We start from the raw sequence: 115343 nt of genomic DNA, 5'->3' as shown, positions 1-115343 counted from the left end.
CTTCTTGGGGTCCTTCTGCCGGGCGTCGAGCGCGCCGAGTTCACTCAGCAGATCGACGCCGTCCTTGATGTTGCGGCGGTCCGGCGGGTCGATGAACGGGAACTTCTCGATATCGCCGAGGCCGGCCGCGGTCATCTGGAGGATGACGGAGGCGAGGTTCGTCCGGAGGATCTCCGCGTCCGTGAACTCGGGGCGGGAGAGGAAGTCGTCCTCGGAGTAGAGGCGGATGCAGATGCCGTCGCTGGTACGGCCGCAGCGGCCCTTGCGCTGATTGGCGCTGGCCTGCGAGACCGGCTCGATGGGCAGCCGCTGGACCTTGGTGCGGTAGCTGTAGCGGGAGAGCCGGGCCATGCCGGGGTCGATGACGTACTTGATGCCCGGGACGGTCAGCGAGGTCTCGGCGACGTTCGTGGCCAGCACGATCCGTCTGCCCGTGTGCCGCTGGAAGACGCGGTGCTGCTCGGCGTGCGACAGCCGCGCGTACAGGGGGAGGACCTCGGTGAACGGGAGGGCCTTCTTGTTGAGCGCGTCGGCGGTGTCGCGGATCTCCCGCTCGCCGGAGAGAAAGACCAGGATGTCGCCGGGCCCGGCGGACTGGAGCTCGTCCACGGCGTCGCAGATCGCGGTGATCTGGTCGCGGTCGGCGTCCTGGCCGCCCTCCTCCAGCAGGGGGCGGTAGCGCACCTCCACCGGATACGTCCGGCCGGAGACCTCGACGATCGGTGCGCTCGCCTTCGCTTCCCCGTCGCTCCCGGAGCCGTCCGCGGCGGCCGAGGGGGCGGTACGGTCCGGCGCCGCTCCTACGGACGCGAAGCTGCCGAAGTGCCGGGCGAACCGCTCCGGGTCGATGGTCGCCGAAGTGATGACGATCTTGAGGTCCGGGCGCCGGGGCAGCAGCTGGGCGAGGTAGCCGAGGATGAAGTCGATGTTGAGGCTGCGCTCGTGCGCCTCGTCGATGATGATCGTGTCGTACTGGCGCAGCTCCCGGTCCGTCTGGATCTCGGCGAGCAGGATGCCGTCCGTCATCAGCTTGACGAGGGTGTCCCCGCCGACCTGGTCCGTGAAGCGGACCTTCCAGCCGACCGCCTCGCCCAGCGGGGTCTTCAGCTCCTCGGCGACCCGCTCGGCGACCGTACGGGCCGCGATCCGGCGCGGCTGGGTGTGCCCGATCAGGCCCCGGATGCCCCGGCCGAGCTCCAGGCAGATCTTGGGGATCTGCGTCGTCTTGCCGGAGCCGGTCTCCCCGGCGACGATCACGACCTGGTGGTCGCGGATCGCGGCGAGGATCTCGTCCTTCTTCTGGCTGACCGGCAGCTCTTCCGGATACGTGATCTCGGGCACCGCGGCGCGCCGCTGCTCGACGCGCAGCTCCGCCTCGTCGATGCCGTCGGAGATCTCGGAGAGCACGGCCGTCCGGGCTTCCGGCTTACGGATACGGCGCGCGCCGTCGAGCCGGCGCCCCAGCCGCTGCTGATCGCGCAGCATCAGCTCGGGCAGACGTTCCAGCAGGTCGGAGAGGCCGGGAGCGGCGGTGCCGGGCAGCGCGGTAGCAGAGCCGTCGGGCAGGGCGGAGGCAGGCTGACTGGACATACGTCCCCCAGGATCTCACCTCGGATAAACGACTGGCGAACCATTTGCCCGCGCGGACGGCGCCCCGCGCTCCCCGGCAGCCCGCCGGGAACCTCCTCCGCGCCCCGGCCGGTGCACGTGGCCGCCCGATTCCGATGCGGCGGCACCGCCGTCCGGGTGGCCGCGGGGAGAGCGGGCGGGCGCCCGAAAACCGCATTACGACATGATCGCCGGTCAGCGAGAATGCCCGTATGGACAAGGGAATACGACGGATTGCGGGCATCGTCATGATGGTCGCCGGTATCGCGCTCGGCGCCTGGCTGGTCTTCGGCGCGCCGCACGACTGGGAAGGCAACGTGCGGCTGGTGAAGATGGCGATGGGCCTGGCGGCGACGGGGATGATCACCGGCGGTGCCCGGCTGATTTTCTGGCAGCCGGAGGACGGGCCCGCCGGGGCCGCCCGGGAAGCCGGCGTCGGATAACGACGAAAAAGGCCCCGATTCGAGGAATCGGGGCCTTCTCCCAAAGGGTGTGGCTGGGGCCGGGGTCGAACCGGCGACCTATCGCTTTTCAGGCGATCGCTCGTACCAACTGAGCTACCCAGCCGCAGCGGTCCTGACGGGATTTGAACCCGCGGCCTCCACCTTGACAGGGTGGCGAGCACTCCAAACTGCTCCACAGGACCTTGCATTGTGCGAAAGCGGCGCAAGCCATTCTCACACACGATGTTGCGTGCCCCCAACGGGATTCGAACCCGTGCTACCGCCTTGAAAGGGCGGCGTCCTGGGCCACTAGACGATGAGGGCTGGTGGCCACCTTGGCGTCGTTACCGGCGCCGTCGGGGACGTGAGAAGCATATGGGATGGGAGGACCGTTCGCCAAAACGGTTTAGCGGGGGTGTGCGGACGGGCTCCTGGCCGGGCGTCCGGAAGGGTGGGACGAGGGCCCGGAGGACGGGCCGGACGAGGGCGGTGAACCGGACGGCGCGGGCGTGGCGCCGGGTTGGTTCTCATGGGGGAGGTGGCGGCTGACCTCGGCCCGGGACAGGCCCAGTCCGCCGAGGGTGATCTCGTCCCACGCCTGGAGCCGTTTCGTCCTCCGGTCCAGATAGAGCACCGAGGCCAGGACCGGCTCGGGCTTCTTGTTGTGCACCGCGCGCAGTCCGCCGCCGCCCGTCGAGCCCTCGACCATCAGCCGGGTGCCCTGGGGGAGCAGGGTGTTCTCCCGGTGGTGGACATGGCCGGCCAGCGCCAGCGGGGCCAGGCCGTCCGCCTCGCGCACCGCGGCGGGGTTGTGGGCCAGCGCGAGGTCGACGGGGGTGCCGGCCAGCCGCTGGGTGCGCAGCGCGTCGGCGAGGCGGCCGCCGGCGGTGCGCTCGGCGGGGTCGCCGGCCGCCACCACGGAGCGGTCCGGGGTGAACTGCGGATCGCCGACGCCCGCGATACGTACGCCGGCGACCTGGGTGACCGTGCCGTGGTCGAGGACGGTGACCTGGCGGCGGCCGGTCAGGTACTTCTGCGTGCCCCGGGAATCGTGGTTGCCGCGTACCCATACGTAGGGGGCGCCGAGGGTGGAGACCGGGTCCAGGAAGTGGTTCTCGGCGGCCGAGCCGTGGTCCATGGTGTCGCCGGTGTCGACGATCACGTTGATCCGGTACTGCTTCACCAGGGAGGCGATGATCCGCCAGGCGCCCGGGTTCAGGTGGATGTCGGAGACGTGCAGGACGCGGATGGTGGTGGGGTCCGGCTGGTAGACGGGCAGCGTCGAGGTGGCGTCGTAGAGCTTGGTGACGTTGGTCACCAGGCGCGCCAACTCCTGCTGGTAGACGTTGAATTCGCTGACGATGCTGCGCGCGTTGCCGACCACCGAGGGCGCCGAGGTGAGCAGGCCGGAGAACTTCGGCTCCAGTACGGACTCGGGGTTCCAGGTGGCGTACGCGGTTCCCGCGCAGGCGCCGAGCAGGGTGAGCGCCAGACCGCCGGCGGCCAGTGCGCGGCGCGGGCGGCGGTAGATGGCCAGGCCCAGCGCGGTGGCGCCGGACGCCACGGCGACGCAGGAGTGCAGTGCCAGCCCCAGAGCGCCGCGGGTGACGTCGTGGGTGACCTCGGCCTGGAGACCGGCGAACCGTTCGGGGTGGTCCACCAGCGCCTGGGAGCGGACCGGGTCCAACCGGTCGACGTCGACATCGAGCCGTACGGGCGCGTGGTGGCTGCTCAGTTCCAGATCGCCGAGCGGCGCGACCTCGATCCGGGTGCCGCCGGACAGTGAGGGGCGCAGCGCCATGCTGGTGTCCATCGGGCCGACGGGGACACGGAGGCTGCCGATCAGCAGCAGCCCCAGCCAGGCGCCGACGACGGTGACGGCCATCAGGCCGAGGGCGGACGCCAGGGGGCGGTGCGGGGCGTCGTCCACCAGGGTGGCGGTGGGGGCCGTACGGCGGGAGCGGTAGCCGCGGCGGACGGCTGCCGGGAGGGCGCGTACGCCGGCGAGGCCGGTATGGAGCAGCCGGTGCGGGTGGCTTTGCGGGGCGTCGGGGTGCGGTGTCCGGGAGCGCGCTGCGCGGGCCATTGGTCCCGTATGCCCGTCCGGGGTGCCGTTAAGCGAGGAGGGGCCGCCTCCGGTTGGGCTGCGGTGCGGCGGGCGAACCGCGACGATCGGTGGGGAGGCGCCGTGGCGGAGAATGGTGGTGTGCTGGAAATGACGCGCGAGGAGTTCGAGGAACTGGTCGCCGAGGCGCTGGACCGGATCCCGCCGGAGCTGACCCGGCTGATGGACAACGTGGCGGTCTTCGTCGAGGACGAACCCCCCGCCGACGACCCCGAGCTGCTCGGGCTCTACGAGGGGACGCCGCTGACCGACCGGGGGGAGTGGTACGCCGGTGTGCTGCCGGACCGGATCACTGTCTACCGGGGGCCGACGCTGCGGATGTGCGACACCCGCGAGGACGTGGTCGCGGAGACCGAAGTGACGGTCGTTCATGAGATCGCGCACCACTTCGGGATCGACGACGAGCGGCTGCACGCGCTGGGCTACGGCTGAGGGCTGTCCCGGCACCCGAAGGGCCGCGGCCCGGCGGGAGGGCGTTCCGGAACCCGTGCCCGGTGTGATCGGCCGGGCCTGGTGCGTGTCCTCAGGTGGGGGGCGGGAGTTGGGCAGGGCGTCCGTGCCGCCGTCCCTGCGTTCCGGATCCGGAGGTCCCGCCGTGCGCCCGAGCCCACATCGCCCGTCCCTGACGCCGACACCGTCCCCGTCGTCGTCCCCTGCCCCTTCGTCGCGCCCGCCGTCGGCCCGGGCGCGTTCCCGGGCCGCCGCCGCGGCCGTGACCGTCTCCGCGCTGGCCGCGGCGCTGGCCGGCTGTATGAGCGTGAGCGACCCGGAGGAGCCGAAACCCTCCGGCAGCACCGTGCGGCACGACGGGAAGGACGGCTGGTCCGGCCCCAACGGGGTGACCGTGGACGGGCGCGGCGACGGCCCGCGGCGGTTGGGGCGCGACGGCGCGGCGCACCCGGCCGGCGGCAAGGGCAAGAAGGCGGGCAAGGCGTCGAAGAGCGCGGCACCGGAGCCGTCCGGGCCCGGTACGCCGTCCCGGCCGGTGCGGCCCTCGGGCCCCGAGCCGGGTGCGGGCGGCGCCCACGGCGGCTCCGGCGGCTCTGGCGGGCGGCCTCATCCCGAGCCCTCGCCGACGCACCCCGACCGCCCGGCCACCCCGCCGGCCTCGTCCGCGCCCAGTACGCCCCCCGCGCAGCCGACCGCGCCGCCGAGCAGCCCCCCGCCACCGCCGAGCTCCCATGCCTCCGGCCCGTCCCCCGTCTCGCCGATGGCGTCGCAGTCGGAGCTCTACGACGAGGAGGCGTGAGGGGTTCCGGGCGGGGCGGGTGGCTTTGTCCGGGGCAGCGGAGGGCCTGGCCAGACGGTCATTTGCCATCCGGGGGGCGGAGTGCGTATGGTGGTAGATCGTTTGATCCCATTTGCCCGGCGCCAGAACAGAAGCGCGCCGCGTGGCGCGTTCTCTCCCTTGCCGTGGCTGACCGCATAGAGGCGGTCTTTGTGAAACACACGGAGTTTGGGCGCGTGCCGAGACTCCGGAAGGTTTCGCATTTCGCATGTCCATTTCCACTGAGCAGTCCGTCATGCCCGCAATCGACGAGCAGACGGCCCCCGAGGTGACGGCGGTCGACGAGTCGCCCGAGACCGAGACCGACACCATCACCTTCGCCGACCTCGGACTGCCCGAGGGCGTCGTCCGCAAGCTCGCGCAGAACGGCGTCACCACCCCCTTCCCCATCCAGGCCGCGACCATTCCGGACGCGCTGGCCGGCAAGGACATCCTCGGCCGCGGCCGCACCGGCTCCGGCAAGACGCTCTCCTTCGGTCTGCCGGCCCTGGCGCAGCTCGCCGGCGGCAGCACCGAGAAGAAGAAGCCCCGCGCGATCATCCTCACCCCGACCCGTGAGCTCGCGATGCAGGTCGCGGACGCGCTCCAGCCCTACGGCGACGTGCTCGGCCTGAAGATGAAGGTCGTCTGCGGCGGTACGTCCATGGGCAACCAGATCTACGCCCTGGAGCGCGGTGTCGACGTCCTCGTCGCCACCCCGGGCCGGCTGCGCGACATCATCAACCGTGGCGCCTGCTCCCTGGAGAACGTCCAGGTCGCGGTCCTCGACGAGGCCGACCAGATGTCCGACCTGGGCTTCCTGCCCGAGGTCACCGAGCTGCTCGACCAGATCCCCGGCGGCGGCCAGCGGATGCTCTTCTCCGCCACCATGGAGAACGAGATCGGCACCCTGGTCAAGCGCTACCTGACCAACCCGGTCACCCACGAGGTCGACAGCGCCCAGGGCAACGTCACGACCATGACCCACCACGTCCTCGTCGTGAAGCCGAAGGACAAGGCGCCGGTCACCGCCGCCATCGCCGCCCGCAAGGGCCGCACCATCATCTTCGTCCGCACCCAGCTGGGCGCCGACCGCATCGCCGAGCAGCTCGTCGAGTCCGGTGTGAAGGCCGACGCACTGCACGGCGGCATGACGCAGGGCGCGCGCACCCGGGTGCTCGCGGACTTCAAGGACGGCTACGTCAACGCGCTGGTCGCCACCGACGTCGCCGCCCGCGGTATCCACGTCGACGGCATCGACCTGGTCCTGAACGTCGACCCGGCCGGTGACCACAAGGACTACCTGCACCGCTCGGGCCGTACGGCCCGCGCCGGCCAGTCCGGCACGGTCGTCTCGCTGTCGCTGCCGCACCAGCGCCGGCAGATCTTCCGGCTGATGGAGGACGCGGGCGTGGACGCCTCGCGCCACATCGTCGGCGGCTCCGGCGCCTTCGACGAGGACGTCGCCAAGATCACCGGTGCGCGCTCGCTCACCGAGGTCCAGGCCGACGGTGCCAACAACTCCGCCAAGCAGGCCGAGCGCGAGGTGGCCGAGCTCACCCGTGAGCTGGAGCGCCTTCAGCGCCGCGCCACCGAGCTGCGCGAGGAGGCCGACCGGCTGACCGCCCGGGCCGCCCGCGAGCGCGGTGAGGACCCGGCCGAGGCGCTCGCCGCCGCTGCCGAGACCGCCGCCGCCGAGGTGGCCGAGGCCGCCGTTCCGGCGCAGGCCGACGCGGCCGACGAGCGCCGCGACGACCGGGGCAACTTCGAGCGCCGCGACCGTCGTGACGACCGCTCCGGTGGCCGTTCCTTCGACCGTGACCGTCGTGACGACCGGGGCGGTTTCAGCCGTGACCGTCGTGATGACCGTTCCGGTGGTGGGTTCAACCGTGACCGTCGTGATGACCGTTCCGGTGGTGGGTTCAACCGTGACCGTCGTGATGACCGTTCCGGCGGCGGCTTCAACCGCGACCGTCGCGATGACCGTTCCGGTGGTGGGTTCAACCGTGACCGTCGTGATGACCGTTCCGGCGGCGGCTTCAACCGCGACCGCCGCGACGACCGTTCCGGTGGCCGTTCCTTCGAGCGTCGTGACGAGCGTTCCGGTGGCGGCTTCAACCGCGACCGCGGCGACCGTCCGAGCCGCCCGTTCAACCGCGACGACCGCTCCGGCGGCCGTACCCCGGGCCGTTCCACCGGTGGCTTCCGTTCCACCGGCGGCGACCGTCCCTTCAACCGTGACGACCGCTCCGGCGGCCGTCCGGCCACCGGTGGCCACCGCTCCGGCGGCGACCGCCCCTACGGCCGTCGTGACGACCACCGTGGCGCCGCCCCGTCCGGCTCCTTCGGCCGTCGCGAGGACAAGCCGCGCTGGAAGCGCAACGGCTGATCACCGACGCTGATCCGCGGGGCCCGTACGCACTCAAGTGCCGTGCGGGCCCCGCGCGTTGTACGGTCCACCGCGGGCCCCGCACGGCCCGCGGACCGGCCATGTGGCACCCCGCCGAATGGCTTGATCCGTAATGCCTTCGGGCTGCGGCACAACCTCGGGCTATGCTGCTCGGTGCGGGCCATTAGCTCAATTGGCAGAGCAGTGGACTTTTAATCCATTGGTTCAGGGTTCGAGCCCCTGATGGCCCACCATCATCGGTCGAGGAGAACTCCTCTGACCTGCAAGGCAGCGCTCCCATCGGCTCAGGCCGGTCGGGGCGCTGTTTCGTTTTCGGCTTGTGCGTGAGCGATGCGTGAGCGGGAGCGCCTGAGTCCTCGCCAATGGGCGTTGCCCGGCGGGTCCTCGGGACGAGCTGCGCCGCCTTCTCGGCTATCTCGCGGTCGAGTTCGGGCAGCAGGCTCGTGTACGTGTCCGAGGTCAGGGCGATGGTCGAGTGGCGCAGGACCTCCTTCACCGTGTGGATGTCCCCGCCGCCTCCGTGCGTCAGGGTGGCCGCGACGTGGCGCAGATCGCGAAGCGTGATCGGCGGGAGGGTCGTTGACGCCAGAATGCGGCGGAAGGTCTCGGAGACGGTTTCCGGGTGCAGGGGCGAGCCGTCCTCCTGAGTGAAGACCTTGCCCGAGTCCTGCCACGCCGAGCCCCATGCCAGGCGCTCCGCGTCCTGCCGGGCCTTGTGGGCCCGCAGGACGGCCAGATTCAGGCTGTCGAGCGCGATCGTGCCGGCGCTGCCGTCGGTCTTGGGTTCGGACTCGTACGGGGCCCAGCCGTCCACCACGATCTCCTTGGCGGGAGTGATCAGCCCCGCCTCCAGATCGATGTCCGTCCATTCCTGACCGACGCCCTCACCGCGCCGCAGGCCGCGGGCGCCGACGAGGTGGAAGAACGGGTAGAGGCGGTCGCCCTCGGCGGCGTCGAGGAAGACACCGAACTGTGCCGGTGTCCACACCATGACGGGGCTCGGCAGCTTGTCCGTCTCGCGCCAGCGGCGAACGCGCTCCTCCGTCCAGAGCAAGGGCTTCGGCCGCTTGCCGGATTCGAGTTCGACGTGGGCCGCCGGGTTGAACGTGATGAGTTGCTGGGCGATGGCCGCGTTCAGGGCAGCGCGCAGGGTCCGGCGGATGGCCTGCCGGGTGGCAGGGCCGTTCAGCTTCCGGAACGGCTTCATCTCGGCCAGCTTTTGCTGCTCCTCGGCCAAGCGTGTCCGCTCGGCGGCGGTGGGCCGCCCCGGCTTGCTCGGCTTGCAGCGCGCGATCTGCTCACTGCGGGCCTGGTTCTCGGTCTCGATCACCTCGTTCTGGAGCACCATGGCATCGAACATCTCCACCAAGTGGCCGACGTGGAGACGGTCGAGGCGGATGTGCCCGATGCGCGGCTTGAGGTGGACGCGGATGTGCGACGCGTAGCCGTTGAGCGTCGTCTTGCGCCGCTTCTTGGAGGCGAACCACGAGTCGAGCCACTCCCCGACGGTGACGGTGCCACGAAGAGCCAGCCCCGCCCTCAGACGTCGGCGGGTCTCCTCCGGCTCGGGAAGCGGCGCCTTCTCGTCGGCGATCTCCTCCAACATGGCGGTCAGCCGCTCAGTGCTGTCCGGGTCGTCCTGGTCGACGAGAGCGAGGAGCGCGCGTATGTGGTCCAGGTCGGCCTGGGCGGCCTTGAGGGTCTCGTAGCCGGCGCGGCTGAAGGAGCGGCGGGTGCCGTCTTCGCGGGGCGGGAGTTCCTGGCGTATCGAGTAGGAGCCGTGCTTGCGGCTGATGAGCTTGGGGCAGTTCTTGCCGAGCGGCTTGCCGGTCTTGGGGTCGCGGCAGTAGCAACGGCGGTGCGTGGAGCCCTTCAAAGGCGTTCCTCCGATGTGGTGTGGGTGTCGTCCTCGGGCGGGTCGACGTCGGCCAGTGCGGGCGGCAGGTCGGGTGGGGTGGCTCCGTTGTCGCGGAGGTCCCGGCGGAGATAGCGGAGGTTGTACTTGGCGGAGAGGCCCTGGTCGGCGTACTTGGCCCGCCTGCCTTCGGCTTCTTCCTGCTGAGCGGGGCTGGTTGCTGCTTCGGCCGTGAACCGCGCCCGTTCTTCCTCTTCGATTGCGGTCAGGGCGGTGCTGACGAGGTCGGCGTGGGCCTCGAAGTCGGGCGCTAGGCCCGCGTCATGGCCGGGCACGTCCTGTTCGCCGGTGAAGCGCCGCAGGGCGTCCCAGGTGGGTACGAGGTCCTGGAAGGGCAGTTCCTGGGTCTGGTCGACGTAGCCGACCGGGAAGATCAGGGAGCCCGGGTACGTCTTCAGGGCGGCTGCCAGGACCATGACGTCCACCAGCGGGAGGCTGGCCCGGCGACCGGACTCCATGTTGGCGATCACGTTGCGCGGGATGGGGTGCCCGAGCCGCTCGCACTGGTCGGCCAGTTCCTGAGCGCTCCACCCCATCTCCTTCCTTCTCCGCCGGACTTCGCCGGCCACGTTGGCCTTGATGCGGTCCTCCCACTCAGGGAAGCCATCCTCTTCATCATCAATACCGTGTTGTGTCATGTAGACACATTAACTTGAGGATCCTGGTTGGTAGACGCCTGGAGCCGGACGTGAGGGCCACGTTCGCCGAGGGCTGTACCGAAAGGGATGTCGTATGCGCGAAAGCGTCGCAGTCGGACGAATGAACGGGATGAGCCGGGAAGATCTGCTTGCGCTTCCGGTAGCCGTTGACCTGGAGACCAGTAATCGCGCCTTGGGGCTCGGGCGCAGCAAGGGTTACGAGCTGGCGAAGCGGGGTGCGTACCCCTGCAAGGTCCTGCGGCTCGGCAACGCCTACCGGGTGGTGACCGCGGATCTGCTGGATCTGCTCGGGTTGGCGGCGTGAAAGGGCGGCAGCGTAGCAGGCGATTCTGCGTTGAGCTGACACAGAATCGCTGGACTGTTGGCGGGCGTGGACGTACGGTCCGTGTTCCCTCGCGATGCCCTGGTGCCCGCGAGACGGGAAAGGGCCCCCGGCGGTGCAACGCCGGAGGCCCCAGCAACCCCGAACGGCCCGTCAAGAACCAACCCGGCGGCAAGGGCGCGCAAGCCCGCCACCGCCAGACGAGGAGCTGCCCTGTGGAACATGCGGGAGCCGAGCCCTATTCCGACTCCAACAAGCCCGTATGGCCGCCTGTCGCCGTCCCCGGCCAGCCGAGTGGCGACCCATCTCTGCCGTCACCGGAAGAGCCGCCCACCGTCATACCCGACTCCGCTCCGGTATCCGAAGGCGAGCAGGTGCTGACAGAACTGCGGGAGCAGATCCGTCGATACGTCGTGCTGCCGAGCGAGGAAGCCCTCACGGCGGTCACTCTGTGGGTGGCGGCGACCCATCTGCAGACCGCATGGCAGCACGCCCCGAGGCTGGCCATCGTCGGGCCGGCCAAGCGGTGCGGCAAGTCGCGGCTCCTGGACGTGATTACCGAGAGTGTCCATGACCCGCTGATCACGGTCAATGCCTCGGCTGCCGCGGTGTTCCGGTCGATCACGGACACCCCGCCGACCCTGTTGGTCGACGAGGCCGACACGCTCTTCGGCTCCGTGAAGGTCGCGGAGAAGAACGAAGAGATGCGCGGCCTGCTCAACGCGGGACACCAGCGCAACAGGCCCACCCTCCGGGTCTCCGGCCCCAACCACGAGGTCGCGAAGTTTCCCACCTTCGCGATGGCAGCCCTCGCGGGCATCGGCGACCTGCCCGACACGATCATGGACCGGTCGATCGTCATCCGGATGCGGCGCCGCAGGCCGGGCGAGAAGGTGGCGGAATTCCGCACCTTCCGCGATACCCCGACCCTCCACGCGCTGCGCGACCGGCTCGCCGCCTGGCTGGCGCCGCTCCACGCCGAGGCGATGGAGCTGACACCGGACATGCCGGTCGAAGACCGGGCGGCTGATACCTGGCAGCCGCTGGTGTCCGTCGCCGACCTCGCCGGGGGCCAGTGGCCCGACCTCGCCCGCACCGCCTGCCGGGTCATGGCCAAGCACGAGGCCGAGCACGACCAGGACAGCAGCAGCCTGGGCATCCGCCTCCTGGCCGACATCCGCCGGGCCTTCGCCGTTATCTGGACCGTTCGGGAGCCGCGCGCCCTACCGACGCTGTAACGGGCCGAGCATCGAGGCGAGTTGCCCCACGCACGCCCTTCCGCGGCGCGTCGGTCGGTACGTCAGAGCCGGTGGGCTCTCCCTGTGCAGCGGTAGGGCGGTGGACCGGCGTACGGCATCGGCCTCCGTGGCCACCATGGGCCACCGGCTGGTGTGGTCGATGTCGCGGGCCACGGTGCAGCCGGTGCGGTGCGCGCCGTGGCACGGTCTCGGGCCGCTCGGGCCGCTCGGGCCGCTCGGGCCGCTCGGGCCGCTCGGCTCAGCTCGACTGGATCGACTGGAGCATGTTCAGGCGGGCCGCCCGGCGGGCCGGCCAGATCGCTGCCAGGACACCGATCACCAGTGCCAGCGCCAGGAATATCCCCAGCTCGCCCCATGGCAGGAGGGTCTCGTACGTGTCCATCGTCGAACTCACCAGGCCGCCGCCGGCCCAGGCCAGGAAGATGCCGGTGCCGATGCCGAGCGCCGCGCCGAACAGTGAGATGACCACCGACTCCAGCCGGACCATCTGCTTGATCCCGGTGCGGTCGAGGCCGATGGCCCGCAGCATTCCGATCTCGCGGGTGCGCTCGAAGACTGACATGGCCAGGGTGTTGACGACGCCGACGACCGAGATGAGGAGGGCCATGCCGAGCAGCCCGTACATCATCTTGAGGACCGTGCCGATGTCCGCGCCGCCGTCCTTGATGGCCTGCTCGTGGGTTTGGACCTCCATCAGCGGGCTGTCGCCGAGTGCGGCACGGATCTTCCGCTCAAGGCCCGCAGTCTGGCCGGGTTCGGCCTTGACCAGCACTTTTTCGAGCTTCTTGGTGTCGGAGTACGGGAGGGTGTCGGCGAGCGTGCCCAGTGCTTCCTCCGTGGTGGGGGTCGAGGCGTAGACGCCGACGACCTTCAGCTTCCGCTTCACCTCCTTCTCGCTCCGGCCGGTGGTTACGCCGACGTCGAGGGTGCTGCCGACCTTGAGCCCGGCCTTGGTGGCGAACTCGTCGGAGACCGCGATCTTCCCGGGGCCGATGTCGCGCAGCGAGCCGGCGCGGAAGTCGAGATTCGCGGCCTTGCCGTAGGTCTTGGGGTCCGTGCCGGTGATCCCGATGAAGTTGAGCCCCCCGGTGCTGACCGCCGCCGTGGTGGTGGGGACGGCCGTGGCGACGCCGGGCACCTGCGCGATCTTGGCGGCCGCGTCCACTTCGAGCCCGGTGGTGATGGTGTTGGCGACCGTGTAGTCGGCGGTCAGGCCCTGGGTGGCATCCGCGATCAGGGCGCGCTCGGTGGAGTGCCCGACCACGGTCAGACCGCTGACCAGGGCGAGTCCGACCATCAGGGCGGATGCGGTGGCGGCGGTGCGGCGCGGGTTGCGCAGCGCGTTCTCCTTGGCCAGCTTGCCGGTGACGCCGAAGAGGCGGGTGGTGGCCTTGCCGGCCAGGGTGATCAGCGGGCGGGAGAGCAGCGGTGCCTGCACGATGATGCCGACGATGGTCAGCGCGGAGCCGAGCATCGCGATCATCAGGTAGGTCTGGTCGGTGGAATCGACCGTGTAGATGTACAGCATCAGCAGCGCCCCGGACCCGGTGAGCAGGGTGCCGAGCACATTGCGGACCACCAGGGCACGGGCGGGCGGGGCCTGGTCGATGCTGCTGAGCGCCGCCACGGGGGCGATCTTCGCGGCCTTGCGGGAGGGCAGCCAGGCGGCCAGGACGGTGATCAGGACGCCGACCACGAGCGACCAGATGACCGTCCCTTGCGAGATGACCAGCGGTCCGGCGGGCAGCCCGGCGCCGCTTGCGTTCAGCAGCGGGCGCATGACGGTGGCGATGCCGATGCCGAGGACGAATCCGACGGCGGAGGCACCGAGCCCGAGGAGGGCGGCCTCGATGAGAACGGCCCGTACGACCTGGCGTCGCGAGGCGCCCACGGCCCGCATCAGCGCGATTTCCCGGCTGCGCTGGGCGATGAGCATGGTGAAGGTGTTGGCGATGATGAACGCGCCGATGAACAGCGCGATGCCGGCGAAGCCGAGCAGCGTCTTGGTGAGAAACCCGGTCTGCTCGCCGATCTGCTCGGCCTGCTCGGCGGCCAGGTCTTCGCGGCTGGTGGCCCTGGCGCCCTTGTCGGGGAGCAGTGCCCGCACCCGGTCGGTCAGCTCGCTGGAATCGGTACCGGGCTTGGCCGCGACCGCGATCTCGTGGAACTGGCCGGGGTGGAGGAAGAGCTTCTGTGCGGTCCTGGTGTCGAAGAGCGTGAGCGTGCCCCCGGCGTTGACCCGCGGGTCGTCGGTGGCGACGGTGCCGACCAGCTTCTTGGCCAGGCCGGGCCCGTCGATGGCGAAGCGGACGGTGTCACCGATCCGGTAGCCGGCCTTCGCTGCGGTCCTGGCGTCCAGCGCCAGTTCGCCCTCGGCGGCGGGTCCGCGGCCTTCCTTCAGCGAGATGCGGCTGTCCTTGCCGGGCAGGTAGTTGGTGGCCAGGTTCAGCCGGGCCTTGTCGGTGTTGACCGGCAGGCCGTCCTTGCCGGCCACGGTGACCATGCCGTTGACGGTGGGGCGCACCGCGGCGACGCCGGGCAGCGCGCGGATCTTGTCTGCCAGCGCGGTGTCGAGCGTGCTGGACGGCGTGCCGTCCGGGCCGCCCGTTCCCGCGACGCTTGGGCGCACCTGGGACTGTACGGAGACGGCCACGCCCTTGAGGCTTGTGCCGGCGGCCGTGCGGTAGGCGTTCGCGGTGGTGTCGCCGAAGATGAGGGTGCCGGAGACGAAGGCGACGCCCAGCAGGACCGCGAGCGCGGTCATGACCAATCGGGCTTTGTGCGCAAAAACGTTGCGCAGAGCTATTCGCAGCATGTCGGTTTCAGTCCTGGAGTGGTGCGGGGGGGGACAGGGAGCCGTGCGGGAGGGCGCGTCAGCTCGCCGGTCCGCTGGTGTCGAGGAGCCGCATACGGTCGAGCACGGACTCGGCGGTGGGGGCGGCCAGTTCGTCGGTGATCTGCCCGTCGGCGAGGAAGACCACGTGGTCCGCGTAGGAGGCGGCCACCGGGTCGTGGGTGACCATCACGACCGTCTGCCCCAGCCCGCGTACGGACTCCTGCAGAAAGCCCAGCACCTCGGCGCCGGAACGGGAGTCGAGGTTGCCGGTCGGCTCGTCGGCGAAGATGATCTCCGGTCGGCCGGCCAGCGCGCGGGCCACCGCGACGCGCTGCTGCTGGCCGCCGGAGAGCTGCGAGGGACGGTGCTGCAGCCGCCCGGAGAGGCCGACGGTCCGCACGATCAGATCCAGCCACTGCCGGTCGGGCTTGCGGCCGGCGACATCCATCGGCAGCGTGATGTTCTCCATCGCGTTGAGCGTGGGCAGCAGGTTGAACGCCTGGAAGACGAAGCCGATCTTCTCCCGGCGGAGCTTGGTGAGCCGTCGGTCGTCCAGGCCGGACAGCTCGGTGTCACCGACGTGGGCAGAGCCCTCGGAGAGCGAGTCGAGCCCCGCCATGCAGTGCATCAGCGTCGACTTGCCGGAGCCGGACGGCCCCATGATCGCGGTGAACCGGCCGCGCCCGAACTCCACGCAGACCGAGTCGAGGGCAACGACGCGGGTATCGCCCTCGCCGTAGACCTTGGTCAGTCCCGTGGCGCGGGCGGCGGCACCGGAGGGGGCCCTCAGGCGGGTGGTACGGGTGGTGGACTGCGACATGGCTGCTCCTGGAAGGGGTGCGGGACTCCCGACCATCGTGGCCGCGGCGCACCCCCCAACTCGTCGCTCTCAGGGCGGGGATGTGCCGCCTGCCGAAGGTCAGACCCGCCCCGGCCATGTCGCCCTCACGGACCACGGCCTCTCTGCCCAAAGACAGAGTCGACGGCCGTCCTGGGCTCAGCTCATGAGCCCGGCCCGGTACGCCAGCAGCGCCGCCTGCACCCGGCTTTCGCACCCCGTCTTCCCCAGGATCGACCCGACATGGGTCTTGACCGTCCCCACCCCGATGCCGAGCTGCGAGCCGATCTCCAGGTTCGACAGCCCCGCCCCCAGCATGACCAGCACCTCCCGCTCCCGGTCCGTCAGCCCCGCCACCCTGCTGTCCGGAGCGGCGGCCCCGGCACCCGCCGAGCCGCCGCCCAGCATCCGGCGGATGACCGACCCGGTGACGCCGGGCGAGAGCACCGCGTCCCCCACGGCCGCGGCCCGTACCGCGCTGATCAGCTCCTGCGGCCCCTCGTCCTTGAGCAGGAAGCCCATGGCGCCCGCCCGCAGCGCCCGGATGACGTTGTCCTCGTCACCGAAGGTGGTGAGCATGACGACCTGCGGCCCGGGGTCGAGGGCGACCAGTGGTCCGACGGCCGCGAGCCCGTCGAGAACCGGCATACGGACGTCGAGGAGCACCACATCGGGCCGGTGCTCGGCGGCGAGCCGCACGGCCTCGGCGCCGTTGGCCGCCTCACCCACCACCTCGATGCCGTCGGCGTGCTGGAGGATCACCCGGACACCGTGCCGGATCATCTGCTCGTCGTCGGCGAGCAGCACCCGGATCACGGAATCCTCCCGGGAGCCCGCCGAGTTGGCCTGTTCAGTCATGTGCCGTGCTCCCAGCGGGCGGTTCGGTCACCATCGGAACGGTAATACGGTCGATCGCGATCAAAGAGTCGGACCGGAAGCAGTAGCGGACGATCTCCAGCCGCCCGCTCTTGGGCTCCTCGCTCGTGTGCTGATAAATGCAGTCCGTGGCGGAACCCGGCCGCCTCGGCTCGTGCCCGGTGGCGGCCGCGCGCGACGCGGTGTCGTCCCATCCCACGGCGCGCTTCACCCGCTCCCTCGTCATCCCCAACCGGGGCTCCTCGCCGCTCGCGGGCAGGGACGTGAACTGCGCCTGGTCCACCAGCACGAGCCCGAACATCATCAGCACGACCACCCCCACCAGGCCGAGCAGCCCCGTCACGGCGCCGCCGAGGCGCCGCTGGAGGGCGGAGAGCCCACTGCCGGGCTCGTCGACGGCCACCGGCCCGTTGTCGTCCGACGCCGTGTCCGCCGTCTCCGCCCCGGGCCCGGGGTCGGCGGGGATGTCGGCCGCCACGGCGAAGCCGCCACCGGGCGTCCGCTCCGCCTCCAGGGCGCCGCCGAGCAGCGCCACCCGCTCCCGGAGCCCGATCAGCCCCTGTCCGGAGCCGAGCCCGGTCGCGGCGGCGGGCGCGACGGGCGGCACGCCGTTGCGCACCTGGACCACCACCCGCTCGTCGGTATGGCGGACGGCGACAGTCACATGGGCCCCGGCCGCATACCGGTGGACGTTGGTGAGCGACTCGCGCACCACCCGGTGGACCGCCCGCCGCACCCGGGCCGGCCGGCCGTCGAGGTCGGGCCCCTCCCAGGAAAACGCGACGGGAATACCACCGCCCTGCGACTCCTCGACCAACGCCTCGACATCCGCGCGAGTGCCCGTCGCATCGGTCAGCACATCCGTACCGGTGTCCCTCTCCACCGGGCCGAGGACCCCCAGCGCCTCCCGCAGCTCCTGCATCGCATCGCGTGTGGCACTCCGTACCAGCGCGGCCTCGTTTTGCAGCGCGGGCGCCTCCTTGAGCAGCGCCATCTCCAGCCCGCCCGCATGCAGGGAGACCAGGCTCAGCCGGTGCCCCACCAGATCGTGCATCTCCGCGGCGATACGCGACCGCTCACGCATACGCGACTCGCTGTCCGCCAGCCGCCGCGCCTCCTCGGCGGCGGCAGCCCGCTCCCGCAACGCCCGCAGCAGCCGGTCCTGCTGCCCCACGGAGGTGCCGACCAGCCCCGGCACGACGACCGTGACGGTGGCGAGCACCGCACCAAGGGCGAGACCGAACTCCCATCTGGACAACCCCATCCAGGGCGCGAACATCACGCAGGTCACCGGTGCCAAGGCGACCGCCGCGAGCAGCACCCCGGCACGCCGCCGCGGCGTCTTGATCTGCCGGGCCGCGGTGTAGGCGGCCACCGCGGTCAACGGCGCCACAACGGGCACCACCCCCATCAGCGCCGCCAGCCCGACCACACCGGCCACCGGGAACCGGCGCCGCACCAACACCAGCACCACTGCGACGCCGATGAGCCCCAGGGTCGCCGCGCCGCCCTCCAGCTTGAGGTAGCTCACACCGCCGCCGCCCTTGTACATCACCAGCACCAGCGCCCCGGCCAGGACCACCTCACCCGCCGCCCGCCACAGCAGCCACCGCCCCTGCTCCCCGGGCCCCGCAAAGAGGCTTCGGACGGGACTGTTCTCGGTGACAGGCGAAGCGCTGAACGACATAACGCCGATTATCACGCTCCCGTAGCGGGGGTTCCCTGGTCCTTCAGGGCGACCCCGCCTCTACCAAAAGGCGGAGGGCCTGACGGAAGACGGAGGAACGGGTACGGGCGGGGTGAGGGCCGAAGGCGCCCCGGCTGGGCCGACGCTCAGGTGCTGCATGCGGGCCGCCCGCCGCTCTCGGTGAATGGATGACGCATGAGTGATGACCATGAGTATGGAGAAGTGCTGCCGCAAACCGCCTGCACAGACTCGACCGTGAATCACGATCCATCGCCGATCGCCAAGCCTCTGCCGCTGCGCGATCAGCACCACAGCCGGGCGTGCCCCATCCGTGCCCTTCAGCCCGGTCAACAGCGGTCACGAGGGGTACCACGGACACCCTTCGAACGACCAAGGAGAGCAGCGTTTGCCCAGGTCAGACGACACCTGACCGCCCTGGACCCCGTTGATTCCCAAGCTCAGAGCGCGGGTTCGATTCCCGTCACCCGCTCCATAGTTGAGGCCCAGGTCAGCGACCTGGGCCTTGTTCGTTGCCTGGACCAGTTCAGGCGTCCCGCACCAGATCCGCACCAGAAGGCCGACTCCCTCGCCCAGACCTTCCTCGGAGCTGCACGGCACGAACTGCGAGAAGCAGCACGGCATTTCGAGCGTGCCACTCGCTCCCACGTCCGCGCCAAAGACGCTGAAATGTACGCGCTGCGCCGCTAGGCCCACCAGATCGTCCACTCCGGGCCCGCCCTCGGCCGCGGTCAGGACGGTGCCGCCACGATCCGTACCACACTTCCCCACCGTGCCGACCGCCGGCAAGCCGAACCTGGCCGGGACGCGCTGGCTGCTGTACTCGGCCAAGCCGAGCGCGCCGGCCACGACACCGTCGCCCTGCTGACCCAGGCCGCAGCGCGGCGCGAGTAAGCCTGTCAGGAGGTGAGGACGGAGATGCCGTCTCCGAGCAGTTTCAACCCGAGGACGAAGAACAGGACCGCCATCACGGCGACATTGTGCTGGGCTGCCCAGTCTTTCCAGCTGCCGAGCGTGGTGTGCGCCCGCTCTCCTCCAACGAGGAAGACTCCTAGTGGGGCCAGCAGGCCGAGGGTGGCGATCAGCACGAAGATTGCCAGCGAGGCGATCTGCTGCCCGACCGGCAGTCCGGCTGAGCCGATCGAGGCGCCCGCGGCGATGGTCAGCGGAGCGTTCTTGGCGTTGAGCGCGGCCAGGGCCAGTCCGAGCCCGAAGACCTTGACCGGCGTGAGGCGGTCGATCGCGCCCATCCACTTCGGCAGCTGGGCTTGCGAGGGATCCTTCGGGCGTCGGTGCCACTGCCGGGCGCCGAAGAGGACGAGGAACACGCCCAGAGCGAGTTTGAGGGCTCCCACCCAGGTGGCCGGGTGATGGTGGGCGGAGGCACCTGCCGGGGAAGCGATCGCCAGCATCACCGCGCCCAGTGCCGAGAGTCCCAGAACCCAGCCGACGGCGAACAGCTGTCCGTTGAGACGTCCCCGAGGCGTGGCGAGAATGAGGATGATGGCGATGATCGGCAGCGGGCTGATCGCAACGCCGGCCGCAAGACCCAGCACGTCACCGAGAACTCTGCCCATGGTTACCTCCAGGGGGTGGGCCCGGGCGGTGATCAGGTCGGGCCAGGAGGGGCGGGAGTGGGTGCTCCGATCGCCTGGGCGGGCGCCCGCGGGTCTGCCGTGTGCGTGCCCCGGGCCTTCGCCAGCCCCGGAAGCGCCCCTCTGAACAGCGAACTCCCCGGTGATCAGCACCCGCCCTGCAGCCGTCCGGACGTTCCTGACTGCTGAGCGCTTGCATCACTAAACCGCTCACGGTGCGGCCGGGACGGCGCCGGGGCGCAGCGGCGCACTGTTACGCGGCTGGCTTCTCGGCCACGCAGAAGCGGCTGCCCGGAAGCGTGACGACGCCGTTCTCCGGACATCCCATCTCATCTTCCTGCGTCTTTACGGATCTGTCCTCGGGAGCTCCTCAGAACGCGAGGCCCCGTCCTGTTGCCTGCCGGCCGCTCGCATTGCTGCCTTCCCGGAACTGGAGAAGCCAGCCGGCACCCGAGGCTGCTTTCCGCATCCCCAGGGCCGAAGATGCGTGGCCGCGCACGGGCAGTCAGGATGAAGACGTGAGGGCGACGGCGCCCCATATTCGGGTGCTTGGCGACCCTCGCACCGATCCGTGGCAGGAGAGTCATGCGATGACTGCGACGACAGGTGCAACTCCGGCGGCTCAGCCCGAACGCCCGGGCAAGTCGGATGGGGTCTGTAGCGAGTTCACCGTCTTTACCAAGATCAAGCCGGGCGAGGCCGATGCGCTGCGTGCGGATCTCGCCGCGCTCGCCAGCGGGTCGGATGATGTGAAGGGCCGTGCGGCGCTGCGCCAGATCGGCACCCTGCACGACGCACGACACGTGATCTTCGACAACGACACCCGGTTCATGTTCGCCAGCGTCTTCGACGGCTCCTGGGACACCTACATCGACGACTTCGCCAAGACGGTAATCGGGTCCCACTTCGACACAATCTTCTCGCACAGCGAAGGGTTCCCTGGCATCAGCGATCCAGGAGTGAAGGACTGGTTCGTCGCCCACCAGGCGCCCGCGAAGAGCTTCGTCAGCTCCTATCCCGACCTGACCGTTCAGCAGATCTGGAAGGACCACCGAGTGGACGAGGCGTTCGAGGAGGTGCTGGACACCCCTGAATTCCGGGCGGCGCTGGACAACCCGGCCAACGCCGAGTTGCTGGCCACGCCCGCCTTCCAGAAGCTGCTGGAGGAAGCCGCGGCCTAGAACCCGGACACACCACGCAGAGCCGACCCCACATCGGTGACCCGCGGCGGCGGGGTGCGGGCCGGCCGGCGTAGGGCTGCCCGGGCAGAGACCGATGTGGAGGCACAAGCGATCATGAACACGGCGGACAGCAGCAGCGCAGCGGGCGTGCGCGTCGAGATCGACGACGTCCAAAGCGGGGCCCTGCGTCCACGGCCCGTGCCGTACGAGGGAAAGTTTCTCTTTCTGCGGGTCGACGACCGTCACGCCGGGCGCGCCCTGCTGCGGCGGCTGCTCCCGTTGACTGCAGGTGGTCTGCCCAGCGTGGACCGGAGCCAGGATGCCTGGGTGGCGGTGGCATTCACCTACCAGGGGCTGAGGGCGCTGGGAGTGCCCCAGGAGTCGCTGGACAGCTTTCCGCGGGCGTTTCGTGAGGGCATGGCTGCACGCGCGGACCTGATCGGCGACGTGGGCGAGAGCGCCCCGGCCCACTGGGAGACACCGTTCGGAACGGGCGAGGTCCATATCGCCTTGAGCGCCCTCGCCTCCGAGGCTGCGCAGCTGGACAAAGCGCTGGAACAGGCCCGCGTCGCCTACCAGGACACGCCCGGTGTCCAGGTGATCTGGCAGCAGGACGTCCACCAGCTCCCGACCGGGCGCACCACCTTCGGCTTCCGCGACGGCATCAGCCAACCGAACATCGAGGGCGTCGGACTGCCCGGCTCCAACCCGCAGGAAGCCCCCATCAAGGCCGGCGAGTTCATCCTCGGCTACCCCGACGAGACCGGCAGCCCGCCGCCCATGCCCAGCCCCGATGTGCTGGGGCGCAACGGGACCTACGCGGCCGTGCGCAAGGTCCACACCAACGTGGCGGCCTGGCGCCGTTACCTGCGCGCGAACACCTCCAGCGCCGAGGAGGAGGCGCTCCTGGCGGCGAAGATGGTCGGGCGCTGGCCCAGCGGGGCGCCGCTGGCGCTGGCGCCGGAGCACGATGACCCGGAACTGGCGGCCGATCCGCACCGCGTCAACAACTTCCTGTACCGGGAGAACGACGACCGGGGGTTCCGGTGCCCTGCCGGTGCGCACATCCGGCGCATCAACCCCCGCGATTCCACCATCATCGGCGACGCGCGGATGCACCGGCTCATCCGCCGCGGCACCACCTACGGCCCGCCGCTGCCGGAGGGCGTGCTGGAGGACGACGGCGCCGACCGGGGCCTGGTCGGCGTCTTCCTCGGAGCCCACCTTGAACGGCAATTCGAGTTCATCAAGGCCGAGTGGGTCAACGACGGCAACTTCATCGGCCACCCCGGCGAGAAGGACCCGGTGGCCGGGCATCACGACGGAACCGGCAGCGCCACCATCCCGGAGAAACCGGTCCGGCGCCGCCTCCAGAATCTGCCCAGCTTCGTGGTCACCCGCGGCGGCGAGTACTGCTTCCTGCCGGGTTTGCGTGCCCTGCGCTGGATCGCGGAGCTGGAGGGCTGAGGGCGATTCTTGCCCCTGAGGCCCCACCACGGTTCTCGAAAAGAGGTCGAAGTCATGGCAGCACAGTTCGTCCGCTACACGCCTGACGTCGAAGACGATGACCCGCACTTCGACCAGCATCTGCAAACGGTGATCGAAAAGACCGAGAGCTACATCACCGAGTCAGTGAAGGCCGGTGGCACCGGACGGGCCCTCCGCGACGCCCACGCCAAGGGCTACGGGCTGGTCCGAGGGGAAGTGGAGATCCTGGACGGGCTTCCCCCCGAGTACGCCCAAGGCATCTACGCGACTCCGGGAACCCACGATGCGCTCATCCGCTTCTCCAACGGCTCGCCGCACGCCGGAGCCGACGCGCGACTGGGCGCCGCCACCGGGCTGGCACTGAAGATCTTCGACATCGACGGCCCGACCCTGCTGGAAGACGAACCGGACACCGGCACCTTCGACTACGCCAACATCAACGCACCGATCTTCTTCTGCAACACGGTCGAGCACTACCTGTTCATCCAGGAATTGTTCCTGGACGCCCCGTCCTACTTCTCTCACGGCCGACCCGGCGCGCATCGTTTCTTCACCGAGTTCGTGACCGGAAAGGGAACCCTCGACCAGGACAACTGGGCATGGGACGAGTTCCTGGCCTTCCTCAGCCTGTCCAAGATCCCCCCGGTCAACGTACTGCTGTCGAGCTACTGGACGATGGGCGCGGTCCGGCACGGGGACTACATCGCCAAGGTGCGCATCACCCCCGATCCGCACTTCGCCGCCGCGGTGGTCCGGCGCGACATCGACCCGACCTCCGCACCGGAGGTCTTCCGACCGGCCCTGCAAGCCGAACTGCAGGAGCGCCCCTACGCCTTCGACATCCAGGTCCAACTCTGCACCGACCTGGAACGCATGCCGGTGGAGGACACCACCGTGGAGTGGCCCGAGCAGCTCTCGCCGTCCGTCACCGTGGCCAGGCTGCGGCTGCCACAGCAGGACATCTCCGGCCCGGAAAACCTGGAGAAGATGGACGCACTGTCCTTCACCCCCTGGCGGGTCACCGCCGACCACGCGCCCCTGGGCAACATCATGCGGGTCCGCAAGGAGGTCTACCGGCACTCCTCCATCGAACGCCACAAGCTCAACCAACAGCCGCGCACAGAGCCGCGCAGCGCCGACGAGGTACTTGGCCCGGCTCGCCATGGCGACTACGCCGGGGGCGAGTAGGGGAGGGCGCTCCTCACGCCTGTACCTCCCCGCGACTCAGGCTCCTGGCAGACGCGGCCCGTGGCCTCAGGTTTTCCGGGTCGAACCACCTTCCACCCTGGGCCTCTTGTCATGCCAGAACCTGCTCATCGCGCGTGAGCCCGGCCGATTCCCGGATCTCTCTCAGCATGGCGCCGATGCCGTCTGGTGCCATCATGCCCATCCCCCAAGCGTCTGACAGTCCCGAGCCCATTCCTGGCCCCCAACGTGGCCCCCACGCGAAATCGCACTCCTCGCTGGCACCGGACCGGTCTGCCACAGGCGAGTTGACAGCCCCACCGAACAACTCGAAGTCCAGCTCGGCTTCCCCGCCGACCTGGTGCGTACCGCCGCGCCAGGGGTGCCCAGCCCCCTGCCGCCGTCCCGGCACAGGTCACCGGGAGTACGCGGCCAAGTGCCTGACCAGCCCGACCAGTGTGAGCACCCAGGCGGCGACGGAAGCCCAGAGCAGTACCTGACCCGGCGTCCGCAGCCAGCCCACGGCCGCGGCGTCAGCGACAGCGACGGACAGGGTGGCAACGGCCGTCGTGCCCATCGGGAAGACCGTCGCCCAGCGACCCATGTCGTAGTGCGGACGCAGCCAGCGCACCTCGGCGAAGACGAGTACGAGGTACCAGCACACGGACAGCGCGAGCATGACCAGCGTGAGCGTACGCAGCGCGTCGTGCAGAGTGGTGCCGCGCCAGGCGGGCACGGCCAGCAACTTCGCCCCGGCGAGCGCGGAGATCGCCAGCGTCCCGCCCGCCACCCACTGGTCGCCTGTGCCGGACCGCACCTGACCGAGGTCGAAGCGGAGGAAGGCGACCGCGTAGAGCGCCAGCCCGAGCACGAAGCCGCCCAGCGCCGGCCAGGCGAGCCACCCGGACGGCAGCGAGACGACCAGCGTTCCGCTCAGCACGGCCAGGCCCTGCGTCGCGACACACACCAGGAATACCGTTCCCGGCAAGCGCCGCCGCCAGTGCCGCACCACCGCCGTCAGCAGCACCGGCCAGATCAGCACCGCGACGACCAGCGCGGCGACGGCGACACCCGACCGCCCCTGTAGTGCGCACCAGGTCCCGAGGAGGGTCGTCGCGGCCACTGCGGTCAGCGCGGGCGGTGTGTCCGCCTCCTCCGCCCACCGGTCCCGGTCGCGCAGCAGCCGCCGCGCGAAGTCGACGGCGAGCGCGAGCCACGTGATGGCGGCGAGGACGAACAGGATCCATGAGAGCACTTCCCGTCCGACCAGGTGCAGCCCGATGGAGACGATCCCGGTCGCCATCACCGCTGTTCCTGCTCCCGGGGGCAGCTCCACCCACCAGCCGGCCAGCCCGCTCTCGGTCGGCGCACGATCACCCATCCCCCGACAGTGTGCGGCGGTGGGGGGAGCCGCAACTTCAACGCGGTGTCCGACGGGCGAACGGGCGTCAGTCCAGCGGATGTCACCGCGACGGCCGGCCTGCGCTCATGCCTTCGCCCCGCTCCAGCCTGGGCCGCCCCGTGCCGCACGAGCCGCGGCCCGCCGGGAGCTCGACACCGCCGACTCCATCAGCGATGTCGTCGTCTGGCGCCTGCGCTCAGGTGGCAGCGTGATGGCGTGTGCGGTGGCGCTGGGCCTTGGCCCGGTTGCCACACAGTGCCATCGAGCACCAGCGCCTTTCCCCCTTGCGTGAAGTGTCGACGAAATGCAGCACACAGGGCGGATTGGCGCACTTCCGTACGCGCCCCGGTGCCTCGGTCATCACACGGGCCAGGTCGCGTGCGCACATCCAGGCGGCATAGCGTGCCGGGTCCGCTACCTCTGGTGTTTCGACCGCCCCTTCGGCATCGAGGGACAGCCTGATGCGTCCACGATCGAGGATGCGGTTCAGGGCGGCCGTGTCTGAGGGATCCGCCACCGTAGCGGCGAGGGCGGACCGCGCCTCACGCAGGTGACGGCGGACGTCTGCCACAGCAGCCCCCGTGTCCAGGCCGTGCTTGTCCAGCCAGGCCAGGGTGAGTACGTCCTCCTCCAGTAGATCGTATTCATCCGTCCCCGCCAGCCACCGCGAATTGAGGACGTCGGCGGCCAGCGGCTCTTCCGTGAGAGGGCGTCCGGGCCACCCACGCGCCTCCAGCTGAGCCGTCAACGCGGTCTCGCTCTGCTGCATCACGATCACTACATCTCCTGGATAACCACTCAAGCTCACTTGACAGGTTAGCAGAGGCGTGCTCTCCTCGAATCGAGCTAACCAGTAAAAGTGTCCGAAGGGGTTACGATGTTGTTGAAGCGTCGACATGTTGCGCTTCTGGCGGGGCTTGCCTGCATGACCGCAGCCTTCGGCGTGAACTTTGCAGCCGGCGCCCTGTTCCCCTTCCTCGCGGCCGAGCACGGATGGAGCACGGCGGCCCTGGGCGCTGTCGCGGGCCTCAACACGGCGCTCACCGGGCTTCTGCAGCCACTCGTGGGCCGGGCGCTGGATGCGTGGGGCGCTCGCAGGGTCCTGCTCATCGGCATGTCTTTGCTGGTCGCGGCCCAGCTGCTGCTGTCAGTGACGTCGCAGCTGTGGCAGTTCGTGCTGGCCTACGGCGTTCTCGGCGCTGCGGGTTTCGCCGCCTCCAGCACGCCGCCCGTGTCCGCGCTGGTGAGCCGTTGGTTCCCCCGCCGGAAGGCGTCAGCTCTGACGGTCATCACCGCCGGTATCAACCTCGGACAGCTGCTCGTCGTACCGGCAGCGGCCTTCCTCGCCGGTGCGGAGGGCGTCCCGACGTCCTACACCTTCCTCGGAGCGGGCGCCGCCGTGCTGGTCATCCCTCTGCTGCTGGCAACACCCACAGAGCCCCCCGTCCCATCCGCTCCCTCCGCACCCGCGAAGGCGACCAGCGCGGCGGCACGGTCGGGCTCCCTGACGCTGACCATCACCTTCGGCCTGCACGCTCTCTCGCTGTACATGGTCATGCTGGCCCTGCCCCAGTACGCGATCGACCACGGCACAGCCCCGGCCGCCAGCGGAAACCTGGCAGCGCTCGCCGCCGCCGCAAGCCTCGCAGCCATGATCGCCACCGGCGCCCTGCTGCGCCGTGCAGCACCCCGCAGCCTGCTGTACGCACTTCATGCACTACGTACGCTCGCGCTGCTCCTGCTGGCCTTCGCGCCCGGCCCCGCCCTGGTTCTCGCCGGAACAGTCCTGTTCGGTCTCTCCAGCTTTGCGACCATCCCCCTCACGGTCGCAGCACTCACCGAGAAAACCCCTGCGAGCCGGCTGGGCCGGTCGATGGCGCGCGCATGGCTCGTCCATCAGACGGCCGCAGCCCTTGGTGTCGCCGCCGGCGGCGCCGTGCACGCCTGGACGGGCAGCTACACCCCGCTGCTCGCCGGTATCGCCGCGGCACCGCTTCTTGCCCTGGTGCTGTTGCTGCGCAGCCGCACGGCCGACTCCGACGCCGGCGCCGGCGCCGGCGCCACGACGCAGCCGGTCCCCACCCACACGTCCGACACCTCTGTGCCGGATCTCCCCACCAGCCTGACAACGAAAGGCATGTCATGACCACCCACCACAAGTTCGCCGACATCGAAGGCCAGACGGTCTTCTACCGCGAGGCCGGACCCGCCGATGCCCCCACCCTGGTTCTGCTCCACGGCTTCCCGACCAGCTCACACATGTTCCGCGAGCTGATCCCCGCCCTCGCCGACCGCTACCACGTCATCGCACCGGACCACATCGGCTTCGGACGCAGCTCCGCCCCCTCGGCCGACACGTACGACTACACCTTCGACAACCTCACCGCCGTCACACTCGCACTGCTCGACCATCTCGGGCTGCAGAACTTCGCCCTGTACATCCAGGACTACGGCGCACCCATCGGCCTCAAGATCGCCCAGGCCCGCCCCGACCGGGTGACCGCGATCATCACCCAGTCCGGCAACGCCTACACCGAAGGCTTCACGCCCTTCTGGGAGCCGCTGTTCGCCTACGCCACCGAGCCGGGCCCCGACACCGAGCCCGCCGTACGAGCCCTGCTGACCGCTGATGCCACGCACTGGCAGTACACCCACGGCGTCAAGGACACCACCCTGATCAGTCCCGACACCTGGACGCACGACCAGGCACTTCTCGACCGGCCCGGCAACGCCGAGATCCAGCTCGCACTCTTCCGCGACTACAAGAACAATCTCGACGCCTACCCCGCCTTCCAGGAGTACTTCCGCACCACCCAGGTGCCCCTGCTGGCCGTCTGGGGCCGCAACGACGAAATCTTCGGCCCTGACGGAGCCGAGGCCTACCGTCGCGATCTGCCCGACGCCGAGATCCACCTCCTGAACGCCGGCCACTTCGCCCTCGAAGACCAGCTCGACACCATCGCCGGCTACATCCGCGGCTTCCTCGGACGCGTCCTGAACTAACAAAACCGCCGCGCTGGGCAGGCCGGCACCCGCCGGCCTGCCCACCCCACACCGTCACCCACCATCGCCGCCCGACTGCGCGCCGCACACCGACACGTCAACTCACCACGCTGCAACCACCAAGGAGAGCGCATGCCTCAGCACTACGCACGCATCGCCTTCACCGACGAGGTCAAAGAAACACAGCAGGCGAACGGCAGCAGACGCGCCATGCAGCGCTTCGAGGAAGCCGACTTCGCCAACGACGCCCTGGGACCCGCCGAAGAACAATTCATCGCCGAACGCGACGGCTTCTACCTCGCCACCGCCAGCAGCAGCGGATGGCCCTACGTGCAGTACCGGGGCGGCCCCCCAGGATTCGTGCACGTCATCGACGAAACCACACTCGCCTGGGCCGAACTGCGAGGAAACCGGCAGTACATCAGCCACGGCAACCTCACCACGGACAAGCGGGCCTCTGTGTTCCTCATGGACTACGCCCGCCAGCAGCGCCTGAAAATCTTCGGCAGCATCCAACTCCTCGATCCGGACCATCACCCCGAACTCCGCGTCCGGACCATGCCCTCAACCCCACGCACCCAGCTCCAGCGACTCGCGCTGCTGCACGTCCACGCCTACGACTGGAACTGCCCACAGCACATCACCCCCCGGTACACGGCAGCCGAGCTTCAGGAGACCTTGCTCCCGGTGCGAGAAGAACTCCAACGCTTGAGAACCGAGAACGACAGACTGCGCTCGGAGTTGGCCCGCCGCCCCACCGAAGCAACATGACCCTCCTTCACCGCCTGCAAGCCGACCCCGGAGTCCCGGCTCAGACACCAGCCGCAAGGCAGCTGCGTGTCACGCTCCGGCCAAGGCCGGCGGCTCGGCTACCCGGTCGCCCGGGTTGCGGTTCGACTCCCCCGGGCCCGACCTGTGGTGCAATGGTTGAGTGAAGTTTGAGCATGACAACATGGTCGGGGTCCACCTGGCTGTGTGCCTGGTGAATCTCGAATCGAGTGGTTCCTGGGGGCCCGAGGCACTGGAACGGGCGCTGCAGGAGCATGCGATCCGCCGTTCGCGTGTCACCGGCTCGGCCGGTGAGGAGATCCGAGCGTGGTCGCGGCTTTTGCGGCCCGTTTTCGAGGCTTCCTCCCAGGACCAACGGTGCGAGAAGATCAACGCTCTGCTCGCGGACGGCGCCGGAAGCGTGTACCTCACCACGCACGACGACTTGCGGCCGCATCTGCACTTCGCACCGGACGCCCAGGACGTCCAGAGCCGTGTGAAAGCCGTGACCGCGGGAGCTCTGGCCATCTTCACCATGGAGGCCGAGGGGGAACGGCTGGGCGTCTGCGCGCTGGACTCCTGCCGGACCGCCTTCGTCGACACCAGCCGCAGCGGTCGCCGCGCCTACTGCTGCGCGCGCTGCGCCAACACCGATGCGGTCCGCCGCCACCGCATGAAGCGGCGCTAGGGCCCGTCTTCATACCGAGACCGGTGCGGCGTCATGCCGAGACCAGTGCCAGGACGAACGGGACGGCGGCGATGCCCAGGAGTGTCTGCGTCGCGGTGATGCCGGCCATCAGCGGTGCGTCGCCGCCGAGTTGTCTCGCCATGATGTACGAGGACGATGCCGTGGGCAGAGCCTGGAAGAGCACGGCGATGATCAGCGCGTGGGAGCCCAGGCCGGCCATCTGAGCCGCCAGGAGGGTCGCGGCGGGCATGAGGGCGAACTTGACGGACGACGACGTGAGGATCGGCGCCGCCCACGAGCGTGCCGCACCAAAGCGCAGCGCGGCGCCGATGCACAGCAGCCCCAGCGGCATCGAGGCGGCTCCGAGTGCCTGGAGCGCCGGCTCGATGCCCGGCGGCAGGCGCAGATCGAGTGCCTGAAGGAGGATGCCTCCCACACAGGCGAGGATGAGCGGGTTGGTCACGAGCTGTTTGACGATGCCCGTAAGGCGCAGGCGTGCGCTCCCGAACCGCGCGAAGACCAGCACGCACAAGACATTGACCGTGGGCACGATCACCGCGTTGCAGACGGCGGCGGTGGCGACTCCCTGGGTGCCGTACAGACCGGCAGCAATCGTCACGCCGATGTAGTTGTTGAACCTGATGCTGCCCTGGAAGACGGAGGTAAAGCCGTCGTCCTTCAGTCGCATCATGGGCCTGAAGGCGATGACCAGTACGGCGACTGCCACCGTGGAGGCGACCAGAGTGCCTGCCAGGGCCGCTACCGGCAGATCGTCGGTGTCGGCCGTCGCCAGGCTGTGCAGGAACAGAGCCGGGAGCAGCACGTGATAGCTCAGGCGCTCGGCTTCGGACCAGAATCGCTCGGTGGTGATCATCGAGCGCTTGAGCGCGTAGCCCAGCGCGATCAGCAGGACGACCGGAATCAGCGCCTTGATGGTCAGCGCGATCACGCCGGACTCCCGTCCAGCGTGGCGACGATGATGCGGCAGCCCTCTTCCAGGGTGGCGATGTCGGTGGCGAAGGAGATCCGCAGGTGGCCCGGCGCACCGAAGGCGCTGCCCGGGACGGTCGCGCATCCCGCTTCGAGGAGGGTGTCCGCTGCTGCGAGGTCGTCGCCGGTCGCAAGGCGCGGCAAGAGGTAGAACGCGCCGTCTGGTTCCAGCGTGTCCAGGTGCCGGCTCTGCCGCAGAATCGCCAGAGCCGCATCGCGCCGTCGGCGGTACGTTTCACCTCGTTCCGCCAGAATCCCCTGGTCCCCCTCCAGGGCGGCAACCGCGGCGATCTGGCTCACGGTCGCCGTCTGCGTGCAGTTCTGTGTCTGTACGGCGGTGATACGACGGACAAGTTCGGCCGGGCCGAATCCCCAGCCGACCCGCCAGCCGGTCATCGCGTACGCCTTGGAGACGCCGTCGACGAGCAGGATCCGCTCGCGCAGGTCGGGCGCGACCTGCGCGATGCTGAGGTACTCGCCTTCGCCGTAACGGATGTGGGCGTAGATCTCGTCCGAAAGGATCATCGCCGAGGGGTGCCGTCGCAGGACCTCGGCGAGACCGGCCAGGGCGTCATGGCTGTAGGTGGCGCCCGAGGGGTTTCCGGGAGCGTTGAGCACGACCCAGCGCGTGCATGCGGTCATGGCCGCTTCCAGGGCGTCGGGAGCGAGTCTGAACCCCGAGTCGGCCGAGCAGGGAACGATCACGGGCACGGCGCCGCACAGGCGAACCATGTCCGGGTAACTTGCCCAGTAGGGCGCCGGGATGATCACCTCGTCGCCCGGGGCGAGGGTGGCGAAGAGCGCGTTGAAGATGACCTGCTTGGCACCGCATCCCACGGCCACCTCGGCATCCGTGTACCTCAGGGAGCGGTCTCGTTCCACTGCGCGTCGTGCGGCACGGCGCAGTTCCGGTATCCCGTTGGCGGGGGCGTAGCCCAACGGGCGGGCAGCGGCCTCCTGGGCGGCGAGAACCGCGTGCGCAGGCGGGGCGAAGTCGGGCTCGCCGAGCGTGAGGTCGACGATACGACGGCCTTCCGCGCGATACTCGGCCGCGCGGCGGGCCATCTCCAGAATGGGTGAGCCGGAAGGCGTCACCGGGCAGCCAGTCACCGGTCAGCCCTCCCCATGACGAACGGAACCTCCGTAGAACCGGTGGCCGTTCTGTCTCGCTGGTGGGTGTGGGAAGAGTCAGTGCCCTGGGCACCGGGCGTCGAAGAGCGCATACCGCCAGGCTGATGTAACACCCCGAGGCATGACAACCATTACAGGGTTCCAGGGATCAGGCTCCGGCTCCGGACCGGCTCCTCCACAGGGATGACCGGACGCGGCCACGGATACGACCCAGGGGTGGTCGAGGAATGGCAGATGGATGGACGCCCTCCCTCCGCTCTCTGGCACACGATGGCAAGCGTCCGCCTCCCGTTCGCGGCCGGACCCTTCGTGGCCGCGGCGGATCAGGTTCTTCCTACCTGCCGACAGGAGCACCCTCCCGTGACCACCCACCACTCCGGCGTCGCCACCGCCCCCCGCGCCACCGCGGCGGCCGCCCGCGCCACGGACCTCTCCAAGGTCTACGGACAGGGCGAGACCCAGGTGGTCGCCCTGGACGCGGTCTCCGTCGAGTTCCACCAGGCCCAGTTCACCGCGATCATGGGCCCCTCCGGGTCCGGCAAGTCGACGCTGATGCACTGCATGGCCGGGCTGGACGCGATCTCCGGCGGCTCCGCCACCATCGGCGGCATCGAACTGACCGGCCTCAAGGACAAGAAGCTCACCCAACTCCGGCGCGACAAGATCGGCTTCATCTTCCAGGCGTTCAACCTGCTGCCGACGCTGATCGCCCTGGAGAACATCACGCTGCCGATGGACATCGCGGGCCGTAAGCCGGACCGCGCCTGGCTGGACCGCGTCGTGCAGACCGTCGGCCTGGCCGACCGCCTCAAGCACCGCCCCAGCCAGCTCTCCGGCGGCCAGCAGCAGCGCGTCGCGGTCGCCCGCGCGCTCGCCTCCCGGCCCGAGATCATCTTCGCCGACGAGCCCACCGGCAACCTCGACTCCCGCTCCGGCGCCGAGGTCCTCGGCTTCCTGCGCAACTCCGTACGCGAACTGGGCCAGACCGTGGTGATGGTGACCCACGACCCGGTCGCCGCCTCCTACGCGGACCGCGTGGTCTTCCTCGCCGACGGCCGGATCGTCGACGACATGCCCGGCCCGACCGCCGACACGGTGCTGGAGCGGATGCGGCACCTTTCCGGGGGTTCCGCCCGGCCCCCCGGCACCGGCGCCCACGGCCGTACGACCTGACCAGCAGCCGCCGCCCTCACTTCGGACCACTCCTCCAGGACTGAACCACCATGTTCCGTACCGCCTTGCGCAATGTGCTTGCGCACAAGGCCCGGCTGCTGATGACCGTGCTCGCCGTGATGCTCGGCGTGGCCTTCGTCTCCGGCACCCTGGTCTTCACCTCGACCCTCTCCGACGCCTACCGGGCCAGTTCCCAAAAGGGCTACGACAACGTCGACGTCGCCATCCTGGCGAAGTCCCCGGACAGCGGTAGCGGCGCGCCCGGCACGGCCCCCCGGCTGGACCGCAAGCTGCTCGATGAAACCGCCCAGGTGCCCGGCGCCGCCTCCGTCACCGGCACCGTCTCCGGCTTCACCGTCATCGCCGACAAGCAGGGCAAGCCGATCGGCGACGGGTCCCTCACCCTCGGCGGCAACTACTTCCCCGGCAAGGACGGCAGGGACGCCCGCTACCCGCTGCGCGACGGCACCGCCCCCCACGGCGCGCACGAGGTCGCGCTGGACGCCCGCACCGCGGACCAGTCCGGCTACAAGGTCGGCGACACCGTCCGGATCTCCGTCGACGGACCGGTCCGCGAGCAGAAGCTGACCGGCATCTTCACCACCGACGACGGCGCGGTCGCGGCCGGCGGCAGCCTCGCGCTGTTCGACACCCCGACCGCACAGAAGCTGTTCGCCGCGCCCGGCACGTTCAGCGAGATCGATGTCAAGGCCGCACCGGGCACCTCCCAGACGGCCCTGAAGACCGCGATCGACGCGATTCTGCCCAAGGGCAGCGCCGAAGCCATCACCGGCAAGGAACTCGCCGACAGCCAGGCCGAGATGACCACCAAGAGGATGGAGGTCATCGAGACCGGCCTGCTCGCCTTCGCTGGTATCTCCCTGTTCGTCGGCGTCTTCATCATCGCCAACACCTTCACCATGCTGGTCGCCCAGCGCACCAAGGAGCTGGCGCTGCTGCGCGCGGTCGGCGCCAGCCGCCGTCAGGTCACCCGCTCGGTGCTGATCGAGGCGTTCGTGGTCGGCGCGGTCGCCGCGGTCACGGGTCTGGCCGCCGGTATCGGCATCGGCGCCGGACTGCGCGCACTGATAAGCGCTACCGGCGGGACCGTCCCCGACGGGCCGCTGGTGGTCTCGCCGTCCACGATCCTGGTCTCCCTGCTGGTCGGCATCGTGGTCACCATGCTGGCCGCCTGGCTGCCGGGCCGCCGCGCCGCGAAGATCCCGCCGGTCGCCGCGATGAACAGCGTGCACGCCACCGCCACCACCAAGTCCCTGGTCGTCCGCAACACCATCGGGGCGCTCTTCGCGGGCGCCGGTGCCGCCGGTGTACTGGTCGCCACCGGCATGGAAGACGGCCAGGCCATGATGGGCGGCGGCACGCTCCTGCTGATGATCGGCGTGTTCGTCCTGACGCCGCTGCTGTCCCGCCCGCTGATCGCGCTGGCCACACCCCTACTGCGCGCCTTCGGTACCCCGGGCACCCTCGCCCGGCAGAACGCGGTCCGCAATCCGCGCCGCACGGCCACCACCGCGTCCGCGCTGATGGTCGGGCTGACCCTGATCACCGGCCTGACGGTGATCGCGAGCGGCGTGCAGAAGGGCCAGGACAAGCAGATCACCGGCGTGCTCAAGGCGGACTATGTCGTCTCCATGGCCACCCATACGCCGCTCTCGCCCGACGTGGCGAAGAAGCTCGGCAGCAACGACGAGGTCATAGCGTCCAGCGCCATGCGTGTCTCCCAGGCGCGGATCGGCACCGGGACCGAGGACCTGACCGGCGTCAACGGCAAGGACTTCGGCACGCTCACCCAGCTCGACTTCACCAAGGGCTCGCTCGGCGAGCTGCACGGCGACCGGGCCGTGGTGGACGAGTTCACCGCCCAGGAGAGGGGGTGGCAGCCCGGCTCCCGCATCCCGGTGACGTTCGAGGACGGCACAAAGGACACCCTGACCGTCTCGGGCGTCTACCAGGCCGATGACATGTTCAACGGCGTCATCCTGGACGACGCCACCCTGGCCCCGCACCAGAAGCAGACCACCGATCAGCGGGTACTGCTCAAGACCAGGGACGGTGCCACCGAGGCCACCAAGGACTCGCTGGTCACGGCGCTCGGCAAGAACCCGGCGATCACCATCGCCGACAAGCAGGACATCTCCGACAGTGAGTCGGAGAGGCTCACCCTGATGCTGAACATGCTCTACGGGCTGCTGGCCATGGCCGTGATCGTCGCGGTGCTCGGCGTCATCAACACCCTGGCGATGTCGGTCTTCGAACGGGCGCCGGAGATCGGCATGCTGCGCGCCATCGGCCTGGACCGGCGCGGCGTCAAGCGCATGGTGCGGCTGGAGTCACTGGTGATCTCGCTGTTCGGCGGAGTGCTCGGTATCGGCCTGGGCGTGTTCTTCGGCTGGGCGGCCGGTGAGCTGATCGCCGTCGACTTCAAGAACTACGAACTGGTCCTGCCCTGGGGCCGGATGGGCCTCTTCTTCGCCCTGGCCGCACTCGTCGGCGTCCTGGCCGCACTGTGGCCGGCCCGCCGCGCGGCCAAGCTGAACATGCTCGCCGCCATCAAGGCCGAATAGCGCGCCAGGGGCACCGGTGCCGCTCACCGGGCCTGTTTCCTGTTCCCCGCCCGCCTGCTCCCTCCCAGGGAGCAGGCGGGCGAGCCCGCACGCCAGGTAGGAGCGGCGGCGGGAGCCGTGCATCTCCTGGACGAGCGCGACGCCTGACGCTACGCCTCAAGAGAGCCCGGCATCGTAGGCAAGGATCGCGGCCTGGACGCGGTTGGTGCACTCAAGCTTGGCGAGAAGCCGGGTCATGTGGGTCTTCACCGTGGACTCGCTCATGTGCAGAGAGCCGCCGATCTCCGCGTTGGACATGCCCCCGCCGGCCAGTCGCAGTACCTCAACCTCGCGTTCGGTCAGGGCCGAGATGCGGCGGCGCGCCTCGGTGGCCCGCAACGTGCCGCGGGTGGAGAAGGCGGAGATCAGTCTGCGGGTCACCGAAGGGGCCAGCATGGCCTCCCCCTCGTGGACGGTCCGGACGGCGCGCGTGAGGTCGTGGGGCGGGATGTTCTTGAGCAGGAAGCCCATCGCTCCCGCTTCCAGGGCCGCGTGCACGTACTCATCGAGATCGAAGGTGGTGAGCACCACTACTTTGGGCGAGCAGGACAGCTTGGCGATCTCCACGGTCGCGGCCAGCCCGTCCATCACCGGCATCCGGATATCCATCAGCACCACATCGGGCCGGTGCACACGGGTCAGATGCACGGCCTCCACCCCGTTGCCCGCCTCGGCCACCATGCTGATGCCCGGATCAGCCTGCAGGATCATGCTCAAGCCGGACCGGACCAGGACCTCGTCGTCGGCCAGCAGGACGCGAATGCTCATGGTGCTTCTTCCCTCGTGGGTATCACGGCCGAGACCCGGAACCCGCCGTCCGGCCTCGGGCCCGCCTCGAAGGCTCCGCCCAGGACGGTGACGCGTTCACGGAGCCCGACCAGGCCGTGGCCACCACTGGGCAGACGCGCGGTCGACGGCGCGCCGGGCACTTCATTGTCCACGGTGAGGTGCAGCTCGCCGGGCACGGACCGCAGCCGGACGTGGGTGGCGGCTCCCCCCGCGTGCTTGTGCACATTGGTCAGCGCCTCTTGGACCAGCCGGTACGCGGTGCGCTCGGCCGTCGCGTCCAGCGGCCGGAAGGTGCCGGACGTGGTCAGTTCGACCCGCATGCCGGCCGCGCGCGACTCGTCGACCAGTCTGGACAGGTCGGTCAGGGTCGGCTGCGGCGCACGCGGCGCGGACTCCTCGCCTTCGTCGACCCGCAGCACGCCGAGTACCTGGCGCAACTCGTCCAGTGCCTGTCGGCCGATCTCGCCGATGAGCCGGACCTGGCCGGTGTGCTCGCCATCCGCCATGCCGACTTCCAGGGCGCCGGAGTGGATGATCATCAGGCTGACCCGATGGGCGACCACGTCATGCATCTCCCGCGCGATCCGCGCCCGCTCTTCCATACGGGTCTGCGACGCCAGCAAGTGCTGCTCACGTTCGAGCCGTTCGGACTTCTCCCGCAGGTTCAGCACCACCGTCCGTCGCGCCCCCACATACATGCCGGCCAGGACCGGCACGACCGTGAGAAACCCCACGTTCGGAAGGCGGAACACCAGGTCCACGACGGTGGGCTCACTCTGGCCGGCGAAGAGTGCCTGGGCGGCAGTGGCGAGGGTGGCAACGACGGACAACACCGCCAGGGTGCGCCGACTGCGGCCGTACTTCGCCAGGGAGTACAGGCCGACGGGAAGCGCCTGGACGCAGATGTCGGCAGGTATGAGCAGGATCACCGCGACACACAACCCCGCCGGCCAGCGCCGCCGCGCCACCACCGCCAGCCCGGTCAAAGTCGACAGCGCGAAGAAGGCCGGTCCGGAAAGCCCGAGCGGATAGTCCACCGGGACGTCAAAGAGGAGGATGGGGAGCAGGGCATAGCCCAGCACGCCCAGCGCGACCAGGATGTCGAAGACCATGCTCCGGCGGTTGTCCCACCGCAGCGGCCGCTCCGGAAGGAAGCCCGGGAGCCGTCGACTCCTCGGCGCCTTTGCGGGCGGGGGTGACGGCTCGGGAGGCGGTCCGGGAATGCGCGGCTCGGCCCGTGCGACATCGCGAAGTCGCATGGCGGCTCCATCCTTCATGGGTGTGAGGGGGGCGTCACCGGCAGTGGGACCGTGCACTGCCCCGTCCGCCTGGTCGCCCATAGGTGGTTCAGTTCTCAACCAATTGCTAGGCCGGTTGGACCAGCATGCAGCACTTCGGCTACCCATGCATCAATCGCTCCTCGCACCCGCCAGTACGAGGAGCGTGCCATCGACGCAGGCGCGCCGGATCAGCTTGTCCACCAGCCGGCCGCCCACAGGAGTGCGGCCACCGTGGCCACCGCCCACGGGACCGTCGAGCAGGAGAAGCCGGACTCAGCAGCCGCAGGAGCACCCGCCGCTGATCATCGCTTCCGCGATCACTTCTCGCCGGACAGCGGCGGGACGTCGGACTACAACCGGCCGACGGTAGTCACCGCCAGGACGGTCAAGGCGGCGCAGATGCTCAGATTGACCTTCTTGTGTTCCCAGAACACGGCGACGAACTCGCGGATGGTGGCGCTGGGCCAGAAGTACTTCGCTGTCGGCGAGCCGAGCACCTGACCGTTGACCCCGGTCTGGCGGGCGGTCATGGCGGCGCGGAAGGCGTGGAAGTTGTTGGTCACGACCACGCAACGGTAGTCCGTCTTGCCGGCCGTCATGATCTCGCGGCTGAAGTGAAGGTTCTCGTCGGTGGTGCGGGAGCGGCTCTCCTCTTGGATGTGCCCGGCCGGGGCGCCCTGCTGGATGAGCCAGCGCGACATCGCCGTGGCCTCGGGCAGCTTTTCGTCCGGGCCCTGGCCGCCGGAGGCGAGCAGGATCGGGGCCGGGCCGCCGCGCGCGACCTGCGCGTCGTGGATCTCCAGGCCCTTACGCAGCCGGGAAGCCAGCAGCGGCGGCATTCGCTCGCCGCCGATCAGACCGGAGCCCAGCATGACCACGAAGTCCACGTCGCCCCGGACTCTGATCCGCCCGTAGAGGAAGGCGTAAGTGAGGAAACAAAGGAAGAGGAAGGAGACGTAGAGGGAGAGGAGGAGCACAGCACGGGCGAAGGCGGCGTAGGCGGGCACCTCGTCGTTCACTGACCACAGTAGGAAGATCACGCCGAAGACCGATACGCCCAGCATGCCGGAGAGCAGGTTTGCCGGGCGGCACCCCTCCTTCTTGATCATGGTGAGCCCGTTGGCGATCAGGAAGCCGCCGAGCGGCACCACGCCGAGGGCGGGGAGCAGGGAGACCAGCGTGTAGACCATCCCGGCCAGGACCACGGGCAGGTGGTGGGCCTCGACGAGCAGGGCGATGGAAAGGCTGATCAGAGTCAGCCCGAAGAGGACCGCGTTGCGGAAACGCCGACGGTCCTGCCGCACACTGATACAGAAAAGAACGAGGAAGACAGCGGTCGGGACGAAGGAGAGCATCGGTGTCTTTCTGTTCAGCTGTTTCGGCTCGGCCCGTGGACGAGTCCGTGGTGGTGGGTGGTGGGGATCTGGGAAGCCCGTGCCGGCGAATCGGCGGTCACCGTGCCCGAATCACCGCGCACTTGGGGGCACAGTGCCGATCCTGCACTCCGCGCCATGCGAAACCATCACACCTGCGTACCCTTCGGTGTCCTCCTCGAGTCGTACACGGATCTCCACCGAACCCCGACCGGTCCAGGATGTGGCGGCGGCGGTTTCCATGGCTGCGGCCGGCAGCGCCGACTCCGCCCCGGTAGAGGGGACTTGCCAGAGCCTGTCAGCCCAGAGGGCGATCGTGCTGCTGGCTTTACCCCCAGAGTCTGACCCGGAACTGGCGCATGGGTGGATGCTCCGTGACCTGGCGCCCGGAAGCATTCGCACTGGCTGAGAACCCTGCAACGAGAGGACCCGCCCGTGCGAAGCAGAAGGATGTTCGCCCTTCTGGCCGGAGGCACCATGGCCACCGTGGCTGCCGGCCTGTATCCCGTCACCGTCTCAGCCGCACCCCCACTGGAGGACTATCTTCACCAGAAGCCCGCGTGGAAGCGCTGCTATCCCACGGCCCCCGCGAACTTCCAGTGTGCGAAGGTCAAGGTTCCGCTGGACTACCGGCGTCCCGACGGGAAGAAAATCGAGCTGGCGATCTCGCGGATCAAGGCGCAAGACCACGGCCAACGGCACGGCGTACTCCTGATGAACCCCGGCGGGCCTGGCGGCGACGACGACCACGCCACTCCTTTGGAATGGCACGAGCAGCTGCCGAAATCCGTGCGCGACCGGTTCGACCTGGTCGGGTTCGATCCCCGCGGCCAAGGCAAGAGCGCCCCCGTCCACTGCGGTCTGGCCAAGGACGAAGACACCGGAAAACGCCCTTACCGTCCGGGGACATTCGACCGGGACGTCGCATGGGCACGCTCCGTGGCGGACAAGTGCAGGGCTCGACAGGGCGACAAGCTGTCCCACATCACCACCCGCAATACTGCCCGGGACATGGACGTGATCCGCGCCGTGCTCGGCGAGAAGAAGATCTCCTACCTGGGCGTCTCCTACGGCACCTATCTCGGCGCCGTCTACACACAGATGTTCCCCGGTCGCGCCGACCGGTTCGTGCTTGACAGCGCAGTCGACCCCAACCGGGTGTGGCGGGGAATGGAGACCGTCAAATCACCTGACTATGAACGCGCGTTCACGCGATGGAGCAAATGGACCGCTCAGCGCGCGGCGCTCTACCACCTCGGCGACACCCCGGCCAAGGTCCGCAAGACCTTCTGGGACCTGGTGGCACGGGCCAACCGCACACCCATCAAGGTCGATGGGGAGATGCTCACAGGCGACGACCTCCGTACGAGCTCAAACATGTTCTTCATCGTCCGCAAGGGTGCCGAGCGGGTTGTCCAGTGGAAGAAGGCCGCCAAGGGCACAACAGCCAATCAGGCCCCGCCCGCCTCCAACCCGAAGTCACCTACGCCCCCTTCCCCCTCCGCAGACAGCACGACAACCGACTCATCCAACGACCACATGCCCGGCTTCTGGTCCATCGTGTGCAGCGACACCCGCACCTGGCCACGGGACCCCGAGAAGTACCGCCACGACGCGGCACGGGACAAAGCCCGGTATCCCCTCTACGGCGACATCGCCGCCAACATCACGCCCTGCGCCTTCTGGAGCAAGGGCAGCGAACCCGCCACCACCGTGAACAACACCGCCAGTGCCCTCATCCTCCAGAACGAATGGGACCCTGCCACCACCCTGACCAGCGGTCTGGGTCTGCACCGGGCCATGAAGGGCTCACGCATGGTGAAAGTCGCCGGAGGCGAGGGACACGGCGTCTACGGTGGGCCACACCAGTCATGCGCCAACCAGGCAGCCACCACCTACCTCACCACCGGCCGGCTCCCCGCCAAGGACATGACATGCCGGGCGTCCAACAACCCACCACGCTGAAAGCCTCGGCCGTCATCAGCTGCGCGAACCGCTCCGGCACCTCCGGCCCCGAGCGGGCGGGCACGGTGTCGAGCACCGCCTGGTTGCCGGGGCGGGGAGTGATGTTCTCCCCGCCCCTTTCCCCTTTGGGCACCATGCGATCGCTGACGCCGATTGCCGCGGCGAATCCGCGCACGGTCTTGCGCATCGCCTCGCGCAGAGCATTGATCTCACGCCCGCTCCAGCGAGCTTCCCCCGGTCGGTCCACGCAGGCCGTCCTACGACTGACCGTCGTCACCCTGCCCCGCCGCCCACGTCTGCTCAGGTCCGGCCCGCAATAGCGCAAACACGCCCCGCGCGACCATCCCTCCCGACCCGCCCGGACGGTCAGGTCTGTGCGCCGCGGTGGTCGGCGGCGGGCGGCCAGGTTCGCGGTGCGAGGACCCCGGTGGTGTAGGCGCGGGCCACCAGTGCTGCCCGGTTCGTCGTTCCCCAGCGTTGGGACAGAGTTCGGAAGTGGTAATTGACCCCGTCGGGGGTCAGGCCCAGCGCCGTGGCGATCTGGGCGGTCGTGGAGCCGCCCGCGGTCAGGGCGAGAATCCGCGCTTCCATGGCGCTTACCTGGGGGCGTTCGTCCGGGGCGGGGGCCGGCGGCGCGGCGGGTCGGTCCAGTACGCGCAGCATCAGCAGCAGGTTCGGTGGTGCGTCCGGCAGGTCGCTGACCACGTCGACGATCAGCGCGCCCTGCCGTTCGGCACCGCTCCCGCTGGTCCAGGACACCTCGATCACTATCCGCGACCTGCGGCGCAGCCGTACCGCTTCGGCGATCGGATCGAATTGGGTACTGGTCCGCGGGTGGAAGAACTCCAAGGCGTTGCGTCCGGTCAGGCGCCCGGGGAGGGTGCCCCACTCCGTGGCCATCGCGGGGTTCACCACCCGAATGCTGCCGTCCGCCTCGCAGAAGGCGGACGGCAGCGGTACGTGGTCGAACAGGACCAGGACGCGGTTGCGCCAGAAGATCGCTCGCTCGCGATCCGACATCGCGGCGTCCTGCGGCCGCCAGTCTGCCTGCTGTTCTTGGAGATCCATCGCGCGTTCCCGCCCCTCGCGTCGTAGCGCCGTTACGCCCCCGAGTTGCCGCACGCAAGTCCGGGACACCCCGGGGCCACTACAAAATTATGTAGGAGGAGGGGCGGGCATGGCGTTGCCGGGGCGCGACGGTGGAGACAGGCGCCGGCACCTTGGCGGCGTCAGCCGGTAAACCCCGATTTCGAAGGGCAGCCGCCATGGCCGATACCTTGCTTCCGCCACAGACGATCAGCGGCGCAGACGTGCCCGTCATCGACCTCTCCGCCTACGATCCGACCGGCACGCCCATCCTGGGGCTGATGAAGGCGGCCCGGCACCTGGGCCCGGTCTTCGCCATGCGTGCGAACGGACAGGACAACCTCTTCGTCTCCGGGCTGGACCTCGCCACCGAGCTCTCCGACGATCAGCGGTTCACCAAGAACGTCGGGCTCGGGGTGGGGCACCTGCGCCGGCTTCTGGGCGACGGGCTGTTCACCGCGTACACCCACGAGCCCAACTGGGCCAAGGCGCACGACATTCTCATGCCCGCCTTCGGCCTGGGGTCGATGCGTACCTACCAGCCGGCGATGCTGAAGGTCGCGCAACGGCTCGTCGAATCCTGGGACCGCCAGGCTGCCGCCGGACATCCGGTGGAGGTGGCCGACGACATGACACGGATGACGCTGGACACCATCGGGCTCGCCGGATTCGGCTTCGACTTCGGCTCCTTCGACCGCGACGAGCCGCACCCGTTCGTCAGCTCGATGGTCAGCTGCCTGGAGTGGGCGATGACCAGTGTCGGCCGCACCCCCGGTGTCGACCACAGCGAGCGCGACGCGGCGATGCGCGCCGACGCCGACTACCTGGCGGGTGTGGTCGATGAGGTCATCGCCGCCCGCACCGCCGCGCCGGCCACCGCCACCGGCCGGCCGCAGGACCTGCTGGGGCTGATGCTCACCGCGACGCATCCGTCCGACAGCACCACCCTGGACCTGGAGAACGTCCGCAAGCAGATCATCACCTTCCTGATCGCCGGGCACGAGACCACCTCAGGAGCGCTGGCCTTCGCCCTGTATTACCTGGTCAAGAACCCGGCCGTGCTGCGCCTCGCGCAGCGTGAGGTGGACGAGATGTGGGGCGACGCCCCCACCCCGGAGCCCACGTTCGAGGACGTCGGCCGCCTGCACTACACCCGCCAGGTGCTGAACGAGGCCCTGCGACTGTGGCCCACCGCCCCCGCGTTCGCGCGCGAGGCGCGCCACGACACCGTCCTGGGCGGCCGCATTCCGCTGCGGGCCGGGCAGGGCGTCCGAGTCGTGATCCCGACGCTCCACCGCGACCCGGTGTGGGGCGACAACCCCGAGCAGTTCGACCCCTCCCGCTTCGCGCCCGAAGCGGTGGCCGCGCGCTCCCCGCACGCGTACAAGCCGTTCGGAGCCGGTGAACGCGCCTGCATCGGGCGGCAGTTCGCGCTGCACGAGGCGACCATGGTGCTCGCCATGCTCATCCACCGCTACCGGCTGATCGACCACGCCCGCTACCAGTTGACGGTGAAGCAGTCGCTCACCATCAAGCCCGACGGGTTCACCCTCACCCTCGTTCCGCGTACCCCCGCCGACCGGGCCGCCAACCGCACCGCACTGCCGACCGCGAGTGCCGCACCCTCCGACAGCGCCCCGGCCGAGACCACCGACCTGCCCACCCGGGTACGCCAGGGCACCGGGCTGCTGCTGCTCCACGGCTCCAACTACGGAACCTGCCGCGACGTCGCCACCCAACTCGCGGACACCGCCGCGGAGCTGGGGTGCGACACCACCGTCGCCCCGCTCGACGCCCACCGTGGCGCACTGCCCACCGACCGGCCCGTCGTGATCACCGCCGCCTCGTACAACGGCCAACCCACCGACGACGCGGCAGAATTCGTCCGCTGGCTCCAGGAGGCCGAACCCGGCGCGGCCGAGGGCGTCGACTACACCGTCCTCGGCGTCGGTGACCGCAACTGGTCCGCCACCTACCAGCGCATCCCTACCCTCATCGACGACCGGCTCGCCGCCCTCGGCGCCACCCGCCTCCTCGACCGCGCCGAAGCCGATGCCTCCGGCGACCTGTCCGGCAGCGTCGCGGCGTTCACGGCCGCACTGCGCACCGCGCTGCTGGAGCACCACGGTGACCCCGCCACCGCGGGCGACCCGCCCCGGCGCGAGCAGGACGGCCCCGCCTACACCGTCACCGAGGTCACCGGTGGCGCGCTCGACGCCCTGACCGCCCGGCACGGCATGACGGCGATGACCGTCACCGGCACCGGCAGCCTCACCCACCCCGACTACCCGCGCGTCAAACGCCTGGTCCGCCTGGCCCTGCCCGAGGGAACGACCTACCGCACGGCCGACCACCTCACCGTGCTGCCCGCCAACGCCCCCGACCTCGTCGAGCGCGCCGCCCGGCTGCTCCACGCCGACCTCGACACCGTCCTGAGCATCGCCCCCCACCGCCCCCGCCGCGACGGCATCCCCGTCGACCGGCCACTGACCATCCGCCAGTTGCTCACCCACCACGTCGAGCTGCAGGACCGCCCGACCGCCGGACACCTCGCCACCCTGGCCGCCCTCAACCCCTGCCCACCCGAACAGGCCGCGCTCCACACCCTCGCCGAGAACGCCGACGCGCGCGCCGCCGACCAGCGCACCCTGCTGGACCTCATCGAGGACCACCCCGCCCTGCGCGAGACCCTGACCTGGCCCACGCTGCTGGAACTGCTGCCCCCGATCAGGCCCCGCCACTACTCCGTGTCCTCTTCACCGGCGGCGGACCCGCACCAGGTCGACCTCATGGTCTCCGTGTTGCAAGCCCCCGCGCGCTCCGGCCGCGGCACCTTCCGCGGCACCGGCTCCGGCTACCTCAGCGCCGTGCGACCCGGCGACACCGTGCTCGCCCGGCTCCAGCCGTGCCGCGAAGCCTTCCGCATCGGCCACGACACCGGCACCCCCGTCATCATGATCGCCGCCGGGACCGGGCTCGCCCCCTTCCGCGGCGTCATCGCCGACCGCCGCGCACTCCTGACCAGCGGCACCCCACTCGCCCCGGCACTGTGCTACTTCGGCTGCGACGCCCCCGACGCCGACTACCTCCACGCCGACGAACTGCACGCCGCTGAACGGGCCGGCGCAGTCGCCCTGCGCCCTGCCTTCAGCGAGGCCCCCATCGACGGCCGGCGCTTCGTGCAGGACCGCCTCACCGCCGAGGCCGACGAGGTGTGGGAGCTGCTGAACACCGGGGCCCGGGTCCACGTCTGCGGCGACGGCGCCCGCATGGCCCCCGGCGTCCGCGACGCCTTCCAGGCCATGTACCTGCGGCGCACCGAAGGCGCCGACCGCGCGGAAGCCCAGGACTGGCTCCGGACCCTGATGGATCAGGGCCGGTACATCGAGGACGTCTACAGCGGCTGACCCCACCGCGCCCGCGGCCCACCAAGAAGCGAACAGCAAACTGTCGAGGAGCCTGGAGCAGTTGTGGACCCTGCAGTACACGGCGAAGCCGGTGGTGAGGACGCCATCCGGTCCGCCATGCGCCATCGGCTACGCAATGCAGTGATCAATGTTGTGCCCGTTTTCGGATTCACCCTGAGCTTCGCGCTCTCCCACCGGCTTGCCGTCGCGCTGGCACTTGCCCTCGCGGCCGGGGCCGCGGTCTGCGTCTACCGAGCGGCGCGCAGAGAGCCTGTGTGGGGCGCCCTCGCGGCTCTCGGCCTCGTGTGTGTCGCGGGTGCTCTGGCCGCAGGGACCGGGCAGGCCACCAGCTTCTTCCTGCCGAGTCTGATGCTGCACGCCGTGATGGCCGTGGTGTCGGCCGTGATGCTGTTGCTCGGATGGCCGCCGATGGGCGTGGTGGTGGGGCTGATCACGAAGGAAGGGACCGGCTGGCGGCGGTGCAGGGTGCGCCGCCGGGCCCTCACCAGAGGCAACTTGGTCGTCCTCGCCGGGAATCTCAAGATGCTGGCGATCCAGATCCCGCTGTTCCTGTCCGGCCAGACCGTCGCCCTCGGCGCGGTCGATGTCCTCGGGCCGATTGTCATCGCGCTCGGCGCACTGCTGGGTTGGCGCGTCTACCGACGTGTCCTTGGAGGGCACCGCTGCGGCAGTCACGACCGTATGACGGTTGAAGTTCATCTTGAGGGGCCCGCCGGAGAGCACCTGGTTCCGGCGGCTGCTCACCGGCCCGTTCACCGTGCGCCGGATGCGCCAACTCCCGCGGTGGAGTAGATCGTCGCCGAGCGTCGGGCCTGACGTCGCCGGCTTCCTGACGTCGGGGCGGGGCCTACGGGTATGCGCGAGCTAACCCACTCCGGTCTCCTTTGGGCCGCGCATTCACAAAAGCGGCTTCTGGCAATGCAAGAACCCAACGACCGCATCGCCGCTGTGTCTGCGATGCGGGGGAGAGAGTAATTGTGGTTGATTCCGATACCGTCGCGCCCTTTGTGCTCGGCGTTTCCGACGAAGAGCTGGAGGATGTGCGCGACCGTTTGCGTCGTGTCCGGCTGCCCGAGGGCGAGACGGTCGATGACTGGTCACAGGGGATTCCGCGTTCCTACGTCCAGGAGTTGTGCCGTTACTGGCTGGAGGAGTACGACTGGCGCCGGCTCGAAGCCGAGCTCAATGACCGCGGCCAGTGGCGCACGGTGATCGACGGGCTGGGGATTCATTTCCTGCACGTCCGTTCCCCTCGTGCGGATGCGCGGCCCCTGCTGATGACTCACGGGTGGCCCGGTTCGGTGGTGGAGTTCCTCGATATTCTCGACGAGCTGGCCGATCCGCCGGCCGGTGAACCCGCATTTCACGTGGTGGCGCCTTCGCTGCCGGGATTCGGTTTCTCCGACAAGCCGGCCGGGACGGGCTGGGGGATCGAGCGTATTGCCGATGCCTGGGCCGAGCTGATGACCCGGCTCGGCTATGAACGTTTCCTTGCCCAGGGCGGCGACTGGGGTGCGTTCGTGACGACGGCACTGGGAGTCCGGCACCCTGACCGTGTCGAGGCGCTGCATACGACGATGCCGCCGGTCCAGCCGCCCTCGGGGTTCACCGAGGACGATCTCGGCGACGCCGAGCGCGCGGACCTGGCTGCGGCCAGGGAAGTGCTGGCGGCCGAGCGCGGGTACATGACTGTGCAGTCGACGCGCCCCCAGACGCTCGGGTACGGCCTGACGGATTCCCCGGCCGGGCAACTCGCGTGGATCGTGGAGAAGTTTCAGGGGTGGACCGACTGCGACGGGCACCCCGAGAACGCGGTGTCCCGTCAGCGGCTCCTGGACAACGCTGCGATCTATTGGTTCGGCGCGTGCGGCGCGTCGTCGGCGCGGTTGTACTGGGAGAGCCTCCCGCCCCGGAACTGGCGTCCGGTGACTGTCCCGTCAGCGGTGTCGAGGTTCCCGAAGGAGCCGTTCCGAGCACCCCGCGCCTGGGTCGAGGCGCGCTTCGAGGACCTGCGGTACTGGAACGTCCTGGACCGTGGCGGGCACTTCCCCTCCCTTGAGGTTCCGCACCTCTTCGTCTCCGAACTGCGAGCCGCCTTCGGACGCGAGTCCTGACGAGACGGGCCGCTGTCCTGCCGTGCAGGCACGGGCAATCGGCGGAGAAAAACGCACTGGTGAGCGGCGACGAAAACGTCGTTGTGCCAGCGCGATGGCGAATTCCACACCCACACCAGAAAGAGGAAATACGTTGTCAGAGCGGGAAATAATCGAGGTTGACTACCTGATCGTCGGGGCTGGAGCCATGGGCATGGCCTTCGCCGACACTCTGTTGACCGAGACGGACGCGACCGTGGCCATCGTCGATCGCTACGGTCGGCCCGGTGGCCACTGGACGGTCGCCTACCCGTTCGTGCGGCTGCATCAGCCTTCGTCGTTCTACGGCGTCAATTCCCGTGAACTGGGAACAGACGAAGTGGACCAGGACGGCTGGAACGCGGGACTCCACGAGCTGGCGTCGTCCGATGAGATCCTCACCTATTTCGACCAGGTGATGCGCAAAACCCTCTTGCCCAGCGGTCGTGTCTCGTACTTCCCCATGTCCCACTACGACGGCGCGGATCCCGCGCGACCGGATGTCCAGCGGTGTCACTCCCTCGTCTCCGGTGGCGAGTTCGACATCCGCGTGCGTCGGCGGACCGTGGACGCCACCTACATGAACGTCACGGTTCCTGCGATGTGCCCGCCGAAGTACGAGGTGGCTTCCGGGGTCCGGCTGATCACCCCCAACCAGCTGCCGGCCCTGGAGCAGCAGGCATCGCACTACACCGTGGTGGGAGCGGGAAAGACGGGCATCGACGCGTGCCTGTGGCTTCTGCAGCATGGCGTCGACCCGTCCGGCATCACCTGGATCATGCCGCGCGACTCGTGGCTGCTCGACCGTGCTCAGATCCAGCCCGGACCGGAGTCCGCCGCGAGCGACGCCGAGTCGTTCACCGCTCGCATCCGCGCGGTGCTGGAATCCCGCACGGTCGAGGAGCTTTTTCAGCGGCTGGAAGCCGGCGGCCTCCTGCTGAGGCTGTCTTCCGACGTCACGCCGACGGCGTATCGCTGCGCGACCGTCAGCCGGACCGAACTCGAACAGCTCCGGCGGATCACCGACATCGTCCGCCACGGCAGGGTCCGGCGCATCGGCGCCGACACGGTGGAACTCGGCGGGGCGACCGTCCCCGCCCGCCCCGGAACCCTCTACATCGACTGCACCGCGGACGGCCTCGAGGCGCGGCCGGTGGTGCCGATGTTCAGTGGCTCCCGCATCACGTTGCAGACGCTCGTCCCGTGCCAGCAGGTGTTCAGCGCCGCCTTCGCCGCCCACGTCGAGGCAACATATGAGGACGACGCCGAGAAGAACCGGATATGCGTCGCCGCGCCTCACCCCAACACCGCCCTGGACTGGCTCCGCAGCAGTGCGCACCTCGATGACCTGCTCCTGCGGTGGTTTGCGGACCGTGGGCTCCTCGAATGGTGCGACGCATCGCGTCTGACGAAATACTCGATCGGCTCGCTCCCCGACGAACTGCGGACCGCGCTCTTCGAGGGCCTGCACGCCGAGAGGAAGCAACTGCAGCAACTGCTGGCACACGAGGACCAGACCGTGGCAGTGACAGTGGCAGCGAACTGACCACCGTCACCGGGCGGTCCTGCGCGCCGAATTGAAGATCTGACGCAGGCGAGGGGCGACCCACACGGTCCGGTACGGTCGGCCTCGACCAGGTGTGATCTCTGCAGTTGTTCGACCAGCTCAGGAAGTCGCTGCTGGTCCAGCCGTGGATGCGCGATCTGGCCGTCACGGTCAGCTGCTTCGTCTTGTCCACCCCGGTGGCGGCCGCTGGCCGCCGTCGGGGCGGTCCTGTCATCGCACCTACCGCCTCGTGCCCCAACCGTGCCCTCCAGCACGGTCAACAACGGTCATAAACGGTGCTCAAGAGCCCTCCCGAACAGGCGGACTCAGCATCGTTTTCCCAGGTCAGAGACCATATCGAGCACTCATGCCCCCTTGATTCCCAAGCTCAGGGCACAGGATAGGTCCGCGTCGCGTGGCCAAAGCTGCTTGGCAACCAGTCATTACGGGGGCGGCAGAGGGTTCCGGAGGCACACGAAGCAATCGCCGGACTGGGGCTGAGGAAGGTGGGATGGTGATCCGACTTCACCAGCTCTCGTCTCACGGGACTTGGGTGAGGAGCCGGGCATCCGACAGGAGAGGACGACAGGCCGTGACGGAACAGCGCTGCGATCGCTGTGATCTCATCATCGGGGCGGGGTGCGCCTGCCCGTCCGAGGGTGTGGCTCCTCGCATGGTTGGCGGCCAAGCACCGAAACAGGCCAGCCGCCCCGGGCAGCCGCCCCACGCCATCATCGTGTCGCCCGCGGGGAACGCCCACCTGCCCGGCTGCAACCACCTCTCCGACAGCGAAATCGCTGGGCCGAAGTTCGGCTGGGTGGCCGGCCCCGATCCCGATGCCTGGTCCCGCATCTCGGAGTCGCAGCCGCTGCGAGCCACCGAGGGCAACACCGGGCGAGTGGCGACCCGTCGCTGCCTGACTTGCGATACCTACGGATAAGGCGCTGCGCCGAATGCCTGGTCAGCCGTCCGCCATGCGTGAGCGATGCGTGAGCGGACGGCGTGACACAGGCCGGTCCGGCGCTGGACCTGGCGTCAGCTGTAGGTGCTGTGACCAGGGAGAACTGGACTCCGGTGGACTACCTGGGACCGTCGGTCCCAGGTTCGTCGGGTCTTTTAATCCATTGGTTCAGGGTTCGAGCCCCTGATGGCCCACCAGAAGCGGGACGGCGAGACCGTCCGCCGGATGGAGTGCCCCGAGGGCCCGGACCGATTGCGGTCCGGGCCCTCGGGCGTGAGCGGGGTGTGGGGCGGGCCTCAAGTGCCTTTGACCGGAACGAGCTTGGGGGACTTCAGGCGGGCGCGGCGGCCGCTGCTTCCGCCCGGGCTTCCTCGGCCGCCCGCGTGCTGCCTCCCCCGGCCGGTCCCGTGACCCGTCCGGCCCCCGACGAGTCGCCGTCCCGGCCCGTACCGGCAAGCCTGGGGACGTCGAGGCGACCGGCACGACGGTCCCGTACGGACGGGCGGGAGTGGGGCGAGGCCGGTGCGGATGCTCCGAGGTGAGGCGCCCCCCGAGGGCGACGGGGAGCGCCGTGCCCGGCTGGTGTGGTCCGGCCGACTGCTGGTGCGCCGGCTTCCGGTCCTCCTGATCGTCGGCGGCGTCGCCTTCGGCGTGGGGACGCCCGCCGGATACACCGCCGCCCCCTTCTTCTCGGCCGCCCCACTGGTCGCCGCGCCGCTCTACGCACTGCGCGGCACCGTTCTCACGGCCCTGGCCGCCGTGCTCGGCGAGATCTGGGTCGTCCTCTACCGCAGCGGCGCCGCGCAGGACCACGGCGAGTCGGTGACGGAGACCGCCTTGGTCCTTGTTGTCGCCCTGTCGGCCGTCGGCATCAACCGGGTCGTCCGGAGCGCCGACATCCGCCCGGCCGCCATACAGGACGTCTCGGCGGCCGCCCAGCGCGCCGTCCTGCCCACGCCGCCCGAACGGCTCGCCGGGCTCGCCATCGCCGCCCGCTATGTGGGCGCGCGGGTGGCGGACCGGAGCGGCGGTGACCTCTACGCGGTGCAGGAGACCCCGCACGGCGTACGGCTGCTGGTCGGCGACGTACGGGGCAAGGGGCTGGACGCGGTGCGGACCGCGGTGATCGTCATCGGCGCCTTCCGTGAGGCGGCGGAACAGGAGCGCACCCTGGGGGCGGTGGCGGGCCGGCTGGAGCGGGCGCTGCGGCGGGAGGGCGGGCGGTGCGAGGGGGTGGAGCAGGCCGAGGGGTTCACCACTGCCGTACTGGCCGAGATCCCCGCCGACGGGCAGTCCGTTCTGCGGGTGCTCAACCGGGGGCACCCGTCCCCGCTGCTGCTCACCCCGGACGGCGGGCTGCGCGAACTGCTCCCCGAGGCGCCGGCGCCGCCCCTCGGGCTGGGCGAGATGGCGAGCCGGCCGGACCGGCCGGACGAGTCGTTCTTCCCGGCCGGGGCCCTGCTGCTCTTCTTCACCGACGGGGTGACCGGGGCCCGGGACCTGCTCGGCCGCTACTACAACCCGTCGGGCAAACTGCGCGGCTGCCGCTTCCCCGGCCCGGACGTCCTCGTGGACACCCTCGTCGAGGATGTGGCACGGCATACGGGCGGTGCGCCGGCCGACGACATGGCGCTGCTGGCGGTGCAGCGGCCCATGGGGGCGTAGGGGGCCCCGAGCCCGCTCAGCGCCGCAGGCTGTCCCTCGCGCCGGAGAGGCTGTGCAGGCTCTGCCCGTGGGGGCCGGTGAGTGCGACCGGGCGGCCGTCGAGTGCGAGGGTCAGATGCAGGGTGTCGTCCGGGCGGGGCGCGTGGGGTGCGGAGTCGGTGATCCACGGCAGCACGGAGTGGTGCTCGTGGGAGATCCAGTGGCCGCCGCCGGGCCGCCCGTCGAGCAGCGACCGTACGAGGCGCACGAACTCCTCGCGGCGGGCGGGCGGGAGATAAGGCAGCACGGCGCTGTGGAAGATGACCAGCGTCGCCTCGGGCGGTGCCTCGGCGGCGAGCGCGGGCAGCTCGTCGATCAGGTCGCCGCGCACCATCCGCGGCCGCGGCGCCGTCCGTACCGCGTCGACGGCCGCGGACAGCCGGGCCGCGCGTTCCTCGTCGCCCGGCCATACGAGCGCCTGGAGCCAGCGCAGATCGTCCCGTTCGTCCACCGGGTCGAGCGGGTCCAGGTCGATGCCGGCCCGCCAGACGATCTGCGGCAGCCGTTCGGGCAGCTCGTCGGCCGCCCCTCCCGTACGGCAGGTCAACACCAGCGGGCTCTCCGGGGCCCCCAGCTCGGCCCGGAGGACGCCGCCCGCCCGGTGGCCCGCGCCGTCCTCGCCGTCGGCCTCGTACCGGTAGCGGTAGCGGCCGGGGTGCAGACACAGCCCCGCGGACGTGCCGGCCTCCAGCAGCGCCAGCGGCTGCGGCAGACGGGCGAGCAGCGGCAGCAGGGGGGCGCAGTGGGCCGGTTCATTGGTCTGGGCGGCGCGCTGCATGATCACCGCGCGCACCTCGTCCCAGTGCCGGATCGTCCACTCGCGCCAGCGCCCGTACGCGGCCGCACCGCGCGGGCCCATTTCGGCGTGCGGGCCGTCGAGGTAGCGGACGGCGGCGAGCAGGAGGTCCGGCTGCTGTTTGCTGCCGGCGGGCAGCGAGCCGGACAGCAGATCGCAGAACTCCGGGTCCTGGCTGATCCGCGCGCTCAGCTCCTCGTGTGCGTCCGACCGGCCGCGCGCCTCCCACCAGGAGAACTCCCGGTACCGCTCCGCCACTCCCCACGCGTTACCGGCAGCCCGTCCGGCGTTCCCGGTGTTCCCGACGTTGACGACCATGATCCGACGTTACTGCTCTCACCCTCCGTAACTGAGGGGCACCCCTGTGCATAACAACTGGCACACAATCCGCGGGAGATCGTTTAGAGGTGGCGGGCCGACTCGCCCGGATTGCTGCCCTGCTGGCCGAAAAGGCCGCGCGGCGGCTTGCGCGGAGCGCATACGGATTCGTGGGAACGCTTGGAATTCGGTCGCCGTCTCTATTACTGTCCGATAACGCAGCGCGGTCGTCCCAGCCGTCGCCCGAGGCGGCACCGCGCGCCGACGCCGAATCCCGCACGCGCTTTTCACGCACCCCCAAGCACTTCGAACTGCACCTAGGGAACCGGGGAACCACTTCCTTGGGGTGAATCGGACGCCCTCCGCCAGTGGGCGTCCGTAGGAGACCTTCCTGCTCCGAACCCGTCAGCTAACCCGGTAGGCGAGAAGGAAGGAAAGGAGTGCGCCCCCGTGGCGTCCAACAGGCCTACCCCCGTGGACCCGTCCGCCTACGAGCTCGATGACCGAGGTGCCTTCCCCGGCCCCGGTGTCGATGACGGCGACGGACCGTGGGAGGAATGGAATCCCACCGAGGAATCCACCCGTTCCGTTCGAGGCAAGCACCGCGTCGCCAAGCAGCGCGGCGGCGGATTCGCCCGCAGCGGCACCGTCCTGGGTGTCGGCGTCATCGCGGCGGTCGGCGCGAGCGGCATGGCCTCGGCCGAGGGCCGTCCGCCGGTGCCGATCTCGATGCCCGACGTCGGCGGCATGGCCGACGACCTCTCCGAGAAACTGCCGGATGCCAAGGAGCTTCCCGGCATCGGCGACCTGATATCCGACGACGGCTCCGCGGCCGCCGACGCCGCCTCGGCTCCCGCCGACGGCACGGCCACCGCCGCTTCCATGGGGACGGGCGCGGACACGGGGAACGCCGCGGGCGCCGGTGAGGCGCTGCGCAGCCGCATCCTCCAGCAGGCCGACGCGCAGCAGGGCACCGCCGAGCAGGAGGCCCGCGAGGCCGCCGAGAAGGCCGCTGTCCAGCAGGCCGCAGCGGAAGCCGCCGCCCACCAGAAGTCGGCCGAGAAGGCCGCAGCAGCCAAGAAGGCGGCCGAGATGGAGGCCAAGCGCAAGGCGGAGGAAGCGGCCCGACGGAAGGCCGAGGCCGAACGCCTCGCCAAACTGGCGAAGAGCTTCATCACCCCCGTGTCCTCCTACACGCTCACCGCCGGCTTCGGCCAGGCCGGCGACCGCTGGGCCGCCGACCACACCGGACAGGACTTCGCCGCGCCGACCGGCACCCCCATCAAGGCGGTGCACTCCGGCACCATCACCCAGGCCGGCTGGGCCGGCTCGTACGGCTACCGCATCGTCCTCACCCTCGACGACGGCACCGAACTCTGGTTCTGCCACCTCTCCTCGATGGTGAAGACCTCCGGCAAGGTCAGCACCGGCGACGTCATCGGCCGCGTCGGCGCCACCGGCAACGTCACCGGCCCCCACCTCCACCTGGAGGTACGCCCCGGCGCCGGCGACCCGATCGACCCGATGCCGTGGCTGCGCGATCATGGGCTCAATGTGTGACCGAGGGCCTCGAAGCCTGAACTGCACCCTCAACCCGTAAGGGCCCGAGGGGAGTTGTCGTTCGGGGGAAGAGGAAGGAATAACTCCTCTTCCCCCGGCGCTGCAACGACGTATGACCGCGACACACAGCACCCCAGGCGCCCGCAGCACCCGCAAGCCCCTCGGCTCGCTCTCCGTCTCCCCGCTGTCCCTCGGGGGCAATGTCTTCGGCTGGACGGCCGACGAAGCCACGTCCTTCGCCGTCCTCGACGCGTATGTGGCGGGCGGCGGCAATTTCGTCGACACCGCCGACGCCTACTCGCACTGGGTCCCCGGCAACAAGGGCGGCGAATCCGAGACCGTCATCGGCAACTGGCTGGCCTCCCGCGGCAACCGCTCCGAGGTCGTCATAGCCACCAAGGTCGGCGCCCTCCCCGGCTACAAGGGCCTGTCCCCCGCCACCATCAAGTCCGCGGTCGACGCCTCCCTGACCCGTCTGCGCACCGACTACATCGACCTCTATTACACCCACTACGACGACGAGTCGGTCGAGGTCCCGGAGTTCCTCACCGCCCTCGACGACCTCGTCCGGGCCGGCAAGGTCCGCGAGATCGCCGCCTCCAACATCTCGGCGCAGCGCCTGGAGGAGTCCCTGGCCTGCTCAGCCCGCGAGGGCCTGGCCCGCTATGTCGCCCTCCAGCCCCACTACAACCTGGTCTCCCGCGACACCTACGAAGGCGAACTCGCCGAGGTCGCCGCCCGCCACGACCTGGCCGCCGTGCCGTATTACGCCCTCGCCTCCGGCTTCCTGACCGGCAAGTACCGCCCGGGGACCCACGTCGACAGCGCCCGCTCCGGAGGCGCCGCCAAGTACGTGGACACCGACCGCGGCCGCCGCGTCCTCCAGGCCCTCGACACCGTCGCCGCCGCCCACGGGGCCGAACTCGCCACCGTCGCCCTGGCCTGGCTCGCCGGCCGGCCCACCGTCGCGGCGCCGATCGCGAGCGCCCGGACGGTGTCCCAACTCCCGGCTCTGCTGGCGGTGGGGGATGTGGCGCTTACGGAGGACGAACTCAAGCTGCTGGACGAGGCTTCCGCCTGACCCAGTCCCTGAGGGGGAGAGAGCGAAGCGCGACCGTCCGCCCGCTTCCTCCCCCTCCTCCGTCCTACTTCCGGCGATCCACCACGGCCCACGACGCAGCGGCCACCCCACCCGCCACCGCGAACACCGAAGGCCACGCCCCGATCTTCTTCGCCAACGGATGCGACCCGGCAAACGCCGCCACGTACACCCCGCTCAACGCGGCCGCCGTCACATTCCCCGCCTTGCGCTGCCACTCCCGCGCCGCCACGGCCCCGGCCGCCGCCAGTGCCACTCCGCCCAGGGGGCGCTTCTTGGTCCAGCGGGCTACGGCGTAGCCGCCTACTAGGCCGGTGGCGGTTACTGCTGCGGTCGGAATACCAGCCATCACTAAGCCCTTCTGCAATCAAACAACTGAGCCTGTTCTTCTGCTGACTCTACGTCGCACCATCGGCGGCAGAGGGGCGTGCCGCAGCATTGTGACTTGGCAAGCACGGCAACGAGTTCATGCTGAACACGTACGCTGGCAGTGACGTTGAGTGTGCAGAGAGGGGCCGAACGTGTCATCTGACGCTACTCCGGAACTGCCTTACGAGCCGATCGCGTTTGGCCAGCGAATGCAGGTGCTTCGCCTCCGCCGCGGCATGAGCCGGACCGTCCTTGCTGGGCTATTGGGCAAGTCGCCGAGCTGGGTAAAGCAAGTTGAGGGGGGACGGCTCCAGATGCCGAAGCTCCCTATGGTTCTGCGGATCGCTGAGGCTCTCCGCGTACCGAACCTTGCCGATCTCGTTGGTGAGCACGCGACGGCGATCTCGCTCTTCGCGGGTCCCGGCCACGCCCGCCTTCCGCACGTACGGGACGCCCTCAACGAGTACCCGCTGACGACCGTGCGCCAGGCCCCGTCCGCCGCACATCTGAAGTACCGCATCGCCCATGCGTGGCAGGCCCGACACTCTGCTCCCCATCACCGCGACGTGATCGGCGAACTGCTCCCGCGCCTCATCCGCGACGCTCAAGCCTCTTTGGCTCAAGCGGAGTCGGGAACGGAAAGAAGGGCTGCACAGTCCGTGTTGTCCGAGGTCTACAGCCTCAGCCAGTTCTTCCTCGCTTACCAATCTGACGCACCGTTGCTGTGGCGGGTAGTGGAGCGCGGTTTGGTCTCCGCGCAAGAATCCGAGGATCCACACACCATCGGCGTCGCGGCGTGGCTTGCGGCACAGGCACATCGCGACAGTGGTCCCGCGCACTACGACGCCGCCGACGCCGTAAACCTGGCGACTCTCCGCTACCTCGAACCCCTCCTTCCTGAAGCCGACGATGACGTACTTGCCATCACGGGGGCGCTGAACTTCGAGGCCGGATATACCGCGGCCCGACGAGGAGACGCCGGCACCGCCTGGCGCTACTGGGATGTCGCGCGGTCCATGGCAGGGCGACTTCCCGCGAACTATTTCCACCCCGTGACCTCGTTCTCCAGGGCGATCATGGGTGCTCACGCGGTGACCGTAGCCGTGGAGCTGCACGCAGGCGGTGAAAGCGTCAGACAAGCCGCTGCCGCAGACGTGACGCTCATCCCGTCGCGGCCGCGGAGCGCTCGCCACCGTATTGAAGAGGCGCGTGGCTACTACCTCGACGGCCAGGCCGAAACTGCTCTGGCAGTTCTGGACAAGGCCCACCAGGCCGCTCCCGAAACCATCCGCTACAACGGATACGCGCGGCGGATCGTCTTGGAAGAGACCGAGTCGAGGAGCCCAGCGCAACGGCGTAGGGCAAGCGAACTCGCCGTGAAGATTGGTGCGTTGGCCGCATAAATGAAGGGGTACAAACTGTGCCCCTGACGCTCTCCAGATGGCCGTACGGTCAGTCTCGCCTGACCGTACGAAGACCCCCGCGACCGCTCCACACGGTCCGGGGGCAGGGCCAACCTGAGAAAGCAGGTCAACGTGTCGCACTGTATCGCCCGAATCTTCGAACCCATTTTGCGGGCACTGCTACCTCCATCGGGTCGGCGCAGGCCACTACAGCCGCGACGACGGGACGTACAGGTCATTGCCCGTCACGTGGACACCGGCGCCGGAGCGCGCTGCGCCATGAAGGGGGCGGGCTGATGAGTGTTCGGCAGTTGCTGCGTCTGCTGCCCTGGCCGAACTCAGCGGGCCACCCCTGCTACCTGTCCACCGACGGGACAGGGCTCTTGTCGCGCCTTGCTGACGATATGGAGCAGATGCAGCTCGACATGGGAAGCGACCTTCTCGACTTCGCGCGCGAACTGCTTAATGACAGCAAGGTCACGCACCATGAACTTCGCTTCCTCGTCCGCCGGTTGACAGAGGCCCTCAGCGACGCGTTACGCGTTGCTGAAAGCCGTGGCGCCAGGATTCCCGCACATGGTGGCGATGAGGCAGCGGAGGCTGGAGGGCGAGGCAACAGAACTGAATAACGCAGGTGTGTCCGTATGGCGGATGAGCCGCTGAAGGCCTGAGCGTCTAGCCGAACCTTCTAGGCAGCCCTTCAGGGGGTGTGGTGCTGACCACACCCCCTGGAGGCGCGCGCCATGGGAGGCGATGGGTTGACAGGATTCGGCTATGGCGAAGGCGCGGTCATCCAACCCAGTCCGTTTTGGCCCTCCGCAGGACGTCGAGGAGGGGCAGTGGTTCGCGGGACACACAGAGTTGCACGCAGCCGGTGTCCATCGTCGGTCTGGCCAGGGCATCTCTGGTACCGCGCATGAGGGCGTCGATTCCATCGTTCTCTCCGGCGGGTATATCGACGATGAGTACGGCGAGCAAGAGATCATCTACACAGGTGAGGGCGGTCGCGACAGGGATACCGGTCGCCTCTACGCAGACCAATCCCTGGCGGCGCCGGGTAATGCCGGCTTGCTGCTCAATGAGGGACTGGGGCACCCGGTGCGAGTGGTACGCGGTCTAAAAATTCGGGGAAAGAAGCGACCCCGTGCGACGGGGGGCTATGAGTACTGCGGGCTGTTTCGCGTCGCGGAGCACTGGACGACAGTCGGGAAGGAAGGTTTCCGCGTCTGTCAGTTCCGGCTGCTCAAGTTGGCACCGGGGGAGTCGGCACGGCCGCACCCCGTCTCGCCGGGGGAGAGTGCGGACACCACCACCGAAGAGCAGTTGCGTCGAATCGTCGCGTACGAGCGGCTGATCCGTGACTCCAAGGTGGCCCGGCGGGTGAAGGAGATCTACGACAACACCTGTCAGATCTGTGATTGCCGACTGGTGGTGTCGCCCGGTGGCGAGGCGTATAGCGAAGCGGCTCATATCCATGCACTGGGCAAACCCCACGGTGGCCCGGATGAACTGTGGAATGTGCTCTGTCTCTGTGCGAACTGCCATGCCCTCTTTGATCGAGGAGCGCTTCAGCTCAGTGATGATCTCGATGTGTTTGATGGCCTCACACAGCGATTCGTAGGGGCCTTGACCATGGCCAAGGAACACCAGGTCAAGGTGGACTGCGTGCGTCAGCATCGCGCGCGCTGGGCTGAGCGATTCACCGAGTAGGACGGCCCGCTGAGGCCCGTACGGCTACGCGCGCGGCAGGCCCTACCGCTCCTGCTGCGCCCCCCAAGCCTCCACCAACGCCCCCCGCCCCCAAGCCTGGTACTCCCGCAGATGCGTCAGCAGATGCCGTTCCCGGCTGGCGAAGTCCGGGGTGGGGCCCATGAGGTGGGCGCGGCGGCGGTGGAAGGAGAGGGCGGTGGCGATGGTGGTGTATTCGGTGACGGCGCGGGCGGCGGCGGGGCCCTGGGTGCGGCGGGCCAGGTCGCGGGCCAGGGCGCGGGTTCTGAGGGAGGAGAGGGCGGTGGGTTCGGTGGGGGTGAGCCAGCCGGCCGTGATGTAGGGGGCGAGGTATCCGCGCAGGGAGAGCAGTTCCTGGTTGCGGGCCCAGATCGCCAGCCAGGTCAGGGTGATGAGGACGGGGACCATGAAGAGGCCGTAGACGATGAGGAAGCCGGGGTCGCCCAGGGAGGAGGCGCCGTTCCAGATGGCGTGCAGGAGGACGGCGGTGAGCAGGCCGAGGAGGGCGAGGGCGCGGCGGGCGGCGCGGCGGCGGGGGTAGCGGGTGGCGGTGATGCCGAACGCGAGGCCGGTGAGGATGGTGAAGAGCGGGTGGGCGAAGGGGGAGACGATGATGCGGAGGAAGAAGGTGCCGGCGGTGAGTGAGTCCAGGCCGGAGTGGCCCAGGGACTGATCCTTGCCGAAGGCGTTGCCCAGGTAGAGGACGTTCTCGGTGAAGGCGAAACCGGTGGCGGTGATGCCGGCGATGACGATGCCGTCCGTGATGCCGTCGAAGTCGCGCCGCCGGAAGCGGTAGAGGAAGAGCACGGCGGCGGCCTTGACCACTTCCTCGACGACCGGGGCGATCACCGTCGCACCCCAGGCCTCGGCCTCGGAGGGCGAGGTGGACGCGATATTGGCGGCCAGCCAGTCGGTCGCGAAGCCGTTGGCGAGGAGCGCGACCAGGGTGGCGGCACAGGCACCCCAGGTGAAGGCGAACGCGAGGTTGCGCCAGGGCTCGGGTTCGACGCGGTCGAGCCAGCAGAACGCCGCCACCAGGAGCGGTACCGGGAAGACGGCCAGTCCGAGTCCGACCAGGAAACCCTCCGTGCCGGTCTCCTGGCGGACCATGCCGATGATGATCACGCCGGAGAGCGCCAGCAGCGACACCAGGGCGACCGCCCGGAGGGTCTTGCTGCGCCAGGGCGCCGTCCGGCGGCGGGCATGCGCGGCGGCCGGCTGGTGCGTATGCGGTGTGTACGGGGGCGGGGCGGGCGCGTGGGGCGGGTACGGGGGCGGCTGGGACGGGTACACCCATCGACCCTAACGAGGGGGCTTCGCGCTATGTGTCGCGGCGGCGGAAGAGGAGGTCGTGGACGATATGTCCCTTGTCCAGCCCCTGGCCCTCGAACCGGGTGAGGGGGCGGAAGTCCGGCCGCGGCGCGAAGCCCTGGTGGAGGTTCTCCAGCGTCGGCTCGGCGGAGAGCACCTCCAGCATCTGCTCGGCGTACGGCTCCCAGTCGGTCGCACAGTGGACCAGGGCGCCGGGCGCGAGCCGGGTCGTCGCCAGGGCGAGGAATTCCGGCTGGATGAGGCGCCGCTTGTGGTGGCGCTTCTTCGGCCAGGGGTCGGGGAAGTAGATGCGCAGACCGGCGAGGGAGGCGGGGGCCAGCATCTCGCGCAGCAGGATGATCGCGTCACCGTTGGCCACCCGGATGTTGGACAGGCCGTTCCGCTCTGCGAGACCGAGCAGATTGCCCTGTCCGGGGGTGTGCACATCGCAGGCGAGGATGCCGGTGTCCGGGTCGGCGGCGGCCATCTGTGCCGTGGCCTCGCCCATGCCGAAGCCGATCTCCAGGACGACCGGCCGCCCGTCGAAGAAGGCGTCGAGATCGATACGGGAGAGCCCGTCGATGTCCAGTCCCCAGGTCGCCCACCGGCGGCGCAGCGCATCGGCCTGGCTGGGCGAGACCCGGCTGCGGCGCGGCTGGAAGGAGCGGATCCGCCGCTCGTGATGGGAGCCCGCGGGGTCGGCCGCGGGCCCCGTCCCGTCGGGGAACATCGGCTCGCCGCGCCGGGGGGCGGCGGCCGAGACCGCGGTGGCCCCGAGGTCGGGTGCTTCCTGAGCGGCGGGTTCCCGGGGGGCGGTGGTCCGGACGGCTTCCGGAGCGTCTGATTCCGCGGCGGCGGGGGCGTGAGTGGTGGGGTTCTCGGACACAGTGCGTCCGATTCTACGGGGGCGGCAGGAGGCGGCGGAGGGGCCGGCGGCGAACCCAGACTTCCCAGGCGATGGCGGGGCGGAAGGGGGGAAATCCTCGGTGAAATGGAGGTTGGCGCGGTAAGTAGCGGCGTGCATACGATGCGGGGTCGTCGTGGCAAAACCAAACCAGGGGGTCTGTTCATCGTGTCGCAGGGTGGCCAGGGAAACGCTGAATATCCGCAGGGGCCGCCTCCGGCGGGTCAGGGGGCCGCGGGAATCCCACCCGCCGGCCACCCCGCACCGGGCCAGCCCGCACCCGGCCACCCCGCACCGCCCGTCCCGTCACAGGCACAGCAGCCCGGTCCGTACATGGGAGGCCCCGGGTATCAGCCGCAGGGACAGCCCGGACCCGGTGGCCCGCACTTTCCGCCGCCCGTAGGCCGGCCCCAGGGGCCGCCTCCTCAGGGCTACGCGGGAGGCCAGCAGCCGCCGTACCCGCAGCAGGGCCAGGCACCCGGGCAGTTCCCGGGGCAGCCGCCGTTTCCCGGCGGTCCCGTGGCGGCACCGTTCCCGGGCGGCCCGGGGCAGCCTCCCGGCGCGGGGCGGAGCGGGCCGCCCGTGGCGCTCATCCTGGTGATCGTGATGGTCCTGCTCATCGGGGCCGGTGTCGGCGGGTACTTCCTCCTCTCGGGGGAGGACTCCGCGGACCCGGCCGCGGACCGGCCCGCGAATGCCATGCCGCGGCTGTGGGAGGCGCCGTCGCCCGCGTCCGACCGCGAGGGGCAGGGCGAGAACAACCTGCGCTCGATGTGGTTCAACAACGACGACGTCGTCTTCGGAGACGCCCAGGGTGTACGGGCCTACAACCGCAAGACCGGTAAGAAGCAGTGGACGGCCAAGACGCCCAAGGGCGCGGGCGAGGTCTGCGCCATGTCCAAGGAACCGAGCGAGGACGGCGTGGGCGCCGTGGTCTTCGACGCGGGCGGCGACGACTGTTCCTTCCTCTCCGTCATCGACACGGACACCGGCCGGACGCTCTGGTCGAAGAACCTCAAGGGCGGGAACACCGAGGACACCCCGCAGATGGTGGTGAACTCGAAGGTCGTCGCCGTCGCGATCGGGGACACCTACGCCGGTTTCACCATCACCGGTGGCGCGAAGGTCTGGGAGCTGACCGCGCGCGGCCACGACTGCACCACCACGGTGGGGCTGAGCCCGCAGTACCGGGCCGTGGGCAGTGACTGCTCCGACGCGAAGCCGAAGAAGCAACTGGCCCTCCAGGACCTGGAGTACAGCGGCATCCACTCGACGGTGACGGGCGACGGCCGGGCAGTCGGGCAGATCCTGTCCGACCGGCCGCTGACGATCCGCATGAGCGAAGAAGCCAACGTGATCGATGCCGAGGGCACCCTCTCCACCTATACGAAGGAAGGGAAGCCGGACAAGACCTTCCAGCTCTCAGGTGAGCTGAAGGACCTGAGCCTCAAGCCCCGCGACACCTTCGTCGACGAGGACGAGCAGGTGCTGGTGTCCGGCTACGGCTCCGGTGGCATCGCTGCCGTGGACCTGAAGACCGGCGAACTGCTGTGGAAGAAGCGGTCCGCGGCGTCCGCCGCTCTGGACACCGAGGGGCTGATCGCGGTGACCGACGCGCCGGACACCGGCACCCCCGGCCAGGACCCGGTGCTGGTCTCGATCGGTGTGCGTGACGGCAAGGAGAAGGTGCTGGGCACGGTCTACGACCCGAAGCACGCGCTGGGCTCCCCGGAGCTCATGTCGCTGGCCTGGGACGGCCACACCAACACGCTCTTCATCCAGGGCGAGGGCCTCAACCACGACAAGTCCAGCATCCAGGCCTTCAAGGCCACGATCGGCTGACGGCCCCCGACGCGCGGGCGCTTCCGGCTCCCGGCCTCTCCGTTCTCCTGGTTTCCGGGGCGAGCGGAAGGCCGGGAGCCGTTTGCGTCAGCCGTACGGGCCGTACGGGCCGTACGCCGCCGGGTGCTCAGCCCGTAGGGCGCTGCCCTGCCCCCACCAGCCCCAGCGCTCTCCGCGCCACCTCCCGCCCAATGGGGAGGGAAGCCGTCGCGGCCGGGGACGGGGCGTTGAGGACGTGGATCATGCCGGGGGAGTCGGCGAAGAGGAAGTCGTCGACGAGGGTGCCGTCGGGGAGGACGGCCTGGGCGCGGACGCCGGCCGGGGAGGGGAGCAGGTCCTCCTCGCGGGCGGCCGGGAGCAGGCGGCGGACCGCGTCGGCGAAGGCGCGCCGGGACAGCGAACGGTGCAGCTCGCCGGCGCCGTAGCGCCAGTGGCGGCGGGCTATCCGCCAGGAGCCGGGGTAGGCGAGGGTGCCGGCCAGCTCGGCGGGGTGGAGGGTGCGCCAGTCGTAGCCCTCGCGGGCCAGGGCGGGGACGGCGTTCGGGCCGATGTGCACGGCGCCGTCGATGCCGCGGGTCAGATGCACGCCGAGGAAGGGGAAGGCCGGGTCGGGGACCGGGTAGACCAGCCCGCGGACCAGGGAGGCGCGGTCCGGGGCGAGGGTGAAGTACTCGCCGCGGAACGGGACGATCCGCATGCCCGGGGCGTCGCCGGCCAGCCGGGCGATCCGGTCGCTGTGCAGACCGGCGCAGTTGACCAGGGCGCGGGCGCGGTGGACCGTGCCGTCGGACGTACGGACCGCCACCCGGCCGGGGCGGCGGCCGATGGCCGTCACCTCGGAGCCGTACCGGATCCGGGCGCCGGCGTCCTCGGCGAGACGGGCGAAGCGGCGGGCGACGGCGCCGAAGTCACAGACGCCGGTCGTGCCGACATGGATGGCGGCCAGGCCGCGCACCTCGGGTTCGTACTCGGCTATCTGGGCGGGGCCCAGCTCGCGCACCGGCAGGCCGTGCTCGCGGCCGCGCTGGATGAGGCCGTGCAGCCGCGGCAGCTCGCTGCGGTCGGTGGCGACGATCAGCTTGCCGGTGACCTCGTGCGGGATGTCCTGCTCGGTGCAGAACTTCACCATCTCCGCCGAGCCCTGGAGGGCGAAGCGGGCCTTGAGCGAACCGGGCGGGTAATAGATGCCGCTGTGGATCACGCCGCTGTTGCGCCCGGTCTGATGGCGGGCCGGACCGGACTCCTTCTCCAGGACGACCACGCGCGTGCCGGGCGCGGCACGCGTGATCGCGTACGCCGTAGAGAGTCCGACGATGCCGGCACCGATCACCAGCACCTCGCAGTCGTACGCCGCCACTGCACCTCCCCAACCGCATGACCGCAGGCCGGCCCGTCGCCACAGACCCGCGCATCATCGCCGACGACGTATCCCATCATGACGGTCGGCACTGACAATGCCGATCGGGCGGCTCCGAGGGGGCATGATCCCGGCCGGGCCGGGAGCGGCCCGGGTGGCCGGACGAGCCGCTCCGGGCGCTCTCCGAGCCGGTGCCGAGCCGGTGTCGAGCCGCTCCGTCCGGCCCGGCCGAGCCGACCCCGCCACGACGCCGAGCCGACCCGGCCAAGACACTAAGCCGGCGCCGCCAGCAGCGGTCTCGCCCGCTCCCGCAGTTCGACCACCCGGGGCTCGTCGCCGTACGGCTCCAGGCGGTGCAGCAGATCGCGGACGTACTCGGTGGTGCGGGCGGAGGAGATCCGTCCGGCCACCTCGACCGCGCGGGTGCCCGCCGCGCAGGCCGCGTCCAGATTGCCGGACTCCAGTTCGGCGACCGCGGACACGACGAGGCGCAGCCCGTGGGAGCGGACGAATTCCTCGGTGGGCCGGGACAGCGCCTGCTCGGTGAAGCGGCGCACCTGGCGGGGCAGCCGCAGATCGCGGTAGCACTCGGCGGCGTCGGCGGCGAAGCGCTCGTACGAGTAGAAGTCCAGCCACGAGGGGTCGGGATCGCCGCCGCGGGAGCGCTCCAGCCAGCCCTCGGAGGCCTTCAGCGCCACCTCACAGGCGCGCGCCTCGCCGGCCTTGGCCTGCGCCCGCGCCTCGACCAGCCGGAAGAAGCTCATGGTCCGGGCCGTGGCCAGTCCGCGGTTGCGTTCCAGGGCGGCCTGGGCGAGGTCGACGCCCTCGTCGGCGAAGCCGCGGTAGGTCGCCTGGAGGGACATCGAGGCCAGGACATAGCCGCCCAACGGGACGTCGGCGGCCGCGCGGGCGAGCCGCAGCGCCTGGATGTAATACCGCTGCGCGGCCTCCTGCTGGCCCGTGTCGAAGGCCATCCACCCCGCGAGCCGGGTGAGTTCGGAGGTCGCGCCGAACAGCGCGCGGCCCACTTCATCGCTGTACGAGGCGAGAAGTAACGGGGCGGCGTCCACCCGGAGGCACTCCGGCACCATGGACGAACGCCAGTCGCCGCCGCCGTACTTGGAGTCCCAGCGGCGCGCGTCCTCGGCCGCCTCCCGCAGTTTGCTGACATCGCTGTGGCCCACGTGCTGCGGGATCCCGGCGTCACCGGCCGCCGCGGCGTCCTTGTCCCGGGCCTCGGCCGCCTCCCGCGCCACCGAACTGTCGGCCGGGGATATCAGCCAGCGCGAGGCGGGGGTGGCGTACGCGCTGACGGCGAAGGATCCGGCCAGGCTCTGCCAGATGCCGCCCCCGCCGGCCCGCCGTCCGGCCAGATCGAGACGGTAGAGCTCGGTCGCGGACCGCACCGCGGCGCCCACATCGCGGGGAAATGCCAGGCCGACCTCGGGTGCGGGGTCCGCGTCGGCCAGCCCGATCTCGTGCAGCGGGACCGGCCGGCCGAGCTTGCTGCCGATCGCGGACGCGATCAGATGGGGCGCGGCGCCCTGGGGCACCATCCCCTTGGAGACCCACCGCGCCACCGACGTCTTGTCATAACGAAGCGTCAGTCCGCGCTGCGCACCGAGGTCGTTGACCCGGCGCGCCAGTCCGGCATTGCTGATACCCGCGAGGGCGAGAACGGTGCCAAGCTTTTCGTTCGGCCCGCGTATATCCCTGGACATGCGCACCCCTCGACACAGCGACGGCCGCCCCGGTACCCCGGGGCATGCGTCCACCCAGAGTAGTTCGCCGGATCCCGACCGTTAAGAGTCGGTGTCCCGGATGGCGAGATTCGTGTTCAAACAGGGGTGCGGGAATTGGCATGTGCTCCGGGTACGTGTGCCCGTGCGCCCGTTCGTGCGCGCTGGCCGCCCGCTTTAGGGGGCGGTTGCATGGCTTCTGCGTGGGTCGGCCCGCTGCACTGGATCCAGTGGGCTGGGGGATACCGTCACCTCATTCCCCGCGGGTGACGGTCCGGTCCGGGGGGCGCAGCCCGCCTCCCGGACCGTCGCGAGAACCGGGCGCCGGCCCGTTGGGGCGCCGGTCGGCAGCGCGCCCGAAGGTGTCAACTGGGCTGTATGGAACGGAGTTTGGCCGAAAGTCGACGGGTGATGATTTCACGCCGCCGCACGTACGGAGCCGCCTCGGGGGCCACACGGGGGGCCTTCCGGGGCCGATGCGGCGGAGTGCCCGCGCCCGGCGTACGGGAGTGCCGCCGGGCCGGTCCGCGCGGCCTTCCGCCGCGTCCGCTCCGCCGCTCACGGGCCGCCCGCACGGTGCGTCCGCGCCCCTCTCCGGGCCGCGGACGGCCCCTCATTACCCCCGAGCCCCGCGAACTGCCCGTATACAGGCCCGCTCCACCGCCTCTCCCGCGCCGCTGTCATGGCAGCATGGTCCGCACAACAGCTCGGTGACGTCCGGGCGATCCGCTGACGGGGCGGCCGTTGGCCCCGGCGCACGGGGAATCGGGTGGAGGCGGCCATGCGCTGGTTGGTGGGGTGGAGCAGTGCCGCCACGGGGCCGGCCGGCGACGAGCGCCCCGCGGTCCTCCCCGTCGGCGCCCAGCTCCTGTGGGACGGCCCGGACCCTCTCTGGGCGGTCGGCGACTGGCGGCCGGACGAGGTCCGCGTCGTCCAGGCCGACCCCGGGACCCGGCTCGCGGTCTTCGGCGTCTGCGGCGCCACCGACGACCAGCTGAAGGTGGGCCTGTTCGCGGCGCGTGGCGGCGCACTGCGGCATCTCACGGTCTGGCCCGGCAGTTACACCGCCGTCGTCCAGGTGGGGCGGCGGATCACCGTCACCGGCGACCTGGCCGGCGCCCGCCCCGTATTCCACACCCCGTGGGCCGGCGGCACCGCCTACGCCACCGCCGCCCTCCCGCTCGCCGACCTCGTCGAGGCCGGCCTCGACATCGGCCACCTCGGTGCGCTGCTGGCCTGCCCGGACATCCCCGAGGCGCTCGGGGCGGGCACACCGTACGAAGGCGTCCGCCGGATCCCGCCCGGCCACGCCCTGGTGCTGCGCGGCGGCGCCGGTGACATCACCTCCTTCGAACCGACCGCCTCGCTCGCCGTCGCCGCGCCCCAACTCGCCCCGGAACAGGCCGTGGAGGGCGTCCGCGACGCTCTGGTCGAGGCCGTCCGCGCCCGGCTGGCCGGAGCCCGGCACGTCCCCGATCCGGACGGGCGCGACGGCCTCGACCCCGGCCCGGTGCCCGGTATGGGGCCCGCCGAGCGGCGCGCGGCGCGCGGGGCCCCGGCGCCCGGCATCGGCGCCGACCTCTCCGGAGGAAGCGCCTCCGGAACCCTCGCCCTGCTGGCCGCCGGTCTCCCCGGCCGCCCAGGAAGGCTCAACGGCCACGGCGAACGCCTCCTGGCCGTCACCTTCAACGACCGGGCCACCCATGACGGACAGGGCGGCCACGACGCCGAGTTGGAGCGCGCCCGCACCCTCGCCGACAATCCGCGGCTGCACCATGTCGTCGTCGCGGCCGGCGAAGAGGCCCTCCCGTACGCGGACCTCGGCACCGGCCCGCTCACGGACGAGCCGGGCCCCTCCCTCACCACCGCGGGCCGCCACCGCAGACGGCTGCTGGCCGGCAGCGCGGACCACTTCGTCGGACATGGCGCCCGCCAGGTCCTCGACGCCCACCCGGCCCGGCTCGCCGACCTCCTCATGGACCGCCGCCGACGCCATCTGCTGCGCCCGGTCACCGCGCTGGCTAAAGCGGACGGCGCCCTGGCGCAATCCGTCCTCGTGCCCTTCACCGTCTACCGCGCGGCCCGCAAGCTCGCCCGTATGCCGTACGCGGCCGGTATCGCCGATACGGCACGGCGCCTCCTGGAGCGGCAGTTCGCCGACGAGCCGGTGGCCGGCGGCGCCGTGGACGCCTCACTGGCCGCGCTCGCCTGGTGCCGGCCGGGGCCCGCGGCGCGCTGGCTCACGGGGGAGGCACTGGCTGAAGTATCGGTTCGGCTGAGCGACGCGGCGCACCGCTCGCCCGCCGTGGGCCGTCCCGGCGAGCGCCGCGCCCGGGCCGCGCTGGCCCGCCAGGCCGCCGACCACCGCGTCTTCGAGCAGGCCGCCGAGGTCCGCAACCAGCGGCTGCACGCCCCGTTCCTCGACAACCAGGTGGTGCTCGCCTGCCGCGCCCTGCCGGACACCCTGCGGGTGCAGCCGGGGGCGCGGGCCGCGGTGCTGCGCTCCGTACTGGCCGGGGCCGGCGTCCGGGACCTGCCGCCCGGATGGGGCGCCACCTCGCAGCTCACCCACGCGGCTGCGGTACGCGCCGGGCTGCGCGGCGCCGTCGGCGACCTGGTGGGACTCTTCGACACCCCGCTGCTGGCCGACGCGGGCCTGGTGGAGGCGCGGGTGGTCCGCAAGGCACTGCGGTCGGCGGCCGAGGGCGCCGCGCTGCCGCTGGACGGACTGGCCGAACTCGTTTCCACGGAGCTGTGGTTGCGGCGGCTGGTGGCCCGGCGAGGGACATGCTGGACGGGGGCCGGGGCGCCGCGCCAGAAGGCGGTCGCGGGCGGCGTCGTCCCACGGGCGCGGCTGGGCTGAGCGGGGCCGCGTGGCCTGCCGGGTGACCCGGCAGGCGGCCTCAGTGCCCGGGGAGCCGTCGGCGCCTAGCGGCACATGATCGTGGACTGCGCCCAGTCCGCCAGCGCGACCGTACCCACGGGATTCGCCGGATCGGTCACCAGCCGAAGCGTCGTACGGCCCGTCAGCGGGACATGCACCGGTACGGCCCGGTCCCCGCCGTGTACCGCCCCCGACTGCCACAGCGGCACACCGTCCGCATAGACGGAGAAGCGCACCGCGGCCGGCCCCGCACTGAGGTCGTCCACGCCCGCCACGGCGTCATAGGCGGTGCACCGGCGGTTGAGGTCGATGGTCACCGAGGACCGTCCGTGCACGGTCACCCCGTGCGCATACGTCGTCCCGGCGATCTGCGGTGACTGCCGCTGCCACAGCCAGCTGCTCCCCAGCGTGCGCACCTCCGGCTTGCTGCCGTCGCCCATGAAGTCGAGGGCGAGCCCATTGACCCGGTAGGCGGCCGGGGCGGGCGGCGTCGGCTTGGCGGTGGGCTTCGGCGGGGTCGGTCTCGGCGGGGTGGGCTTCGGAGGGGTGGGCCGGTGGGTCGGCGTCGAAGGCGGGGCCGGTGTCGAGGGCGAGGTCGGCGCGCGCGTCGGCTCCGGTGGGGTCGCCTTCGGGGTGGGCGTCGGCCGCGGGCTCCGCGTGCGGTCCGGGACCGGCTTCTGCGCCGGATCCTTCGGAGCGGGGGCGGCGCCGCCCGCCGGTGGCAGCCCGGGGTGCGACGAGCGGGGCGCCGGCTGCTGGGGTGCGGACACGGCCGGCCGGGGCGCCTGGGCCCGCGGTTCCGGCGCCGGCGCCTTCTGCGGGGAAGCGGTCAGCGCCAGCGAGAGCGTCGCGCCCGCCACCACCGCCGCCCCGACCCCGATCCCGGCCTTGACCGCCCCGCCCAGCCCCTTGCCGAGGGAGGCACCGGTGTTTCCCGTCGCACCGGAGCCGCCACTCCCGGCGGTCGCGGCCGCACCGGCCGCCACCCCCGCGGCACCCGCCACCGCCGTCTTGACGGCGTACCCGGCGGCGCACCAGCCGAGGAACGCGACCGGCAGCAGCGCACCGATCCGCTGATTGACGTCCGCGACCTCCAGCGCGGCCAGCCGGCACCGGGGACAGGCGTCCAGATGCTTGCGCAGCCCCCGTTCGGCCCGCATCCGCAGCCCGCCGCGCGCATAGGCGCCGAGCCGGTCGGCGTACCGGGCGCAGTCGCCGCCGTCGGTCAGCGACTGGCTGACATGCGCCTGGAGATACGCCTGCCGGAGGCCCTCGCGGGCGCGGTGCGCCAGTACGGCGGTGGCGTTCGCGGTCAGCCCGAGCAGCGGGGCGACCTCGCTCGGCGACTCGTCCTCGACCGTGGTGTGCCACAGCACCGTCTGATAGCGCTCCGGCAGACTGCGGAACGCCCGTACGGCCATCGACCGCTCGGCCTCCTGCATGGCGCGCACCTCCGCGCCCAGGTCCAGGGTGGCGTCGTCCTCCGGCGCCCCGGCCGAGGACACCGCGAACACCGCGAAGTCCTCCACCAGTTGCTCCCGCCGCGCGGTCTGCGCCCAGGACGCGGCCACCCGGCGGACGGTCGTCAGCAGATAGGCGCGGACCGCGGATTCCGGGCCCGCCCCGCCGCGCACCGCTTGCAGCGTGCGGGCGAAGACCTCGCCGGTCAGATCCTCCGCGGTGTGCGCGTCCCGGCAGCAGCTGCGGGCGTAGCGCCGGACCGCCGCGGCGTGCCTGCGGTACATCTCCTCGTACGCGCTGTCGTCGCCGGCCCGCAGGTCGGAGAGCAACTGGGCGTCGGACGGCGGGAGGTCGCGGTCCTCGGGACCGGTGGCCGCGCCCGCGCCGCGGGGCTCCCGCTGCGGCGGCACGCTGGGCCCCGCGTCCGCCGGAACCCCGGCACTCTCGTGCCGCCCGTCCGGGGAAGTCGCCCCCAACGGACCGCCCTGGCCGGGGACCTGCCCGGTCCGCGGTGCCGCCCGCTCACCCGCCCCGGCCTCGCCGTCGCGCCGCGCGTCCCGCCCGTCAACACCCATCGCCGAGGCTCCCGAAGCCGCTGTCCCAACGGAATACCGCGTAAGCGTGCCACACCGGGCCCCGGCGGTTGCGGGTCCTGCCCGCCCGCCACCCGTCCGGGGTGCACACGCGGACGACCGCACGGGCGTTCACCCGTACGGGCCATGCCGCGCAGACGGCCGATACCGTGCGCGGCCCTCGTACGGGTCCTGTCGCACGCGGCGCCCCGGCGGCGTGCGGACCGGAGCCGCCGCGGTCCGCGGACGGCACCGTTCCGCGGACCGGCCCCGCCCGGTGGACCCCACGATCGGGTTCACCCGGACGGAGCCGGCCACCGGACCTCAGCCGGCCGGGCGCGAGCGCAGCCCCTCCAGCAGAATCTCCAGCAGCCGCGCGGACGCGGCCTGCTGCTGCCCGGGATCGGGCAGCGTCGGCGCTCCCGTGGCGATTACTAAAAGGATGTCCGAGACCGTCACATCGGCGCGCAGCTCACCGGCCGCCCTGGCACGCTCCACGAGCCGCCCGACGACCTCCAGGAGCGCGTCGGCCCCGGCGGTCTCCTCGGCGGCGGCCGGCGCGGCCTCGGCCGGCCGGAGCTCCGCGGACGCCCCGTCCCCGCCGGGCGCCGTGCGCTGCTGCGGCACCCGCGCCTCGCTCAGGCCGTCCGGCATCCGGGGCCCGTCCGCGGCCTCCGCCGCCGGTTCCCCGGCCCGGCCGGCCGCGCTCACCCGCAGAATGCCCGGCGGCAGCAGCCGTCCGGCACCCGAGGCGACCGACGTCCGCAGGAAACGGGACAGCGCCGACCACGGGTCGTCCTCCTGACCCAGTGCCGTATGCGCCTGGTCCGTCAGCCGTGAGGTCTCCTCCTCGGCTATCCGGCGGACCAGCACGTCCTTGCTCGGGAACCGGCGATAGACCGTGCCGACTCCGACGCGGGCCCGCCGCGCCACATCCTCCATGGGAGCGCCGTACCCCAGCTCGCCGAACACCTCGCGAGCGGCCCGCAGTACGTGCTCCAGATTGCGCTGGGCGTCCACCCGAAGCGGTGTGCTCCGGCCGCCCGTCCCCGTGCCGGCACCGTTGGTCATCGCGGTGCCGTTGCTCTGGGGTCTGTTGTGCTCGTGAACGCTCCCGGCGCCGTCGGAGGCATGAGCCACAGCGACGGTGGCCGGCCATTGAGAGCCCTGAATGTGCATAGTGATCCCCCGGTAATGACGTCTCCCCCCGGAGACTCCCCGCCCTGACAGTCAGGGCGTACCGACGAGAGGGTGCACCCCAACGAGATACGAACATAGTTGAGCTGGGGTCAAGAATGAAGGGGGCGTTCCACACAATGCGCCCCCCGATCGGCCCAAGGCGTCTGATCCGCCCCGATTAATCCCCCGTTCCTGCTCCGCCACGCACCCCCTGACCAGCGCACCTCGGCCCGCATCCGCGGAATCCGTCGTTCCGTCCCCAGGGCCGCGCCCGGTCATACATTTCGACGGGCCTGTGGACAAAGGCGCTCCGGGGGTGCGTCATGGAACAGTGCTGTGCTTTCCCGGGGGTGCAGCGCCCGAAGCCGTCCGCGCGCCCGGCCGGCTTTCGGACCGGTGCCGCCCCGGGGCCTGGTCGACACCGCGAGGAGAACCTCTGTGAAGACTGTGTCTTCGGAAGACGTGACGCGCATTCTCGTGGTCGGCGGTGGCTACGTGGGGATGTATACCGCCCTGCGATTGCAGCGGAAACTGAAGCAGGAACTGCGGCAGGGCACCGTCGAGATCGTCGTGGTCGACCCCGAGCCGTATATGACATACCAGCCATTCCTGCCCGAGGCCGCGGCCGGTTCGATCTCCCCGCGCCATGTCGTCGTACCGCTGCGCCGGGTGCTGCCCCAGTGCAAGGTTGTCATCGGCGAGGTCACCGCCATCGACCACGACGACCGCCGGGCGACCATCACCACCCTGGCCGCGGAGGAGACCGGCGACGGCGCCATCGAGGTGGCGTACGACGAACTGGTCCTGGCGCCGGGCTCGGTCTCACGCGCCCTGCCCGTCCCGGGCCTGGCCGACGTCGGCATCGGTTTCAAGACCGTCGAGGAAGCCATCGGACTGCGCAACCATGTCCTCGGCCAGCTCGACATCGCCTCCTCCACCCGCGACCCCGCCGTCCGCGACGCCGCGCTGACCTTCATCTTCGTCGGCGGCGGCTACGCGGGCGTGGAGGCGCTGGCCGAACTGGAGGACATGGCCCGCTACGCCGTCCGCTACTACCACAACATCCAGCCCGAGGACATGAAGTGGATCCTGGTCGAGGCGACGGACCGGATCCTGCCCGAAGTGGGCCCGGAGATGGGCCGCTACGCCGTACGGGAGCTGCGGGCCCGCAATATCGACGTACGGCTGGAGACCCGGCTGGGATCCTGCGAGAAGAATGTCGCCCAGCTCAGCGACGGCTCCCGCTTCCCGACCCGGACCCTGGTGTGGACCGCGGGCGTCAAACCGCACCCCATCCTGGCCGCGGCCAAGCTGCCGCTCAACGCCCACGGCCGCCTCGTGTGCACCCCCGCCCTCCAGGTGGACGGCGTCGAACACGCCTGGTCCGCCGGGGACGCGGCCGCGGTCCCCGACCTCACGGCCGAACCGCCCGCTGGGCCTGACGAGCCCCGCCCCCTGTGCGCCCCCAACGCCCAGCACGCCGTCCGCCAGTCCAAGGTCCTCGCCGAGAACCTCGCGGCGGCGGTGCGCGGCGGCCCGATCGTGGACTACGCGCACAAGTACGCCGGCTCGGTGGCCTCGCTCGGCCTCCACAAGGGCGTCGCGCATATCTACGGGCGCAAGCTGAAGGGCTACCCGGCGTGGTTCATGCACCGCGTCTACCACCTCAGCCGGGTGCCGACCTTCAACCGCAAGGCGCGGGTGCTCGCCGAATGGACCCTCGCGGGCCTGTTCAAACGCGAGATCGTCTCGCTCGGCTCGCTGGAGAACCCGCGCGCCGAGTTCGAACTCGCCGCGGGAACCGGACGGCACAACGAAGCGAGCTGACGCGCCGTACCCCCACCGGAGTTGACGTGCCGTCAGCCCTGGAGGGGCCGGATGTTCCGGAGTGCGGAACTCCACAGCGCCACCCCGGCGTCTGACGGATGTCCGTCCGGTCGGCCACACTGGACGTGTGACCATGGGTGGGCTCGTATCTGCAAAGAGTGACAATCACGAGGATTCTGGACGTTTGCTGCATTCCGCAAGAGGGCGCCGAGAGTGTCCCCAGCCGACCGTCCCCCGGCCACCTGCCGGGAGATCCCGCCATGCCGACGGCCCGATCCCGCGCGACAACGCGAAGTAAGAGGTACCCCTCCGTGATCTTCACGCGCTGGAGCGCCAAACTCCCCGGCACACAGCGGCGCGCCGCCGCCCGGTCCGACCGCGCCGCACCCGGCACACCGGCCGTCCCGCCCACCGCGGCCCCGGCCCCGGCGCCGTCCGCCGTGCCCGCGGCGGCCGACGGCGCACCGTCCGCCCCGACGGCCGCCACCACCACCGGCTCGGTCCCCGCGGCCCGCGCCGAACACCCCGATCCGGCCCCCACCCAGGACCGCACCCCCGCGACCCTGCCGCCCACCGTCGACGCCCTGTCCGTCCACGACATCCTGGGCACCATCCCGGCCCTGGTCGCCGTCGTCTACGGCCCCGAGCACCGCCTCGCCTATGTGAACGGCGCCTACGCCGCCGTCTTCGGCCCGCGCCCGGCCGGCCACCCCGCCCGCGAAGCCCTCCCCGAGCTCGCCGCACTCGGCCTGCTCCCCCTGATGGACCAGGTCCTGCGCAGCGGCAAACCGCGCACGGTCAAGTCCCGCAAGGTCCCCGGCGGCGACCGCACCCGCGACGGCTACTACACCTTCACCTGCACCCCCATCGAGGTCGCCGCCAGCGGCCCGGCCCCTGACCCCGAGGTCGCCTGCGTCGCCCCGCACAAGGGCGTCCTGGTCTTCGGCGCCGAGGTCACCGACCAGATCGAGTCCGCCGAACGGCTGCGGGCCAGCGAGGCCCGCCAGCGCGAGGCCGCGGTCACCCTCCAGCGCTCCCTGCTGCCCCAGGAACTGGAGCAGCCCGACGACCTCTGCGTCGCCGCCACCTACCAGCCCGGCGGCACGGACGCCGCGGTCGGCGGCGACTGGTACGACGTCATCACCCTCGGCGCCGGCCGTACGGCCCTGGTCATCGGCGATGTCATGGGCCGCGGGGTGCGCGCCGCCGCCGTCATGGGCCAGCTGCGCACCGCGGTCCGCGCCTACGCCCGCCTCGACCTCCCGCCCCACGAGGTCCTCCAGCTCCTGGACGGCCTGGCCGCCGAGATCGACGCCAGCCAGATCGCCACCTGCGTCTACGCCGTCCACGACCCGAACGAGGGCCGCCTGGTTTACTCCTCGGCCGGCCACCTGCCCATCCTCGTCCGCGACCCCGACGGCACGGTCCACCGCGCCGCCGAACCGACCGGCCCGCCCCTGGGCACCGGCGGCTGGCTGCACACCTCCGGATCGGTCCCGCTCGGCCCCGGCAGCAGCGCCGTCCTCTACACCGACGGCCTCGTCGAGCGCCGCGACAAGGACATCGACCACGGCGTCGAGGCCCTGGAGCGCGCCTTCGCCGGCGCGGCCGGCGCCCCCGACATCGTCTGCGACCGCCTGCTGCGCTCCCTGGGCATCACGGCCACCCATGACGACGACGTCGCCATCCTCGTCCTCCAGCACCCCGCCCGCACCGGCCATGACGCCGAGCTGTTCCACAACGCCGCCCTCGAACTCCACGGCGGCACCGAAGCGGCCCCGCGCGCCCGCGCCTTCGCCTCCGGCGTCCTCGCCTCCTGGCGCTTCCCGCCCGAGCTGCACGACCTCGGTGTGCTGGCCGCCAGCGAACTGGTCGCCAACTCCCTCCAGCACGGCACCCCGCCGATGCGGCTGCGCCTGCGCCGCACGGACCGCCGGCTGATCGTCGAGGTCACCGACGGCGACGACCACCTCCCGCGCCGCCGCCGCGCCGAACCGGCCGACGAGGCAGGCCGGGGCATCTCCATCATCGCCACCATCGCCTCGTCCTGGGGCTCCCGCCGCACCCCGGGCGGCGGCAAGGCCGTCTGGTGCGAATTCGCACTGCCCCGCGGATAGCCGTACGCCGCCGGCCCCGGTCACATCGGACCGGGGCCGGCGGCGTACAGAAGTGGCATACAGGAGCAGCCGTCTTACGGCGCCGGGCCGCGGGCTCAGGCGCCGCAGGCCACGGCCTCCGCCTCGGCCGGCACCCGCGCCGCGGGCACCGCCGCCACCGCACGGTGCGGATTGTCCTGCGCCGGCCGCAGCGTCCGGCCCAGCCACAGCGACAGCCCGGTGATCCCCAGCGCGCACAGCACCAGCATCCCGATGTACGCGGCGTACATCCCGTGCCCCACCATCAGCGCACCCACCGCCGGACCAACCGCCAGCGCCAACTGCTTGACCAGCGCGAACGCCGAGTTGTACTGACCGATCAGCGAGGGCGGCGCCAGATCGGCCACCAGCGGCGCCACCGTCGGCGACAGCATCGACTCACCTATCCCGAACAGCGCATACGTCGAGATCAGCAGCGCCGTCGCCACCATCTGCGCGCCGTGCACCAGCCCGGACACCCCGGCGGCGATCCATGCCACCGTCCAGACCATCCCGACCAGCGCCATCACCCGGCTGCGCCGCCGCCCCTCGACCAGCTTGAGCACCACGAACTGCGCCGCCACGATCGCCGCCGTATTGGCCGCGAGCGCGATGCCCAGGCTCGACGGCGCGATCCGGGTGACCTCGGTGGCATACGCCGCCAGCCCCGACTCGAACTGCCCGTAGCAGGCGAAGAACAGCACAAAGCCCAGTACGCACAGCCACAGCATCCGCCGGTCGGCGAACATCGCTCGCCAGGCACCCTTGGCCCGCTCCTCGGTCGGCACCGGGTCCTCGACCTTCGGCCCCCGCGGCAGCCGTACGGTCGCCACCGCCGCGCCGAGCACCAGGAACATCACGGCCTCGATGGCGAACAGCCGCACAAAGCTCGACGCGTGCGTCTCATCGACCAGCAGCCCGCCGACCAGCCCGCCGACGCCCAGCCCCAGGTTGTTCAGAAAGAACTGGGTGGCGAACGCCCGCGACCTGGTCAGCGTCGTCGAGCACCACACGATCATCGTCGCGAGCGCCGGCTGAATGACCGCGATCCCCGCACCGAGCGCGATGGCCGACGCGATGACCAGCGGCTCCGTGGCGGACAGCCCCAGCCCCAGGGCACCCACGGCGGCGGAGACCGTACCGGCGATCGCCACCGGCAGCGGCCCGCGCCGGTCGATCGCCCGACCGGTCAGCGGCAGAACGACCAGTGCGGCCATCGCCAGCATCGCCAGCACCACACCGGCCGTGCTCGCACCGAGATCCCGCACCTTCGCCACGTAGACGTACAGATACGGAACGGTGAAGCCGTTCCCGAACGCGCTCAGCGCGTTCCCGAGCTGGATCCGGCGCAACGCGGCGCCCATCGCGGTGGTCACACTCACCTACCTAGGTCAGGTCGTCAGGAAGAGGGGGAGAACCAAGGAGCCGGACAGACGCCAGGGCGAGACCGGTCCGAGGCCGGACAGTCTCACCCTGAAGACTTCAACTCTAAAGTTCGAAGTTAAAGAGTACACCCCGAAGAACTTCAACGCCAATGACTTCCATGCCATACTGCGCCGCATGCCTGAGCCCTCCGATGCGGCCGCCGACGCTGCCGAGCCGAGCCTCGAGGAACAGATCGCCGCCTACCAGCGCGAATTCCAGGACCTCGACCCCCAGGTGGAGCAGGTCGTCTCCGCACTACAGCGCCTCAACCGACGGATGAACGTCGCCTACGGACGACAGACCTCCACGCTCGGCCTGAGCAACGCCGAATGGGAGGTCCTCAAGGCCCTCGTCGTCTCCGGAGCCCCCTACCAATTGGGCCCCGGCGAACTCGCCAAACGCCTCGGCCTCACGCCGGCGGCCATGACCCACCGCATCGACCGCATGGCGGGCGAGGGCCTGGTCACCCGGGACCGCGACGAGAACAACCGCGTCCGCGTCATCGTCGAGCTGACCCACGAGGGCCGCGAGAAGTGGCTCGAGGCGATGCGCCTGGCCTCCGTCTTTGAGGAGGACCTCCTCCAGGACCTCTCCGGCGAGGAACGCCAGCTCCTCGGCCAGGTATTGACCCGCCTCCTGCGCCGCGTCGAGGACGCCCAGCCGGACGCCGACGGGCGTCTGAGTGACCTTGACTGACGCGAGTTGACACGGCCTACCCCCATCCGTAGTGTTCTCCGAGTTGCCACGGAGCCGACAGGCCCGGGGCAGCCATCCCGCCGCTTCGCGGCACACCACTACAGCACGGCCCCTCACCGGGAACAATTTCGGCATGCCGAAATTCGCACCGCGACGTGATTATGCGTCAACGAGGAATTCCGCTAAAGTAGTGATCACGCCGAAAGGCACGGCAACGCAAATTGCCGGACCACGGCGTAACCCCCTCCGACGGGGATTCGGAAGCGAATTCGGACCGGCAACGGACCGAGAATCGGATCTGATAGAGTCGGAAAGGCCGGAAAGCGAAAGCTGAACGGCCGGCCCGCTCCAACAGGGCGCCAGAGACGGAAACCGATCTGGTAAGGTTGGAAACGCGAAGAAGCCGAAAGGCGGAAACGCACCGGCGAAAATCGGGCCCGCAAGGATCTGATAGAGTCGGAAACGCAAGACCGAAGGGAAGCGCCCGGAGAGCCCGGTACTGAGCAATCAGAACCGATAAGGCACAAAGGAAGCGTCCGTTCCTTGAGAACTCAACAGCGTGCCAAAAGTCAACGCCAGATATGTTGATACCCCGTCCACCGGAAACACTTCCGGAGGATGAGGTTCCTTTGAAAAGCCCACCACGGCCCATGCGGTCGGGGTGGCACACACAGCGAGGACGCTGTGAACGACCGGACCTATTCCGTCTGGTTGTTCCGCTCTCGTGTGTGTTTCACCGGATTACCGGTAAACATTCACGGAGAGTTTGATCCTGGCTCAGGACGAACGCTGGCGGCGTGCTTAACACATGCAAGTCGAACGATGAACCTCCTTCGGGAGGGGATTAGTGGCGAACGGGTGAGTAACACGTGGGCAATCTGCCCTTCACTCTGGGACAAGCCCTGGAAACGGGGTCTAATACCGGATACGACCACCGACCGCATGGTCTGGTGGTGGAAAGCTCCGGCGGTGAAGGATGAGCCCGCGGCCTATCAGCTTGTTGGTGGGGTGATGGCCTACCAAGGCGACGACGGGTAGCCGGCCTGAGAGGGCGACCGGCCACACTGGGACTGAGACACGGCCCAGACTCCTACGGGAGGCAGCAGTGGGGAATATTGCACAATGGGCGAAAGCCTGATGCAGCGACGCCGCGTGAGGGATGACGGCCTTCGGGTTGTAAACCTCTTTCAGCAGGGAAGAAGCGAGAGTGACGGTACCTGCAGAAGAAGCGCCGGCTAACTACGTGCCAGCAGCCGCGGTAATACGTAGGGCGCAAGCGTTGTCCGGAATTATTGGGCGTAAAGAGCTCGTAGGCGGCTTGTCACGTCGGATGTGAAAGCCCGGGGCTTAACCCCGGGTCTGCATTCGATACGGGCAGGCTAGAGTTCGGTAGGGGAGATCGGAATTCCTGGTGTAGCGGTGAAATGCGCAGATATCAGGAGGAACACCGGTGGCGAAGGCGGATCTCTGGGCCGATACTGACGCTGAGGAGCGAAAGCGTGGGGAGCGAACAGGATTAGATACCCTGGTAGTCCACGCCGTAAACGTTGGGAACTAGGTGTGGGCGACATTCCACGTCGTCCGTGCCGCAGCTAACGCATTAAGTTCCCCGCCTGGGGAGTACGGCCGCAAGGCTAAAACTCAAAGGAATTGACGGGGGCCCGCACAAGCAGCGGAGCATGTGGCTTAATTCGACGCAACGCGAAGAACCTTACCAAGGCTTGACATACACCGGAAACGTCTGGAGACAGGCGCCCCCTTGTGGTCGGTGTACAGGTGGTGCATGGCTGTCGTCAGCTCGTGTCGTGAGATGTTGGGTTAAGTCCCGCAACGAGCGCAACCCTTGTTCTGTGTTGCCAGCATGCCCTTCGGGGTGATGGGGACTCACAGGAGACTGCCGGGGTCAACTCGGAGGAAGGTGGGGACGACGTCAAGTCATCATGCCCCTTATGTCTTGGGCTGCACACGTGCTACAATGGCCGGTACAATGAGCTGCGATACCGCGAGGTGGAGCGAATCTCAAAAAGCCGGTCTCAGTTCGGATTGGGGTCTGCAACTCGACCCCATGAAGTCGGAGTTGCTAGTAATCGCAGATCAGCATTGCTGCGGTGAATACGTTCCCGGGCCTTGTACACACCGCCCGTCACGTCACGAAAGTCGGTAACACCCGAAGCCGGTGGCCCAACCCCTTGTGGGAGGGAATCGTCGAAGGTGGGACTGGCGATTGGGACGAAGTCGTAACAAGGTAGCCGTACCGGAAGGTGCGGCTGGATCACCTCCTTTCTAAGGAGCATCTAGATCTCGTAAGAGATCCAGAGCCACTACGTCGGCAAATGTTCGACGGTGGTTAGCTCATGGGTGGAACGTTGACTATTCGGCGCACTTGATTGGTTGTCACTAGTACTGCTTCGGCGTGGAACGTGGTGATGGATCGAGTGGGCCGGGCACGTTGTTGGGTATCTGAGGGTACGGACCGTTGAGTCTGGACCTTCGCGATGCCGGCCCCAGTGAACTCAGCCTTCGGGTTGGGGTGGTGGGTGGCTGGTCGTTGCTTGAGAACTGCACAGTGGACGCGAGCATCTGTGGCCAAGTTTTTAAGGGCGCACGGTGGATGCCTTGGCACCAGGAACCGATGAAGGACGTGGGAGGCCACGATAGGCCCCGGGGAGCTGTCAACCGAGCTTTGATCCGGGGGTGTCCGAATGGGGAAACCCGGCAGTCGTCATGGGCTGTCACCCGCTGCTGAACACATAGGCAGTGTGGAGGGAACGCGGGGAAGTGAAACATCTCAGTACCCGCAGGAAGAGAAAACAACCGTGATTCCGGGAGTAGTGGCGAGCGAAACCGGATGAGGCCAAACCAGTCACGTGTGATACCCGGCAGGGGTTGCGTGGTTGGGGTTGTGGGATCTCTCTTTTACAGTCTGCCGGCTGTGAGACGAGTCAGAAACCGTTGATGTAGGCGAAGGACATGCGAAAGGTCCGGCGTAGAGGGTAAGACCCCCGTAGCTGAAACATTAGCGGCTCGTTTGAGAGACACCCAAGTAGCACGGGGCCCGAGAAATCCCGTGTGAATCTGGCGGGACCACCCGTTAAGCCTAAATATTCCCTGGTGACCGATAGCGGATAGTACCGTGAGGGAATGGTGAAAAGTACCGCGGGAGCGGAGTGAAATAGTACCTGAAACCGTGTGCCTACAAGCCGTGGGAGCGTCGCTGTATGTGCTTGCACATGCAGTCGTGACTGCGTGCCTTTTGAAGAATGAGCCTGCGAGTTTGCGGTATGTTGCGAGGTTAACCCGTGTGGGGAAGCCGTAGCGAAAGCGAGTCCGAATAGGGCGTTGAGTAGCGTGCCCAAGACCCGAAGCGGAGTGATCTAGCCATGGGCAGGTTGAAGCGGAGGTAAGACTTCGTGGAGGACCGAACCCACCAGGGTTGAAAACCTGGGGGATGACCTGTGGTTAGGGGTGAAAGGCCAATCAAACTCCGTGATAGCTGGTTCTCCCCGAAATGCATTTAGGTGCAGCGTCGTGTGTTTCTTGCCGGAGGTAGAGCACTGGATAGGCGATGGGCCCTACCGGGTTACTGACCTTAGCCAAACTCCGAATGCCGGTAAGTGAGAGCGCGGCAGTGAGACTGTGGGGGATAAGCTCCATGGTCGAGAGGGAAACAGCCCAGAGCATCGACTAAGGCCCCTAAGCGTGTGCTAAGTGGGAAAGGATGTGGAGTCGCAGAGACAACCAGGAGGTTGGCTTAGAAGCAGCCATCCTTGAAAGAGTGCGTAATAGCTCACTGGTCAAGTGATTCCGCGCCGACAATGTAGCGGGGCTCAAGCACACCGCCGAAGTCATGTCATTGCAGCAATACTCCCAACGGAGGCTGTGATGGGTAGGGGAGCGTCGTGTGCCGGGTGAAGCAGCCGTGGAAACGAGTTGTGGACGGTTCACGAGTGAGAATGCAGGCATGAGTAGCGATACACACGTGGGAAACGTGTGCGCCGATTGACTAAGGGTTCCTGGGTCAAGCTGATCTGCCCAGGGTAAGTCGGGACCTAAGGCGAGGCCGACAGGCGTAGTCGATGGACAACCGGTTGATATTCCGGTACCCGCTTTGAAACGCCCAATATCGAATCCATTAATGCTAAGGCCGTGAAGCCGGCCTGGAGTCTTCGGACAAAGGGACGTGGTGGAGCCGCCGATCCAAGGTGGTAGTAGGTAAGCGATGGGGTGACGCAGGAAGGTAGTCCAGCCCGGGCGGTGGTTGTCCCGGGGTAAGGGTGTAGCCCGTCATCTAGGCAAATCCGGATGACGTTAAGGGTGAGACCTGATGCCGAGCCGATTGTGGTGAAGTGGATGATCCTATGCTGTCGAGAAAAGCCTCTAGCGAGTTTCATGGCGGCCCGTACCCTAAACCGACTCAGGTGGTCAGGTAGAGAATACCGAGGCGTTCGGGTGAACTATGGTTAAGGAACTCGGCAAAATGCCCCCGTAACTTCGGGAGAAGGGGGGCCATTGCTGGTGATGGAATTTACTTCCTGAGCTGGTGGTGGCCGCAGAGACCAGCGAGAAGCGACTGTTTACTAAAAACACAGGTCCGTGCGAAGCCGTAAGGCGATGTATACGGACTGACGCCTGCCCGGTGCTGGAACGTTAAGGGGACCGGTTAGTCACATTTCGGTGTGGCGAAGCTGAGAACTTAAGCGCCAGTAAACGGCGGTGGTAACTATAACCATCCTAAGGTAGCGAAATTCCTTGTCGGGTAAGTTCCGACCTGCACGAATGGCGTAACGACTTCTCGACTGTCTCAACCATAGGCCCGGTGAAATTGCATTACGAGTAAAGATGCTCGTTTCGCGCAGCAGGACGGAAAGACCCCGGGACCTTTACTATAGCTTGATATTGGTGTTCGGTTCGGCTTGTGTAGGATAGGTGGGAGACTTTGAAGCGGCCACGCCAGTGGTTGTGGAGTCATTGTTGAAATACCACTCTGGTCGTGCTGGATGTCTAACCTGGGTCCGTGATCCGGATCAGGGACAGTGTCTGGTGGGTAGTTTAACTGGGGCGGTTGCCTCCTAAAGAGTAACGGAGGCGCCCAAAGGTTCCCTCAGCCTGGTTGGCAATCAGGTGTTGAGTGTAAGTGCACAAGGGAGCTTGACTGTGAGACTGACGGGTCGAGCAGGTACGAAAGTAGGGACTAGTGATCCGGCGGTGGCTTGTGGAAGCGCCGTCGCTCAACGGATAAAAGGTACCCCGGGGATAACAGGCTGATCTTCCCCAAGAGTCCATATCGACGGGATGGTTTGGCACCTCGATGTCGGCTCGTCGCATCCTGGGGCTGGAGTCGGTCCCAAGGGTTGGGCTGTTCGCCCATTAAAGCGGTACGCGAGCTGGGTTTAGAACGTCGTGAGACAGTTCGGTCCCTATCCGCTGTGCGCGTAGGAGTATTGAGAAGGGCTGTCCCTAGTACGAGAGGACCGGGACGGACGAACCTCTGGTGTGCCAGTTGTCCTGCCAAGGGCATGGCTGGTTGGCTACGTTCGGAAAGGATAACCGCTGAAAGCATCTAAGCGGGAAGCCTGCTTCGAGATGAGTACTCCCACCCCCTTTGAGGGGTTAAGGCTCCCAGTAGACGACTGGGTTGATAGGCCAGATATGGAAGCCTGGTAACGGGTGGAGTTGACTGGTACTAATAGGCCGAGGGCTTGTCCTCAGTTGCTCGCGTCCACTGTGTAGGTTCTGAAGTAACGACCTGTGTTTATGCCGGGTTGGTTAACTTCATAGTGTTTCGGTGGTCATAGCGTTAGGGAAACGCCCGGTTACATTTCGAACCCGGAAGCTAAGCCTTTCAGCGCCGATGGTACTGCAGGGGGGACCCTGTGGGAGAGTAGGACGCCGCCGAACAAATTTTGTTAAAGCCCCTCGGGAACGAAAGTTCCCGGGGGGCTTTTTCGCGTTTCCGGCCGCTCGGTACGCTCGTGGTATGCGCTACGACCTGGTCATTTTCGATAACGATGGTGTCCTGGTGGACAGCGAGCCGATCTCCAATCGGATTCTTGCCGGCTACCTCACCGAATTGGGTCATCCGACCAGTTACGAAGACTCGCTGCGGGATTACATGGGCGGTGCGATGCACCGCATTCATGAGGCCGTGCTTCAGCGGTCCGGGAAGCGGTTGCCGGTCGGGTTCGACGACAGTTTTCATGCGCGGGTCTTCGACGAGTTCCGTCGGCGGCTGGAGCCGGTGGCGGGCGTGCGCGAGGTGCTGGAGAAGCTGGCCGCGGACGGGGTGCCGTACTGCGTCGGGTCGTCGGGCAGCCATGAGCGTATTCGGGTGGCGTTGACGAAGACCGGGCTGTGGGAGCGGTTCGCAGGGGCCGATGGGGGCGTCGGGGAGCGGATCTTCTCGTCGCAGGATGTGGGGCGGGGGAAGCCGGCGCCGGATCTCTTTCTGTATGCCGCGCAGGAGATGGGGGTGGCCCCGGAGCGGTGTGCGGTGGTCGAGGACAGTCCGCTGGGCGTGCGGGCCGCGGTTGCCGCGGGGATGGACGTCTACGGGTTCACGGCGATGACGTCGGCGGAGAAGCTGACGGAGGCCGGGGCCACTGGGCTGTTCGCCCATATGGCGGAGCTGCCGGCGCTGCTGCAGTAGGGGACACCGTCGGCGGTGCCCGTCGGACGCCGAGCGAAATCGGCGCTGTGATCCATCTACCCAGTGGTAGTGCGGAGTTCTAGGCTGAGCGGCCATGACGGCCCCTCGGGTACCAGGAGCGCAGCTGCGGCACGGCCGGGTCTCGCTCGCCCTGAGCTTCTTCATCCAGGGCGCGGTCTTCGCCCTCCTCGTGACCCGAATACCCGCGATCCAGGACCGCTACGGGATCTCGGACGGGCTGCTGCCGGTGTTCCTGGCGGCGGTGCCCGTTCTCGCGGGGGTCGGCAGCGTCGTCACCGAGCAGCTGGTGAAGCGGGTGCGGCCCGGTCTGGTGCTGCGAATGGTGCAGCCGGTGGTGTGTCTGGCGCTGGCGGCCGTCGGGTCGGTCGGCTCGATGGCGCAGGCGGCGCTGGCGCTGGCGGCGTTCGGGCTGACGGTGGGTGCGCTGGACGCCTCGATGAACATGCTCGGGGTGAGCCTCCAGCGGGCGTACGGGCGGAGCATCATGCTCGGGTTCCACGCCGCGTACAGCCTGGGCGGCATCGTGGGGGCTTCGCTGGCCTGGGCGGGGGCGCACTGGCAGCTGTCGCTGGCGCTGCTGTACGGGCCGGTGGTGGCGGTCCTGGTGCCGCTGGCGCTGCTCGTGGGCCGGTGGTTCGTGGACCGGAGCCGGGAGGCTCAGGGTGGCAGCGAGGAGGGGACGGCGGGAGCCGTCGTGCCCCTCGCGATGCGGCTGTTGTTGCCGCTGTGTCTGGTGATGGCGTTCGCCTACATCGGGGACTCGACCGTTTCCAACTGGAGCGCCAAGTATCTCCAGGACGTCCTGGGGAGTTCCGAGCAGCTCGCCACCGTCCCGTACAACGTCTACATGGTCACCACGCTGCTCGGGCGGGCGGTTGGAGACCTGGGTGTGCGGCGCTTCGGGGCGGTCGCGGTGGTGCGGGCCGGGGCGGTGGTCGCGGCGGGCGGTTTCGCGGTGGTGGCGGCGGCGCCGGGGGCGTGGGCCGGGATGGCGGGGTTCACGCTGCTGGGGTTCGGGCTGAGTGTGCTCGTGCCCCAGACGTTCGCGGCGGCGGGGCGCTTCGCCTTCGAGCGGCACGGTCCGGCGGCCGCGGACATGGCCGTCGCGCGGCTGAACATCTTCAATTACGTGGGCTTCTTGATCGGCTCTCCGCTGGTCGGTGCGCTGGGTGATGCCTGGAGCTATCGGGGGGCGATGCTCGTACCGATGGCCCTGGTGCTGGTGACGCTGGTGTATGCCCGCTCGTTCGGGGCGCCGGCGGCCCGATACGGTGACGGGCATGAGCGGCCGCGCACAGCTGATGTGGGATGAGGCAGTAACGGGCTACGACTTCGGGTCCGGGCATCCGATGGACCCGGTCCGGCTCGCGCTGACCATGCGTTTGGTGGAGGCGTTCGAGCTGGACCGCGGGCCGCTGGAGGTGGTCGCGGCCAAGCCTGCCGGGGATTCCACGCTGCGGCTGGTGCATCGCGAGGACTACATCGCCGCGGTCCGCAGCGCCTCGGCGGACCCGGCGGCCGCGGACCTGTCGTACGGGCTGGGGACGGCGGACGATCCGGCGTTCCCGCGGATGCACGAGGCGTCCGCGCTGATCGCCGGGCAGTCGGTGGGCGCGGCGGAGGCCGTCTGGCGCGGCGACGCGGCGCATGCGGTGAACTTCGCCGGCGGGCTGCACCACGCGATGCCGGGCGGCGCCGCCGGATTCTGCATCTACAACGACGCGTCGCTGGCGATCGCCCGGCTGCTGGAGCTGGGGGCCGAACGCGTCGCGTATGTGGATGTGGACGTCCACCACGGAGACGGGGTGCAGGCGGCGTTCTGGGAGGACCCGCGGGTACTGACGATCTCGCTGCACGAGCATCCCCGGACGCTCTTCCCGCAGACCGGCTGGCCGGAGGAGACCGGCGGGGCGGGCGCGGAGGGCACCGCGGTGAATGTGGCGCTGCCCGCCGGGACCGGGGACGAGGGCTGGCTGCGGGCGTTCCACGCGGTGGTCCCGGAGCTGCTGGGTGCCTTCCGGCCGCAGGTGATCGTGACGCAGCACGGCGCGGACACCCACTTCGAGGATCCGCTGGCGCATCTCGCGGTGAGCCTGGACGCCCAGCGTGCGGTGGCGGAGGCCTGTCACGACCTGGCGCATGAGCACGCCGACGGCCGGTGGGTCGCGCTCGGCGGGGGCGGCTACGCGGTGGTGGACGTGGTGCCGCGCAGCTGGACGCATCTGGTCGCGATCGCGGCGGGCCGGCCGATCGAGCCGACCGCGATGGTGCCGGAGGCCTGGCGGCACGAAGTGTTCCGCCGGACCCGGCAGTTGGCGCCGCACCGGATGACGGACGGCCGTACGCCGCAGTGGCGGGACTTCATCGACGAGGGCTACGACCCGGCCGACCGGCTGGACCAGGCGGTGCTGGCGACCCGTCGGGCGGTCTTTCCGGCACACGGGTTGCTGCCGTAGGGCCGGTCTCCTGTCGGTCCCTGTAACGCTGTTACGGCACCCCGGGAGTGGGTATTCCGCGGGCCCGACGGTCCGCAGGTGACCGTCGCCCTGCACCGCCGTCCGCCCCTCCCGTACGGCCGTATCCGGCACCGCGCCCCACGGATGTGTGATGTCCCGTCGGTCCGGGCACCCGAAGGCCGACCAACCGGACAGTATGGGAAGCGTGTTGGGAACCGGGGCGCTGCGGGCGCACCTGATCGAGGCGCGGCTCGCGGGGACGATCGCGACCACGCGGGAGAAGAGTCTGGCGCGCTACCGGCTCTTCGCGGCACGCGATCCCAGGGCGCTGCTGGGGCTGGATCCCGAACGGGACTGGCCGCTGAGTGAAGTACTGCGACTGATGGGGCGGAAGTGCGGGGTTTCGGCCGATCCCGCGCACACTTCCGGCCCGGATGTGATCGACCCCGACCGTACGGTCGCCGCGCTGGACGGGTTCGCCGAACGGGTCGCCACCGCGGCCGGCCGCCGGGCGCCGGTACTGATCGGCACCGGCCATCCGCACCGGCTGCTGGAGTTCTACGCCGCCCTCGCAGACGCTCTCTCGTCGGCGGGCTGCACCGTTCTCACCCCGGCGTATGGCGCCCGTGTCGACATAGCGACCCGGTTCGGGGTACGTCCCTGCACCCTTGAGTACGTACGGGGAGTCGCGCTGATGCGAGAAACCGGCGTGCGGGGTGCACCCGGGGCCGGGGGCGTACACACCCATTCCCCGCTCCCGGTACGGACCGCTCTGGCGGCCGCGGCGGACGCTGCGGGGCCGCTGCCGGGGCTGGTCATCGGGGACCACGGTTGGGTCTGCGGGGCAGGTCAGCTGGGCTTTGAGGTGATCGGGCTGGCGGACACGGACGACCCGGCGCCGTTCGTCGGCCAGGCCGAGGGACGGGTGTCCGTGGTGGTGCCGCTCGACGACGCCGTGCCAGCGGCGGACTATCAGCCGCTGGCCCGCTATGTATTGAATCGGTCAGGTCTGTCCCGATAGGCGGCTGTTCGCTGCTCCTCTTCCCCACTCGCATCACCCGCCCCTAATCTGGGGAGTGAGCGCATAGCGACGAAGAGTCACCGGAGGGGAAGCCGGTGACCGTCTTATGCGGAAGGTGCAGGTGTGACATGGCGGCAGACCAGAGGCCTCTGAACGAGGTCGTGTTCCTGACAGTGGCGGAGGTCGCCACGGTGATGCGAGTGTCGAAGATGACCGTGTACCGCCTGGTGCACAGCGGTCATCTGCCCGCGATTCGCGTGGGGAGGTCATTCCGGGTTCCGGAGCAGGCGGTGCACGACTACCTCCGGGAGTCCTTTGTGGGGGTGGAATCAGCCTGACAGGTCCGTCGCCGACCCTCGGATTACGCCGTTCGCCCGGCGGCGGGTAGGCTGGCCCGATGTAGGTAGTGTGGGCTCGGACGCCCCGCACCGAGTGATTCGAAGTAAGCGAGGGTAGTCGTGGGCTCTGTTATCAAGAAGCGGCGCAAGCGGATGGCGAAGAAGAAGCACCGCAAGCTGCTCAAGCGCACCCGTGTTCAGCGTCGTAACAAGAAGTAAGCGACGCTGATCGCGAATTCGCAGCCCCTCATCGCCTTGGCGCGATGGGGGGCTGCGGTGCGTTGTGGGCCGTATGGACGGTGGTCGGACGGAAATATGGCCACGGGCATCCTGCGGTCATCACTGCGCAACACCGACCCGATAGCGTGGCCTGCACAGCTTGGCCATTCGTGGTCGCGGCGGGAAGGAAGGGCTGATCTTGGGCAAGGTCGTGCTCGTCACGGGAGTCGCACGGCAATTGGGCGGCCGGTTCGTCCGCCGTATCCAGCGTGATCCCGACGTCGACCGGGTGATCGGGGTCGACGCCGTGCCACCGGAGCACCATCTGGGCGGCGCTGAATTCCTCAAAGCCGATATCCGGCATCCGGCCATTGCCCGGGTCCTGGCCGAGACGGGCGTCGACACCGTCGTCCATATGGACATCAACGGCACGCCGTTGGGTAAGCGCGGCGGCCGCGCCTCGGTGAAGGAAACCAACGTCATCGGGACGATGCAGCTGCTCGGCGCCTGCCAGAAGGCCCCGAAGGTGCAGCGGCTGGTCATCAAGTCCAGCACCAGCGTCTACGGCTCAGCGCCCCGCGACCCGGCCGTCTTCACCGAGACCACCACCCCGAAGTCACTGCCCAGTGGTGGCTTCGCGAAGGACATCGTCGAGGTCGAGGGGTACGTCCGCGGCTTCGCCCGCCGCCGGCCCGATGTGGCGGTGTGTGTGCTGCGCTTCGCCAACATCCTCGGGCCGTGCGCGGATTCCCCGCTCGCCGAGTACTTCTCGCTGCCCGTATGGCCGACCGTGCTCGGTTACGATCCGCGGCTCCAGTTCGTCCACGAGGACGACGCCATCGAGGTGCTGCGGATCACCGCCGCCGCGCCGCGCCGCGGCACGCTCAACAGCGGCACGTTCAATATCGCCGGAGACGGTGTGCTGCTGCTCTCGCAGACCTCCCGGCGGCTGGGGCGGCCGACCGTCCCGCTGCTGCTGCCGACCGTCACCTGGGCCGGTACGGCGCTGCGGTCCATCGGCATCACGGACTTCTCGCCGGAACAGATCCGGCTGCTCACGCACGGCAGGGTCGTCGAAACGACGCAGATGCGCGAGACACTGGGATTCCACCCGAAGTACACGACGGCGGAGACCTTCGCGGAATTCGCCCGCAGCCGCGGACCCGGGCTGCTGCCGCCCGAGTCCCTCGCCCGCACCGTCGACCGGCTCGCCGGCGTGCTGCCCGCACGCGGCGGCCCGACCCAGTGAGGAGTTCATCCACGATGGCGGACGCCAAGGTCATTCCCTTCGGCGAGGAGCCCCGGGCGCGCAGGAAGGCCCGGCGGGCCGGGCGCGCGGGATGCGATGCGGCGCTGGCGCCCGTACCGGAGGCACGGACCGAGCATCCGCCGGCGGCGCCCCCGCGGCCGAGTCCCGGGCGGTCCCTGGACGAGCGGATCGCGGGCGGGCTGGCCTTTCTGCGGCGGCGGATCACCGGCGACTACGAGGTCGACGACTTCGGGTACGACGAGGAGCTGACCGACCAGGTCCTGATGTCGCTGCTGCGGCCCTTCTACGAGAAGTACTTCCGGGTCGAGGTGAAGGGGGTGGAGAACATCCCCTCCGACGGCGGTGCGCTGATCGTCGCCAACCACTCCGGGACGCTCCCGCTGGACGGCCTGATGCTCCAGGTCGCGGTGCACGACAATCACCCGGCGCAGCGTCATCTCCGGCTGCTGGCGGCCGATTTGGTGTTCGTCCTGCCGGTGATAAACGAACTGGCCCGCAAGGCCGGGCACACCCTCGCCTGCGCGGAGGACGCCCAGCGGCTGCTGGAGCGCGGTGAGATCGTCGGGGTGATGCCGGAGGGCTTCAAGGGCATCGGCAAGCCCTTCGCGGACCGCTACAAGCTCCAGCGCTTCGGGCGGGGCGGTTTCGTCTCGACGGCGCTGAAGGCCGGGGTGCCGATCGTGCCGTGCTCGATCGTGGGCGCGGAGGAGATCTACCCGATGATCGGGAACTCCAAGACGCTGGCGCGGGTGCTGGGGCTGCCGTATTTCCCGATCACGCCGACCTTCCCGTGGCTGGGGGCGCTGGGTGCGGTGCCGCTGCCGACGAAGTGGACGATCCAGTTCGGCGAGCCGATCCAGACGGCCGGCTATCCGGCGGAGGCGGCGGACGATCCGATGCTGATGTTCAACCTGACCGACCAGGTACGGGAAACGATTCAGCACACCCTCTACAAGCTCCTGGTACAGCGACGCTCGGTGTTCTTCTGAGGGAAGGACCAGAAGAACACCGAGCGGGCCGGCACCGGAGAGCTGAGCTACTTCGGCAGATCCTCGCCGTCGATCCCCAGACCGGGCAGCAGCCCCGGGATCAGCGGCGGGAGGGTGACATCGGGGCGGCCGCCGGTGTCCTTGCGGCCGCCGTGGCCCCCGTCGTGCGGCGACGGGCTGTCGCCCTTGGACGGCGGGTCGAGCAGCCCGCCCGTGTTGCCGCCGAGCAGGCCGTCCTCCTGGGAGGGTGAGGCCGACGGGCGCGGGGCGTGCGAACCGCCGCGGTGCTTGCCGTGGGCGGACTTGCTGCCGGACGGCGCCGGGCGGTCGTCGGAGCCGGAGCCGGTGCCCACGGAGGGGGGCGTGTCGCGGTGGTGGCGCCTGCTGTCCGGGGTGGGCGGCAGCAGCGAGCGGAGCGGACCGACCTCTTTGTCTATGGCGTCGAAGACCGAGCTGACCTCGTCGCGGACGTCGGTGAGCTGCACCGGGAGCTTGTCGCGCAGATGCGACCAGGTGCCTCGATGGGACTTGGTGAAGGAGTTCAGCGCCTGGATGGGGCCGAGCGAGCCATCGCGCTCATACGCCGCGTGCAGCAGGCGGTGGCCCTCGCCCGCGTCGTGCCGGATGCCGGCGAGCGCCTTGCGGATCTCGCCGAGCGCCTCGTGGTCGAGGTCGGCGAGCCGGGCGCGCTCCATCATCCGGCGGACCTCCATCATGCGGGTGGAGGCCTGGTCGAGAAAGAGCTGACCACGGTCGGAGTCATCGTCGGCCATGCCGAGCCGGAGGTCCTCCATGCCGCGCTTGAGGCCGTAGAGGGAGTCGCCGGGGAGGGCGTCGGAGCTGGCCGCGGCGACGCCGCTGAACGCGCCGGCGGCGACGCCGACCGTCAGCCCGCCGGCCGCCAGCCCCTTGGAGAGGCGGGAGCGCGGGCGCAGCCGGCCGATCGATTTCGTGGCGCGGTGCGCGCCCTTGTGTGTGCGCTGCTCGGGCACCCTGGCACCGTCGGACGGAGCGCCTTCGGCGAAGGCGGCCTCCATCGCGGCGATGAGCTGGGCGCGCTGGACAGTCTTGACCTCGGTGGCCATCTCGGGCCCCGGGAGTCTCCCGAGGCCGTCGGCGACCGCCAACAGCCGTGCTTCGCCCGGCGCTTGCGCCGGATTGTCGACCTGGTCCTCGGCCGCCGCGCCGTCGAGGACCTGCTCCTCCAGCGCCTGGGCGAAGGCGTTGGCCCGCCGGTGCACCGAGACATTTGCGATCACGGGCGGCACCTCCTCTCGTCATCCCGCTCGACTCCCCGGACTGGCTTTGACTGTCCAGATGGACCGGATGGTTGCACGTCGTGCTCCGCGGCCACTCGATCGAGTGAGTGGCCGCGGGCATGGCGTGACCGCATGGAGCCTGCATCCCGCACAACGAGCGGCGCGGCACTCGGGTTACGCACTCACGATGATCTGACCGACCGGGTGCGAGTGATCACCAAGAGTGAGCGAATGACGGCGTGGGACGGGGTATCGGTTCCTGTGGACAGGGGGTCAGCGGGCGTCTTCGGGGAGCAGCCGCGCGAGGGTGCGGACCGCGCGGTACTGGAGGGTCTTGATCGCGCCCTCGTTCTTGCCCATGACGCGGGCGGTCTCGGCGACCGAGAGGCCCTGGAGGAAGCGCAGCGTGACGCACTCCTGCTGTTGGGGGTTGAGCTTGCGTACCGCCTCCAGGAGGGCGGCGTTGGAGAGCGATTCGAGGACCGAGTCCTCGGGGCTGCGCTCGACCTCGTTGGCGTCGAGCATCTCTCCGGTGGTGACTTCCAGGCGGAAGCGGGAGGACTTGAAGTGGTCGGCGACGAGGTTGCGGGCGATGGTCACCAGCCAGGCGCCGAAGTCACGGCCCTGCCAGGTGAACGTGCCGATCCGGCGCAGGGCGCGCAGAAAGGTCTCGCTGGTCAGGTCCTCGGCCGTGGCACGGCCGCCCACGCGGTAGTAGATGTACCGGTAGACCGTGTCGGCGTACTGGTCGTAGAGGCGGCCGAAGGCTTCGGCCTCGCCGGCCTGGGCTCGTTCGACGAGGTCCATCATGCGACGGCTGTCGCTGTCGGCGGGGCGACGGGCGGTGGTCGTGCCGGTGCCGGAGCGGCGGGTTCTGCCGGCGGCCTTTCCGACCGCAGCACTCCCGTCGGCCAGGGCGTAGCAGGGTCCGGCGGCGGGGACGGCTGAGGCGAATGCGGGGACGGCGTACGCGGTGGGGACAAAACTGCGCAGGTGGTCGACGAGTGTCGTACGCAGCGTAGCCAGGCCCGAGGCGTCAACCCCGACGTGTGGGTACACGGGACTCCCAGAGGCAGAGCTTCCATCACGTGCAGTGCGGGACCGTTCACTCGTCGTAGGGACGTGTGGGTTCCGGATTGCGTCTGAGGAGAATAACGCTTCGTACAGGCAGCGCTACACCCAGTTGCTCAAATCATCGATTAGTTACGGTCCGTGCCGGGTTGGTGGCAGATCAAGTATCGATTACTGAGCAACTATTGATCGGAAGGGAACGCAATCTGCCTGGTTGGAAGGCGTGTTGTGGCTGACCGAGAGCAGCGCGACTGAGGGGACGGCACGGGGGGTAGGGAGAGGGGATGGCCGTCCCGTCGGTTTGGTGATCAGGCCTGGTCAGCGGCGTCGGCGCTGGAGCGCGACCGCGGCCGCGGCGCCGCCGGCGAGGGCGCCGACCCCGGCCGCCGCCGGGATGCCGATCTTGGCCGCTTTCCGGCCGGTGCGGTAGTCGCGCAGCCGCCAGCCCTGCTCCCGGGCGTGCTTGCGCAGCCTGCTGTCGGGATTGATCGCATACGGGTGCCCGACGAGCGAGAGCATCGGGATGTCGTTGGCGGAGTCGCTGTAGGCGGCGCAGTGCGACAGGTCCAGGCCCTCGCCGGCCGCCAGTGCGCGGACCGCCTCGGCCTTGGCGGGGCCGTGCAGCGGCTCGCCGACCAGCTTGCCCGTGTAGACACCGCCGACGGATTCGGCGACGGTGCCCAGCGCGCCGGTCAGACCGAGGCGGCGGGCGATGATCGTGGCGGTCTCCACGGGGGCCGCGGTCACCAGCCAGACCTTCTGGCCGGCGTCGAGGTGGGCCTGGGCCAGGGCGCGGGTGCCGGGCCAGACCCGTTCGGCCATGTACTCGTCGTAGATCTCCTCGCCGATGGACATCAGCTCGGCGACGCGGTGGCCCTGGACGATGGACAGCGCGCTGTTGCGGACGTCCGCCATGTGCTCGGGGTTCTCCGAGCCGGCCAGCCGGAAGTAGATCTGCTGCCAGGCGAAGCGGGCCAGGTCGCGCTTGTGGAAGAAGTGCCGTTTGTAGAGGCCGCGGCCGAAGTGGAAGAGCGCGGCGCCCTGCATGACGGTGTTGTCCAGGTCGAAGAAGGCGGCGGCCGCCGTGTCCCCGACGACCGGGAATTCGGGCTCCGCCGGGGTCTCCTCGACGGGCGGTGCCTCCTGGGAGGACTTGCGGGCGGCCTCGGCCGCGGCCTCGCCGGCCAGCACGCTGCGGGCCGTGGCGGGGCGTCGGCGGCGAGGGATCCAGCCCAGGTCGAAGAGCGCCCCGGAGGGCATCCAGCCGGATCGGCGAGCGGGCGACATGCCGACAGCGTAGCCAGTTTGTTCGGTGCAGCCGGTTACGGGCGCGTGTCAGGAGGGCCGGGAGAGGGGGAAGGGTGCATTACGGCCACCTCGCGGGCGCTGCTGGGGGGCCGTAGGGGGTGGGCGAACACTTCCCGTAGGGGGTGGGCGAGCCCCCTGCGGGCCACAACGAGGCCGGGGGAGGGGGGATTCCCGGGGTGGGGCGCCGCGTGGCCGGGGAGGGGGGCTTCCCGGGGGGCGGGTTTTGGGGGCCGGGGTCAGGCGCCCAGGGCCGTACGCAGCCGTTTCGGGTCGACGCGCCAGAAGTCGTGCTGGGCGCCGTCGACGAGGATGACCGGAATCTGCTCCCAGTACTTGCGGTGCAGCTCGGGGTCCTCGGTGATGTCTTTCCGCTCCCACGACGCGCCGGTCTCGGCGCAGACCTTCTCGATCACGGCCTGGGCGTCGTCGCAGAGGTGGCAGCCCGGCTTGCCGACGAGGGTGACCAGCCGGTCGGCGGGGTTCTTGCGGGGGCTGCGGCTGAACAAGGGGGCCATGGAGCCATTGTGCCGGGTCACGGCGGTGCCCGGTGCGGCCGGATTCGATTACCATCGGTGGGCGATTTGTAGGTTTCCGGGGGTATGGCGGTGAGGAGTGAGGGCGCGTGCTCCCGTTGGTGCTCCCCGCTGAAACGGGTGGCGCGAGTGAACGGTGTGACGTGGGAGTTGGTTCCGCGGAGGCCGGTAATCGCCGCGTGACCCCGGTCACTTTGGGCGGACAAAACGGACACCATCTTTGTGCACGCGTTCACAAAGACATAGCCTGCACAAGACAGGGCGGTCGGGTTCCATGCGGTCGCCCGCAGCCCCGCTCTACCCGCAGGAGCACCGTGGCAACTGGCCGAACTCACCGACCGGCGACCCGAAGCCGAGGCATTCCCGAGGCCACCGTCGCCCGTCTTCCGCTGTATCTGCGTGCACTGACCGCGCTCTCCGAGCGCTCGGTACCCACGGTCTCCTCCGAGGAGCTCGCGGCCGCGGCGGGGGTCAACTCCGCCAAGCTGCGCAAGGACTTCTCCTACCTCGGCTCGTACGGAACCCGCGGCGTCGGCTACGACGTCGAGTACCTCGTCTACCAGATCTCGCGTGAACTGGGGCTGACCCAGGACTGGCCGGTTGTCATCGTCGGTATCGGTAATCTCGGCGCCGCCCTCGCCAACTACGGCGGCTTCGCCTCGCGCGGGTTCCGTGTCGCCGCGCTGATCGACGCCGACCCGGCCATGGCCGGCAAGCCCGTCGCGGGCATCGGGGTCCAGCACACCGATGAGCTGGAGCACATCATCGAGAGCAACGGCGTCTCGATCGGCGTCATCGCCACGCCGGCCGGGGCCGCCCAGCAGGTCTGCGACCGCCTGGTCGCGGCCGGTGTCACCTCGATCCTCAACTTCGCGCCGACCGTGCTGACCGTGCCCGACGGGGTGGACGTGCGCAAGGTCGACCTGTCGATAGAGCTCCAGATCCTCGCCTTCCACGAGCAGCGCAAGGCCGGCGAGGAGGGCGGGCCCGAGAGTGGTGGGCCGGCCGCCGCCGCCCGTGCCGCCGTGGCGGACGATCGCAAGGGACCTGACGGGGACATGCCCGCCGTGATGCCGGCATGACACTCCTGGTCGTCGGACTGAGCCATCGCAGCGCGCCGGTGAGCGTGCTGGAGCGGGCCGCGCTCGCCCCGGAGGCGCGCGGCAAGCTGCTTCAGGACGCGGTGTCGGCCGAACCCGTCACCGAGTCCGCGGTGCTCTCCACCTGCAACCGCATCGAGCTCTACGCCGACGTGGACAAGTTCCACGCCGGTGTCGCCGAGCTGTCCACCCTCCTGGCCCGGCACAGCGGCGCCGGTCTGGAGGAGCTCACCCCTTATCTCTACGTCCACTACGAGGACCGGGCGGTCCACCACCTCTTCTCGGTGGCCTGCGGCCTGGACTCGATGGTCGTCGGCGAGGGCCAGATCCTCGGGCAGATCAAGGACGCGCTGGCCGTCGCGCAGGAGCAGCACACCGCGGGCCGGCTGCTGAACGATCTGTTCCAGCAGGCCCTGCGGGTCGGCAAGCGGGCGCACAGCGAGACCGGTATCGACAAGGCCGGCCAGTCGCTGGTCACCTTCGGGCTGGAGCAGCTCGCGGCCGGCCGGGACGTCGAGGACTGGGCGCGCGGCAAGCGGGCGCTGGTCATCGGCGCCGGATCGATGTCGTCGCTGGCCGCCACCACCCTCGTACGGGCCGGTGTCGGTGAGCTGGCCGTCGCCAACCGCACCGTCGAGCGCGCCGAGCGGCTGGTGCAGATCCTCACCGAGCCGGGCGGGCCCGGCGCGGCGAACGGGCTGCGCGCCCGTTCGGCCGCCATGACCTCCGTCCCGGACGAGCTGGCGCTCGCCGACATCGTGGTCTCCTGCACCGGCGCGACCGGTCTGGTCCTGGCGGGCGAGATGGTCGCCGCCGCGCGCGACGGCCGGGCGGCCCCGCTGGCGCTGCTCGATCTCGCCATGCCGCGGGACATAGATGCCGCGGTGCACCGGATCGAGGGCGCGCACCTCGTCGACATCGAGTCGCTGGCCGACGCGTCCGCGGACGCGCCGATGGCGGCCGACGTGGACAAGGTGCGCGGCATCGTCTCCGACGAGGTCGCCGCGTTCGGCGCCGCCCAGCGGGCCGCGCACATCACCCCCACCGTGGTCGCCCTGCGCACCATGGCCGCGGACGTCGTCGCCGGTGAGATCTCCCGGCTCGACGGCCGCCTTCCGGACCTGGACGACAAGCAGCGCGCCGAGATCACCCAGACCGTGCGCCGCGTCGTCGACAAACTCCTGCACGCGCCCACTGTCCGGGTCAAGCAGCTGGCCAGCGAGCCCGGCGGCGCCGGGTACGCGGACGCCCTGCGGGAACTCTTCGACCTCGACCCCCAGACGGTCGCCGCCGTCAGCCGGGCCGACACGCGCGCCGACAGGCACGATGCACGGGAGCGGGCATGACCGACAGCACCACGAGAGCACTGCGGCTGGGCACGCGGCGCAGCAAGCTCGCCATGGCCCAGTCCGGGCAGGTCGCCGAGGCGGTGCGGGCGCTGACCGGCCGCCCCGTCGAGCTGGTGGAGATCACCACCTACGGCGACACCTCCCGCGAGCACCTCGCGCAGATCGGCGGGACCGGCGTGTTCGTCTCCGCGCTGCGGGACGCGCTGCTCGCCGGGGAGATCGACTTCGCCGTCCACTCGCTCAAGGACCTGCCCACCACGCAGCCCGAGGACCTGACCCTGGCCGCGATACCCGTACGGGAAGACCCCCGGGACGCGCTGATCGCCAGGGACGGGCTCACCTTTGAGCAGCTGACCGCCGACGAGGACCGGGTGGCCCGTATCGGCACCGGCTCGCCCCGGCGGATGGCGCAGCTGAACGCCTGGGCCAGGTCGCTGGGCCGGCGTGTGGAGACCGTGCCGATACGCGGGAACATCGACACCCGCATCGGCTTCGTCGAAAAGGGCGAACTGGACGCGGTCGTACTGGCCGCCGCCGGACTCACCCGCATCGGCCGGATCGACGAGGCGACGCAGCTGCTGTCGCCCGACGTGGTTTTGCCTGCCCCCGGCCAGGGGGCGCTGGCGATCGAGTGTGCCGCGGTCAACGCGGACCTCGCCGCCCGGCTCGCCGAGCTCGACGACCCGGACACCCGGGCCGCCGTGACCGCCGAGCGATCCCTGCTCGCCGCCCTGGAGGCCGGCTGTTCCGCCCCTGTCGGGGCGTTGGCCGACTTGGAGGCCGACGAGCAGGCTGTCACCGAATTGCATCTGCGTGGTGTCGTCGGCACGACCGACGGCAGCACGCTGGTGCAGATGTCCACCACCGGGCACGTACCCGCCTCTCCCGACGATGCCGCGACCCCGCTGAACATGGGCCGTGAACTCGCCGCCGAGATGCTCGCAAAGGGTGCGGCCGGTCTTATGGGGGAGCGAGCACTTTGAACCCCACCGCCCCAAACCACTCCGCCTCCGGTCAGGTCACCTTCCTGGGTGCCGGGCCGGGAGACCCGGGTCTGCTGACGCTGCGTGCCGTGGAGGCGCTGGCCTCCGCGGACGTACTGATCGCCGACCCGCAGGTGCTGGACGTCGTGCGCGTGCATGCCCGCGCACAGGTGGACACACCACTGCAGGCCTCAGCTGACGAGGCGTCAATCCCCGCCGGTGTCCCGGCTATTAGGGACACCGCCAATCTTGTCATGACGGCCGCCCGTGCGGGCAAGCGGGTCGTACGTGCTGTCAGCGGAGACCCCGGCCTCGACGGGTACGTCGCCGAGGAGATGCTGGCCTGCGCGGCCGAAGGCATCGTCTTCGAGGTCGTGCCCGGCATCGCCGCGGCCGTCGGCGTGCCCGCGTACGCCGGTGTCCCGCTGCGGGACGCGCAGGGCACCGACGTGCGCTTCATCGACGCCCGCACCGCCGACGCGCGCTGCTGGTCCGAAGTGGGTGCCAGCGACGCCACCACCGTCGTCTCCACCACCCTCGACACGGTGGCCGCGGCCGCCGGTGAGCTGGTGTCCGCGGGCCGCAAGCCCGACACCCCGCTGACCGTCACCGTCGCCGGCACCACCACCCGCCAGCGCACCTGGACCGCCACCCTCGGGTCGGTTGCGCAGGTGCTCAAGGCCGCCAAGGTGCTGCCGTCGCCGGACGGCGGCCAGCCGGTCATAGCCGTGGTCGGTGAGCGCAGTGCCGCCGCGCAGCGCGACCGCCTTTCGTGGTTCGAGTCCAAGCCGCTCTTCGGCTGGCGGGTGCTCGTGCCGCGTACGAAGGAGCAGGCCGCGTCGCTCTCCGACCAGCTCGTCTCGTACGGCGCGGTGTCGCACGAGGTCCCGACCATCGCCGTGGAACCGCCGCGCACGCCCCAGCAGATGGAGCGCGCGGTCAAGGGCCTGGTCACCGGCCGCTACGAGTGGATCGCCTTCACCTCGGTCAACGCCGTCAAGGCCGTCCGGGAGAAGTTCGAGGAGTACGGCCTCGATGCCCGCGCGTTCGCCGGGATCAAGGTCGCCGCGGTCGGCGAGCAGACCGCCAAGGCGCTGGTCGCCTTCGGTGTGAAGCCCGACCTGGTGCCGAGCGGTGAGCAGTCCGCCGCCGGTCTGCTGGAGGACTGGCCGCCCTACGACCCGGTCTTCGACCCGATCGACCGCGTCTTCCTGCCGCGTGCCGACATCGCCACCGAGACCCTGGTCGCCGGGCTGATCGAGCTGGGCTGGGAGGTCGACGACGTCACCGCCTACCGGACGGTGCGCGCCTCGCCGCCGCCGGCCGAGACCCGGGAAGCCATCAAGGGCGGCGGCTTCGACGCGGTGCTCTTCACGTCCTCGTCGACCGTGCGGAACCTCGTCGGGATCGCCGGCAAGCCGCACAACGTGACGGTGATCGCCTGTATCGGGCCGGCCACCGCCAAGACCGCCGAGGAGCACGGACTGCGGGTGGACGTCATGTCGCCCGAGCCGTCGGTGCACAAGCTGGCCGAGGCCCTCGCGGACTTCGGCGCGGCGCGGCGCGATGCGGCGATCGAGGCCGGTGACCCGGTCACACGGCCTAGCGAGCGGCGGCCGGGGGCGCGGCGGCGGGCTCGTAGCTGAGCGGACGGCAGTAGAACGGCTTGAAGGGCGCCTCTTTGGGGGCGCCCTTCTGCGTTACCGCTCGGCGGCGTACGGGAGGAAGGCGGCCCAGGTGGTGGGGGTGAAGGTGAGGCGGGGGCCGTCGGGGTTTTTGGAGTCGCGGATGAGGATGGTGCCGGGGGTGGTGGCGATCTCTACGCATTCCGGCCCGTCGCCGGTGCTGTAGCTGCTCTTTATCCATGCCAGGGCGGAGCCGTTCCCGCCGGAGGGCCTGAGGGTCATGTCTCTCCCCGCACTTTCTCGATGAAGGCAAGCGACTCGCGTGGAGTGAGCGCCTGCGCCCGGATCATGCCATAGCGCAATTCGAGGACCTGGATCTCTTTGGGGTTGGAGATCGTCCGGCTGATGAGCTGGCTTTCGTTGTGCCCGACGGTGGAGCCGTCCTTCAGCCTGAGTAGCTGGAACGGCCCTTCAAGCCCCGCGTTGTCTTCGCGGCTCAGGGGCAGCACCTGGATCGATACGTTCGACAACTGCCCGACCTCCAACAACCGTTCGAGCTGACTGCGCAGCACCATTGTGCCCCCGGTGCACCGTCGTAAGGTCGCTTCGCACTGTACGAAGTTGAGGACCGGCAGCCCCGTCTTGGTGCCGAGGATCCCCTGCCGGTCGATACGACCAGCCACGCGCCGCTCGACCTCGTTCTCCGGGAAGGGGGGTTGTCGGTTTCCGATCACCGCCCGCGCGTACTCATCCGTCTGCAACAACCCATGAATCACCGAGTTGTTGTACGCGCACAGCTCGACCGACTCCGCCTCCAGCTTCTTCAGGTCCCGTACCTTCTTCGGGTACCTGATCTCCGCCACATCCGTCTTCAGTGCCGCGAGTTTGCCGCCCGCCCCCGTGACCTCGTCCGCCCGGTCCAGGAACTCCGGCCGGGGAATCCGGCGGCCCCGTTCGACGGACGAGACCAGCTCCTCCCCGTAGCCGATCGCCGCCCCGAATTCCGCCTGGGTGAGACCGGCCGCCTCCCGCCACAGCTTCACCTGCCGTGCCACGGCCCTCATCACGGCCCCGGCCTCGTCGTCGTCCATGCCGGTGTCCCAGTCGTCCATGTGCGCTGCCCTCCGTCCAGCCGCTGGGGTTCAACTTCTGCCGCCGGAACGCCGTCACCCCGTACGGCCCGGACGGCGCCGGACCGCACCCGGACAGTCACCGTCAGCACGGCCTCCGGTACTTCTCAGGCTAGATACGCACGACCACTCTGTGTGACGTGAATCAGCGAATCACCCGAACCAGCAATTCCGTTACCGGTCTCGCCGTCGGCCCCGCCCCGGCGCTCCGGTTCTCCGTACCGCTCTCCGCCACCCCGCGCGGAGCACGGCTGGCCCGGCTTCTGGCCACCGAGCAACTGCGCTCGTGGGGGCTGCCGTTCGACCCCTCCCTGCTGCTCGTCGGTGAGCTGGCGGCGAACGCGGTGCTGCACGGCCGGGTCCCCGGGCGGTGCTTCCGCCTCGGCCTCGTCGTCCCCTCGCCCGCCACGCTCCGTATCGAAGTCACCGATACGCGCGGTGATCGCCTGCCCGTCCATGTGCCGGATGTCGGTGGCTCGCCGGCGGAGTCCGGGCACGGGCTGCTGCTCGTGGGGGAGTTGGCGGATCGATGGGGTGTTGAGGAGGGGCCGGTGCCGTGCAAGACGGTGTGGGCGGAGATCGATCTCGATGGCGGTCACTGAGCCCCGGACCGGCGCCCGGAAAGGCGGGACCCGGTGGGCCGGATGGCGGTGCGGCGGGCCGTCAAGAAGAAAGAACCCCGGGAGAGAACCTTCCAAACCCACCAAACCCCGCGTACATCACTCGTGGGGGTGAAACGGCTCAACTCGGCTGGCGCGCGGCCGACTTGGGTGGGCAGTCTCGGGCCTGACCACCGCAGACATGCGACGGCCCCCGCCGGGACTGCCATCCCAGAGCGAGGGCCTGACCACCAGAGGAAGAAAGCCCTTCCCGATGGCTGAACAGAACCCTAGCGCCGCCGTGCGCCCGCATTCCCGAGTTCGGCGAAGTGCCACCCACAGCGGGGTGACGCATATCCGGCAGTACCAGCCGGACCGGTACACGATCATCGGCAATCACCTCGCCCAGCACCGCGACCTGTCCCTGACCGCGATCGGGGTGGGCACCCACATCCTGTCGCTGCCCGAGGGCGCGTCCGTCGACATCCGTACGCTCGCGGCCCGTTTCCCCGAGGGGCGGGACCGGATCGCCTTCGCCCTAAGGGAGTTGGAGGCTCATGGTTACGTCGAGCGGGTGCGGGAGCGCACGGCTGAGGGGCGCGTGATCACGCGTACGTACGCCCATAGCGCTCCGGGCGTCACGGGGCCGAGTCAGGGGGACGAGGAGCGGGAGGACGCCCCGTCGCCGGTGGCAGCGGAGCCGCCCCGGCCGCAGACACCGACGACTCCCGCCGTCGAAGAGCCTTCCGCCTCCGGCGAGCACCGCACCGCCGCCCGCGCGCTCCTCGTGGCACTGCGCCGTACCGACGACCGGCTGACCCTCCCCGAACGGGACGTACGCCGTCTCGCCCCGGCCGTCGCCGCATGGTTCGAGAACGGCGCCACCACTGCGGCCGTCCACCGCACCCTGACCTCGGATCTCCCGCCGGACCTGAAGAACCCGGCGGGGCTGCTCGCCCACCGTCTCCGGGAGTTGCTTCCGCCACCGCTCCCGGCGGGCCCCGAGGCCCCGCCGGGCCCTGACAGGGCAGAGGGACGGCCACCCCGGCCGGACCCCTTCCAGACCTGCGACGGATGCGAGCGCGCCTTCCGGGGCCGGGAAGCGGGACTCTGCCGGGACTGCCGCGGTGAGTCGGAGTCCCGCGATCCCGCCATCGCGGCCTGAGCGGGCCCGGCGGGCAGGCTGCCGCCGGACCCTTCCCCTCCGACGGCCCGTCGGCAAAGGCAGGCACAAAGCGGGCGTAGCGTGGGCGGTATGACGAAGTACGGAAGCTTCCCAGGGGCGCGGCCGCGGCGCCTGCGCACCACTCCCGCCATGCGGCGGATGGTCGCGGAGCACCGGCTGCATCCGGCGGACCTGATCCTCCCGGCGTTCGTCCGGGAGGGGATCAGCGAGCCGGTGCCGATCTCCGCCATGCCGGGCGTCGTCCAGCACACCCGCGACACGCTGCGCAAGGCCGCCGTCGAGGCGGCGGAGGCCGGGGTCGCCGGGATCATGCTGTTCGGGGTGCCCGAGGACGCCAAGAAGGACGCGGCGGGTACGGCGGGCACCGACCCGGACGGCATCCTCCAGGTCGCCATCCGGGATGTGCGGGCCGAGGTCGGCGATGACCTCGTGATCATGTCGGACCTGTGCCTGGACGAGTCCACCGACCACGGGCACTGCGGTGTTCTGGACGCCGACGGCCGGGTCGACAACGACGCGACGCTGGAGCGCTATGCCGAGATGGCGCAGGTGCAGGCCGATGCGGGCGTCCATGTCGTGGGCCCCAGCGGGATGATGGACGGCCAGGTCGGGGTGATCCGGGACGCCCTGGACCAGACCGGTCACGAGGACGTGTCGATCCTCGCCTACACCGCGAAGTACTCCTCCGCCTTCTTCGGGCCGTTCCGCGAGGCCGTCGGCTCGTCCCTCAAGGGCGACCGCAAGACCTACCAGCAGGACCCGGCCAACCTCCGGGAGTCGCTGCGCGAGCTGGCGCTCGACCTGGAGGAGGGCGCCGACATGGTGATGGTCAAGCCGGCGCTGCCGTACCTGGACGTGCTGGCGAAGATCGCGGACGAGGTGGACGTGCCGGTGGCCGCGTACCAGGTCTCCGGTGAGTACGCGATGATCGAGGCGGCCGCCGAGAAGGGCTGGATCGACCGGGACAAGGCGATCCTGGAGGCGCTGACCGGCATCAAGCGGGCCGGGGCGAACATGATCCTCACGTACTGGGCGACGGAGGTGGCGCGGGGGCTGTGAGGCCCCGTCGGCCGTCCGCCGCTGCTGCTCCCGTCCCCGGGCTCCGGGGGCGGGAGCTTTGCTGTGTGACGGTGACGTTTTGTCCGGCTGGTTCCGGGCACGCACCGGTTGTCGGGGAAGACCGCGACCGGACCGAGGAGCGGGTCACCATGACTGCCAAGCGCAAGATGCAGGCCAAGGGCGCCCAGGTCATGGGCGCCATGAAGGAAGTCGTCGGCAAGGCGACGCACAACCGCAAGCTGGAGGCCGAGGGCAAGGCGGAGAAGACCGCCGGCCAGGGCCTCGATGTGAGCGAGAAGACCAAGGACGAGGTGCGTAAGCGCTGGCCGTGAGGGCCCCGGTGTCGCTGTCCCTCCCCTGGAGACCGGAACGGCCCCGTACCTCACCTGTGAGGTACGGGGCCGTCGTAGGAAGCGGTGGGCGGCCGGCCCGGCGTGCGCCGGTCAGAGGCGCTCGGGCGTCCGGATGCCGAGCAGGGCCATGCCCTGGTGGAGCGTGCGGGCGGTCAGCTCGCACAGGAACAGCCGGTTGGCGATCTGGTCCGGGCCGCCCTCGGCCTTCAGGACCGGGCACTGGTCGTAGAAGGTCGTGAAGAGCGAGGCGAGGCTGTAGAGGTACGCGGCGAGCTTGTGCGGTTCGTACCCGGCGGCGGCTTCGGCGACGGTCTCGCCGAACTGGTCGAGGTGCAGGCCCAGCGCCCGCTCCGCCGGGGCCAGCGGCAGCTCCGGGTGCGCCGCGGGGGCCGCGTCGCCGGCCTTGCGGAAGATCGACCGGATCCGGGCGTAGGCGTACTGGAGGTACACCGAGGTGTCGCCGTTCAGCGAGACCATCTGGTCCAGGTCGAACTTGTAGTCGCGGCTCGGCGAGGTCGACAGGTCCGCGTACTTCACCGCGCCGATGCCGACCTGCGCACCGTTCTCGGTGATTTCCTGCTCGGTCAGGCCGATCGACGCGCCCTTCTCGCGCACCACCGCGGTCGCCCGCTCGGCCGCCTCGTCGAGCAGGTCCTCCAGGCGCACGGTCTCGCCCGCACGGGTCTTGAACGGCTTGCCGTCCGCACCGAGGACCGTGCCGTAGCCCATGTTGTGCGCGGTGATGTCGTCGCTCAGCCAGCCCGCCCGGCGGGCCGTCTCGAAGACCATCCGGAAGTGCAGCGACTGGCGGACGTCGACGACGTACAGCAGCGTCGTCGCCTTGAGGTCGAGGACGCGGTTGCGGATCGCGGAGAGGTCGGAGGCCGCGTAGCCGAAGCCGCCGTCCGCCTTCTGCACGATCAGCGGCACCGGCTGGTCGTCCTTGCCGCGGATCTCGTCGAAGAAGACCACCAGGGCGCCCTCGGAGCGGACGGCGACGCCCGACTCCTCCAGCAGCCGCGCCGTCTCGGTCATCATGGCGTTGTACGCGGACTCGCCGACGATCTCCTCGTCGCGGACCTCCATGTCCAGCTTCTCGAAGACCGAGTAGAAGTAGACCTTCGACTCGTCCACGAACCGCTGCCACAGGTCGAGGGTCTCCGCGTCGCCGGACTGGAGCGCCACGACCCGCTTCCGGGCCCGCTCCTTGAACTGCTCGTCGGCGTCGAAGACGGCGCGCGAGGCCTTGTAGACGCGGTTGAGGTTGCTCATCGCCTGCTCGCCGTCGACGTCGGCCGCCGGGGCCAGCTCGCCGGGGTTCTCGATCAGGTACTGGATGAGCATGCCGAACTGGGTGCCCCAGTCGCCGATGTGGTGCCGGCCGATCGTCTGCTCACCGGTGAAGTCCAGGATGTGGCGCAGGGCGTCGCCGATGACCGCGGAGCGCAGGTGCCCGACGTGCATCTCCTTGGCGACGTTCGGCTGGGCGTAGTCGATGACCGTGACGCCGGGATTCTCCTTCAGCGGGACGCCGAGCCGGTCGTCGGCGGCGCGCGCGGCCAGCGTCTCGGTGATCGCCCGGTCGGCGATCGTGATGTTGAGGAAGCCGGGGCCGGAGACCTCGATCTCCTTGAGGAGGTCGTTCCCGCCGATCTCCGCGACGACCTTGGTGGCCAGCTCCCGCGGATTGCCCTTGAGCTTCTTCGCCAGCGCCAGCATGCCGTTGGCCTGGAAATCCGCCCGGTCGCTACGTCGCAGCAGCGGGTCGGCGGAGCCGGCCTCCGGCAGGGCTGCCGAGAGGGCGTCCGCGACGCGCTGGTGGACCGAAGCTGCGAGGGAGGTGACCGAGGCCATGGGGAGGTGCCGTTCCGTTGGAGTGGAAAGGGTTTGCCAATGAGTATCCCACGGCACTACCACTGATTTTCCGTCTGGGAGAATGGGCACCGTCAGGCTTTTGTGCGTCGAACGCGCAAGACGGCGCAACGAGGATCATTCAGGAAGAGGAAGGGCCGATCGTGGCTCAGCAGAGCACCGAGACCGACTGGGTCTCCAGGTTCGCGGACGAGGTCATTGCCGAGGCGGAGCGCCGCGCCCCCGGCAAACCAGTCGTCTGCGCCTCGGGCCTGAGCCCGTCCGGCCCGATCCACCTGGGCAACCTCCGCGAGGTCATGACCCCGCACCTGGTCGCCGACGAGGTCCGCCGCCGCGGCTACGAGGTCCGCCACCTCATCTCGTGGGACGACTACGACCGCTACCGCAAGGTCCCGGCCGGTGTCGCGGGCGTCGACGAGTCCTGGGCCGAGCACATCGGCAAGCCGCTGACCGCGGTGCCGGCTCCGGCCGGTTCGGCGTACCCGAACTGGGCCGAGCACTTCAAGGCCGCGATGAGCGAGGCGCTCGCCGAGCTGGGCGTCGAGTACGACGGCATCAGCCAGACCGAGCAGTACACCTCCGGGGTCTACCGCGAGCAGGTCCTGCACGCGATGAAGCACCGCGCGGACATCGACGCGATCCTGGCCCAGTACCGCACGAAGAAGGCCCCGGCGAAGAAGTCGCAGAAGCCGGTGGACGAGGCCGAGCTGGAGGCCGCCGAGGGCTCCGGCGCGGCCGGTGAGGACGACGGCAGCGGCGGCTCGGCGGGCTACTTCCCGTACAAGCCGTACTGCGGACAGTGCGCCAAGGACCTCACCACGGTCACCTCGTACGACGACGAGACCACCGAGCTCGCCTACACCTGCACCAAGTGCGGCTTCGGCGAGACGGTCCGGCTGAGCGAGTTCAACCGCGGCAAGCTGGTCTGGAAGGTCGACTGGCCGATGCGGTGGGCCTACGAGGGCGTGATCTTCGAGCCGTCCGGTGTCGACCACTCCTCGCCGGGCTCGTCCTTCGTCGTCGGCGGCCAGATCGTCCGGCAGATCTTCGGTGGCGACCAGCCCATCGGCCCCATGTACGCCTTCGTGGGCATCAGCGGCATGGCCAAGATGTCCTCGTCGCGCGGCGGGGTGCCGACCCCGGGCGATGCGCTGAAGATCATGGAGGCGCCGCTGCTGCGCTGGCTGTACGCGCGCCGCAAGCCCAACCAGTCCTTCAAGATCGCTTTTGACCAGGAGATCCAGCGGCTCTACGACGAGTGGGACAAGCTGGAGGCCAAGGTCGCGGACGGCACGGTGCTGCCGGCCGACGCCGCCGCCTACTCCCGCGCGGCCCGCACCGCCGCCGGTGAGCTGCCCCGTACGCCGCGCCCGCTGCCGTACCGCACCCTCGCCTCGGTCGCGGACATCACGGCCGGCCACGACGAGCAGACGCTCCGGATCCTGAGCGAACTGGACCCGGCCAACCCGGTCACGTCCCTGGACGAGACCCGGCCGCGGCTCGCCAAGGCCGAGTACTGGATCGCCACCCAGGTCCCGGCCGAGCAGCGCACCATCGTCCGCGACGAGCCCGACGCGGAGCTGCTCGGCACCCTCGACGAGCAGGCCCGTGGCTCGCTGCGGCTGCTGCTCGACGGCCTCGACGAGCACTGGTCGCTGGACGGTCTGACCACGCTCGTCTACGGCGTGCCGAAGGTCCAGGCGGGCCTGGAGCCGGACGCCAAGCCGACCCCGGAGCTGAAGACCGCCCAGCGCGCGTTCTTCGCCCTGCTCTACAACCTGCTGGTCGGCCGGGACACCGGGCCGCGGCTGCCCACCCTGCTGCTGGCCGTCGGCGCCGACCGGGTGCGCAAGCTGCTCGGCGGATGACGCCCGCCGGAGCGCCGCTGCCGTGGAGTCGTAGACACCCCGGCGCGCTCTCCGACTGAGGGAGGAGACGGGTTCGGCCCCGGGGACGAGGATTCCCGGGGCCGAACGCTGCACGCTGGAGCCATGAGAGGGTTAATCGGCTTCATCGTCATGATCCAGAGCGCGATGGCATTCATCGGACAGGTCTTCTTCGACGGTGTCTGGGGACTGCTGCCCCGTTGGTTCAACCTGCCGTCCCCCGCCTACGTCGGCCTCTTCGCGGCCGGTGCGGCGCTGGCCGTATGGGGCGACACCGCCAAGAAGCGCAAGCAGCAGCAGGAGGGGGCGGGGGCGGCGTAGGGGAGGCCCTACGGGATGTTGTTCCGTCCCCCGTGTGCGCGTTACGCGATGTGCTCGTCCATCATCTCCGCGTTGAGGCGGTCGCTGAACTGATCCATGTAGCGGTGCAGGTCCCGTGCCTGGAGGCGCAGCCCGTACTGGGCTTGCAGGTTCGCCGCGAACGCGCCGGGTGTCGGCATGCCTTCGCCCTCTATCGAGTGCCGGAACACCTGGTACAGGTCCTCATCGGTCGGGGCAGCGGCCGGTGCCTGGGCAGGCTGCGGGTCCGCCTCGGGAGTGCCCTTGCCGAGCGGACGGGTGCCACCTGCACCGGTCGGCACCGGGACCTGTGGCTCGGGCTCCGACGCGCGTGGCGCCGGTACGGGGAGCTGCTCGTGTGCCGGCGCCTGCTGGTGCTCGTCGTACGAGAGCTGATGCTCCGGCTCCGGGACGTACGCCGGGTCGTAGTCACCCTGATACGTCACCTGCGGCTGCGCCGCGAACCACTGGCTCGGCATCTCCTCGGCCGGCTCCTGGGCCGTCGGCTCCAGAGCGGGCGTCACCGACTGCCGCGGCGCCGGCATCAACTGCGGTTCGATGCCCGCCGCGGCCAGCCCCGCGGGAGCGGTCTCCGCCAGCGGTACCCCGTACCGGGCGAGCCGCAGTGGCATCAGGGACTCCACGGGAGCCTTACGACGCCAGGCCCGCCCGAAGCGCGAACGCAGGCGTGCCTGGTACACCAGCCGTTCCTGCTCCAGTTTGATCACCGCGTCGTAGGACCGCAGTTCCCACAGCTTCATCCGCCGCCACAACAGGAACGTCGGGACCGGCGACAGCAGCCAGCGCGTGAGGCGCACACCCTCCATGTGCTTGTCCGCCGTGATGTCGGCGATCCGGCCGACGGCGTGCCGGGCGGCCTCGACGGTGACGACGAACAGCACCGGGATGACGGCATGCATGCCCATGCCCAGGGGGTCGGTCGCCACGGCGGCGTTGAACGCCACCGTCGCGACCGTCAGCAGCCACGCTGCCTGGCGCAACAGCGGGAAGGGCATGCGGATCCAGGTCAGCAGCAGATCCAGCGACAGCAGGACACAGATGCCCGCGTCGATGCCGATGGGGAAGAAGTAGGCGAAGTCGCCGAAGCCCTTCTTGACGGCCAGTTCCCGCACGGCCGCGTAGGAGCCGGCGAAGCCGATGCCGGCGATGACGACCGCGCCGGCGATGACCACCCCGATGAGTATCCGGTGTGTGCGTGTCAGCTTCAGTGGCGCGGCCACCCGAGAACCCCTCTTAGTCGGTCTGTTGCGAGCGACAGCCTGGCACATGAGTACGGGCGGGCGAGTGCCGGTACGGAGGGGGCCGGGTCACGATTGGGCTCGGGCCGGAGACGGGCCGGGGCCGGGCCGGGGCGCTTCACCTCGATGGTGCGGCTATGGACGCACCCGTGCCCCCGGCCGGGGCCGGGGGCACGGGCGGTGTCGCTCGGGTCAGCCGTTGGCCTTGGCGGCGGCGGTGACCGCTTCCTTGGCGGCGGACTGGGCCTTCTTCAGCAGGTCGGCGCCCTTGGGGGTGTCCGCGCCCGCCAGGCCGGCACCGTTGTAGTTGAGCGTGACGACGATGTTGGAGGTGCGGGCTATGACGGTGGTGTTCTTGAAGTCATTGCCCTCCTTCTTCACGTCGTAGGTGATCGCGGTCGCCTCGTCGCCGGTGCCGGACGTCTTCACGGACGTCAGCTTCTTGGCGTCCTTGGTGTCCTTCACGTCGATGACCTGCTTGGTGTAGAAGTCCGTGGCGCGCTTCTCACCGGAGCCGATGCCCGGGTCGGAGTCGTAGCGCTGGTAGCCGACGTCCAGCCAGCGGAACTGGGTGCCGTCGACGCCGTTCTCGTCGGAGCTGCTCCAGGAGCAGGTGCCGTGCGCGGCGTTGTCCCTGGAGTTGCCGCGCTCCCCGGAGGCGTCCTTCGCCTTGGGCAGCATCTCCTTGACGGTGTCCTTGGAGAACGACTCGCACGGGTTCGGCAGCTTCTTGAACTTCGCCGGCGCGACGGTCGGGGAGGGCTTGGCCGCGCTGCTGGACTTGGCGGAGGCGGAGGCGTCACCGGAGCTGTCGCTGTCCGAACCGGAGCAGCCGGCGACGAGCAGCATCGGTACTGCTGCGCAGGTGAGAAGGCTGGCGAGTCGCTTGGCTGAACGGTGCATGGTTCCTTCGCTGTTCGTCGTCATCCGGCCGGCATGGCGCGCGACCGTGGCGGTGGCCCGCCTTTCCTCGCGTACGGGCTGGGGCGTGTCTGCCCTAGGGGCACGGTACGCGGCGTGGCGAGGGGGGTGACCGATTCCTGTCGATGAGCGCGACGCCCAAAACGGGCGCAGTTTCCCGTACTTATCGATTCGGGCAATGCGCTCGATCCGGACTATTCGCTGAGGCTCTCCGACAGCTCACCGGCCAGCGAACGGGCCTTGTCCTGCAATTCCTGGCTCTCCGGCAACATCGTCTTGTCCGTCGACCACTGGTCGTAGGTGAGCGTCACGATGACGTTCGACGTGCGAAAGACCACAGTGACGTCGCGGTGCACACCCGAGTCCGCTGTGACCAATTTGTCATTGAGGAAGGCCGCGTCCCCGAGGTCGTCCAGGACGCGCGGGGCGGTGGAGTCGCTCAGGCCCGCGCTGGGGTCCGCGCTGGGGTCCGTGGCGGGGGCGGACGACCCCGAGGGGCTCCCGGAGGGCGCCTTCTCCTTCTTGTCCGTCGAGCTGTTCGTGGTGGTGCCGGTGCCCTTGCCCTTGTCCCCGGTCTTGTCCTTGCTCGTGTCCTTGGTGGCGGACGGGCTCGGGGTGACGGGGGAGGGCGAACCATTGCCACCGGACGGGATCTTGGCGTCCACCGCCTTGGTGTCGTAGATCCCCTGCGCCTTGCTGTCATCGCTGACGGCGGCGTTGTACGACACCACGCGCTGGATGTCGAGGCTCAGGTGGCGGGTGCCCGCGGTGGTCTCACGGGTCCAGTGGCAGCCGACACGGCGGTCGGTGTCGTAGGTGATGTCGGGCTGGCCGTCGTAGATCTTCTTGGCCTCGTCGCGCGACAGCTGCTGGCCGTCGCCGGGCAGCATGCCTCGGAGGCTGCTGCGCGCGGGCAGCCCGCAGGCCTCGGGGAGGGTCTGATAGCGGCCCGGTTCGGCGGCCTGGCTCGACGTGGAGGTGCCGCCGCTCTTGGCGTCACCTTCCTCGCCGTCGGAGCCGGAGCCGCCGGTGCAGGCGGTGAGGCCGGCGGCCAGGGCCGCGGCCACCACCAGTGCGGCACCGGGTACGAACGGCTTGCGTGGCATCGTTCGCGGCTCCTTTCCCTGCGAAATGCGGTTGCCGCCGGTCAGCGGCCGATGGACACAATGTCTACCGCACGTCTTGCCGCGCACGCCGGTTCACCGTCCATGATCGGATAACTTGTCCGGCTTTTGCGTTTTTCATAAATTCGGGGGAATGAGGGAGTTATGTCGTACGTCGAGGTGCCGGGTGCCCAGGTACCGATACGGATGTGGACGGACCCGGCCACGGTCGAGGACGTCGCGATGCAGCAGCTGCGCAATGTCGCCACCCTGCCGTGGATCAAGGGCCTGGCCGTGATGCCGGATGTCCACTACGGGAAGGGCGCCACGGTCGGCTCGGTGATCGCCATGCGCGGCGCGGTCTGCCCGGCGGCGGTCGGCGTCGACATCGGCTGCGGGATGAGCGCGGTACGGACCTCGCTCACCGCCAATGACCTGCCCGGCGATCTGTCCCGGCTGCGCTCGAAGATCGAGCAGGCGATTCCGGTGGGCCGGGGGATGCATGACGACCCGGTCGACCCGGGGCGGCTCCACGGCTTCCCGACGGCCCGGTGGGACGACTTCTGGGCGCGGTTCGACGGGGTCGCCGAAGCGGTCAAGTTCCGTCAGGAGCGGGCCACGAAGCAGATGGGGTCGCTCGGCTCGGGCAACCACTTCATCGAGTTCTGCCTCGACGACGACGGTGTGGTGTGGCTGATGCTGCACTCCGGCTCCCGCAACATCGGCAAGGAGCTCGCCGAGTTCCACATGGGCCAGGCGCAGAAGCTGCCGCACAACCAGGGCCTGGTCGACCGTGACCTCGCCGTCTTCATCGCGGACACCCCGCCGATGGCGGCGTACCGCAACGACCTGTTCTGGGCGCAGGAGTACGCGCGGCACAACCGGGACGTGATGATGGCGCTCTTCCAGGACGTCGTCCGCAAGGAGTTCAAGAAGGCCAAGGTGACCTTCGACGAGGTGATCTCCTGCCACCACAACTATGTGGCGGAGGAGCAGTACGACGGCATGGACCTGCTGGTGACCCGTAAGGGTGCGATCCGGGCGGGCAGTGGCGAGTACGGGATCATCCCGGGGTCGATGGGCACCGGCTCCTACATCGTCAAGGGCCTGGGGAACGCCGCGTCCTTCAACTCCGCCTCCCACGGCGCCGGCCGCAAGATGAGCCGGAACCAGGCGAAGAAGCGGTTCTCCACCCGGGATCTGGAGGAGCAGACGCGGGGCGTGGAGTGCCGTAAGGATTCGGGTGTCGTCGATGAGATCCCGGGTGCCTACAAGCCGATCGAGAAGGTCATCGACCAGCAGCGGGACCTGGTCGAGGTCGTCGCCAAGCTCAAGCAGGTCATCTGCGTGAAGGGGTGAGCGCGGCGCTTCCCGTGATCGAGCGCCCCGGACCGCATGTGGTCCGGGGCGCTCGGTTTCTGACCGTCCATCACCGCCTGGAGCGCCCGCCGCCGGCCGGTACGCCGCCTTGCGGGAGCTGTGGTGACCACCGCTCCCGGCCTTGATTGGACAGAGCCGAGCCGGAACCAGAAGGATCGTCGGGCAGCAGTGCCGCAGGCATCGTCGGGGGCGGGCCGGTGAAACCTGATTTCCCTCCGAGTCACGCCGCGTCGTTCCCTGACACCTCGGAGGAGAACCACAGATGAGCTTCGGCGACCCGAACAACCCCTACGGTCAGCAACCGCCGCCGCCCCCGCACGGAGCTCCGCAGCAGCCGGCCCCATACGGGTACCCGCAGCAGTCCGCGCCGGGCTATGGCTACCCGCAGCAGCCAGCGCCGGGCTACGGCTTCCCGCAGCAGCCCGTGCCCGGCCACGGCTTCCCGCAGCAGCCCGTCATGCCCGCCGGGCCCGGGGCGTACGCGAGCTGGGGCAGCCGGTTCGGTGCCTTTTTGATCGACTTCCTGGTCGCCGGGCTGGTGCCGGTCATTGCCGTCATCGCCGCGCTCGTCATGGAGAAGACGTTGTATTCGGGCTGCCTCATGGAGCATGAGTGCTACGTGGCCAGGGAGAGGGTCAGAGTCCCGATCATCATCACCCTGCTGGTGCTCGCCCTGCTGTGGGCCGTCATCGCCAACATCGTCATCCTCGTCAAGGAGGGCAAGGGCGCCTCGCCGGGCAAGAAGGCCATGAAGATCCGGCTCATACGCGAGGAGAACGGTCAGCCGCTCGGCTTCGGCCGGGCCCTGCTGCGCCGGATGTGCCACGCGCTGGACAGCGCCCCGTGCAGCATCGGCTACCTGTGGCCGGCGTGGGACGCGAAGGGCCAGACCTTCGCGGACAAGGTCATGCGCACGGTGGTCGTCAGCACCGAGTGAGCCGGGCGGCCTGCCGGGTCAGTTGCGTCAAGGGGTGCCCCCGCCCGCCGAGCGGCCGCCGGCCTGGGAGACCCGGCCGGCCATCGCTCCGCCGCCCGTCGCGACACCGCCGCGGGGTAGGGGGGCGGCGAAGGGCGGGGTGTCCTGGCGGCACGCCGCGCCGGGGGGCGGGAGTGTGCCGTCGATGAGGTAGCGGCTCTCGTAGGCGTGGACGCAGGTGCTGGGGTTGCTCAGTTCGGTGTGCCCGTAGCCGTGGTGGGTGAGCAGGCGGGCATGGGCCAGTTCCTTGGCCAGGGCCTGGGCGCCCGAGTAGGGAGTGGCGGGGTCGTAGGTGGTGCCGATCACCAGGACGGGGTGCGCCGTCGGCTTGTTCCACGGGCCGCGGTAGCCGTTGGCGGCGACCGCCGGCCAGGTGGCACACGGCTCCCCCGCCCAGGCCCAGAAGCGTCCGGCGTCGCCCGCGCGGCGGGCGGATGCCTCCTCCAGGGCGTGATAGGCCCCGGGGTCACGCGGATTGGGGCTTTCGCCGCAGAACACCGCGGCGGCCTGTTCCTCGCCGGTGTACGGATTCGGGTTCGGGACCGGCGGTGCGGGGGGCGGCGGGGTCGGGTCCGGGGCGCGGCCCTGCCAGAGGGTCTGGAGCCGGGCGGCCAGGTAGCTCCATCCGGGGGCGACGTTGTAGAGGCTGTTCACCACGTCACCGACCGTACGGCCGTAGGTCCACGCGCCCACCGGATGCTCCCGGAGCCGCCGCATCAGCCGGTCGAACTT

The 115343-nt window shown here is 69.8% G+C and carries 87 protein-coding genes, 4 tRNA genes, 3 rRNA genes, 2 pseudogenes and 1 riboswitch (2 of these 97 only partly in view); of the genes and pseudogenes, 55 read left to right on the top strand and 41 right to left on the bottom strand.

The window, feature by feature from the left end:
- Positions 1 to 1590, bottom strand: the 5' end (the start) of a protein-coding gene (gene hrpA, locus QT196_RS18750) for an ATP-dependent RNA helicase HrpA (RefSeq protein WP_290355278.1). It extends 2520 nt beyond the left edge of the window; 1590 of the gene's 4110 nt are visible here — the first part of the coding sequence; it begins with the start codon at positions 1588 to 1590; its stop codon lies beyond the left edge, outside the window.
- Positions 1591 to 1820: 230 nt separating this feature from the next.
- Here hrpA and QT196_RS18745 point away from each other — a divergent pair, with 230 nt between their 5' ends.
- Complete coding sequence (locus QT196_RS18745) at positions 1821 to 2051, top strand: hypothetical protein (RefSeq protein WP_248001204.1); 231 nt, start codon at positions 1821 to 1823, stop codon at positions 2049 to 2051.
- Between the two features lie 50 nt (positions 2052 to 2101).
- Here the strand turns inward: QT196_RS18745 and QT196_RS18740 are convergent.
- The 4 genes from QT196_RS18740 to QT196_RS18725 all read right to left on the bottom strand — a co-directional run bounded on the left by QT196_RS18740 (position 2102) and on the right by QT196_RS18725 (position 4137).
- Positions 2102 to 2175 (bottom strand) — tRNA-Phe (locus QT196_RS18740).
- A gap of 4 nt (positions 2176 to 2179) precedes the next feature.
- Positions 2180 to 2254 (bottom strand) — tRNA-Asp (locus QT196_RS18735).
- A 48-nt stretch (positions 2255 to 2302) separates the two neighbouring features.
- A tRNA-Glu gene (locus tag QT196_RS18730) sits at positions 2303 to 2375 on the bottom strand.
- An 82-nt stretch (positions 2376 to 2457) separates the two neighbouring features.
- Entirely contained in the window at positions 2458 to 4137 is a 1680-nt protein-coding gene (locus QT196_RS18725; RefSeq protein WP_290355277.1) for a metallophosphoesterase, read from the bottom strand.
- Positions 4138 to 4257: 120 nt separating this feature from the next.
- Here QT196_RS18725 and QT196_RS18720 point away from each other — a divergent pair, with 120 nt between their 5' ends.
- The 4 genes from QT196_RS18720 (at position 4258) to QT196_RS18705 (ending at position 8086) form a co-directional block, all read left to right on the top strand.
- Complete coding sequence (locus QT196_RS18720; RefSeq protein ID WP_030989320.1) at positions 4258 to 4608, top strand: metallopeptidase family protein; 351 nt, start codon at positions 4258 to 4260, stop codon at positions 4606 to 4608.
- 280 nt (positions 4609 to 4888) lie between these two features.
- A complete protein-coding gene (locus QT196_RS18715) occupies positions 4889 to 5425 on the top strand; it encodes a hypothetical protein (protein WP_290355276.1) in 537 nt (178 codons plus the stop codon).
- A gap of 247 nt (positions 5426 to 5672) precedes the next feature.
- Entirely contained in the window at positions 5673 to 7832 is a 2160-nt protein-coding gene (locus QT196_RS18710) for a DEAD/DEAH box helicase (protein ID WP_266737276.1), read from the top strand.
- Between the two features lie 178 nt (positions 7833 to 8010).
- Positions 8011 to 8086 (top strand) — tRNA-Lys (locus QT196_RS18705).
- A gap of 137 nt (positions 8087 to 8223) precedes the next feature.
- Here the strand turns inward: QT196_RS18705 and QT196_RS18700 are convergent.
- Together QT196_RS18700 and QT196_RS18695 are read right to left on the bottom strand one after the other, a co-directional pair.
- Positions 8224 to 9729: pseudogene (locus QT196_RS18700) on the bottom strand (tyrosine-type recombinase/integrase); the annotation flags it as partial.
- Positions 9726 to 10391 carry a helix-turn-helix transcriptional regulator gene (locus QT196_RS18695; protein ID WP_290356680.1) on the bottom strand — a complete coding sequence of 222 codons (666 nt, stop codon included), beginning with the start codon at positions 10389 to 10391 and terminating at the stop codon, positions 9726 to 9728. The gene QT196_RS18695 and the pseudogene QT196_RS18700, both read right to left, overlap by 4 nt.
- 109 nt (positions 10392 to 10500) lie before the next feature.
- Here QT196_RS18695 and QT196_RS18690 point away from each other — a divergent pair, with 109 nt between their 5' ends.
- Positions 10501 to 10731, top strand: a complete 231-nt coding sequence (locus QT196_RS18690; RefSeq protein ID WP_211117374.1) for a hypothetical protein — start codon at positions 10501 to 10503, stop codon at positions 10729 to 10731.
- A 326-nt stretch (positions 10732 to 11057) separates the two neighbouring features.
- Positions 11058 to 11942 (top strand): annotated as a pseudogene (locus tag QT196_RS18685) (DUF3631 domain-containing protein); the annotation flags it as partial.
- Between the two features lie 304 nt (positions 11943 to 12246).
- Here QT196_RS18685 and QT196_RS18680 read toward each other — a convergent pair.
- The 6 genes from QT196_RS18680 to QT196_RS18655 all read right to left on the bottom strand — a co-directional run bounded on the left by QT196_RS18680 (position 12247) and on the right by QT196_RS18655 (position 19840).
- On the bottom strand, positions 12247 to 14823 hold the full coding sequence (locus QT196_RS18680; RefSeq protein WP_266737270.1) for an ABC transporter permease: 2577 nt from the start codon (positions 14821 to 14823) through the stop codon (positions 12247 to 12249).
- 58 nt (positions 14824 to 14881) lie between these two features.
- Entirely contained in the window at positions 14882 to 15664 is a 783-nt protein-coding gene (locus QT196_RS18675) for an ABC transporter ATP-binding protein (RefSeq protein WP_290355275.1), read from the bottom strand.
- A gap of 177 nt (positions 15665 to 15841) precedes the next feature.
- Complete coding sequence (locus tag QT196_RS18670; RefSeq protein WP_168480196.1) at positions 15842 to 16540, bottom strand: response regulator transcription factor; 699 nt, start codon at positions 16538 to 16540, stop codon at positions 15842 to 15844.
- Entirely contained in the window at positions 16533 to 18245 is a 1713-nt protein-coding gene (locus tag QT196_RS18665) for a histidine kinase (protein ID WP_290355274.1), read from the bottom strand. Before QT196_RS18665 ends, QT196_RS18670 begins: the two co-directional genes overlap by 8 nt.
- Before the next feature lie 357 nt (positions 18246 to 18602).
- Entirely contained in the window at positions 18603 to 19112 is a 510-nt protein-coding gene (locus QT196_RS18660; RefSeq protein WP_266737266.1) for a hypothetical protein, read from the bottom strand.
- A gap of 50 nt (positions 19113 to 19162) precedes the next feature.
- Entirely contained in the window at positions 19163 to 19840 is a 678-nt protein-coding gene (locus QT196_RS18655) for a GAP family protein (RefSeq protein WP_168480193.1), read from the bottom strand.
- A 608-nt stretch (positions 19841 to 20448) separates the two neighbouring features.
- Here QT196_RS18655 and QT196_RS18650 point away from each other — a divergent pair.
- The 3 genes from QT196_RS18650 to QT196_RS18640 all read left to right on the top strand — a co-directional run bounded on the left by QT196_RS18650 (position 20449) and on the right by QT196_RS18640 (position 23715).
- Positions 20449 to 21039, top strand: a complete 591-nt coding sequence (locus tag QT196_RS18650; RefSeq protein WP_248001202.1) for a hypothetical protein — start codon at positions 20449 to 20451, stop codon at positions 21037 to 21039.
- Between the two features lie 114 nt (positions 21040 to 21153).
- A complete protein-coding gene (locus QT196_RS18645) occupies positions 21154 to 22506 on the top strand; it encodes a Dyp-type peroxidase (protein WP_290355273.1) in 1353 nt (450 codons plus the stop codon).
- A gap of 54 nt (positions 22507 to 22560) precedes the next feature.
- Positions 22561 to 23715, top strand: coding sequence for a catalase family protein (locus QT196_RS18640; protein ID WP_168480190.1), 1155 nt, complete (start codon positions 22561 to 22563; stop codon positions 23713 to 23715).
- 412 nt (positions 23716 to 24127) lie between these two features.
- Here QT196_RS18640 and QT196_RS18635 read toward each other — a convergent pair whose 3' ends face one another.
- Both QT196_RS18635 and QT196_RS18630 read right to left on the bottom strand, forming a co-directional pair.
- Entirely contained in the window at positions 24128 to 25093 is a 966-nt protein-coding gene (locus QT196_RS18635; protein WP_168480189.1) for a tellurite resistance/C4-dicarboxylate transporter family protein, read from the bottom strand.
- A 217-nt stretch (positions 25094 to 25310) separates the two neighbouring features.
- The gene (locus tag QT196_RS18630) at positions 25311 to 25883 is read right to left on the bottom strand and encodes a CGNR zinc finger domain-containing protein (protein ID WP_168483825.1); all 573 of its coding nucleotides are present in this window, start codon (positions 25881 to 25883) and stop codon (positions 25311 to 25313) included.
- A 108-nt stretch (positions 25884 to 25991) separates the two neighbouring features.
- On the opposite strand from QT196_RS18630, the gene QT196_RS18625 reads away from it, so the two are divergent.
- The 4 genes from QT196_RS18625 (at position 25992) to QT196_RS18610 (ending at position 29573) form a co-directional block, all read left to right on the top strand.
- Complete coding sequence (locus tag QT196_RS18625; RefSeq protein ID WP_290355272.1) at positions 25992 to 27260, top strand: MFS transporter; 1269 nt, start codon at positions 25992 to 25994, stop codon at positions 27258 to 27260.
- Complete coding sequence (locus tag QT196_RS18620; protein WP_168480187.1) at positions 27257 to 28117, top strand: alpha/beta hydrolase; 861 nt, start codon at positions 27257 to 27259, stop codon at positions 28115 to 28117. Before QT196_RS18625 ends, QT196_RS18620 begins: the two co-directional genes overlap by 4 nt.
- A gap of 132 nt (positions 28118 to 28249) precedes the next feature.
- Positions 28250 to 28888, top strand: coding sequence for a pyridoxamine 5'-phosphate oxidase family protein (locus QT196_RS18615; protein WP_168480186.1), 639 nt, complete (start codon positions 28250 to 28252; stop codon positions 28886 to 28888).
- Between the two features lie 160 nt (positions 28889 to 29048).
- Positions 29049 to 29573, top strand: a complete 525-nt coding sequence (locus QT196_RS18610) for a CGNR zinc finger domain-containing protein (RefSeq protein WP_168480185.1) — start codon at positions 29049 to 29051, stop codon at positions 29571 to 29573.
- 31 nt (positions 29574 to 29604) lie between these two features.
- Here the strand turns inward: QT196_RS18610 and QT196_RS18605 are convergent, their stop codons facing one another.
- Positions 29605 to 30522 (bottom strand): AEC family transporter, encoded by a 918-nt coding sequence (locus QT196_RS18605; protein WP_168480184.1) that lies wholly within the window; start codon positions 30520 to 30522, stop codon positions 29605 to 29607.
- Positions 30519 to 31628, bottom strand: coding sequence for a pyridoxal phosphate-dependent aminotransferase (locus QT196_RS18600; protein WP_290355271.1), 1110 nt, complete (start codon positions 31626 to 31628; stop codon positions 30519 to 30521). The genes QT196_RS18605 and QT196_RS18600 overlap by 4 nt, the downstream gene beginning before the upstream one ends.
- A gap of 426 nt (positions 31629 to 32054) precedes the next feature.
- Here QT196_RS18600 and QT196_RS18595 point away from each other — a divergent pair, with 426 nt between their 5' ends.
- A complete protein-coding gene (locus tag QT196_RS18595; RefSeq protein ID WP_290355270.1) occupies positions 32055 to 32867 on the top strand; it encodes an ABC transporter ATP-binding protein in 813 nt (270 codons plus the stop codon).
- A 50-nt stretch (positions 32868 to 32917) separates the two neighbouring features.
- The gene (locus QT196_RS18590) at positions 32918 to 35452 is read left to right on the top strand and encodes an ABC transporter permease (RefSeq protein WP_168480181.1); all 2535 of its coding nucleotides are present in this window, start codon (positions 32918 to 32920) and stop codon (positions 35450 to 35452) included.
- A gap of 156 nt (positions 35453 to 35608) precedes the next feature.
- Here the strand turns inward: QT196_RS18590 and QT196_RS18585 are convergent, their stop codons facing one another.
- From QT196_RS18585 to QT196_RS18575, 3 genes are all read right to left on the bottom strand, one after another.
- Positions 35609 to 36259 (bottom strand): response regulator transcription factor, encoded by a 651-nt coding sequence (locus QT196_RS18585; protein ID WP_168480180.1) that lies wholly within the window; start codon positions 36257 to 36259, stop codon positions 35609 to 35611.
- Positions 36256 to 37392 (bottom strand): histidine kinase, encoded by a 1137-nt coding sequence (locus QT196_RS18580; protein ID WP_266737250.1) that lies wholly within the window; start codon positions 37390 to 37392, stop codon positions 36256 to 36258. Before QT196_RS18580 ends, QT196_RS18585 begins: the two co-directional genes overlap by 4 nt.
- A 518-nt stretch (positions 37393 to 37910) precedes the next feature.
- A complete protein-coding gene (locus QT196_RS18575) occupies positions 37911 to 38915 on the bottom strand; it encodes a YdcF family protein (RefSeq protein ID WP_266737248.1) in 1005 nt (334 codons plus the stop codon).
- 453 nt (positions 38916 to 39368) lie between these two features.
- Between QT196_RS18575 and QT196_RS18570 the strand changes: the two genes are divergently transcribed.
- Positions 39369 to 40898 (top strand): alpha/beta fold hydrolase, encoded by a 1530-nt coding sequence (locus QT196_RS18570; RefSeq protein ID WP_323139185.1) that lies wholly within the window; start codon positions 39369 to 39371, stop codon positions 40896 to 40898.
- Between the two features lie 366 nt (positions 40899 to 41264).
- On the opposite strand, the gene QT196_RS18565 is transcribed toward QT196_RS18570, so the two are convergent.
- Positions 41265 to 41966, bottom strand: coding sequence for a LuxR C-terminal-related transcriptional regulator (locus QT196_RS18565; protein WP_290355269.1), 702 nt, complete (start codon positions 41964 to 41966; stop codon positions 41265 to 41267).
- Between the two features lie 197 nt (positions 41967 to 42163).
- Here QT196_RS18565 and QT196_RS18560 point away from each other — a divergent pair, with 197 nt between their 5' ends.
- The 5 genes from QT196_RS18560 (at position 42164) to QT196_RS18540 (ending at position 51716) form a co-directional block, all read left to right on the top strand.
- Positions 42164 to 45391, top strand: a complete 3228-nt coding sequence (locus tag QT196_RS18560) for a cytochrome P450 (RefSeq protein ID WP_290355268.1) — start codon at positions 42164 to 42166, stop codon at positions 45389 to 45391.
- A 117-nt stretch (positions 45392 to 45508) separates the two neighbouring features.
- Complete coding sequence (locus tag QT196_RS18555) at positions 45509 to 46204, top strand: DUF3159 domain-containing protein (RefSeq protein WP_290356679.1); 696 nt, start codon at positions 45509 to 45511, stop codon at positions 46202 to 46204.
- A gap of 185 nt (positions 46205 to 46389) precedes the next feature.
- Entirely contained in the window at positions 46390 to 47526 is a 1137-nt protein-coding gene (locus QT196_RS18550; protein ID WP_266737684.1) for an epoxide hydrolase family protein, read from the top strand.
- A gap of 133 nt (positions 47527 to 47659) precedes the next feature.
- Entirely contained in the window at positions 47660 to 49090 is a 1431-nt protein-coding gene (locus tag QT196_RS18545; RefSeq protein ID WP_290355267.1) for an FAD/NAD(P)-binding protein, read from the top strand.
- A gap of 1489 nt (positions 49091 to 50579) precedes the next feature.
- The gene (locus QT196_RS18540; RefSeq protein WP_168480174.1) at positions 50580 to 51716 is read left to right on the top strand and encodes a PP2C family protein-serine/threonine phosphatase; all 1137 of its coding nucleotides are present in this window, start codon (positions 50580 to 50582) and stop codon (positions 51714 to 51716) included.
- Between the two features lie 16 nt (positions 51717 to 51732).
- Here the strand turns inward: QT196_RS18540 and QT196_RS18535 are convergent, their stop codons facing one another.
- Positions 51733 to 52869 carry a DUF2332 domain-containing protein gene (locus tag QT196_RS18535; RefSeq protein ID WP_290355266.1) on the bottom strand — a complete coding sequence of 379 codons (1137 nt, stop codon included), beginning with the start codon at positions 52867 to 52869 and terminating at the stop codon, positions 51733 to 51735.
- 284 nt (positions 52870 to 53153) lie between these two features.
- A riboswitch (cyclic di-AMP (ydaO/yuaA leader) is annotated at positions 53154 to 53308 on the top strand.
- Positions 53309 to 53319: 11 nt separating this feature from the next.
- On the opposite strand from QT196_RS18535, the gene QT196_RS18530 reads away from it, so the two are divergent.
- A complete protein-coding gene (locus QT196_RS18530; protein ID WP_168480172.1) occupies positions 53320 to 54429 on the top strand; it encodes a M23 family metallopeptidase in 1110 nt (369 codons plus the stop codon).
- Positions 54430 to 54541: 112 nt separating this feature from the next.
- Complete coding sequence (locus QT196_RS18525) at positions 54542 to 55510, top strand: aldo/keto reductase (protein ID WP_290355265.1); 969 nt, start codon at positions 54542 to 54544, stop codon at positions 55508 to 55510.
- 64 nt (positions 55511 to 55574) lie between these two features.
- Here QT196_RS18525 and QT196_RS18520 read toward each other — a convergent pair whose 3' ends face one another.
- Positions 55575 to 55877 carry a hypothetical protein gene (locus tag QT196_RS18520; RefSeq protein WP_168480168.1) on the bottom strand — a complete coding sequence of 101 codons (303 nt, stop codon included), beginning with the start codon at positions 55875 to 55877 and terminating at the stop codon, positions 55575 to 55577.
- Positions 55878 to 56049: 172 nt separating this feature from the next.
- Here QT196_RS18520 and QT196_RS18515 point away from each other — a divergent pair, with 172 nt between their 5' ends.
- The 3 genes from QT196_RS18515 to QT196_RS18505 all read left to right on the top strand — a co-directional run bounded on the left by QT196_RS18515 (position 56050) and on the right by QT196_RS18505 (position 59010).
- Positions 56050 to 57300 carry a helix-turn-helix transcriptional regulator gene (locus tag QT196_RS18515; protein WP_248001196.1) on the top strand — a complete coding sequence of 417 codons (1251 nt, stop codon included), beginning with the start codon at positions 56050 to 56052 and terminating at the stop codon, positions 57298 to 57300.
- A 296-nt stretch (positions 57301 to 57596) separates the two neighbouring features.
- Complete coding sequence (locus QT196_RS18510) at positions 57597 to 57929, top strand: hypothetical protein (protein ID WP_290355264.1); 333 nt, start codon at positions 57597 to 57599, stop codon at positions 57927 to 57929.
- Between the two features lie 145 nt (positions 57930 to 58074).
- Positions 58075 to 59010 (top strand): YDG/SRA domain-containing protein, encoded by a 936-nt coding sequence (locus QT196_RS18505; RefSeq protein ID WP_168480164.1) that lies wholly within the window; start codon positions 58075 to 58077, stop codon positions 59008 to 59010.
- Between the two features lie 42 nt (positions 59011 to 59052).
- Here the strand turns inward: QT196_RS18505 and QT196_RS18500 are convergent, their stop codons facing one another.
- Together QT196_RS18500 and trmB are read right to left on the bottom strand one after the other, a co-directional pair.
- A complete protein-coding gene (locus QT196_RS18500; protein ID WP_168480162.1) occupies positions 59053 to 60321 on the bottom strand; it encodes a PrsW family intramembrane metalloprotease in 1269 nt (422 codons plus the stop codon).
- 28 nt (positions 60322 to 60349) lie between these two features.
- Positions 60350 to 61225 carry a tRNA (guanosine(46)-N7)-methyltransferase TrmB gene (trmB, locus tag QT196_RS18495; RefSeq protein ID WP_290355263.1) on the bottom strand — a complete coding sequence of 292 codons (876 nt, stop codon included), beginning with the start codon at positions 61223 to 61225 and terminating at the stop codon, positions 60350 to 60352.
- 600 nt (positions 61226 to 61825) lie between these two features.
- Here trmB and QT196_RS18490 point away from each other — a divergent pair.
- Complete coding sequence (locus QT196_RS18490; RefSeq protein ID WP_290355262.1) at positions 61826 to 63085, top strand: PQQ-binding-like beta-propeller repeat protein; 1260 nt, start codon at positions 61826 to 61828, stop codon at positions 63083 to 63085.
- Between the two features lie 127 nt (positions 63086 to 63212).
- Here QT196_RS18490 and lhgO read toward each other — a convergent pair whose 3' ends face one another.
- Together lhgO and QT196_RS18480 are read right to left on the bottom strand one after the other, a co-directional pair.
- Positions 63213 to 64442 (bottom strand): L-2-hydroxyglutarate oxidase, encoded by a 1230-nt coding sequence (gene lhgO / locus QT196_RS18485; RefSeq protein WP_290355261.1) that lies wholly within the window; start codon positions 64440 to 64442, stop codon positions 63213 to 63215.
- Positions 64443 to 64714: 272 nt separating this feature from the next.
- On the bottom strand, positions 64715 to 66163 hold the full coding sequence (locus QT196_RS18480; RefSeq protein WP_018092687.1) for a hypothetical protein: 1449 nt from the start codon (positions 66161 to 66163) through the stop codon (positions 64715 to 64717).
- Positions 66164 to 66962: 799 nt separating this feature from the next.
- On the opposite strand from QT196_RS18480, the gene QT196_RS18475 reads away from it, so the two are divergent.
- Positions 66963 to 69044 carry an asparagine synthase-related protein gene (locus QT196_RS18475; protein ID WP_266737225.1) on the top strand — a complete coding sequence of 694 codons (2082 nt, stop codon included), beginning with the start codon at positions 66963 to 66965 and terminating at the stop codon, positions 69042 to 69044.
- A gap of 65 nt (positions 69045 to 69109) precedes the next feature.
- On the opposite strand, the gene QT196_RS18470 is transcribed toward QT196_RS18475, so the two are convergent.
- Together QT196_RS18470 and QT196_RS18465 are read right to left on the bottom strand one after the other, a co-directional pair.
- Positions 69110 to 71101 carry a sigma-70 family RNA polymerase sigma factor gene (locus QT196_RS18470; RefSeq protein WP_266737223.1) on the bottom strand — a complete coding sequence of 664 codons (1992 nt, stop codon included), beginning with the start codon at positions 71099 to 71101 and terminating at the stop codon, positions 69110 to 69112.
- Positions 71102 to 71422: 321 nt separating this feature from the next.
- Positions 71423 to 72277, bottom strand: a complete 855-nt coding sequence (locus QT196_RS18465; RefSeq protein WP_290355260.1) for a TetR/AcrR family transcriptional regulator — start codon at positions 72275 to 72277, stop codon at positions 71423 to 71425.
- A gap of 447 nt (positions 72278 to 72724) precedes the next feature.
- On the opposite strand from QT196_RS18465, the gene QT196_RS18460 reads away from it, so the two are divergent.
- Both QT196_RS18460 and QT196_RS18455 read left to right on the top strand, forming a co-directional pair.
- Positions 72725 to 74104: an NAD(P)/FAD-dependent oxidoreductase gene (locus QT196_RS18460; protein WP_266737681.1), complete on the top strand. Its 1380-nt coding sequence runs from the start codon at positions 72725 to 72727 to the stop codon at positions 74102 to 74104.
- Between the two features lie 311 nt (positions 74105 to 74415).
- Entirely contained in the window at positions 74416 to 76221 is a 1806-nt protein-coding gene (locus QT196_RS18455) for a SpoIIE family protein phosphatase (RefSeq protein ID WP_290355259.1), read from the top strand.
- A 95-nt stretch (positions 76222 to 76316) separates the two neighbouring features.
- Here QT196_RS18455 and QT196_RS18450 read toward each other — a convergent pair whose 3' ends face one another.
- A complete protein-coding gene (locus QT196_RS18450) occupies positions 76317 to 77615 on the bottom strand; it encodes an MFS transporter (RefSeq protein WP_290356678.1) in 1299 nt (432 codons plus the stop codon).
- A 184-nt stretch (positions 77616 to 77799) separates the two neighbouring features.
- Here QT196_RS18450 and QT196_RS18445 point away from each other — a divergent pair, with 184 nt between their 5' ends.
- The 12 genes from QT196_RS18445 to QT196_RS18390 all read left to right on the top strand — a co-directional run bounded on the left by QT196_RS18445 (position 77800) and on the right by QT196_RS18390 (position 91320).
- Entirely contained in the window at positions 77800 to 78360 is a 561-nt protein-coding gene (locus tag QT196_RS18445) for a MarR family transcriptional regulator (RefSeq protein WP_168480147.1), read from the top strand.
- 754 nt (positions 78361 to 79114) lie between these two features.
- A 16S ribosomal RNA gene (locus QT196_RS18440) occupies positions 79115 to 80643 on the top strand.
- A 301-nt stretch (positions 80644 to 80944) separates the two neighbouring features.
- Positions 80945 to 84067, top strand: a 23S ribosomal RNA gene (locus tag QT196_RS18435).
- 74 nt (positions 84068 to 84141) lie between these two features.
- Positions 84142 to 84258 (top strand): 5S ribosomal RNA (gene rrf, locus QT196_RS18430).
- Together the 16S, 23S and 5S rRNA genes form the textbook arrangement of a ribosomal RNA operon.
- 79 nt (positions 84259 to 84337) lie before the next feature.
- The gene (locus QT196_RS18425; RefSeq protein ID WP_168480145.1) at positions 84338 to 85006 is read left to right on the top strand and encodes an HAD family hydrolase; all 669 of its coding nucleotides are present in this window, start codon (positions 84338 to 84340) and stop codon (positions 85004 to 85006) included.
- Positions 85007 to 85100: 94 nt separating this feature from the next.
- Complete coding sequence (locus QT196_RS18420) at positions 85101 to 86339, top strand: MFS transporter (protein ID WP_290355258.1); 1239 nt, start codon at positions 85101 to 85103, stop codon at positions 86337 to 86339.
- The gene (locus QT196_RS18415) at positions 86308 to 87483 is read left to right on the top strand and encodes an acetoin utilization protein AcuC (protein ID WP_290355257.1); all 1176 of its coding nucleotides are present in this window, start codon (positions 86308 to 86310) and stop codon (positions 87481 to 87483) included. Before QT196_RS18420 ends, QT196_RS18415 begins: the two co-directional genes overlap by 32 nt.
- 205 nt (positions 87484 to 87688) lie before the next feature.
- Complete coding sequence (locus QT196_RS18410; RefSeq protein ID WP_168480138.1) at positions 87689 to 88504, top strand: phosphatase; 816 nt, start codon at positions 87689 to 87691, stop codon at positions 88502 to 88504.
- A 128-nt stretch (positions 88505 to 88632) separates the two neighbouring features.
- Positions 88633 to 88842, top strand: a complete 210-nt coding sequence (locus tag QT196_RS18405; RefSeq protein WP_006604741.1) for a helix-turn-helix domain-containing protein — start codon at positions 88633 to 88635, stop codon at positions 88840 to 88842.
- A gap of 120 nt (positions 88843 to 88962) precedes the next feature.
- The gene (locus QT196_RS18400) at positions 88963 to 89061 is read left to right on the top strand and encodes an AURKAIP1/COX24 domain-containing protein (protein WP_003948845.1); all 99 of its coding nucleotides are present in this window, start codon (positions 88963 to 88965) and stop codon (positions 89059 to 89061) included.
- A gap of 199 nt (positions 89062 to 89260) precedes the next feature.
- Positions 89261 to 90310 (top strand): NAD-dependent epimerase/dehydratase family protein, encoded by a 1050-nt coding sequence (locus QT196_RS18395; RefSeq protein WP_168480137.1) that lies wholly within the window; start codon positions 89261 to 89263, stop codon positions 90308 to 90310.
- A gap of 14 nt (positions 90311 to 90324) precedes the next feature.
- A complete protein-coding gene (locus QT196_RS18390; protein ID WP_290355256.1) occupies positions 90325 to 91320 on the top strand; it encodes a lysophospholipid acyltransferase family protein in 996 nt (331 codons plus the stop codon).
- A gap of 47 nt (positions 91321 to 91367) precedes the next feature.
- Here the strand turns inward: QT196_RS18390 and QT196_RS18385 are convergent, their stop codons facing one another.
- The 4 genes from QT196_RS18385 to QT196_RS18370 form a co-directional block, all read right to left on the bottom strand.
- Complete coding sequence (locus QT196_RS18385; RefSeq protein ID WP_168480133.1) at positions 91368 to 92579, bottom strand: DUF5667 domain-containing protein; 1212 nt, start codon at positions 92577 to 92579, stop codon at positions 91368 to 91370.
- Between the two features lie 273 nt (positions 92580 to 92852).
- Positions 92853 to 93638 carry an ECF subfamily RNA polymerase sigma factor, BldN family gene (locus QT196_RS18380; protein ID WP_006604745.1) on the bottom strand — a complete coding sequence of 262 codons (786 nt, stop codon included), beginning with the start codon at positions 93636 to 93638 and terminating at the stop codon, positions 92853 to 92855.
- Between the two features lie 330 nt (positions 93639 to 93968).
- Positions 93969 to 94910: an HAD-IB family hydrolase gene (locus QT196_RS18375; protein WP_018091038.1), complete on the bottom strand. Its 942-nt coding sequence runs from the start codon at positions 94908 to 94910 to the stop codon at positions 93969 to 93971.
- A gap of 284 nt (positions 94911 to 95194) precedes the next feature.
- Positions 95195 to 95473, bottom strand: coding sequence for a glutaredoxin family protein (locus QT196_RS18370; protein ID WP_042156576.1), 279 nt, complete (start codon positions 95471 to 95473; stop codon positions 95195 to 95197).
- 332 nt (positions 95474 to 95805) lie between these two features.
- Between QT196_RS18370 and QT196_RS18365 the strand changes: the two genes are divergently transcribed.
- Genes QT196_RS18365 through QT196_RS18350 form a run of 4 tightly spaced genes read left to right on the top strand, consistent with a single transcriptional unit; the run spans position 95806 to position 100569 of the window.
- Complete coding sequence (locus QT196_RS18365; protein WP_168480131.1) at positions 95806 to 96573, top strand: redox-sensing transcriptional repressor Rex; 768 nt, start codon at positions 95806 to 95808, stop codon at positions 96571 to 96573.
- The gene (locus tag QT196_RS18360; protein WP_168480129.1) at positions 96570 to 97937 is read left to right on the top strand and encodes a glutamyl-tRNA reductase; all 1368 of its coding nucleotides are present in this window, start codon (positions 96570 to 96572) and stop codon (positions 97935 to 97937) included. Before QT196_RS18365 ends, QT196_RS18360 begins: the two co-directional genes overlap by 4 nt.
- Entirely contained in the window at positions 97934 to 98923 is a 990-nt protein-coding gene (gene hemC / locus QT196_RS18355; RefSeq protein ID WP_168480127.1) for a hydroxymethylbilane synthase, read from the top strand. Before QT196_RS18360 ends, hemC begins: the two co-directional genes overlap by 4 nt.
- Positions 98920 to 100569, top strand: a complete 1650-nt coding sequence (locus QT196_RS18350; protein WP_266738188.1) for a bifunctional uroporphyrinogen-III C-methyltransferase/uroporphyrinogen-III synthase — start codon at positions 98920 to 98922, stop codon at positions 100567 to 100569. Before hemC ends, QT196_RS18350 begins: the two co-directional genes overlap by 4 nt.
- A gap of 54 nt (positions 100570 to 100623) precedes the next feature.
- On the opposite strand, the gene QT196_RS18345 is transcribed toward QT196_RS18350, so the two are convergent.
- On the bottom strand, positions 100624 to 100830 hold the full coding sequence (locus tag QT196_RS18345; protein WP_266738190.1) for a DUF397 domain-containing protein: 207 nt from the start codon (positions 100828 to 100830) through the stop codon (positions 100624 to 100626).
- Entirely contained in the window at positions 100827 to 101660 is an 834-nt protein-coding gene (locus QT196_RS18340) for a helix-turn-helix transcriptional regulator (protein ID WP_266738192.1), read from the bottom strand. The genes QT196_RS18345 and QT196_RS18340 overlap by 4 nt, the downstream gene beginning before the upstream one ends.
- Before the next feature lie 170 nt (positions 101661 to 101830).
- On the opposite strand from QT196_RS18340, the gene QT196_RS18335 reads away from it, so the two are divergent.
- The 4 genes from QT196_RS18335 to QT196_RS18320 all read left to right on the top strand — a co-directional run bounded on the left by QT196_RS18335 (position 101831) and on the right by QT196_RS18320 (position 104854).
- A complete protein-coding gene (locus tag QT196_RS18335; protein WP_266738589.1) occupies positions 101831 to 102280 on the top strand; it encodes an ATP-binding protein in 450 nt (149 codons plus the stop codon).
- Between the two features lie 343 nt (positions 102281 to 102623).
- A complete protein-coding gene (locus QT196_RS18330) occupies positions 102624 to 103442 on the top strand; it encodes a helix-turn-helix domain-containing protein (protein ID WP_323139198.1) in 819 nt (272 codons plus the stop codon).
- 90 nt (positions 103443 to 103532) lie between these two features.
- Complete coding sequence (hemB, locus tag QT196_RS18325) at positions 103533 to 104522, top strand: porphobilinogen synthase (protein ID WP_168480118.1); 990 nt, start codon at positions 103533 to 103535, stop codon at positions 104520 to 104522.
- Positions 104523 to 104671: 149 nt separating this feature from the next.
- Positions 104672 to 104854 (top strand): CsbD family protein, encoded by a 183-nt coding sequence (locus QT196_RS18320; RefSeq protein WP_266738198.1) that lies wholly within the window; start codon positions 104672 to 104674, stop codon positions 104852 to 104854.
- A 111-nt stretch (positions 104855 to 104965) separates the two neighbouring features.
- Here the strand turns inward: QT196_RS18320 and argS are convergent, their stop codons facing one another.
- The gene (gene argS, locus QT196_RS18315) at positions 104966 to 106729 is read right to left on the bottom strand and encodes an arginine--tRNA ligase (RefSeq protein ID WP_290355255.1); all 1764 of its coding nucleotides are present in this window, start codon (positions 106727 to 106729) and stop codon (positions 104966 to 104968) included.
- 161 nt (positions 106730 to 106890) lie between these two features.
- On the opposite strand from argS, the gene lysS reads away from it, so the two are divergent.
- Together lysS and QT196_RS18305 are read left to right on the top strand one after the other, a co-directional pair.
- Positions 106891 to 108615 carry a lysine--tRNA ligase gene (lysS, locus tag QT196_RS18310; RefSeq protein ID WP_266738202.1) on the top strand — a complete coding sequence of 575 codons (1725 nt, stop codon included), beginning with the start codon at positions 106891 to 106893 and terminating at the stop codon, positions 108613 to 108615.
- 123 nt (positions 108616 to 108738) lie between these two features.
- Positions 108739 to 108954, top strand: coding sequence for a hypothetical protein (locus QT196_RS18305; RefSeq protein ID WP_266738204.1), 216 nt, complete (start codon positions 108739 to 108741; stop codon positions 108952 to 108954).
- A 41-nt stretch (positions 108955 to 108995) separates the two neighbouring features.
- Here the strand turns inward: QT196_RS18305 and QT196_RS18300 are convergent, their stop codons facing one another.
- From QT196_RS18300 to QT196_RS18290, 3 genes are all read right to left on the bottom strand, one after another.
- The gene (locus QT196_RS18300) at positions 108996 to 110213 is read right to left on the bottom strand and encodes a DUF2637 domain-containing protein (RefSeq protein WP_168480107.1); all 1218 of its coding nucleotides are present in this window, start codon (positions 110211 to 110213) and stop codon (positions 108996 to 108998) included.
- Between the two features lie 210 nt (positions 110214 to 110423).
- Positions 110424 to 111134, bottom strand: a complete 711-nt coding sequence (locus QT196_RS18295; protein WP_168480105.1) for a DUF3558 family protein — start codon at positions 111132 to 111134, stop codon at positions 110424 to 110426.
- Positions 111135 to 111346: 212 nt separating this feature from the next.
- A complete protein-coding gene (locus QT196_RS18290; RefSeq protein WP_266738209.1) occupies positions 111347 to 112258 on the bottom strand; it encodes a hypothetical protein in 912 nt (303 codons plus the stop codon).
- A gap of 162 nt (positions 112259 to 112420) precedes the next feature.
- Here QT196_RS18290 and QT196_RS18285 point away from each other — a divergent pair, with 162 nt between their 5' ends.
- Both QT196_RS18285 and QT196_RS18280 read left to right on the top strand, forming a co-directional pair.
- Positions 112421 to 113614 carry an RtcB family protein gene (locus QT196_RS18285; RefSeq protein ID WP_168480101.1) on the top strand — a complete coding sequence of 398 codons (1194 nt, stop codon included), beginning with the start codon at positions 112421 to 112423 and terminating at the stop codon, positions 113612 to 113614.
- Between the two features lie 283 nt (positions 113615 to 113897).
- A complete protein-coding gene (locus QT196_RS18280; RefSeq protein ID WP_266738211.1) occupies positions 113898 to 114572 on the top strand; it encodes an RDD family protein in 675 nt (224 codons plus the stop codon).
- A 27-nt stretch (positions 114573 to 114599) separates the two neighbouring features.
- On the opposite strand, the gene QT196_RS18275 is transcribed toward QT196_RS18280, so the two are convergent.
- Positions 114600 to 115343 carry the end of an alpha/beta hydrolase gene (locus tag QT196_RS18275; RefSeq protein WP_290355254.1) on the bottom strand. Its footprint extends 921 nt past the window's final position, so the window shows 744 of its 1665 coding nt (coding positions 922–1665); the start codon falls outside the window, past its right edge; the stop codon is at positions 114600 to 114602.

It is taken from the genome of Streptomyces sp. P9-2B-2, assembly GCF_030406865.1.
Taxonomy (GTDB): domain Bacteria; phylum Actinomycetota; class Actinomycetes; order Streptomycetales; family Streptomycetaceae; genus Streptomyces; species Streptomyces platensis.
This window is presented reverse-complemented; position numbering and strand designations above follow the sequence as displayed.

Excerpts from the sequence above, each read along its gene's own strand:
- QT196_RS18390 (WP_290355256.1), top strand. The coding sequence starts at position 90,325 with ATGGCGGACGCCAAGGTCATTCCCTTCGGCGAGGAGCCCCGGGCGCGC.
- QT196_RS18280 (WP_266738211.1), top strand. The coding sequence starts at position 113,898 with ATGAGCTTCGGCGACCCGAACAACCCCTACGGTCAGCAACCGCCGCCG.
- QT196_RS18445 (WP_168480147.1), top strand. The coding sequence starts at position 77,800 with ATGCCTGAGCCCTCCGATGCGGCCGCCGACGCTGCCGAGCCGAGCCTC.
- QT196_RS18540 (WP_168480174.1), top strand. The coding sequence starts at position 50,580 with ATGCTCCGAGGTGAGGCGCCCCCCGAGGGCGACGGGGAGCGCCGTGCC.
- QT196_RS18345 (WP_266738190.1), bottom strand. The coding sequence starts at position 100,830 with ATGACCCTCAGGCCCTCCGGCGGGAACGGCTCCGCCCTGGCATGGATA.
- QT196_RS18415 (WP_290355257.1), top strand. The coding sequence starts at position 86,308 with ATGAGCGGCCGCGCACAGCTGATGTGGGATGAGGCAGTAACGGGCTAC.
- QT196_RS18520 (WP_168480168.1), bottom strand. The coding sequence starts at position 55,877 with ATGGCTGGTATTCCGACCGCAGCAGTAACCGCCACCGGCCTAGTAGGC.
- QT196_RS18375 (WP_018091038.1), bottom strand. The coding sequence starts at position 94,910 with ATGCCCTCCGGGGCGCTCTTCGACCTGGGCTGGATCCCTCGCCGCCGA.
- QT196_RS18405 (WP_006604741.1), top strand. The coding sequence starts at position 88,633 with ATGGCGGCAGACCAGAGGCCTCTGAACGAGGTCGTGTTCCTGACAGTG.
- hemB (WP_168480118.1), top strand. The coding sequence starts at position 103,533 with ATGACGAAGTACGGAAGCTTCCCAGGGGCGCGGCCGCGGCGCCTGCGC.
- QT196_RS18360 (WP_168480129.1), top strand. The coding sequence starts at position 96,570 with ATGACACTCCTGGTCGTCGGACTGAGCCATCGCAGCGCGCCGGTGAGC.
- QT196_RS18725 (WP_290355277.1), bottom strand. The coding sequence starts at position 4,137 with ATGGCCCGCGCAGCGCGCTCCCGGACACCGCACCCCGACGCCCCGCAA.
- QT196_RS18670 (WP_168480196.1), bottom strand. The coding sequence starts at position 16,540 with ATGACTGAACAGGCCAACTCGGCGGGCTCCCGGGAGGATTCCGTGATC.
- QT196_RS18560 (WP_290355268.1), top strand. The coding sequence starts at position 42,164 with ATGGCCGATACCTTGCTTCCGCCACAGACGATCAGCGGCGCAGACGTG.
- QT196_RS18370 (WP_042156576.1), bottom strand. The coding sequence starts at position 95,473 with ATGGCCCCCTTGTTCAGCCGCAGCCCCCGCAAGAACCCCGCCGACCGG.
- QT196_RS18340 (WP_266738192.1), bottom strand. The coding sequence starts at position 101,660 with ATGGACGACTGGGACACCGGCATGGACGACGACGAGGCCGGGGCCGTG.
- QT196_RS18650 (WP_248001202.1), top strand. The coding sequence starts at position 20,449 with ATGACTGCGACGACAGGTGCAACTCCGGCGGCTCAGCCCGAACGCCCG.
- QT196_RS18290 (WP_266738209.1), bottom strand. The coding sequence starts at position 112,258 with ATGCCACGCAAGCCGTTCGTACCCGGTGCCGCACTGGTGGTGGCCGCG.
- QT196_RS18535 (WP_290355266.1), bottom strand. The coding sequence starts at position 52,869 with ATGGTCGTCAACGTCGGGAACACCGGGAACGCCGGACGGGCTGCCGGT.
- QT196_RS18285 (WP_168480101.1), top strand. The coding sequence starts at position 112,421 with ATGTCGTACGTCGAGGTGCCGGGTGCCCAGGTACCGATACGGATGTGG.
- QT196_RS18615 (WP_168480186.1), top strand. The coding sequence starts at position 28,250 with ATGCCTCAGCACTACGCACGCATCGCCTTCACCGACGAGGTCAAAGAA.
- QT196_RS18565 (WP_290355269.1), bottom strand. The coding sequence starts at position 41,966 with ATGGATCTCCAAGAACAGCAGGCAGACTGGCGGCCGCAGGACGCCGCG.
- QT196_RS18630 (WP_168483825.1), bottom strand. The coding sequence starts at position 25,883 with ATGCAGCAGAGCGAGACCGCGTTGACGGCTCAGCTGGAGGCGCGTGGG.
- QT196_RS18585 (WP_168480180.1), bottom strand. The coding sequence starts at position 36,259 with ATGAGCATTCGCGTCCTGCTGGCCGACGACGAGGTCCTGGTCCGGTCC.
- QT196_RS18320 (WP_266738198.1), top strand. The coding sequence starts at position 104,672 with ATGACTGCCAAGCGCAAGATGCAGGCCAAGGGCGCCCAGGTCATGGGC.
- QT196_RS18645 (WP_290355273.1), top strand. The coding sequence starts at position 21,154 with ATGAACACGGCGGACAGCAGCAGCGCAGCGGGCGTGCGCGTCGAGATC.
- QT196_RS18420 (WP_290355258.1), top strand. The coding sequence starts at position 85,101 with ATGACGGCCCCTCGGGTACCAGGAGCGCAGCTGCGGCACGGCCGGGTC.
- QT196_RS18745 (WP_248001204.1), top strand. The coding sequence starts at position 1,821 with ATGGACAAGGGAATACGACGGATTGCGGGCATCGTCATGATGGTCGCC.
- QT196_RS18590 (WP_168480181.1), top strand. The coding sequence starts at position 32,918 with ATGTTCCGTACCGCCTTGCGCAATGTGCTTGCGCACAAGGCCCGGCTG.
- QT196_RS18710 (WP_266737276.1), top strand. The coding sequence starts at position 5,673 with ATGTCCATTTCCACTGAGCAGTCCGTCATGCCCGCAATCGACGAGCAG.
- QT196_RS18575 (WP_266737248.1), bottom strand. The coding sequence starts at position 38,915 with ATGCTCTCCTTCGTCCCGACCGCTGTCTTCCTCGTTCTTTTCTGTATC.
- QT196_RS18690 (WP_211117374.1), top strand. The coding sequence starts at position 10,501 with ATGCGCGAAAGCGTCGCAGTCGGACGAATGAACGGGATGAGCCGGGAA.
- hemC (WP_168480127.1), top strand. The coding sequence starts at position 97,934 with ATGACCGACAGCACCACGAGAGCACTGCGGCTGGGCACGCGGCGCAGC.
- QT196_RS18580 (WP_266737250.1), bottom strand. The coding sequence starts at position 37,392 with ATGGTCTTCGACATCCTGGTCGCGCTGGGCGTGCTGGGCTATGCCCTG.
- QT196_RS18425 (WP_168480145.1), top strand. The coding sequence starts at position 84,338 with ATGCGCTACGACCTGGTCATTTTCGATAACGATGGTGTCCTGGTGGAC.
- QT196_RS18465 (WP_290355260.1), bottom strand. The coding sequence starts at position 72,277 with ATGCACATTCAGGGCTCTCAATGGCCGGCCACCGTCGCTGTGGCTCAT.
- QT196_RS18510 (WP_290355264.1), top strand. The coding sequence starts at position 57,597 with ATGAGTGTTCGGCAGTTGCTGCGTCTGCTGCCCTGGCCGAACTCAGCG.
- QT196_RS18625 (WP_290355272.1), top strand. The coding sequence starts at position 25,992 with ATGTTGTTGAAGCGTCGACATGTTGCGCTTCTGGCGGGGCTTGCCTGC.
- QT196_RS18640 (WP_168480190.1), top strand. The coding sequence starts at position 22,561 with ATGGCAGCACAGTTCGTCCGCTACACGCCTGACGTCGAAGACGATGAC.
- QT196_RS18470 (WP_266737223.1), bottom strand. The coding sequence starts at position 71,101 with ATGGGTGTTGACGGGCGGGACGCGCGGCGCGACGGCGAGGCCGGGGCG.
- QT196_RS18665 (WP_290355274.1), bottom strand. The coding sequence starts at position 18,245 with ATGTCGTTCAGCGCTTCGCCTGTCACCGAGAACAGTCCCGTCCGAAGC.
- QT196_RS18620 (WP_168480187.1), top strand. The coding sequence starts at position 27,257 with ATGACCACCCACCACAAGTTCGCCGACATCGAAGGCCAGACGGTCTTC.
- QT196_RS18635 (WP_168480189.1), bottom strand. The coding sequence starts at position 25,093 with ATGGGTGATCGTGCGCCGACCGAGAGCGGGCTGGCCGGCTGGTGGGTG.
- QT196_RS18305 (WP_266738204.1), top strand. The coding sequence starts at position 108,739 with ATGAGAGGGTTAATCGGCTTCATCGTCATGATCCAGAGCGCGATGGCA.
- QT196_RS18295 (WP_168480105.1), bottom strand. The coding sequence starts at position 111,134 with ATGCACCGTTCAGCCAAGCGACTCGCCAGCCTTCTCACCTGCGCAGCA.
- QT196_RS18600 (WP_290355271.1), bottom strand. The coding sequence starts at position 31,628 with ATGGCCCGCCGCGCGGCCGAGTATCGCGCGGAAGGCCGTCGTATCGTC.
- QT196_RS18475 (WP_266737225.1), top strand. The coding sequence starts at position 66,963 with ATGCGCTGGTTGGTGGGGTGGAGCAGTGCCGCCACGGGGCCGGCCGGC.
- QT196_RS18675 (WP_290355275.1), bottom strand. The coding sequence starts at position 15,664 with ATGTCGCAGTCCACCACCCGTACCACCCGCCTGAGGGCCCCCTCCGGT.
- QT196_RS18525 (WP_290355265.1), top strand. The coding sequence starts at position 54,542 with ATGACCGCGACACACAGCACCCCAGGCGCCCGCAGCACCCGCAAGCCC.
- QT196_RS18505 (WP_168480164.1), top strand. The coding sequence starts at position 58,075 with ATGGCGAAGGCGCGGTCATCCAACCCAGTCCGTTTTGGCCCTCCGCAG.
- QT196_RS18480 (WP_018092687.1), bottom strand. The coding sequence starts at position 66,163 with ATGTCCAGGGATATACGCGGGCCGAACGAAAAGCTTGGCACCGTTCTC.
- QT196_RS18655 (WP_168480193.1), bottom strand. The coding sequence starts at position 19,840 with ATGGGCAGAGTTCTCGGTGACGTGCTGGGTCTTGCGGCCGGCGTTGCG.
- QT196_RS18680 (WP_266737270.1), bottom strand. The coding sequence starts at position 14,823 with ATGCTGCGAATAGCTCTGCGCAACGTTTTTGCGCACAAAGCCCGATTG.
- QT196_RS18555 (WP_290356679.1), top strand. The coding sequence starts at position 45,509 with ATGCGCCATCGGCTACGCAATGCAGTGATCAATGTTGTGCCCGTTTTC.
- argS (WP_290355255.1), bottom strand. The coding sequence starts at position 106,729 with ATGGCCTCGGTCACCTCCCTCGCAGCTTCGGTCCACCAGCGCGTCGCG.